The organism is Actinomadura formosensis, assembly GCF_050948385.1.
GTDB classification, from domain to species: Bacteria; Actinomycetota; Actinomycetes; order Streptosporangiales; family Streptosporangiaceae; genus Spirillospora; species Spirillospora formosensis.
On sequence record NZ_CP192011.1, the window covers coordinates 1,419,300 to 1,530,432 of the forward strand.

Below are 111,133 nucleotides of genomic sequence, written 5' to 3' on the forward strand. Positions count from 1 at the left end.
GCCATCACCAGGTCCCAGTCGTCCTCGCTGATCTCCAGGACGGTGGAGCGGCGGATGATGCCCGCGTTGTTGAACAGGACGTCCAGGCCGCCGAAGGTGTCCCGCGCGGCGGCGACGAACCGCTCGCAGTCGGCCGCGTCGGAGACGTCGCCGCGCACGAAGACCGCCCGGCCGCCCGCGGCCTCGATGGCCTTGGCGACCTGCGCGCCCGCCTCGTCCAGGTCGGCCAGCACGACCTTCGCGCCGAGCTCGGCCATCAGCTCGGCGGTGGCCCGCCCGATGCCGGACGCGGCCCCGCTGACCAGGGCGGTCTTGCCTTCGAGTGAGTTCACGTTTCGTGTCCTTTCATCGGACGGGATACATGGCGAACCTGCCGTGCCCGGTCAGCACCGGCAGGTATCCGCGCAGTTCATGGTCGAGGTCCTCGTCGCCGGTGTCGACCAGCAGCGGACGGCCGCCGAGCGAGGCGAGCTTGGCCTCGGTCGCCACGACGACGAACCGGTCCGGGCCGACGGCGCGCAGCACCGCCGGGGAGATCTGCTGGTTGCCGCGGCCGAGCAGGAAGCCCTGACCGCCGATCGGGGTCACCGCGATCCACGCCGGGGACGCCCGGACCAGCGCCTCCAGTTCGGTGGCGGACACGTCCGCCGCCGCGACCCGCCGGTCCCCGGTCAGCACGTTGACGCCCATCACGGGGACGTCGGCGCCGAGCGCGGCGGCGATGGCGCGGGTGGTGCCGCCGGGGCCGAGCACCAGCAGCCCGGACGGCCCCGTCCGGGCGGCGAGTTCGGCGGCGATGCCGGAGACCGCCGACGGGTCGGTGATCGAGCTGCCCATCTTGCGCTGCTGCACGCGCACGGGGATGTCCGGCACCCGCAGATGGCCGTACAGGCGGGCGGAGACCCGGCCGGTGCGGACGGCGTCCTCGTCCAGGTCCATCACCTCGGCCTCCCGGAGCCGCACACCGCCGGCGGCCATCAGCGCGGCCGCCTCCCCGGCGGCGCGCGGGGTGGCCCCGAACACCGCCGAGTGCATCTTCACCCCGGTGGGCACGCCGAGCACGGGGACGGTGCGGCCGACCGCGTCCAGGACGTCGCGCGCCGTCCCGTCCCCGCCGGCGAACAGCAGCAGGTCGACCTGCGGCGCGAGCACGGTGGCGGCGCGCACGGTGTCGGCCGGGGTGGTCGGGTCGCCGGGCTCGTACCGGACGTCCGGTACGAGCCCGGCGGCGGCCACGGCGTCGGCGCCCATGGCCCCGGCCGCGGTCAGCACGGTGATCTCGTCGCCGCCGAGCCGGGAACGCAGTTCGGACAGCGCCAGCGCGGCGCGCTCGGAGGCGCGCGGCGTCGCGCCGAGGGCGCGGGCCTTCTCCTGGACGGCCGCGCCGTCGCTGCCCTTGAGCCCGACCCGGCCGCCGAGCCCGGCGACCGGGTTCACCACAAGCCCGAACCTCATCGCGACCTCATGCGCCGAGGATCTTCCTGCGGTAGGCGCGCCAGGTGACCGACCAGGTGGCCGGGTCGTCCTGGACGTCCTCGCGGGCGCGGTGCACGGTGGAGCGGTGCGGGGCGGTCCGGACGGTCTCCGGGTCCTCGTACGCCTCGCGGGCCACCTCGGCGAGGATCGCGGCGTACTCGTCCAGGTCGGCCTTGGAGTAGGACTCGGTCGGCTCCAGCGTCATCGGCTCCGGGACGACGAACGGGTGGTGGCTCGTCCAGTAGTGGGTGCCGAAGTCGGCCGCGCGCAGGCCGAGGTCCTCGGAGTGCACGCCGGTCTCCTCGGCGAGCTTCTCCCAGCTGTAGCGGACCTGCTCGATCCGCGGCCGTCCCGGCGCGTACGGCGCCGACGCGCCGCGGATCTCCAGCACCTTCTTCATCAGGTAGTTGTTGTTGAGGACGGCGATCTCCGCCGCCTCCCGCAGCCCGGCACCGCCCAGCGACATGATCCAGGCGTAGGCGCGCACCAGGTTCGGCACGACGCCGTAGAACGGCCTGATCTTCCCGACCGACTCGGGCCTGTCGTCGTCCAGGTAGTAGCGGGTGCCGTCGAACTCGACGGTCGGCGTCGGCAGGTAGGGGGCCAGTGCCTCGGTGACGCCGGAGGCGCCCGCGGCGGGCCCGCCGCAGGCGTGCGGGGTGGAGAACGTCTTGTGCAGGTTGAAGTGGCACAGGTCGAACCCGGCGTCGCGGGCGCGGGTGATGCCGAGGATCCCGTTGGCGTTGGCCTGGTCGTAGGCGCACAGCCCGCCCGCTTCGTGGACGATGCGGACGAACTCCTCGATCCGCGGGTTGAAGAGCCCGGTGTCCTCGGGGTTGGTGATGAGCAGCGCCGCCGTGCGGGGGCCGACGGCCTGCTTGAGCGCCTCGATGTCGGGGTAGCCGTCGGCGTCCGGGTACAGGGTGATGACCTTGAACCCGGCCGTCTTCGCGCAGGCCGCGTTGGAGGGGTGCGAGAAGATCGTGGTGATGATCTCGTCGCGCTGCTCCGCCTCGCCGCGGGCGGCGAAGTAGGCGCGGATCATCGACACGTTGGTGTAGATCGCGGCGGAGCCGGCGCCGGGCTGGAGCGAGAACCGGTCCATGCCGGAGATCTCCCGCAGCAGCCCTTCCAGCCGGTAGATGATCTCCAGGACGCCCTGCACGGTCCGTTCGTCCTGCAGCGGGTGCAGGTCCGCGATCCGCGGGTCGCGGATGAACTGGTCGTTGACCTTGGGGCTGTACTTCATGGTGCAGGTGCCCTGGCCGACGTCGATGTTGAAGTCGACGCCGAGGTTCTCCTGGGACAGCCGCAGATAGTGCCGGAGCACCTGGGGCTGGGACAGTTCCGGCAGCGCCGGGGGCTCGGCGCGGCGCAGCGCCGCCGGGAGGGTGTCGTCCAGGGGGACGTCGGGCTCGGGCACCAGGACGCCGCGCTCACCGGGGCTGGTCATCTCGAACAGCAGCGGCTCGTCCCAGCTCGCCTGATGGAAGCGGCGCAGCGGCGGCTTCGGGGCGATCTTCGCGTCCGCGGGGGTGACGGGGGAGTGGTCGGTCTTCACTTGACGATCTCCTCCAAGAGGCCGGCCAGGCGGTCGATGTCGTCCTTGGTGTGCATTTCGGTGACGCAGTAGAGGGCCTTGTCCTCCGACAGGACCCTGCCGCCGAAGATGTCGTGCGCGAGCAGCGCCTCGTTGACCTCGGCGGCGGTCCGCGCGCCGGTGAAGGCGAGCGTGAAGTCGGCGAAGTGCGGCGCGTCCGCGTACGGCGCCTCGATGCCGGGCACCTCGGCGAGCCGGCGCAGCGCGTACCGGGTGTTCGCCATGATCGTCTCGCCGATCTCCCGCATCCCCTGCGGTCCCATCAGCGCGAGGTAGACGCCGGCGGTGATGCCGTTGAGCGCGGCGGCGGTGCCGACCCATTCGCGTCCCTCCTCCCGGACGGCGAAGGAGGTGCGCTCGTAGGCGACGTCGCCGAAGCCGTACTCGCCTTCGACGCGGGTGGGCGCGAGCCCGAAGAGCCGGGACGGGTACTCCGCGACGAACTTCTCCTCGTCGCGGGTGGCGATGAAGCCGCCGTTGAGCCCGCCGTAGGCCATGTGCAGGCCGAGCGGCTGGATGTCGCCGCAGACGATGTCGGCCCCGTAGGCGGACGGCGGCGCCACGACCCCGAGCGAGATGGGGTTGCAGCCGACGACGTACAGCGCCCCGGCGTCGTGGGCGAGGCCGGCGAGCGACGTCAGCGCGGGGTCGATGATCCCCGAGGCCGAGGGCGCCTCGGCGTACACGGCCGCGACGTCGCCGGCGGCCAGTTCGGCCTGGACGGCCGCGGTGTCCACCAGCCCGGTGTCCGGGTCGACCGGCACGATCACCAGGTCGTGGACGGGCCGGACATAGTCGTCGATCTTGGAGAGCTTGCCGGGGTCGATGGCCGTGACGAGCAGCAGCCGCCGGGCGCCGGTGATCCGGCCCGCCATGCGCAGCGCGGTGGCGGACGCCTGGTAGCCGTCGTAGACCGGGACGTTCACGACGTCCATCTCCAGCAGCTCGCCCATGAGGGACTGGTACTCCCAGAGCGCCTGGAAGCGGCCGTGGTCCTCGTAGGGCTCACCCGCGTAGGCGGTGAGGAACTCGCTGCGGTTGACGACCTCGTCCACCACGGCGGGGACGTAGTGCGGGTAGCAGCCCGCACCAAGGAAGCTCAGGGCCTCCCGGGTGCCGGTGTTGCGGGCCAGCAGCCCGCCGACATGCCGGGTCAGCTCGGCCTCCGAACGCAGCGGGGGCGGCATGTCGAGCGGGCGGCCGAACCGGATGCTCTCGGGGATGTCCGCGTAGAAATCCTCGACGCTGGACGCGCCGATCGCGGCGAGCATCTGCCGTTTGATCTCCGGCACGGAGTTCGGGATGTACGGGTGAACGCTCACGCGCGCCCTCACTTTCTCGGGTTCCTCGGGTTTTCCTGCCCCGCCCTCTTGACGAGAACACATGATGCAGTGTGCTGTATACAGCATTATCCAGATCCACCTGGGGAGGCAAGATGGCGACGAACCCCGAACGGGCGAGTCTCGGACGCCGGACCGTCCTGACCGCCGGAGTCGCCGGAGTGTTCTCGGCACTGCTCGGTGCGAGCGGCTGCGCCACCGGAGGCACCGCCAAGAAGGCGGGCCCGACGCTGAGCGCGGGCGCGGCGGCCGAGATCAAGGGAAAGATCAGCGTCTGGTCGTGGGACGTGGCGGCCAAGGCGCTCAAGCGGCTGGCCCCGGCCTTCGAGCAGCGCCATCCCGGGACGAGCGTCGAGATCGTCGACATCGGCTACGACAACGCCTACGACAAGATCACCGTCGGGCTGAAGTCGGGGAAGGGCCTGCCGGACGTCCTCACCATCGAGGGCAGCAGGCTGCCGGGCTACATCGGCGTCTTCCCGGGCGGCCTGTACGACCTGACCTCGCTCGCCGGCCCCCACAAGGCCGAGTTCGCCCCCTCCGCGTGGAAGTACTCCAGCGACGCGCAGGGCAAGGTCTTCGCGCTGCCCTGGGACAGCGGGCCGTGCGCCCTCTACTACCGCGCCGACATGTTCGAGAAGGCCGGGGTCGACCCGAACAGCATCGCGACCTGGGACGACTACGTCAGCGCGGGGGAGCGCATCAAGGCCAAGACCGGCAAGAAGCTCCTCATCATGGACCCCCAGGAGGACAGCATGTTCCCCATGCTGCTCCAGCAGCAGGGGCAGAGGTACTTCCGGGACGGGAAGGTCGCCCTCTCCAGCGAGCAGGCCGTCCGCGCCGGGACGCTGCTCAAGACGCTCGCCGACAAGGACCTGATCGCCTTCGAGAAGGGCTGGGACGGCCTGGTCGCCGGGACCAAGGCGGGCAAGGCCGCCACCACCCCCTACGCCGTCTGGTGGGCGGGCACGCTCACCGACGAGATGCCGGAGCTCAAGGGCAAGTTCGGCGTCGTGCCGCTGCCCGCGTTCGACGCCGGCGGGGTGCAGACATCCAACGACGGCGGCTCGACGCTCGCGGTCAGCGGCCACAGCACGAACGCGCGGGCGGCCTGGGCGTTCATCGAGTTCGCCCTCGCCGACACCGCCAACCAGGTGTCCATGCTGAAGAACGAGGGGCTGTTCCCCGCCTACCTGCCCGCGCTGAAGGACCCGTTCGTGACCGCCCCGCAGCCCTACTTCGGGGACCGGCCCGTCTTCAAGACCTTCGCGGAACTGGCGGACAAGGTGCCCTCGGTCGAGGACTCCAAGGACGACCCGAAGGCGCGGGACATCATGTGGCGCTCCGTCTCCGGCATCCTCCTGCACGACGACGACCCCAAGAAGGCCCTGGACTCGGCGGCCAAGCAGGTCGCCGCCGGGACCGGCCGGGCGATCGCCGGGTGACGCGGTGGCCGTCGATGTGACAGAGCGGGAGACCGGCGCCGGCACGGCGGCACGCGCGGGGGCCGCGCCGCGCCGGTGGTGGCGCCGGTCCACCCCGTGGATCTTCGCGGGCCCGGCGGCGGCGCTGCTGGTGTTCTTCTTCGCCTATCCGCTGGTGGCCGGCTTCTACCAGAGCTTCACCGCCGACCGCGACGGCGCGACGACCTGGGTCGGGATCGCCCAGTACCGCCGGATGATGTCGGACCCGGTCTTCTGGGCGGCGCTGCGCAACACCGGGCTGATCCTCATCGTCCAGGTCCCGGTCATGATCGGGCTGGCGCTGCTGCTGGCCTTCGGGCTGAACCAGTCCTGGCTGCGGTTCCGCTCGACGTTCCGCATCGCCTACTTCCTGCCCGCGGTCACCATGCTGGTCGCCTACTCGGTGGTGTTCCGCGTCCTGCTCAAGACCGACGGCGGGCTGGTCAACCAGATGCTGACCGCGGTGGGCCTGTCCGAGATCGACTGGCTGAACAGCCCCGGCTGGGCGCGGCTGGCGCTGATCGGCTCGATCACCTGGCGCTGGACCGGCTACAACGCGGTCATCCTGCTGGCCGGGCTGCAGACGATCGGCCGGGAGCAGTACGAGGCGGCGGCCATCGACGGCGCCGGGGCCGTCACCACGTATCTGCGGGTGATCCTGCCGCAGTTGCGTCCCGTCATCCTCTTCTGCTCGGTGACATCGACGATCGGGACGCTCCAGCTCTTCGACGAGAACTACGTGCTGACCGGCGGCGGGCCGGGCAACGCCACCATGACGCCCGTCCTCTACCTCTACAAGGTCGGCTTCGAGCAGCTCGACTTCGGCTACGCGGCCGCCCTCGCGTGGGTGATCGTCGTGGTCATCGGGCTGATCTCCTACGCCCAGTTCCGCTTCTTCGGAAGGGACTCATCCCGGTGAACCACATCGCGAGGGGGACGGGTCGCCTCCGGCCGGGCCGGGTGCTCTTCGTGCTGCTGCTCCTGGTCGGCGCGGTGATCAGCACGGCACCGTTCTACTGGATGGTGGTGGCCTCCACCCACGACAACTCCGAGCTGTTCCAGTCCCCGCCGCCGTTCATGCCGGGCGGCCGGTTCATGCACAACCTGGTGGAGCTGGAGCACAGCATCGGCTTCGGCCGGGTCATGTTCAACAGCGCCGGTATCGCCGTCGTCTACACCGTGCTCAGCTCGCTGATCTCCGCGATGTGCGGGTACGCGCTGGCCAAGTACCGGTTCCGGGGACGGGGGCTGCTGCTCGGCGCCGTGCTCGCGACCATGATGATCCCGTTCCAGGTGCTGCTCGTCCCGCTGTTCCAGATGATGGCGAGCCTGGGCTGGGTCGACACCTACCAGGCGGTGGTCCTGCCGTTCCTGGCCAACTCGTTCGGCATCTTCCTGATGCGCCAGGCGTTCCTCGGCTTCCCGGACGAGCTGATCGAGTCGGCCCGCATCGACGGCGCGGGGGACCTGCGCATCTTCTACCAGGTCGTCCTGCCGGTGGTGCGGCCCCAGCTCGGCGCGCTGGTCATCTTCACCTTCATGACGCAGTGGAACGCCTTCCTGTGGCCGCTGCTGATGCTCAACAGCGAGGACAAGTACACCGTGCCGGTCGCGCTGTACACGCTCATCGGGCAGAGCCACGTCGACTACGCGGGGCTGATCCTCGGCTCGTTCCTGGCGACGCTGCCGCTCATGTTGATCTTCTTCCTGTTCCAGAAACAGTTCGTGTCCGGCTTGCTGGGAGGAGCGGTCAAGGGATGAGCGAAGCGAACCGGGGGGTGCGGGGATGAGCGGACCCACGCGTGTGCCGGGGTTGCTGTACGGGGGCGACTACAACCCCGAGCAGTGGTCCGAGGAGGTCTGGGCGGAGGACGTCCGGCTGATGAAGGACGCCGGGGTCAACCTGGTGACGGTCGGCGTGTTCTCCTGGGCCCGGCTGCAGCCGGGCCCGGACACCTGGGACTTCGGCTGGCTGGACCGGCTGCTGGACCTGCTCGCCGCGCACGGCGTCGCCGCCGACCTGGCCACCGCGACCGCGTCGCCGCCCGCCTGGCTGGTCCGCGCCCATCCGGAGATCCTGCCCGTCACCGCGGACGGCGTCCGGCTGGAGTTCGGGTCCCGCCAGCACTACTGCCCTTCCTCACCGGTCTACCGGGAGTCGGCGACGCGGCTGGCCCGCAAGATCGCCGAGCGGTACCGCGACCATCCGGCGGTCGTCCTGTGGCACATCCACAACGAGTACGGCGACCACGTGACCGAGTGCTTCTGCGCCGCGTCCGCCGCCGACTTCCGGCACTGGCTGCGGGACCGGTACGGCGATCTCGCGGCGCTGAACCGCGCCTGGGCGACCGACTTCTGGTCCCAGCGCTACGGCCGGTGGGACGAGATCGAGCCGCCGCGCGCCGCCCCCGGCCCGGTGAACCCGACCCAGGTGCTCGACTGGCGCAGGTTCTGCTCCGACGCGCTGCTCGCCTGCTACCTGGCGGAGAAGGCCGTCCTGGACGAGGACGGCGGCGGCATCCCGGTGACGACGAACTTCATGTCGATGTTCAAGTCGCTGGACTACTGGGCGTGGGCGGCGCACGAGGACGTCGTGTCCGACGACGCCTACCCCGACCCGGCCGACCCGGAGGCGCACGTCGCCGCCGCGATGAACTACGACCTGATGCGCTCGCTGAAGGCGGGGCGGCCGTGGCTGCTCATGGAGCAGGCGCCGTCGGCGGTGAGCTGGCGGCCGGTCAACGTGCCGAAGACGCCCGAGCTGAGCCGGCTGTGGTCCTTCCAGGCGGTGGCGCGCGGCGCGGACGGGGTCCTGCACTTCCAGTGGCGGGCGTCGCGCGCCGGAGCCGAGAAGTACCACAGCGCGCTCCTGCCGCACCGCGGCACCGGCTCGCCGCAGTGGGACCGGACCGTGCGCCTCGGACGCGACCTCACCCGGCTCGCCGAGATCGCGGGCACCCGGCTCACCGCCGATGTCGCGATCGTCCTGGACTGGGACTCCTGGTGGGCACTGGAGTTGGAGGACCACCCGTCGTCCAGGCTTCTGCTCCGGGAGCTCACGCTGTCCTGGTACGGCACCGCGTACGCGCGGAACGTGACCGTCGACTTCGTCCCTCCGGGCGCGGACCTGACGTCGTACCGGGTCGTCCTGCTGCCGAACCTCTACCTGACGACCGACGCGACGGCCGCGTGGCTCACCTCGTACGTCGCGGACGGCGGGCGGCTGGTCTGCGGCTTCTTCAGCGGCATCGTCAATGAGCACGACCACGTGCATCTGGGCGGCTACCCGGCACCGCTGCGGGACGTGCTCGGCGTCGTGGTGGACGAGTTCTGGCCCGTCCCCGACGACGCGTCCGTCGACGTGGTGTTCGGTGACCGCCGGGTTCCGGCGACGCTGTGGAGCGAGTGGCTGGAGACCGGCACGGCGGAGACCGTGGCGGGGTACGGCTCCGGGCCGCTCACCGGCCGCCCGGCGGTCACCCGGAACGCGCACGGGGCCGGCCGGGCCTGGTATGTGAGCTGCCATCTGGGCGACGCCCTCGGGCACGTGCTGGACGAGGTGTTCGCCGACGCGGGCGTCCGCCCGGTGCTCGACGTCCCGGCCGGCGTCGAGGCCACCCGCCGCGACGGGCCCGGCGCGTCCTTCCTCTTCCTGCTCAACCATCGCGACGCCGGCACCGAACTGCCCGTCCCGGACGGCATCGACCTGCTGACCGGCACCGCCGTGCGGGGAACGCTGCGGCTGCCCCCGCTCGGGGCGGCGGTGCTCAAGACGACCCACCCCCAACCCGAGAGGTGATCATGCGGAGATCACTGCACACCCTGGCCGGGCTGACGCTCGGCTCCACCCTCCTCGTCACCGCCCTTCCCGCGCCCGCCGAGGCGGGTCCCCGGCCGGACCAGTACACCGACGTCCTCGACATGCACGGCGTCCCCTCCAACGCGCTGCCCGCCGAGGTCAACGAGATCAACGTGTTCGCCGACCGCGGCGCGTGGCACGCCTACGCCCTGCCGGGACAGGGCGACAAGGACGCCTACGGCGGGTTCTCCGGGCCGCTCTACATCGCCCAGGAGTACCCGTGGTGGCTGAGCAAGGCGTTCAGCCGCATCCGGCTGAGCGAGAACGGCCGGGACATCGACCTCGGCGCCGCCGGCGCGCCCCGCCTCACCGCGCTTCCCGGGATGCTGCGGCAGGTCTACGACCTGCCCGGCCTGCGGCTCACGCTGGAACTGCGCTTCGCCTCCGGGCACAGCGCGCTCGTGCGCGCCTACGTCGCCAACACCGGAACCAGCCCCCGGACGTTGCAGGTCGGCTGGAGCGGATCGCTGCTGCGCCCCGACACCGAGCCGATGAAGAGCGCGCCGTCCCTGCACGCCACCGCGCGCGGCGTCGCGGTCGGTTTCGCCCGGGTGCGCGAGCAGTGGGACTACCTCACCGACGGCACCGAAAGGTTCGAGGTCACCCACGCCGCCCCGGTCCGCACCACCGTCACCGGGGACTCCTACCGCACCGACCTGGCCCGGCCGCTCACCGTCGCGGCGGGCCGCTCGTCCGCGCTCACCTGGACCGAGACCTACACCTTCACCGCCGCCGAACGCGAGCGGGAGGCCCCGGCCGTCCGGAACCTGCTGCGGCGCCCCGGCGCGGCGATCGACGACACGGACGCGCGCTGGCGCCGGTACGTCGCCGCCGTCACGGACGACGTGCCCGCCGGACGGCGGCGGCTCGCGGTGAAGGCCCTGGAGACCCTGGTCACCAACTGGCGCGGCCCGGCCGGGCGGCTGGAACACGGCGGCATCACGCCGTCCATCTCCTACAAGTGGTTCACCGGCGGTTTCTGGGCCTGGGACACCTGGAAGCAGGCGGTCGGCGTCGCCCGCTTCGACCCCGCGCTCGCCGAGTCGCAGATCAGGTCGATGTTCGACCACCAGATCACGCCGGACTCGGCGACCCGGCCGCAGGACACGGGGATGATCCCCGACTGCCTCTTCTACAACGATCCCGCCCGCGGCGGCGGCAACTGGAACGAGCGCAACACCAAGCCGCCGCTGGCCGCCTGGGCGGTCTGGGAGACCTACCGGCGGAACGGGGACGTCGGGTTCCTGCGCGAGATGTACCCGAAGCTGGTCGCCTACCACGACTGGTGGTACCGCACCCGGGACCACGACCACGACGGCCTGGCCGAGTACGGGGCGACCGTCGATCCGGCCAACGCCACCCCCGAGGACCGCCGGCAGGCCGCCGCGTGGGAGAGCGGCATGGACAACGCTCCCCGCTTCGACGCCGCCCTCGGTACCGGGGTCGTGGAGAACCGGGACGCCGCCGGACGTGTCGTCGGTTACTCGCTGAACCAGGAGTCCGTCGACCTCAACGCCTACCTCGCCGCCGAGAAGGGGTACCTCGCGGCGATCGCGCGGCGGCTCGGGGACGGGGCGGCGTCCCGGCGGCTGACCGCGCAGGCGCGGACGCTGACCACGGCGATCCGGACGTCGATGTACGACCCGGAGACCGGGTTCTTCTACGACATCGACCTCGCGTCGGGCCGGCGCCTCGTGGACCGGGGCCGCGGCATCGAAGGCGCCATCCCGCTGTGGGCGGGCGTCGCGACCGGGCAGCAGGCCGCCGCCGTCCGCGGCAGGCTGACCGACCCGGGCGAGTTCGCCACCGCGATGCCCTTCCCGACGGTGTCGAAGAGCTCGCCGTACTTCGCCCCGGAGAAGTACTGGCGCGGCCCCGTCTGGCTCGACCAGGCGTACTTCTCACTGAAGGGCCTGCAAAGGTACGGCTACGGTGCCGACGCGTCCGCTCTGGCCGGCCGCCTGCGCGGTTCGGCGGCGGGCCTGCTCGGCGATGGGCCGATCATGGAGAACTACAACCCGCTGACGGGCGCGGCCCTGAACTCCACCAACTTCAGTTGGTCGGCGGCGTTGCTGCTCGCCTTGGAGTGACGGTCTGACCTGAAAGGGCGTCCCGCCGGGCCTTCTGGTGCCCGTGGCGGGGCGCCCTTCGCGGCGTTCCCTCCCACCCCCCTTCCTGACCTGCAGAAAAAGATGTGTTAGGCGCCCTCAACCCCTTGACGGGAGCAATGTCCGGATTGTGCAATGTCACATGCCATACGGAGGGACGACATGAAATCCTGGCACGGCGTCATCGTTGCCACCGCATTGCCTTTGCGCGACGACCTTACGGTCGACTACGAGCGTTACGCGGAACACGTCCGCTGGTTGCTGGACGAGGGCTGCGACGGTGTATGCCCGAACGGGTCGCTGGGGGAGTACCAGAGCCTGACGCCCGAGGAGCGGGCGCAGGTGGTGCGGACGGCCGTCGAGGTCGCGGGGGGCGACCGGGTGATCCCCGGAGTCGCCGCCTACGGTGCCACCGAGGCGCGGCGCTGGGCCGAGCAGGCCGCCGAGGCGGGGGCGGGCGGCGTCCTGCTGCTGCCGCCGAACGCCTACCGCGCGGACGATCACATCACGGAGGCGCACTTCGCCGAAGTGGCCCGTGCCGGCCTTCCGATCATCGGCTACAACAACCCGCACGACACCCGGGTCGACCTGACCCCGCCGCTCCTGGCGCGGCTCTATGAGGCCGGCCACATCGTGGCGGTCAAGGAGTTCAGCGGCGATGTGCGCCGCGCCTACCAGATCGCCGAGATGGCACCCGGCCTCGACCTGCTGATCGGCGCGGACGACGTCGCCCTCGAACTCGCCCTGGCGGGCGCCAAGGGCTGGATCGCGGGCTTCGCGAACGCGCTGCCGCGGGCGTCGGTCGCGCTCTACCGGGCCGCCCTGGACGGCGACCTGGACAAGGCGCGGGCGATGTACCGGACGATGCATCCGCTGCTGCGCTGGGACTCCCGGACGGAGTTCGTGCAGGCGATCAAGTTCTCCATGGACCTCGTCGGGCGGTACGGCGGACCCTGCCGCGCCCCCCGGCTGCGGCTGGCTCCGGAACAGGAGAAGGCCGTGCGAGCCGCCACGGAGGCGGCGGCGCCCCTGGAGGGGCGCTGAACATACCGGACTCCGGTTCCGGACCATAACCGAAACCGCTGTCGAACACGGGAAACCCCCCGACGCGACGGCCGACCGGGAGAGCCCGACCGGGCGACCTCCCAGCGCGCACCCCTGCTCGAAGCGCACAGCTGACGCGTCCACGCCGCGGCTGACGTCGCCGACCGGCACGTCCGCCTCATCCGGCGTCCCCGAAACACCTCAACCAGCCCTACCTCTGAAGGGGGAAGATCCCGATGAAGAAGATCGCACTAGGCGCCGTCCTGGGGGCGGCGACCCTCGCCGTGTCCGCCTGTGGCCAGGGAGTCCTCGGCTCCGACAAGACCGACGACTCGGGCCCGATCGCGCTCGGCATGGTGGTCCCGCTGTCGGGCAGCAGCGCCGACATCGGCCCGTACATGAAGAACGGCGCGCAGATGGCCATCGACGAGATCAACGCCAAGGGCGGTGTTGACGGACGCAAGCTGCAACTGCGGGTCGAGGACGGCGCCTGCGACCCGAAGACCGAGGTCGCCGCGGCCAACAAGCTGATCGCCGCGAAGATCGCCGTCTCGGTCGGCGGTTACTGCTCGGGCTCCGCGCTGCCGACCCTTCCGCTGTTCGACCGCAACAAGATCCCGATGATCATTCCCGCGGCCAACTCCACCGAACTGGTCGAGCAGAAGCTCAAGCACGTCTTCCTGATCAACGGCACCGGCGACCAGCAGGCCGCGGCGGCGGTGAGCTGGATGGGCAAGGACGGCGCCAAGAAGGTCGCCGTCCTGCACGACAACACGTCCTACTCCAAGGACATCGCGACCCGGACCGCCACCGGCCTCGACCAGCCCGGCGGGCCCGACAAGGCGGCGCTGGACGCCGTCACCCCGGGCGAGAGCGACTACTCCGCCAACATCGCCAGCGTGCTCAAGACCAAGCCCGACTTCGTCTACTGGACCGGCTACTACCAGGAGGGCGGGCTGATCCTGCGGCAGCTCCGGCAGGCCGGTTACACCGGCAAGTTCATGGTGGGGGACGGCTCGGTCGACGCCAAGCTCATCAAGATCGCCGGAGACAAGGCGGCGGAGGGCGCCTACGCCACGATGACGCAGACCCCCGACACGATCGAGGGCGCGGGCGGCTGGGTGGCCAACTACAAGAAGAAGTTCGGCGCGGAGCCGGGCCCGTACTCGACCCAGTCCTACGACGCGGTCCGGGTGGCCGCCGAGGGCATCACCAAGGCCGGCGGCACCGACGGTGACAAGGTCGCGAAGGCACTGGAAGCCATCGACGGGTTCCCGATCTTCTCGGGCCCGCTCAAGTTCACCCCGCAGCACACGCTCAGCAACGGAGGTTTTGTGATCCTGGTGGTCAAGAACGGAGCCTTCACGCTGCGCGACGCACTGAAGTAGGAGACTATGTCGCAGCTGATCTGGAACGGGCTGTTCGTCGGTTCCTTCTATGCGCTGGTCGCCCTCGGCTACACCATGGTCTACGGGATCATCAAGCTGCTCAACTTCGCCCACGGCGACCTGTACATGCTCGGAGCGTTCACCGGGTTCGCCATGCTCGGCGCCATGGGCGGCCTGGTGCGCTCCTCCTCCCTGGTGGCACTGCTCGTCGTGCTCGTGCTGACCATGGTCACCACCGGGCTGGGCGGCCTGGTCATCGAACGGGTGGCCTACCGCCCGCTGCGGGGGATGCCCCGGCTGTCGCTCCTGATCACCGCGGTCGGCGCGTCCTTCGCGCTGGAGTACGGGACGAGGATCGCGGCCGGGCCCAACCCGCGGGTCTACCCGGTGCGGCTGGACGGCGCCGCCGTCGACGTGCTGGGCGCCCGGGTGACGATGCAGCAGCTCGTGCTGATGGCCGTCTCGGCCGCGCTGATGGTGGCGCTCGCGGTGTTCATCGGGCGGACCCAGCAGGGCCGGGCGATGCGGGCGATCGCGCTCGACCCGAAGGCGTGCCTGCTGATGGGCATCAACGTGGACGCGATCATCGCCCGCACGTTCTTCATCGGTTCCGCGATGGCCGGGGCGGCGGGCGTGATGGCCGGCGGCTACTACGGGAAGATCGATTTTCTGATGGGGTTCATCATCGGCCTCAAAGCGTTCACCGCCGCCGTCATCGGAGGCATCGGCAACGTCCCCGGCACCATGCTGGGGGCCCTGGTACTGGGGCTGCTGGAGTCGTTCGGCACCCACTGGGTGGGCGGCGAGTGGCGGGACGTCTTCGCGTTCGGCTTCCTCATCCTCTTCCTCACCGTGCGGCCGACCGGGCTGCTCGGTGAGCGGGTTACGGAGCGTGTGTGATGACGGCCGTGCCGGACCGGGCGAAACGTCCCGGACCCACCATCGTCACGCGGCTCATGGAGAACCGCCATCTCGGCTGGGCGGCCCTGGCGGTGGGCCTCGTCGCCCCGTTCGTCATCGCGACGCCGTACGCGATGAACATCATGACCAGCGCGGTGATCTTCGTGATGCTCGCGGTCGGGCTGAACATCGTGGTCGGCTACTGCGGCCTGCTCGACCTCGGGTTCGCCGCGTTCTTCGCGGTCGGCGCCTACACCAGCGGCCTGCTGGCCACCCGGCTGAGCTGGCCGCTGCTCGCGACCGTGCCCGCCGTGATCATCGCCACGGCGCTCGCGGGGGTCATCATCGGCGGGCCGACGCTCCGGTTGCGCAGCGACTACCTCGCGATCGTGACCCTCGGTTTCGGGGAGATCGTCCGCATCATCGCCAACAACCTGGAGGTCACCGGCGGGCCGTCCGGCATCTACGGCATCCCGGGGCTGTTCGGTGCCGAGGCCGCCGACCCGGTGGTGTTCTACTACGCGGCACTGGTCATCGTCGCGGTGGCGGTCCTGCTCGCCGCCCGGCTGGGGCGGTCGCGGCTCGGCCGCGCGTGGCGGTTCGTCCGGGAGGACGAGGACGCCGCCGAGGCCATGGGCGTCCACACCTACCGGATCAAGATGGCCGCCTACATCGCCGGGGCGATCTGGGGCGGGCTCGCGGGCGTGCTGTTCGCCGCGCAGCTCTCGGCCATCTCCCCGGCGAGCTTCACGTTCCTGCAGTCGGCGCTGGTGCTGATGGCGGTCGTGCTCGGCGGCATGGGCTCCACCCCCGGCGTGGTCATCGGCGCCGTCGTGATCAGCCTGCTGCCCGAGATCCTGCGCGACCTGGCCGACTACCGGTTCTTCGTGTTCGGGGTCCTGCTGATCGTGATGATGATCGTCCGTCCGCAGGGGCTGTGGCCGCACCGGTCACGGGAGACCGCCCGGACCGCGGCCCGATCGGGGGAGTCGTAATGCTCGAAGTCAGCGATCTGCGGCTCGCCTTCGGCGGCGTCCGTGCGGTCGACGGCCTCACCTTTCAGGTCGGCGCGAACGAGATCGTGTCCGTCATCGGCCCCAACGGCGCGGGCAAGACCTCCGCGTTCAACTGCGTCACCGGCTTCTACCGTCCGACCGGCGGCCGGATCACGCTGAACGGGACCGACATCACCGGCCGCCGGCCATCGCTGATCGCCGCGCGGGGGCTGTCGCGCACCTTCCAGAACCTGCGGGTCTTCGGTGACCTGTCCGTGCTGGACAACGTGCGGGCCGGTACCCACCTCTGGCTGCGGCAGCGGGTCTTCGACGTGCTGCTGCACACCCCCCGCTACCGGCGCAGCGAGCAGGAGGCCACCGACGAGGCGCACAAGTGGCTCGACTTCGTCGGGCTCCGCGGCGACCGGGCCGGGCTGGTGCGGAACCTGCCGTACGGCGAGCAGCGCCGGGTCGAGATCGCGCGGGCGCTGGCCCGCAGGCCGTCCCTGCTGCTGCTCGACGAGCCCGCCGCCGGGCTCAACCATTCGGAGAAGGCCGAACTGCTCGGCCTGATCCAGCGGATCCGTGACCTCGGCATCGCCATCGCGCTCATCGAGCACGACATGGGCCTGGTCATGGAGGTCTCCGACCGGATCGTCGTCCTCGACTACGGCAAGGAGATCGCCGACGGTACCCCGGCCCAGGTCCGCGACAATCCGGCGGTGATCGAGGCATACCTCGGGCGGGAGGCCGGCCCGGAGGAGACCGAGGAGGTGCGCGGTGCTCGAACTGACTGACCTGAAGGTGAACTACGGCGGCGTGACCGCGTTGCGCGGCCTGTCGCTCACCGTCCGGGAAGGCGAGACCGTCGCCCTGCTGGGCAACAACGGCGCCGGGAAGACCACGACCCTGTCCGCCATCTCGGGCCTGGTCCGCCTGGCCGGCGGCGACATCAAGTACCAGGGGGAGTCGGTGGCCGGGGAGCCGCCGCCCGCGATCGTGGCGCGCGGCCTGGTGCACGTGCCCGAGGGGCGGCGGATCTTCAGCACCCTGACCGTGCACGAGAACCTGCTGCTCGGCGGGTACCTGGTGCGGGACGGCAAGGAGCTGGCCAGGCGGCTGGAGCGGGTCTACGAGCTGCTGCCCCGGCTCGCCGAGCGGCGCGGGCAGGAGGGCGGCACGCTCTCCGGCGGCGAGCAGCAGATGCTGGCCATCGGCCGGGCGCTGGTCGCCGGGCCGAAGCTGCTGATGCTCGACGAGCCGTCCATGGGCCTCGCGCCCCTCGTCGTCGCCGCGGTCATGGAGGTCATCCACGACATCAGCGCGGAGGGGACGGCGGTCCTGCTGGTGGAGCAGAACGCCAGGGCGGCGCTCGAGATCGCCCAGCGCGGGTACGTGATCGAGAACGGCCGCTGCACCCTGGAAGGGCCGGCCGCCGAACTGTCCGCCGATCCACGCGTGGTGGAGGCGTACCTGGGCAAGGTCTGAGCCTGGCGGGCGGCCACGGTCATCGGCCACGGTCATCGGCGCCGGCACGGGGGTGCCGGCGCCGACCGGCGCGCGGGACCTCGGGAGGGGCGGCCGGGCCTTCCCGGGACCGGTCAGCGGCCGGAATCGGGATCGCGGGCGGCGAGACGGCGCGCGAGTTCGTCGCGTTCGCGGGTGATCTCGGCCAGTTCGTGCTGGAGTTCGAGGATGCGCCGGATGGCGGGCAGGGTCATGCCCTCGCCCATCATCGTGACGACCTCCTGGATACGGCCGATCTCGTGGCGGCTGTAGCGGCGCTGCCCGCCGGCGGAGCGTTCCGGGGAGACGACGTGGTGCTCGTCGATGCGGCGCAGGAACGCCTGCTGGACGTCCAGCATCCGGGCGACCTGCCCCACCGTGAACAGGGCGGCGTACTCGTCGTCGATCGGCAGGGTCACGGATTCTCCTTCTGCCCGGGTGGCGGTCGCCGCGGCGGCCCCGGCCCGCGCGGGATCGCGGGTCCGGGGCCGGGGCAGGTGTTCGCGGCGGTCAGTTCTTGATCGCCTTGTGGCCGTTGCCGGTCTGCTGGACGGCGACCTTGCGGGGCCTCGCCTTCTCCAGAACCGGGATGCGGACGGCCAGGACGCCGTTGTTGTAGGCGGCCTCGACCGCTTCGGCGTCCAGGTGCTCCGACAGGTAGACCCGCCGGGTGAACGCGCCCATCGGCCGCTCGCGGACGAAGACGCGCTCGTCCTCGCCGAACTCCTCCTCGCGGCGCGCGGTCACCGACAGCACGCCGCGGTCCACGGTGACCTCGATGGAGCCCGGGTCCACCCCGGGGAGGTCGAACCGCAGGACGACGTCGTCGGCGCGGCGGATGCCGTCCATCGGCATCCCGGCCCCGCCGCCCTGGCCGCCGACCTGCCGGAGCGCCCGGTCGAACTGGCGCTCGAACTCCTGCACGAACGGGTCGATCGACGTCAGCAACATTGACCATCACCTCCGAAGACCTCCGGCGCCCGGCCGGGCGCCGACCACTTGCTCCTCGCGCGAGAAGAAACTTCTAAGCACAGTTATAGGTATCTTCTCGTCCGCCTGTCAAGCCGGCGTGCGGCCGTGCTCGGCGGCGCGGGCGATGCCTTTGCACATGCCGCCGAAGATGCGGTCGTGGAAGGGACGGAACGCCCACCAGTACACCTGGCCGGCGAGCCCCCGGGGGTGGAAGAGCGCTCGCTGGGTGAACCGGGTGCGGCCGTCCTCCTCGGACACGCCGAGCTCCAGCCAGGCGAGGCCGGGGAGCCGCATCTCGGCGCGCAGCCGCAGCAGCCGGCCGGGCTCGATCTCCTCCACCCGCCAGAAGTCCACGCTCTCCCCGATGCGCAGCCGGCGCGGGTCCCGGCGGCCGCGCCGCAGGCCGACACCGCCGACCAGGCGGTCGAGAACGCCCCGGACGCGCCAGGCGAGCGGGAAGGAGTACCAGCCGTGCTCCCCGCCGATCCCCTCGATGACCTCCCAGAGACGCTCCGGCGGGGCGGCCGTGCGGCATGACCGTTCATCGGTGTAGAGGCTGCCGCCCGCCCAGTCCGGGTCCGTCGGCAGCGGGTCGCTGGGGGCGCCCGGGACACTGGCCGACGACCAGCGGGTGGCCACGTCCGCCTCGCGGACGCGGCGCAGCGCGAGTTCCACCGAACGCTCGAATCCCGTCGGCCCACCGGGCGGCGGGGGCACGTACTCGGCGATGTCGTCGTCGGCGCACACCACCTCGTTGCGCAGCGACTCGACCAGGGGACGCGCGAGACCGCCCGGGACGGGTGTGATGACCCCGACCCACAGGCTCGACAGCCAGGGGCTCAGCACCGGGACGGGGATGATGATGCGGCGCTTCAGCCCGGCCACGGCGGCGTAACGGCGCATCATGTCGACGTAGGTGAGCACGTCCGGGCCCCCGATGTCGAACCCGCGGCTCACCTCGGCCGGCAGGCCGGCGGCGGCGACCAGGTAATGCAGGACGTCCCGGATCGCGATCGGCTGGATGCGGGTGTGCACCCAGCGGGGGGTGACCATGACCGGGAGCCGTTCGGTCAGGTAGCGCAGCATCTCGAACGACACCGAACCCGACCCGATGATCACCGCGGCGCGCAGCCATGCCGTCGGCACCCCGCTGTGCAGCAGGATCTCGCCGACCTCGGCGCGGGACCGCAGATGCGGCGACAGCTCCTCCTCGGGTTCCATGCCCCCGAGATAGACCAGCCGCCCGACGCCGGCCTCCCGTGCCGCGCCGGCGAAGGTGCGGGCCGCCCGGCGGTCGGTCTCCGCGAAGCCGCCTCCGCCGCCGATCGCATGGATCAGGTAGTAGGCAACGTCCACCCCTTCCAGGGCACGCGCGGTCGCCTCCCGGTCGGTGGCGTCCGCCTCCGCGATCTCCACCCGGTCGGCCCAGGGCTGATCACGCAGCCGGCGGGCCGAGCGGACCATGCACCGCACCCGGTGACCGGCGTCCAGCAGCTCGGGCACCAGCCGCCCCCCGATGTAGCCGCTGGCGCCGGTCACCAGGTATAGGCGTGGTGTGTCGATCATTTCCCTCCCCGTGGTCAGCCGCGTCGTACCCGCCGCCGCGGCCGGCACACAGGGGAGGGTCAGGGCCGGCCCGGTACTTCCTGATCCTGGTCCTCCGCCTTCCCGGCGGATTCGCCGGTCAGGTGGTGGAGGGTGCCGGTGATGCGCAGCAGCCGGTCCAGCTGCGGTCTCCGGCCGGTCAGCCGGAGGCGGACGCCGGTGGCGGCCGTGCGGCGGCGGATCATCAGCAGGGCCGCGAGACCGGCCGAGTCGCACATGCTCAGCCCCGAGCAGTCCAGGTCCAGGTCGTGGAGGTCGCGATGATCGTCCAGTTCCGCGCCGGCGGTGGCCACCAGTGTGTCGGCTGTGTCGAAGTCCAGTTCGCCGTGAATCTCCATCCGCAGGGAGTGCGCGGTGGAGGCGGTCACGACCAGGTGCAGCGGAGCATCGGGAACTGAGGCGGTCATGCAATTCTTCCTAGTCCGGGGTCAGGGTCTGGGTCGCCCACAGGCTCGGCGAGCACGCCGGAATCCTCGTCGGCGGCGGGCGGCGCCGGCCGCCGGAGGGCGTCCTGGGCGCGCCGGAGCAGATCTGTGGCGCGGGGAAGGCCGGCGAGCTGCTCCGCCAGCAGGTCCAGAGCCGGCACCAGGCTGCGGGCGGGCACGTCACGAGCGGTCAGGATGCCCGCGGTCCAGGTGATGAATCCGGTGAACAGGTCCGGATCGTCAAGGTAGAGGGCGGTGCCGAGGAAGTCGACGATGTGGGCGATGTCCTCGGCGGTGTGGCGGCGCTGCTGCTCGGTGTAGTCCGCCATCGCCGGAAAGCGGGACTGCAGTTCGTCCATGGTGCGCCGCACCAGCCGGTGGGCCGTGCCGGTGACACGGGCGTACTCCTGGTCGGCCAGGTGGGGCAGGTCATCGACGGGCTGATGAGCCGGTTTCGGCTTGCGCAGGGGGCCGTCCGCCAGCAGGTCGGCGGCCGCGCGGGCGTTCGGCGCCCAGCCGTCGGCGCCCAGCAGGGCGGCGTACCGCCCGTCGGGTCCGAAGGCCGCCCCGCCGACCAGGACGGGGGTGCCGGTGGCCTGGCAGGCGGTGATGGCGGCGTGCGCGGCGGGCAGCCGGGTGGCGATCGAGGACGACAGCGCCACCAGCGCGGGGCCGGTGCGGTGCAGGTGGGAGATCAGGTGCGGGGTCGGTACCTGCGCGCCGAGATAGTCGACCTGCCAGCCGCGCAGCCGCAGCACCTCGGCCACGATCCGGGCGGGCAGCGCGTGCCACTCCCCGTCGATGCACGCCACGGCGATCCGGCCGCGCGGTTCGCCGCGATGGCGCCGGCGGACGGCCGGGTGGAGCGCCAGCGCCGCGATCACCCTTTCGATGACCGCGGTCGCGGTGTGCTCCTGGACGACCGTGAGCCGGTTGGCCGCCCACTCGCTGCCCACCCGGGCCTGCAGCGGCGCGATGACGTCCAGCAGCAGGGTCTCGGCGTCCATCCCCTCGTCCAGGGCGGCCACCGCCGCGTCCGTGGCCGCGTACTCGTCGCCGACGATGACGGCGTCCCAGAGCCGGGCCGTCCAGGCATCGAGATCGGCGTGCGGCCGTGCCTGTTCTCCACGGGTCACGCCGTGTACCTCCCGGGCCCCTGCCCCCCGACGGCACTGAGGTGGAAGCGCCGCGGAGCGGTGATCGCGATCATGGCCATGTCGTCGTGGTGATTGTCGCCGACCCACTCGGCGGCGAGCATGTGGACCCGCTCCACCAGCGCCTGCGGGGGCATCCCGCCGCACCGGCGCAGCTCGTCGCGCAGCCGCTCGTCGCCGAACATCTCACCGCCCAGCGGACCGCCGGCCGCCTCGGTGATGCCGTCGGTGTACAGCAGGCACGTGTCGCCCGGTTCGAGCAGGACGGTGGCGGTGGTGGAGGTGATGTCCTCCAGCACTCCGATGAGCGAGCCCCCCGTGTCGACGGATTCGACCTCGCCGTCGGCGCGCACGATCAGCGGGCCGGTATGGCCCGCGCTGGTCAGCCGCAGGCGGACGTTGCCGCCCTCGCGCCGGATCGACGCCAGGACGAGAGTGACGAACCGGGTGGTCTCGCTGTTGAGCAGCGCCCTGTTCAGCAGTTTCAGCACACGCTGGTGATCGCCCGACAGGGGGAACAGGGCCCGGAGCGTATTGCGGATCTTGCCGGTCAGCACCGCGGCCTCCAGCCCCTTGCCGCACACATCGCCGAGGACGACCAGCGCCTCCGGTGCCGGCTCCGGTCCCGCGACCGGTTCCTCCTCGGCCGGATACAGGTCGTAGAAGTCTCCTCCGACGCGGTCGCCGCCGCCGGACGGCTGGTAGCGGGCCGCCAGTTCGACCCCGTCGAGTCCGCCGGTGCGCGGCGGAAGCAGATCGTGCATCAGCGTCTCGGTGATGGACGTCTGCTCGGCGTACACCCGGGCCATCGACATCGCGGCGCCGGCCCGTGCCGCGAACAGATGGGTGAGTCTCTCCTCGCCGCCGGAGAATCCCTCCCGCGCGTCCTTCCACAGCAGCACCAGCGCCCCGGCCGGCATGCCGTGCCCGGGAAGCGTGGCCACCGCCATCGCGCGGGGCCCGCCGAGGCTCCGGCGCGCGGCCCAGTCGGGCGCGGCGGCCGGATCGACCCATCGCGGCGGCACCGGCGGAAAGCCCCGCATCGCCTCGGCCAGCCCCGGGACCTCCGCCGGGTCGACCCGCAGTTCGCGGTACTCCACCCGCCCGTCGGGGCCGCAGCAGGCCACCGGATGCCCGTGGCCGGAGCGGGGAGCGATCACCATCGCGGCGTCGGCCAGATGACGCGCCGCCAGCCGCGCGGTCACCTCCATGCAGCGGTCCAGATTCAGCGACGCCAGCAGCTGGCCGGACGCCTCCGCCAGCAACGCCGTGCGTTCCCGTTCGGCCGCGAGCTCCCGCTCCAGCCGCCGGTGTTCGGTGACGTCGACCAGCCACCAGATCGTGGCGTCCCGGCCGCTCAGCGGGCCGCCGGAGCCGTCCGGGCCGGTGAGCGGGGCTCCATGAGCCTCGAAAACGCGCTCGCCGATCGGGCCCTGCGCGACCGGCGCCGCCCCCTGCGGACCGCCGGCGCCGGGGGCGGCCACCGGCGGAACCCCGGAAGACCGTGCGGCCAGCGACCGATGGGCCTCGGCCAGCCATTCCGGCGCCACGTCGGGCAGCCGGGCGCCCAGACCCGCGCCGAACAGCGCGCGGGCCGCGTCGTTGAGTTCGGTCACGGTACCGGCCGCGTCGACGACCAGCCCCGGAAAGGGGGCGGGCTGCAATACGGGAGCGAGGACGGGCTGAAGACCGTCAGTGCCTTGAGTAACTTCCATACAAGAGCCTGAGTCGGCCCTACCTTTCGCTCTGGAGCCGATCCCTGTACCCCGATGAGGATGCTGCCTGCTGGCTCCTTGGCTACACCAGAAACTTGCCGGAGGGCAAGTAAATGTGGCTTCACTCTCCTTTTGGGCGTCGAGCCGGGGGCCGCCCGACCGGGCCCGGCGCGGTGCGGACGGCCGGCGGCCGCGCTGCCGGAAGCCGAGGTCCGGCCCCGATGCGCTTCATCGGAATGATCTGATCCGGCGAGGGTATGCTCGGCCGGATACAGGAGGTGAAAACATGGCTACGAGCACGGTGCACGATGACGATTCGCTGTCCGAAGAGCAGTGGTGCGATCCGGATAACAGAATCCGAGTCCGCTCCGCAGGCCATGAGCGATTTCTTCTTTTTTATGTAGCCGGCGAGATCGATTATCTTACGGCCGAACCTTTTCGCGAATATGTTCTCTCGCGGCCCTCGCCCGCTGGGAACATTATACTCGACCTGCGGGACGTGAAGTTCTGCGACTCCTCGGGACTGGGCGCACTGGTGGCGCTCTGGAAGGCCGCGCGGGGCAGGCGCGGGAACCTGGTCCTCAGCCGTCCGAGCCCGCTGTGCCACCGGCTCCTGGAGCGCACCGGCCTCGATCGGCACATCGGGATCAGCGCCACGCTCCGTCATGCCCTCGACCGTGTGACTGCCGGACGCGCGAGCTTCCCGCCCCCGGGCACCGTGCCGAAATCGCGGCGAGACGCCTCCTAGAGGCACCGGCGCGTCCTGCTTCTGGGGGCCGCGGCCGGAGAGCGGGTAGGGTGGCCCACGGAAGTTCCGCCCTGTGTCCGCGGATCCGCATTCGATGCCACCCGAGGTGGCGAACATGGCGAACGACCGTGACATCGGCGACAACGTTCCTCCCGTACCGGGGCCTCGTCCCGGCCCTTCATCCGACGGCGGGCTCGCGGCGGCAGCCGGTCCGCGGGTGTCCCTGGCGGCCGGGCGGCTGTCCCGCGCCCTGCACTCGATGGCGCTGATCTCCCAGGCCGACGGTGCGGCCCTGATGCTCGCCGGGGAGGCGAGCGGGCTGCGCGCGGTCGGCGGGTCCACCGCCGAGGGGCTGAAGCTTCAGTACGCCCAGCAGTTCGAGCGGGTGGGTCCCGCCCATGACTCCGTGTCCGACGGTCAACCGGTCGCGGTGAACGATCTGGAGAGCCACGAAGAGGCCGGATACGCGCGGCTGGCGCGCAGCGCGGCACCGGTCAGGGCCGTGCTGTCGGTCCCCGTCCACGTCGAAGGCGACGTCATCGGCTCGTTGAACTTCTACCGGTGTACGCCGTACACGTGGACGAGCCGGCAGATCGCGGTCGGGGAGCACCTGGCCGGCACCGCCGCCGACCTCCTGATCCGGCTCGCCGCGGATTCGGCGGCGGGCGGCCCCGGCCGGCCGTAGTGCCTCCGCATCTCATCGACCGCCGTTCTTCATTCAAGGATGTAGAGCATGATGCATATCGACACCGAAGCGCTGGACGCCAGCCTGCAGCACCTGCGTAAAGCCCCCTACGAGACGGACCTGGCCCGCGCGTTGCACCGGGTCGTCACCTCGGTGAACCGGGTTTTCGGCTATGACGGTGCCGGCATCATGCTCATCGACGAAGAGGAGGATCTGCTGTACGTGGCCGCCTCCGACGAGGCGGGCCGCTCGCTGGAGCAGGCCCAGGCCCGCGCCGGGCAGGGGCCGTGCTACGACACCTACGTGGTGGGCCATCCGGTGTCGACCAAGGACGTGCGTTCGGACTCGCGCTGGCCGCAACTGGTGGACGTCCTGGACGAGCGGGTGAGGGCGGTGGCCGGGGTCCCGATCCTGCTGGGCGGCAGCCCCGTCGGCACCCTGAACGTCTACCGCTCCGAACCGTACGGATGGGACGACTCCGATATCGCGGCGCTGCGCGCCTACGCCGGCCTGATCGGGGAGCTCATGGCGGCCGCGCTGGCGTCCCACGAGCACAGCGTCACCGCGTCCCAGTTGCAATACGCGCTTGATTACCGGGTGGTGATAGAGCGTGCCATCGGCTACCTGATGGCCAAGCACGGAGTGGACGCGGTCTCGGCGTTCAACCGGCTGCGCAAGCAGGCTCGCGACAGCCGCCGCCGCGTCGCGGATCTGGCCGGCGAAATTCTAGAAGAGAGCACCTCCTAGTTCCGGCGCCCGCCCGACGAGCCAACCCGCCGCATCCCCTTCGACCCGATCCATCCGTCTCGAAACGTCAAATCCGATCGGACTTTTCCGTTCGCTCCTTTTCGGCCCGGCCCCTGACCCTGCCCGGTCCCGGAGACCCAACTCATGGAGGCTCTGTGACCTCGGCAGACGACCGTCCGGCCCGGCCGGCTTCACCCGGTGCCCGGGCACCCTCGATCCCGTCCCCCGCGGGCGGCGTGACCTGCGCCGGCGGGGCCCTGCGGCTGGCCATCGGCGCCCAGCAGGACGGAGCGACCATGGAGGTGCGCCTGAACGGCGAACTCGACATGGCCAGCTCCGATGATCTGCGTCACCACATCGGGGCCGTGATCGCCGCCCACGATCCGCACCGGCTTCTCCTGGACCTGTCCGAACTGAGCTTCGCCGACTCCAGCGGCCTGGCCGTGCTGGTGTGGGCGCACCAGGCCATGTCCCGCCGCGGGCGTCAGCTTCGCCTGCACCATCCGCAGACCCGGGTGCTGCGCGTCCTGCACGTCAGCGGCCTGCACACCCGCCTGCACATCACCGAAGCGAACATTGGTGAGAGCCCCGGTTCGGCGGGGCCGAACCGGGGCCGCCGGCCACGATAGCCCTGCCGGAAGGCCGCATCCGTGATGCGGCCTTCCGGTGCATCCGTGATGCCGCCTTCCAACGAAGGTCCTGCATGGGGCAAGTGCGCGGGTGGGGCGCCGGACGGCGGGTGAGCCGTCTCCGGCGGCGGCCGGGGGCCTGGGTGCTCGCCGGTGCCGGGTTTCTGGGCGCGATGGTGGTGGCGCAGGTCCTGTCGGGGGTGCGGCCCGAGCCGGTCCGGTTGACGAGCGTCGTCGTGGCGCTGCTGGCGGCGAGCGCCGCGGCGTTCCTCGCGGGGCGGGCCGGGGCCGGCCGGGCGGCCGGGGCCTTCGGCGCCGCGGTGGCCGTGGGGTACGCGGCGGAGTGGATCGGGGTCCGCACGGGTTTCCCGTTCGGGGAGTACTCCTACACGTCGCTGCTGTGGCCTCAGCCGGGCGGCGTGCCGGTGATCGTGGCGGTGGCCTGGGGCGGTATGGGGCTGGCCGCCCATGCCGTCGCCACCGTGATCGTCCCGGAGGGCGGGCTCAAGCGGTGGGCGGCGGGTGCGGCCGCGTTGACGGCGTGGGATCTGTTCCTGGACCCGCAGATGCTTCGGCTGGGCCTGTGGACGTGGCAGGACGCGGGCCCGTACCGGGGAGTGCCGGTCAGTAATTTCGTCGGATGGCTGGCGGTGTCGCTGCTGGTCATGGGAGTGATCGACATGATCGTGGGACGGGCGGGCAAGGCCGCGTCCGGCGGGCTCGTCGCGATCTACGGGGTGATGGCGGCCATGGAGACGCTGGCGTTCGCGGCGGTGTTCGAGCCGCCGGACCGGGTGGTGGCGGTGGCCGGCGGGGCGGCCATGGGGACGTTCGCCGTCCTGGCGTGGAGGCGTCGATGGCCGAGGTGATCGTGGTCGGCGGCGGGGTCGGCGGGATGGTCGCCGCGCTGCTGCTGGCGCGGGGCGGCCACCGGGTCGCGCTGCACGAGAGGCTGGACCGGCTCGGCGGGAAGCTCGCCGAGCGTGAGCGCGCGGGATTCGTGTTCTCGCTGGGGCCGTCGCTGCTCACCCTTCCGGAGGTCTTCCGGGAACTGGGCGTCGCACGCGAGCTGGTGGAACTGGACGAACTGTGCCGCTACCGCTTCGCCGACGGGTCCGAGCTGCGCGCGTACCGCGATCCGGACCGGATGGCGGCGGAGGTCGACCGGCTGGCCCCCGGCGAGGGGGCGGCCTGGCGCGCCTTCCACGGGTGGGCCGCGAACTGCCTGGAGGCGTCCCGGCGGACGTTCTTCGCCGGGCCGCTGGGCCGCCGCCCCGAACGGGCCCGGATCGGCGACCTGCTCGCGGTCGCGCCGGGCCGGACCCTGGACGGCCTGGCCCGCCGGTTCTTCCGCGACCCGCGGCTGCGGCAGTACGTCGGCCGGTACGCGACGTACGCCGGGTCGAGCCCGTACCGGGCGCCGGCCGCGCTCGGCTGCGTCCCGGCGATCGAGCACGGGGACGGGGGCTGGTACGTGCCGGGCGGGCTGCCCCGGCTCGCCGACGACCTGGTCGGGCTGCTGATCGACGCGGGCGTCGAGGTCCACACCGGCAGTGAGGTGACGGGCGTGCTCGCCGGCCGGTCGGCGGTGTCGGGCGTGGTGCTGGCGTCGGGCGAGCGGGTGAGCGCCGACGCGGTGGTGGTGAACGCCGACGCCGCGGCGCTGTACGGCCGGCTGCTGCCGGATGACCGGAGGCTGCGCCGGATCGGCAGGCTCGGCCCGTCCTCGTCGGCGTTCCTGCTGCTCGCCGGGGTGGAGGGGCGCACCGGGGGGCTGCCGCACCATTCCGTGGTCTTCTCGGCCGACTACCGGCGGGAGTTCGGCGACATCTTCGAGCGGCGGCGGCCACCGGAGGACCCGACGATCTACATCGGCTGCTCGGCGGTGGACGACCCGTCCCAGGCGCCGGCCGGGGCGGAGAACTGGGTGCTGCTGGTGAACGTCCCCGCGGGTGATCCGGGCCGCTGGCCGATGACCCCGGACGCCTACCGGGACCTGGTGCTGGAGCGGCTGGCGCGCCGCGGGCACGATCTGTCGGGGCGGCTGCGGTTCGTCGAGTCGTTCACCCCCGCGGACCTGCGCGACCGGTACGGCGCGTGGGGCGGGGCGATCTACGGCACCGCCTACCGCGGCGCGTTCGCGCCGCTGCGCAGGCCGGGCAACCGGGGGCCGCGGCGGGGACTGTACCTGGTGGGCGGGTCGGCGCATCCGGGCGGCGGGCTCCCGCTGGTCGCCATGGGCGGCCGGATCGTCGCCTCGCTCGTCGAGGAGGACCTGCCGGCACGGCGGGGTACACGGGTGAGATGAAGGCGTTGACGCTGGTCCAGGCGGTGGCCGCCGGGGTGGTGGCCGCGCGGCTCGCGCGCGGCCGGGGCCGGCCCGCGCCGCTCGCGCCCGGACGCTCCGGCCCGCCGCCGCGGCCGGTGTCGGTGGTGGTCCCGGCGCGGGACGAGGAGGCCCGGATCGAGGGCTGCCTGCGGCCCCTGCTCGCCGACCCCGGCGTGGCCGAGGTGATCGTCGTGGACGATGAGTCGCGCGACGGCACGGCGCGGCTCGCGGCGGGGCTGGGCGCCAGGGTCGTCCGCGGGGCGCCCCTGCCGGACGGGTGGGTCGGCAAACAGTGGGCGCTGCATCAGGGGGTGCGGGCGGCGGCGGGGCCGATCGTGGTCCTGCTGGACGCCGACACCCGCCCGAAGCCGGGCCTGTGCGCGGAGCTCGCGGCGCTGCTCGACACGTTCGACCTGGTGTCGGCCGGGCCGCGGTTCGTGTGCGGCGGGGTGGCCGAGCAGGCGCTGCACGCCTCGTTCCTGGCCGGTCTCGTCTACCGTTTCGGGCCCATCGGCCCGGTGGCCGCGTCGCCGGACCGGCTGCTGCTCAACGGCCAGTGCCTGGCCTTCCGGAAGGCCCCCATGGTGCGGGCCGACGGGTTCGCGCGGGTCCGCGGCCGGCTCACCGACGATGTCGCGCTCGGCCGGCTGCTCGCGCGGGACGGCTGGCGGGTCGCCTTCCGGGACGCCGGCGACCTGCTGGAGGTCGACATGCACGAGTCCGCCGCCGAGGTGTGGCGCGAGTGGGGGCGGTCGATCTCGCTGCGGGACGTGACCGCGGCCGGCGGGCTGGCCGCGGATCTCGCGGTCGTCTGGCTGACCCTGGCGCTGCCGGTGCTGCGGCTGGCGGCGGGACGCCCGACGCCGCTGGACCTCGGCCTGCTCGTGCAGCGGCTGCTGCTGGTGACGGCCCTGCGCGGCAGCTATGCGCGGCCGGGCGTGGGCCTGGTGGTGTCGCCGCTCCTCGACGTGACGACCGCGATGCGGCTGACGTGGTCGGTGCTGCGGCCCGCGCGCACCTGGCGCGGACGCACCTACGGCCGCGCGGTGGTCAGGCGCGGCGGCCCGCCACGGCGGCCTGACCGAAACGCAGCCCGATGAGGCACATCAGCGCCCCGGTGCCCGCCACGTGCCCGGCGGGCGCGAAGAGCAGTTGCAGTACCGGCAGGGAGAAGACCGCCACCCGCGTGCCCCAGGCGAACGACCGCAGCGCCAGGCTCGCGCCGATGAGCAGCGCGACGCCGAGCGCGAACGCCGGCGGGCAGATCACGGCGAAACCGCCGGCGAAGGCGAGGATCGACCGGCCGCCCCGCAGACCCGCGAACACCGGCCAGGCGTGGCCGATCATCGCGGCGGCGACCGCCGCGTACACGGGCAGGACGCTCGTCCCGGCCACCGTCCCGAGCGTGCCGGTCTCGGCTCCGCTCACCGCCAGCCCGAGCAGCCCCGCCGCCGTGCCCTTGAGCATGTCGCCCGCGAACACGGGGACGGCGGCCTTCCAGCCGAGCCGTTCCATGACGTTCCAGAAGCCGGGGTTGCGGTCGCCGACGTCGCGCGGGTCGAAACCGTGGGCGCGTCCGACCAGCACCGCGACCGGCACCGAGCCGAGCAGGTAGCCGCCGATGACCGAGCCGAGCACGGGAGCCACCGATAGCAGGGTCATCGCCTCGTTCCACCTCATCAGGTACGCGGGTGTGGACGCCATGCGGCACATGGCGTTCGACCGGCCGGCGCTGCGCCGCACGCGCGGGCTGTCGTTCTGGCGGCTGCTGGGCACGGGCCGCGGCCGGTCCATGAGCCTCGGCGCCGACCTTCGCCGCTGGGCGCTGTTCGCCGTGTGGGACGGCGAGCCGGCGCTGGAGGAGTTCCTCGCGCGCTCGCCGGTGGCCCGCCGGTGGCGGGCGGAGGCCGAGGAGTCGTGGCATGTCCGGCTCGCGCCGCTCGGTTCCCGGGGCCGGTGGGGCGGACGCGACCCGTTCGCCGCGGCCGTGGCCGCCCCGAGCGCCGGGGACGGGCCGGTGGCCGTGCTGACCAGGGCGTCGATCCGGCCGAGCCGGCTGGTGCCGTTCTACCGGTCGGTTCCGGGCGTGGACCGGGAACTGCGCGGCCAGGACGGCTGCCTCGCCTCGGTCGGGGTGGGGGAGTGGCCGCTGGCCCGGCAGGCGACCTTCTCGCTGTGGCAGGACGAGGCCGCCATGACCCGGTTCGCCTACCGGGCGGCCGCGCACCGCACCGTCATCGGGCGGGTGCGCGGCGAGGACTGGTACGCCGAGGAACTGTTCGCGCGTTTCGTCCCCTACGCGAGCCGGGGCACCTGGGACGGACGTGACCCGCTGCGCGCCCGCGGCGGTGAGTGAGCGCCTCACACGACCGGCCCCAGGGGAACACGGGCGTTCGCCGGCATCGGCTCGTCCACCGGGGCCAGTTCGGAGGCGACCACGCACGCACGGGCCAGGGCGGCGGCCCCGGAGGAGCCGTGCGCGACGACGACCGTGCCGGTCAGTCCCAGCAGGGCGGCGCCCCCGTGCGTGTCCGCGGTGTAGCGCCTCGCGACCTCGTCCAGCGGGCCGGGCGGGGCGATGCCGGCCCGGGCGACCATGTCCAGGGTCGTCCGGACGCAGCCCTCGATGTTCTTCAGGACGACATTGCCGGTGAAGCCGTCCGTCACGACCACGTCGACGGTTCCGGCCAGTACGTCGTGCCCCTCCACGTTGCCGTGGAAGCGGACGGGCATGCCCGGCAGCAGCCGGGCCGCCTCGCGGGCGAGCCGGTTGCCCTTCCCCGGCTCGGCGCCGATGGACAGCAGGCCCACCGACGGGTCGGGCACGCCGAGGACGCAGCGCGCGTACGAGGCGCCCAGCAGCGCGAACTGCGCGAGCATCTCCGCGGTCGGGTCGGCGGTCCCGCCGGCGTCGACGAGCACGGTGGAACCGGCCGCCGTGGGCAGTGCCACGGCCAGCGCCGGACGCAGCACGCCCTCGCGCCGTCCGAAGGCGCGGACCGCGCACGTCACCACGGCCCCGGTGGACCCGGCCGAGACGAACGAACCGCCCTGCCGCCGGGCCGCCTCGCACCCGACCAGCAGGCTCGAATCGCGGCGGGCCGCGGCTCCCGCGCCGCGCTCGGCCATGGGGACGACCTCGCCGGCGTGCAGCACGTCCACCTCGCCGGCGCCGCCGTGCCGCCGCAGTTCGCGGTGGACGTCCTCCGCCCGCCCGACGAGGATCACCGGGACGCCGTGCTCGCGCCGCGCCGCCAGGGCGCCCGGCACCGTCTCGGCCGGCCCGTGGTCGCCGCCCATCGCGTCCAGCACCACCGGACGCGCCACCGCGCTCGCCGTGGACCGCCCGCCCGGCTCAGACCGCCCGCCCATGTCAGCACGCCCCGGCCGGCAGGCGCCGCTCGGCGCGGCCGGCGGCGGAGGCGGCCAGCAGGTGCCGCGCGAAGATCGCGGCCCGGCGGCGGCGCGGCACCCGCGCCCGCGCGGTCAGCACGTCGTGGCCGGCCGCGGCGATCTCGTCCAGGATGCCGCCGTACAGTTCGTACGCGGCGCGGATGCACGGGCGGGAGGACGGCGCCAGCAACTCCATGCCGCCGAGGGCGCGGCGGTAGTGGTCGCGGGCGCGGTCGGCCTCGAAGGCCACCAGGTCGCGCAGTGCCGGCGTACGGCCGTCGCCGCGGAGGTCGTCCTCGGTCACCCCGAACTTGGCGAGGTCCTTCTGCGGCAGGTAGACGCGGCCGCGGGCCAGGTCCTCGGCGACGTCCCGCAGGAAGTTCGTCAGCTGGAACGCCCGCCCGAGTTCGCGGGCGGGCTCGCGGGCGAGCCGCCCGGCGCCCGGCACCGTCTCCAGGACGGGAAGCATCATCAGGCCGATGGCGGCGGCCGACCCCTCCATGTACCCCAGCAGGTCGTCGTAGGTCTCGTACCGGGTGACGGTGAGGTCGGAGCGCATGGACCGCAGGAAGACGCCGATGTCGCCGCGCTCGATGCCGAAGGAGCGGACGGTGTGCACGAAGGCGGGCAGCACCGGGTCCTGGATCGCCTCGCCCGCCAGGCTCGCGCTCAGCCGCCGGGCCACCTCGTCGAGCGCCTTCGCCCGCCCGGCGGTGTCCGGGGCCGTCGCGCCGAACGCGTCCACGATGTCGTCCACGTGACGTGTGAAGCCGTACAGCGCGTGCACGTGCCTGCGCTTCCACGCCGGCAGCAGCAGTGTGGCCAGGTAGAACGAGCGGCCATGGCGGGCGTTGAGGCGGCGGCAGTGCTCGTAGCTCGCGGTCAGCGTCATCGGCGGCCTTCCAGGACGCGGGCGGCGGCGAGCCGCCCGGAGATCAGAGCCGGTGGGACGCCCACGCCGGGCGCGGTGTACATCCCCGCGAAGTGCAGGCCGGGGACGCGGCGGCTGCGGCCTGCGGGCCGGAACCAGGCCGTCTGGCGGAACCGGTGGTCCAGGGCGAACGGCGTGCCCGCCGAGTGGCCGAGGCGCGTCCAGGCCGGCGGGTCGAAGGTCAGCCGGGGCGCCGCCGACAGGTCGCCGTACCCCAGGTCGGACAGGCGGCCGAGCAGGCGCTGCTCCAGCCGCGGCGCGAGACGGTCCCAGCCGTCCGCGCTCACCGTGTTCGGGACGGGTTCCAGGACGCTCAACGTGGAGTGACCGGCCGGCGCGGCGGTGCCGTCCGCCTCGGGACAGGTGACCAGCAGATTCGGGTCGGGCTGCGGCCGCCCGGACGCCAGCGCCGCGAAGGCGCCGGCCCACTCCCGGCCGAAGTGCAGCGTGTGGTGCGCCCGGCCGGCCGGCCGATGGTCGAGCCCGAAGTGCATGACCAGGCAGGACGGCGAGTAGCGTGGACGGCGCAGCCGCCAGTCGCCCGCCCCGTCGGGCAGCAGCCCCCGGTGGGCCCGGACCAGGTCGCAGGCGACGACGACCGCCCCGGCGGTGAGCCGCTCGCCGCCCTCCAGCCGGACCGCCGCCACCCCGGCCGCGTTCGTCTCGACCCGTTCGGCGCGCACGCCGTACCTGATGGCGGCGCCCGCCTTCGCCGCGACGGCGGCCAGGGCCCGGGGGATGGCGTGCATCCCGCCGGCCGCGGGGAAGTACACCCCGCCGACCGTGTCCATGTGCGCGACGACCGCGTAGATGGCCAGTGCCCTGTCGGGAGGAAGCCCGACGTACAGCGCCTGGAACGTGTGCGCCTTGACGAGCCGCTCGTCGGTCAGTTGACCCGCCACGAACCGGTCCAGGCGCCGGAACCCGCCCGCCGCCGCCAGCCTGAGCAGCGCGAGGGGACGGGCCATGCTCCGCAGCCGGGTCATGTCCGCGTCGATGAACGACGACCATTCGGCCTCGAACATCGCGCTCAGCCGCCGCCGGAACCGCAGGTACCGGGCGGCTTCGGCGGGCCCGCACAGGGCGCGGACGTTCTCCGCCATCCGCTGCGCGCCCGCCACCACGTCCAGCCGTGAGCCGTCGTGGAAGGACAGCCGGTAGAACGGGTCCAGCCGCCGCAGCGGCAGCAGGCCGTCCATGTCCTCGCCGGCCGCGCCGAACGTGTCCGCCAGCACCTCCGGCATGGTCAGCACCGAGGGGCCCGTGTCGAACCGGTAGGGACCGGCGTGCGCCGATCCGCAGCATCCTCCCGGCTCGTCACGGGCCTCGACCACCACGACCTCACGGCCCCCCGCCGCGAGATGGATCGCCGCCGACAGCCCGGACAGACCCGCCCCGATCACGACGACCGGATCCCCGGCGGCCATCAGCGCCCTCCGCGCGAGCCGCGCACACGATGTCGGGAGTGCACTGTTCCTCCATCGTCGTCCGAAAGGTTTCGCACGTTCTTCGGACCTCGGTGGCCGGCCGGTTGCATCGCGCTCGGAGACCGCTTCCGGGCCGTGCCGCGGCTACCGCATCGCGGCGGCTCGCGACGTGGCGGCCCTTTCCTCCGTCTGGGCGCGGTGTTCGGCCGCCTCCTTCTTGTACTCGTCCCGCGTTTCCTCCATGCGCAGGGCGAGGCCCATGGCGAAGAAGGTCGGGGCCCATTCGCCGATGAAGATGCCCCACCGGTCGGCACGTTCCAGGCCCGCGTCCTCCAGCCGGTTGGACGCCGCCCACGCGGCGAACGCCAGGCCGACCGAGCCGATGCCCGCCGTGTACATGAAGTTGGACTTGATGCCCCACTTGTGCAGTGTGTTGATCATTTTCCCCCCTTGATCGGTCGCCCCGTACCCGCCCCTGATCTGCGCAAGCGCGCGTTTGAGGGATCTTTGCCCACCCCGCACCGGCGGGCGGATCACCGCCGGGGGCCGAGTGACCGCCGGTGTGGCGGGCATGGTGCCCCTCGGATGCGGCCACTGCGGAAGGCGGGGAGGGCGGATGTCCGATGCCGTGATCATCGTGGGCGCGGGGCTGGCCGGGCTGGCCTGCGCGGTCCGGCTGCACGAGGCCGGCGTGCCGGTGCGGGTGCTGGAGACGTCGGACGCGGTCGGCGGCCGGGTGCGGACCGACATCGTCGAGGGCTTCCGTCTCGACCGCGGGTTCCAGGTCTTCAACACCGCCTACCCGGAGGCCCGGCGCGTCCTCGACCTCAAGGCCCTGGACCTGCGGCCGTTCGCCTCCGGCCTGCTGGTCTTCCATGGGGGACGGCGTGACCGCGTGATGCTCCCGTGGCGGCATCCCGGGCACGCGCTGAGCGGTGCCCTCGCCGATGTCGGGTCTGTCCGGGACAAGGCCGCGCTGGCCGCGATGACCGCCCGCGACCTGACCGTCCCGGGCTCCTGGATACGGGACGGTGCCGAACGCGACACGGCCGCGGAACTGCGCCACTGGGGCATCTCGGACGAGATGATCGAGAAGCTGCTGCGCCCGTTCCTGGCCGGTGTGCTGCTGGAACGGGAACTGGAGACCTCCAGCCGGTTCTTCCACCTGGTCTGGCGGTCCTTCGCACGTGGCACCATCGGCGTCCCCGCGCTGGGCATGGGCCGGATACCCGAACAGCTCGCGGCCCGGCTCCCGGACGGGGCGGTGTCCCTCGGCACCGCCGTCCGGGAGGTCACCGGCGACGGGGTGGAGACCGTCGACGGTGAGGCGATCAAGGCCGGCGCCGTGGTCGTCGCCACCGATCCCGTCCGCGCGGCCGCGCTCGTACCCGAGATCGAGGCACCGGTGATGCGCTCGGTCACGACGTTCTACCACGCGGCCCCGGAGTCTCCGCTGGAGGAGCCCGTCCAGATCATCGACGCCGAGGGCGTCATCACCGACACGCTCGTCCTCACCGACGCGGCCCCCGAGTACTCCCCGGACGACCGCGCTCTCATCTCGACGTCCGTGCTCGGCACCAACGTCCACGAGAGCCGGGTGCGCGGCCGGCTGAACGAGATCTACGGCGACACCTCGGCGTGGCGGCTCCTCGCCTCCTACCCGGTCAAGGTCGCCCTCCCTGCGATGCCGCCGCCCCTGCCGCTGCGGCGCCCGGTGCGGATGCGCGCCGGACGCTACGTCTGCGGCGACCACCGCGACACCGGCTCCATCCAGGGCGCGCTGGTGTCGGGACGGCGGGCCGCCGAAGCCGTCCTGGCCGATCTGCCCTGAGCGATTGGCCGGGGGCGGCTCGCCGGTGCCGCCGGGTCACGGCCCGCTCGCCGGACGGTCGGGGTCGGTGATGGGCGGCGGGTAGCCGAGGCCGCGTCTGCGGGCGGCGGGCAGAGTCCAGGGGCGGTGGACGCCGGACCGCTCGATGCCGGCGAGTTCGGGCACGTACCTGCGGACGTAGTCGCCGCCCGGGTCGAACCGGGACGCCTGCCGGAGCGGATTCATGACCTGGCCGGGCCGGGTGCTGTTGCCGGTGCCCGCCACCCACTGCCAGTTGCCCGCGTTGTCGGCGATGTCGCCGTCGGCGAGCCAGTCGCCGAAGTGGCGCAGGCCGGCCCGCCAGTCGATGCCGAGGTGGCGGGTCAGGAACGTGGCGGTGATCAGGCGTGCGCGGTTGTGCATGAAGCCCTCGGCGCGCAGCTGGCGCATTCCGGCGTCGACGATCGGGATGCCGGTCATGCCGTCCCGCCAGGCGTCGAGGGCGTCCCGGTCCCGGTTCCAGCGCCGGCCGCGCGGCCGGTAGTCGCTCCGGGGCAGCGCGGGGAAGGCGGCGGCGACCTGGTGGTGGAAATCGCGCCACGCGAGCTGGCGCCGGAACCCCTCCGGGCCCGCCGCGGCCAGTTCCAGCGGCGAGAGGCAGCCGAACTTCAGGTAGGGGCTGAGCCGGGAGGTGCGGTCGGCGGCGAGATCGTCGCGGACGTGCTCGTAGTCCGCGGCGTCGTCGCGCAGCCATGCCGCCAGGCGGGCGCGTCCCGCCCTCTCACCGCCGGGCGCGAGGCCGGGGGACGGCGAGCCCGGTACCGGATCGGCCGGCGGCCGGCCGGGTTCGACGCCGGGCGGCAGGCGCATCCTCCCGGGGGTCTTCGCGGCCGGACGCCGGCGGGCCGCGTCCCAGGCCCGCCAGTAGGGGGTGAACACCCGGTAGTGGTCGCCGTTCGCCGGGGTCAGGTCTCCGGGTGGCACGACCGTGATGCCGGGAAGCGCCGACACGTCCAGCCCCAGCCCGCGGAGACCGGCGAGGCGCCGTGTCCCGTACGCCGACCGCTCGTCGGCGAGGAAGAGCGAGCGGGCGCCGGTGTCCCCGGCCAGGCGGGCGACCTCCGCCACCGGATCGCCCCGCCGCACCACCAGATCGCCGCCCAGCTCACGGAGCGACCGCCGGAGGTCGGCGACGCTCTCCCGGAGGAAGCGGACGCGGTTGGCCGCGGCGAACGGCCCGGTCAGGATCGCGTCGTCGAAGACGAAGACCGGGACGACGTGCTCGGCCTCGCACGCGGCGGCCAGGGCGGGATTGTCGCGCACGCGCAGATCACGGGTGAACAACATGATCGAGGTGCTCATCATCGGGTCTTCGGAGCGGCACCGGCGGCCGGTTGCCGCCGGGATGAAACCGGCGCGCGGAGTTCCGGCGAAGACCTGGTAGATCGTACGCTTTGCGATCCGGGAAGCGGCGGAGGAGAGCGGGCGCATGGACGGGGCGGCGGGCCGGGAGGCCGGGCTGGGCGTGGGCGCGGTGGCGCAGCGCCTCGGCGTGGCGCCGTCCACCCTGCGCACCTGGGACCGCCGCTACGGCATCGGCCCGAGCGGACGCAGCCCCGGCGGCCACCGCCGTTACACGCCCGCCGACATGGCGCGGCTGGAGGCCATGCAGCGGCAGATCCTGTCCGGTGCGCCGCCGGGCGAGGCGGCGCGGTTCGCGCTGGGCGTGCCCGCGGGCGCGCCGCCGCCGCCCCGCGCGCACGGCGCCGGCGGCAACCGCGTGCCGCTGACCGGGACGGGCCCCGGACGGGACGAGCGGCAGGCCGCGGCGGTACGGGGCCTGGCCCGTGCGGCGATGGCGCTGGACCGGGCCGCGATGACCGAGACCGTGCGGACCGCGCTGCGCCGGGACGGGGTCGTGCGGGCGTGGGACGGTCTGATCGTTCCCGTGCTGGCCGGGATCGGGCACAAGCACGCGGCGACCGGCGACTGCGTGGAGGTCGAGCATCTGCTGTCCACGGTGCTGCTCGGGTGCCTGGCGGAGATGCCGCCGCCGGCCCGGCCGCTGAACGTCCGTCCGGTGCTGCTCGCCTGCGCGCCGGAGGAGCAGCACAGCCTGCCGGTGTACGCGCTGGCCGCCGCGCTGGCCGAGGCCGGCGTCGACGCGCTCGTGCTGGGGGCGCGGGTGCCGCCGCGGGCGCTGGCCGCGGCGATCAGGAGGGCGGGGCCGCATGCCGTCTTCGTCTGGTCGCAGACCGCCGAGACCGGGGACCCCGCGTGGCTGGAGGCGCTGCCGTCGTCCCGTCCGCCGCACCGCCTGGTGACCGGCGGGCCCGGCTGGGACCGCGACCGGCTGCCGGCCCGGGTCACGCGGCCGGCGGGCCTTTCCGAAGCCGTCGCCGCACTGGCCTGCCCGCTCGGCTCGTCCTGACCGGCCCGCACCGGCGTTGACCGGCATCACCTGCGTTGACCGGTATCACCTGCGCTTTGCGCTGTTTGCGATGACACCCGCCCATGCTTTTAACTATGAACAAGTTTTGAAGCGATTTTTGCGGGGATCGAGGGTGCATGACACTGCAGCAGCGGCTCGCGCAAGGGGATGAGGCGGCACTGGCCGAGTGCTACACCGCACTCGGTCCCCTCGTCCGCCGCCATGTGGCGAGGCTGGTACCCGGACACGCCGTGGACGATGTCGTCCAGCTGGTCTTCCTGGAGGTGTGGCGCTCCTGCCGGCGCTACGACCCGGAACGCGGTCTGGAGCCATGGGTCCTCGCCATCGCCCGCAAACGCGCCATCGACCAGGTGCGCGCCGAGGCGCGGCACTCCCGCAGGGCGGCACCGCTGAGCGACGGCGCCGCGGTCCCCGACGCTGCCAGGGTGCCCGACGCCGCCCCCGCCGTGGACATCGCGTGCGATGTCCGCACCGCGCTGGCCGGGCTTCCGGGCCCGCAGCGGCAGGCGATCGTGCTGGCCCACTTCGGGCAGCTGACCCAGCGGGAGATCGCCGACCGGCTGGCGATCCCGCTCGGCACCGTCAAGGCGCGCACCACCCGCGGGCTGCGCCGGATGAAGGAGCTGCTGTGACCCCTCCCCTGCCACCGCCCGCCCCGGCCCCCGAGGCCCATCCGCGTCCCCGGCTGGCGGTGTCCAGCTGCCTGCTGGGTGAGCCGGTCCGCTACAACGGCGGCCACAGCCGCGACCGGTTCCTCACCGGCCCCCTCGCGGACCACGTCGACTGGGTGCCCGTCTGCCCGGAGATGGAGATCGGCCTCGGCGCCCCCCGTCCCACCCTGCGCCTGCTCAGCGACGGGCGGATCGTCACCAGGGACCGGACCGCGGACCACACCGGCGCGATGACCGCGCTCGCCGGCGACCGGATCCCCGATCTGGCCGGCATCGACGGGTACGTGTTCAAGTCACGTTCGCCCAGTTGCGGGCTGCTGAACCTGCCGCGCTACGCGTCCGGCCGGCCCGGGGAGCGCACCGACGGCCAGCCGGTGGACCGCCGGGGCCGCGGTGTGTTCGCCGCCCTCGTCACCGACGCGCTGCCGCACCTCCCCGTCGAAGAGGAGGGCCGGCTCCGCGACCCCGTCCTGCGCGAGCACTTCATCGAGCGCGTCTTCGCCCACGCCCGGCTCCGCGAACTCCTCGCCAGGGCCTGGCGCCCGCGCGATCTGGTCGCCTTCCACAGCCGTCACAAGCTGCAGATCCTCGCCCACGACCCGGCGGCCAACCGGGAGATGGGCCGGATCGTCGCCCGGGCGGGCACCCGGCCGCGCGAGGATCTGGTGACCGGCTACCGCCGCGCCTTCGGCGCGGCCTTCGCCGTCCGTCCCAAGCGCGGCCGCCACGCCAATGCGCTCCTGCACGTCTTCAGCCCGCTGAGCGAGCACCTCGACCCGACCCGGCGCCACGACATCGTGGCCGCGATCGAGTCCTACCAGCATGGAGAGGCGCCGCTCAGCGTCCCGATCGCCCTGCTGCGCCACCACGCCGAAGGCGAACACCTCGCCTACCTGGCGGAGCAGACCTATCTGGACCCGTATCCCGCCGATCTTCTCCTCCGCCACCACCTCTGAGGTCCATGCCGCGCACGGCGCGGCTCCCCTGTGTCCGCGCCGGGCCGTCAGGTTCGCGAGCGCAGGTCCTCCCTCGGCGCGGACTCCGCCGTCGGTATACCCCGGCGGGTATTTTGGAAGCGGGTCGCCCGCTCCGGAATGGACCCGGGGCCGGGGATGTTCCTATACCCGTAGGGGTATCTACCCGGATGGAGGGACGATGGCGACGACCGAGCTGACCCGCGAGAACTTCAACGAGGTCCTCGACGGCAGCGACATGCTTCTGATCGACTTCTGGGCCGGCTGGTGCGGGCCGTGCCGGTTCTTCGCGCCGGTCTACGAGCGGGTGTCCGAGCGGCACGACGACATCGTGTTCGGCAAGGTCGACACCGAGGCTCAGCCGGAGCTGGCGGGAGCCTTCCGTATCACTTCGATTCCGACACTCGTGATCATCCGCGAGAATGTGGTGCTGTACGCCCAGCCCGGCGCCCTGCGCGAGCAGGAGCTGGAGAAGCTGATCGAGAGCGCCCGGTCGGTGGACCTGGACGAGGCGCGGCGCAACGCCGAAGAACACAGGCAGAGCGCCTGAACAAGGAGAGCGGGATGGAGCTGGACAAGGAGTCCCTGGCCGATGTCGTGGTACGGCTGCGGCGCGCCCAGGGGCAGATCGGCGGCATCATCAAGATGATCGAGGAGGGGCGCGAGTGCGCCGACCTGATCACCCAGCTGGCCGCCGTCTCGCGGGCGCTGGACCGGGCCGGATTCAAGATCATCGCTACCGGGCTGGAGCAGTGCATCATGGGTGAGGACGCCGGCACCGAGCAGGCGCGGGTCGACCGCCTGCAACTGGAGAAGCTGTTCCTGACGCTCGCCTGACACCCGGCGGGGCGGGCCCGGCGCGGCACGGACCTTCGTCCTGCCGAAGAGCGGACGTCCCTCTCTACAGGCGGGGCCCCGGTGACGACGACGGTGGACGTAGGAGATACGTCCGGGGACGTCGGGTCACCGGGTCCTCGACCTGACAGGGGAGGACGAGATGAGCGAGCGGGACATGCCGGTCCGGATGGAGGGCCGGCTGGACGAGCCGCTGTCGCGGTGGCTGTGGCTGGTGAAATGGCTGCTGCTGATCCCGCACTACGTCGTGCTGTTCTTTCTCGGGATCGCGCTCACGGTGCTCACCGTGGTCGCGTTCTTCGCGATCCTGTTCACGGGCCGCTACCCGCGGATGATCTTCGAGTTCAACGTCGGGGTGCTGCGCTGGGCATGGCGGGTGGCGTTCTACGGGTACGCCGCGCTGGGCACCGACCGGTACCCGCCGTTCACGCTCCAGGACGTCCCCGACTACCCGGCCCGCCTCGCGATCGACTACCCCGAGCAGCTGTCGCGGGGGCTTGTCCTGGTGAAGTGGTGGCTGCTGGCCATCCCGCACTACCTGGTGGTCGCCTTCTTCGTCGGCGGCGGCTTCGGCGGCGAGGACGCCGGCTGGAACGGCCCCGGCCTGATCGGCCTGCTGGTGTTCATCGCGGCCGTCGTGCTGCTGTTCACCACGCGGTACCTGCGGGAGATCTTCGACCTCGTGATGGGGATGAACCGGTGGGTGCTGCGGGTGGCGGGCTACGCCCTCCTCATGACCGACCGCTACCCGCCGTTCCGGCTCGACATGGGGGGAGCCGAGCCCGTCCGGGAGCCGGGTCCCGCCGCGCCGGGCGGGCGCGTCAGGTGAGGATGAGCACCACGAAGAACAGGCAGGCGACGATGTTGACCAGCCAGCTGTTCATGGTCATCCAGTCGCGCAGCCTGGGCATGGCGTCCACCGCTCGCCGGTGGAAGACGAGGAACGCCAGCAGCGGCAGGGCCGCGATGAAAAGGGTGGCCGCGATGAACGGTATCGCGGCCACCAGGCCCGCACCGGACCGCTCCAGGTTCATCCCCACGGTCAGCAGCACGACGAGGTCGGACGGCATCAGCAGGATGACCAGGAAGCCCGTCGTGAACGCGTGCCGCGCGGTCGCCTGCATCAGCCCGGACAGCCAGCGCGGAGGCTCGGCGGTATCGCGTCCCAGATAGTTCTTCACCGCCAGGACGATGAGCAGCGCCACCAGCACCGCTTCGATGACCTTCGTGGCCGTGCTTCCCGTGTCCGGCCCGCCGGGCGTCGTCGCGGCGCCGATCAGGGCGGCCACGGCCCGGGTCATGACGAGACCGGCCGTCGTGGCGGTCAGCACTCCGCCGAGGAACGCCAGGGACACCAGGACCGCCCGCTCGGACGTCACCAGGACGAGCGCCGAGATGATCTGCGGCCCGACCAGCATGGTGATGGCGAGCGGCAGCACATCTATGTTCATGTCACGGTGGTTCAGGCGAGGATCTTGGTCTTGGCGCGCTGGTACTCGTCCTCGCTGATGTCGCCGCGGTTGCGCAGATCGGCGAGCGTCGCCAGCTCTTTGACGCCGTTGCCCTTCGAGGGTTCAGAGGCCTCGCGCACGTAGGCGCGGAACTCCTCCTCGTGCTTGCGGGCCGCGCGGACGTCGCGCTCGCCCATCCCCTTGCCCCGCGCGATCAGGTACACCAGCGCGCCGAGGAACGGCAGCACGATGACGAAGATCGTCCATGCCGCCTTGCTCCCGCCGCTCAGCTCGTCGTCCCGGAAGATGTCTCCGATGATCTTGAAGAGGATGATCAGGAACAGCACCCACAGGAAGAACCACAGCATCGTCCAGAAGACGTTGAGCAGGGGATAGTTGGTGGCGGCGAGTTCGTTCATGACGAACCTCCAGTCGGTGTCGTGACGCCCGGTGACCGGGCCGTTGGTCAACGGTCGGCGCGGGCGGCGGCACCGGGCATCACCCGTTGCAGGTGATTCGGCCGCCGGCCGCCGTGTCACCCCCGGCGGGTGATGCGCGGCGCCGGTGGCGGGGGTGACGCTGTGGCACTCGTGCTGGGAGGTGTCATATGGCAAGCGGAACGCGGACGACGTCCAGGACCGAGGCGAACGGCTGGGCCGCCGGGGCCAGTCTCTTCGCCGGGGTCCTCCTGGTCATGGTCGGGGTCTTCCAGGCCGTGGCCGGGCTGGCGGCGATCATCGAGGACAAGTTCTACGTCGTCACCACCAACTACGCCTACGAGCTGGACGTGACCAGATGGGGCTGGATCCATCTCGGTGTCGGCATCGTCGTCGCCGCGGCCGGCTTCGGCATCATCTTCGGCGCCCGGCTCTGGGCCCGCGTCCTCGGGATCGTCGTGGCGACGCTGAGCGCGATCGCGAACTTCTTCTTCGTCCCCTACTACCCGTGGTGGTCGCTGCTGATCATCGCGCTGGACGTCTTCGTGATCTGGGCGCTGTGCGTGCAGGGCCGGGACGCCACGCAGGTCCCCCGGGCGGAGACACCGGCCGGAGAACGCGAACGGGTGCGGCACTGACCATTCCGTCCGGGGACGCGAGGGCACGGCGGCGAAGTCGTGACCCTCGTCCCCGGCCGCCGGGACCTTAGACCGCCGATCAGCGGGTAGCCCCTGGCCTAGCGTCGACAGTGGACGTGAGAAAAGGCTCGGGAAGGGGCGACCATGCCGGCTCCGATCATCGTGGGGATCGATGGCTCCGCACACGCCTGGCGGGCGCTGGACTGGGCCGCCGACTACGCCGTCCGGCACCGGCTGCCGCTGCGGCTGGTGCACGGCTCGCGCGCACTCGCCCCGGACGGGACGATCCCGGAGGACGCGCTGCGCCGGCTGGTCGCCGAGCGGGAGGATCTGCTCGGCGAGGCCCGGCAGTACGTGCTGAAGCAGTTCCCCGACCTGGACGTCACCACGCGGCTGGTGCGCACCGATCCCGGGCACGCGCTGGTGGAGGCGGGCGAGGACGCGGCGCTGGTGGCGGTCGGCTCGCGCGGGCTCGGCGGCTTCGAGGGCCTGCTGTTCGGGTCGGTCGGCCTGTACACCGCGGCGCACGCCCGGTGCCCGGTGCTGGTCGTGTCCCGGTCGGCGCCCTACCCGAGCGACGCGCCCGCCCGGATCGTCGTCGGGGTGGAGGGCGGGCCCACGGACGAGGCGGTGCTCGGCTGGGCGTTCGCGGAGGCGGCCTCACGCGGTGCGGCGATCGTCGCGCTGCACGCCGTCGGCGGCGAGTTCTCCCCGCGCCGCAGGGTGATCGAGGACATGGAGCTGGCGGAGGCGGTCGCCGGCCGGCCGGAGCACTTCCCCGAGGTCGCGGTCGAGCCGCTGGTCTCGGACCGGACCGCGTCCCAGGCGTTGGTCGAGGCGTCGGAGAACGCCGCGCTGGTGGTGGTCGGCGCCCCCCGCCGGACGGGCCTGATCGGCATGGCGCTGGGCCGGGTCAACCATGCCGCGCTGCACCACGCCCGCTGCCCGGTGGTCGTCGTGCCCGCCGAGCACTGACCCGGGGCGAGCGGAAGAGGAGATGACCATGTCCGATCCGATCATCGTGGGCACCGACGGCTCCGTGCCGTCCGAGCGGGCCGTGGCCTGGGCCGCCGACGAGGCCGCCCGCTACGGGCGCGACCTGCGCATCGTGCACGCGGTGGAGAAGTGGGCGTTCGACGTGCCGCTGAACATCGCCCCCGGCGAGGTGGCGTCACTGTCGCGGGAGGGGAGCGAGGTGCTGACGGCCGCCGAGCGTGTCGCGCACGCCCGGCGGCCGGAGGTTCCGGTGAGCGTGGAACTGGCGTCCGAACGCACCGTGCGGGCGCTGGCCGACCGGTCCGAGGGCGCGTTCGAGCTGGTGGTCGGGCACCGCGGGCTCGGCGGGTTCGGTGAGCTGCTGCTGGGGTCGGTCGGGCTCGGTGCCGTCCGGCACGCCGTCTGCCCGGTCGTGGTGGTGCGCGGCGGGCCGGGGCCCGAGCACCGGGAGATCGCCGTGGGCATCGGCCTGGGCGACGACTCGGCGGTGCTGGAGTACGCGTTCCGGGCGGCCAAGGTCCGGGAGGCCAGGCTGCGCGTCGTGCACGCCTGGCCGTTTCCGGAGGCGCTGGACAAGCCCGGAGCAGCCGCCGACCTGAAGCGCGTCGAGGAACGCGCCCGGTGGCGGGTGATCGAGGCGCACGCGCCGATGCGCAAGCGGTTCCCCGGTGTGGAGGTCCTGGAGGACATCGTCCAGGACAATCCCGCCGCCGCGCTCGTCGCCGCGTCCCGCGACGTCGACCTGGTGATCGCGGGATCACATCCCCGCGAGGGCCTGGCCGTGCCGCGCGCCCGCGCGGTGACCCACGCGCTCGTTCACCACGCGCACTGCCCGGTCGCCGTCGTTCCCGCGGCCGGCGCGTCGGCGTCCTGAGCGGCGACCGGGCCGGGCGGGACGAGCACGACCGGGCACGGTGACATCCGCCGGCACGCCATCCTGATCGGTCCGCCGTCGGCCGCCGGTGCGTCGCCGAGGACGAGGAGATCCGCCTTCGCGGCGAGGTGGAGGAGGGTGCGCACCGGGTCGCCGTACGCGAGTTCCTGATGGACGTGCACCGGAGGCTCGGCGCCGAGAACCGCCCGGACGTCGGCGGCGAGCGCGTGCCGTGTCCGCTCCCGTTCCCGGTCGTGGCACGGCCGGTGGGCCGCCATCGCGTAGGGCGCCGTCCGGTCGCGCAGGCACCGCCACGACCGGACCGCCACGATCTCGGCGTGCCGCTGCTTCGCCTCGCCGGCGGCCCAGCGCAGCGCGCTCAGCGACGCCGGGGACCCGTCCACCCCGACGAGGATCCGGACCGGACCGGGGGAATGCCTCATCGTCCTCATCTCGATTCCCGGTGTGAGAGAGACCCCGTGCGAGAGCGAGGGCACCGGATCGATCGCTCGATGCCGGTGCCCTCTTCCGGTTGACGGGTCACTTCTCGATGGCGATGCGCTTGGCCTCGGCCTTGACGGCCTTGGGCATCGGCACGCGGACGGTGAGGATGCCCTTGTCGTAGGACGCCTTGATGTCGTCGATCTCGACGTCGGCGGGGAGGGTGAAGGACCGGGTGAAGGAGCCGTAGCGGAACTCCGACCGGTGCCCCTCCTTCTTCTCCTCGTGGCGTTCGGCGTGGATGCGAAGGACACCCGCGGTGACGGTGATCTCGACGTCCTTGTCCGGGTCGATGCCGGGCAGCTCGGCGCGGATCACGTGGTCGCCCTCGTCGATGTAGTCCTCCACCCGCATCGTCTCGCCGGCGCCGGAGCGCCACAGGTTGAACGGCGACTCGAACCAGTCGAGCAGGTCCGGGAAGATGCCGCGCGTCTCACGCCGCTCCGGTGTGCTCATGGGTGCCTCCCTCGGCTCGGAGTTCGTGCTCACCCGCCGGTGGCGGGCGTCACCTTCATGCTCGCCCCGTACGCGCCGGGCTCCCACGGTCATGCGTCCCCGCGGGCCGGGACGAAGGTCCGTTCCGGGGGTCAGCCGCCGTCCGCCGCCGTTCCGCCCCGGGCGGGCAGGACGGGCTCGATCCGGTAGAGGGACGGCATGCCGCCGGCGCGTTCGGGGATCTCGCGGCGGACGCCGGCGAGGGCGGCGATCAGGTCGCGCGCGGTGATCAGGCCGAGGAGGACGCCGCGCTCGTCGGTGACCGGCGCGTGGTCCCGGTCCGCTTCCAGCATGGCCCGCGCCGCCTCCGCGACGGTGGCCGTGGGACGGACCGTCACCGGCGGCCGGGACGGCAGGAGCGTCGTCACGGGCCTGCGGGCGTCGCAGGGAGTGGCGGCATGCCACTCCGCGGTGAGGGTCTGGGCGTCGACGACGCCGAGGAAGGCGCCTTCGTCGTCGGTGACGGGCAGGTGGTGGACTCCCGCCCGGCACATCAGCTCCCAGGCCATGAGCACCGATTCCTCCGCGGCGATGGTGAGCAGGTCCCGGGTCATCAGCTCGTCGACGGTGCGCTGCTCCAGTGGTGCGTTCGTGGTCATCGCTACCCCTCGCGGGCTTCGCTTCTCATCTCCCGATTCCAGGTTCGGCGGTGGCGCCGCGCGGGGGCAGAGACGAACGTCCCGTCCTGCCGGACGAGCCGTGCGTCAGGGCCGGAGGTCCCGCGGATCGGTGGCCGACGGCTCTGCATACCCGGTCCGCGAGCGGCAAGGCTCGAAGGTCAGGAGGTGGGCGAGAATGGACGGACGAGAGATCCTGGCCGGCTTCGACGGTTCACCGGCCGGGGAACGGGCGCTGCGCTGGGCGGCCGCCGAGGCGTCGCTGCGCCGCGTGCCGCTGCGCGTCTGCCACGCCTGGAACTGGCCGTATCCGCTGCGTCCGCAGGACGGCGACGCGCTGGCGATCGCCCGGGGGATGGGCGCGATGGCGCTCGGCGACGGTGTCCGGCTCGCCCGCGAGGCCGTCCCCGGCCTGGACGTGCGGCCACTGCTGGTGAAGGGCACACCGCCCGGTGCGCTGCTGGCCGCGGCGGCCGACGCGGCGCTGATCGTGATCGGCGCGCGGGGATCGGGCGGGTTCGACGGGCTGCCGCTCGGGTCCACGGCCCTGCACGTCCCGGCGCACGCCGATCGTCCCGTGGTCGTCGTCCCGGCCCACGAGCGCGCGGACGGTGCGCGGCGGCGGATCGTCGTCGGCGTCGACGGCTCACCGGCCAGCGAGGCGGCGCTGCGTTTCGCGCTGCACGAGGCGAGGCTGCGCGAGGCCGTGGTGACGACGGTGTGCGCGTGGTGGGACCCCGCCGCGGTGCCCGGCCCCGACCACCTTCCGTTCACCGATCCCGGAACCGTCAAAGAGCGGGCCAAGGCGCGGTTCGCCGACGCCGTCGCACCGTGCCTGGCGGATTTCCCGGAGGTCGAGGTCGAGCAAAGATTCGTCATGGAGCGGGCCCAGAACGTCCTCGCCGATCTCGCCCGGGACGCGATACTGCTCGTGGTCGGTGACCGCGGGATCGGCGTGTCCCCCAGCACCCTGCTGGGCGCGGTGACCAGGGCGGTGCTGCACGATGCGCGGGGGCCGGTCGCGGTCGTCCACGAACGCGATCCGGAGGTGAAGGAGCCGTGACGCACCGGTTCCGGCGCGTCGGTGATCACAGATTCGGCCCCTGCCTTTCCGGCGCGGCCTCAGTGATACTGGAAACGTGGTTGATGATTCGTACGCCGGTGCGGACAGAGCGAAGCTGATCCTGCCGCAGCTTCAGTTGGACGACCTGTTGTCGGAGTTGCAGGCGCGGCTGGAGACGGCGCGGTCGACGCGTGACCGCGTGCACGCGCTGCTGGAGGCCGTGGTCTCGATCGGCAGCGAACTGGACCTGGAGTCGGTGCTGCGGCGGATCACCGAGGCCGCCACGACGCTGGTCGACGCCCGTTACGGTGCGCTGGGTGTGATCGGCGAGGAGGGAGAGCGGCTGGTCCAGTTCGTCACCGTCGGGGTCGAGGACCAGGACATCGAGGCCATCGGGCACTGGCCGCAGGGCCACGGGATTCTCGGGCTGCTGATCCGGGAACCGCATTCCCTGCGGCTGGCGGATCTGAGCGATCATCCGGCCTCCAGCGGGTTCCCGCCGAACCATCCGCCGATGCGGTCGTTCCTGGGCGTGCCGATCCGGGTGCGGGACGAGGTGTTCGGCAACCTCTACCTGACCGAGAAGGCCGGCGGCGGCGAGTTCGACGAGGAGGACGAGGTCGTCGTGATCGCGCTCGCCACCGCGGCGGGCGTGGCGATCGAGAACGCCAGGCTGTACGAGGAGACGCGGCGCCGGGAGCGGTGGCTGGAGGCGTCGGCGGAGATCTCCACCGCACTGCTGTCGGGCACCGACCCGCACGAGGTGACCGCCCTGGTGGCACAGCGGGCCATGGAGATCACCGATGCGGCGCTGTCGGCGGTGTCCCTGCTCGACGAGAGCGGCCGGGAGTTCTCGGTGGACGCGGCGCACGGCGCGGGCGCCGAGCACCTGCGGGGCCTGCGGATGCCGCTGGAGGAGGCGGTGACCGGGCCGGTTTTCGCCGAGGGCGTGGCGCTGCGGCTGACGGACGGCGGCAAGGTGGCGCAGGAGGCGAACCTGCCGCCGCAGGTGCCGGTCGGCCCGCTGCTGGTGGTGCCGCTGGGGCTCGGCTCCTCGGCGCGGGGCGTCATCCTGGTGAGCAACCCGCCCGGCGGCTCGGTGTTCTCGGAGGGGACGCAGCGGCTGCTGGAGGCGTTCGCGGGGCAGGCGGCGGTGGCGCTGGAGCTGGCCGACCGGCGCCGCGACACCGAGCGGCTGGCGCTGCTGGAGGACCGCGACCGGATCGCCAAGGACCTGCACGACACGGTGATCCAGCGGCTGTTCGCGACCGCGATGGGGCTGATGGCCGCGATCAAGATCACCCAGAAGCGGGAGGTGGCGGTCCGGGTGCAGCGGGCGGTGGACGACCTGGACGACACCATCCGGCAGATCCGCTCGACGATCTTCGCGCTGCAGGCGCCGCCGGACGAGGAGTCGCTGCGCAGCCGGCTGCACGGCCTGGTCGACGCGGCGGCGGAGCAGCTCGGGTTCGCGCCCTCGGTGCGGCTGGACGGGCTGCTGGACACGGTCGTCGACATGGACACCGCCGAGCATCTTCTCGCCGTCGTCCGGGAGGCGCTGTCGAACGTGGCCCGGCACGCCCAGGCCGCCGAGACCATCGTGCGCGTCGAGGTCGGCGACGAGCTGATCCTGCGGGTCGAGGACGACGGAATCGGCATCCCCGAGGGCGGCCGCCGCAGCGGCCTGCGCAACATGGGCGAACGGGCGGAGGGCCTGGGCGGGACGTGCACCGTCGAGCCGCGTCCGAGCGGCGGGACACGGCTGATCTGGCAGGTTCCGCTCAGGGAGGTGTGACCGGGTCCCGGCCCGGTCACGGGCCGATGTGACGGCTGTCGAAGCGCGCCCACTCGGCGTCCCACAGCCGGTAGCGGCGCCGGTCGCACCGCCTGCGCAGCAGCGCGTAGAGGCCGAGCGGCGGCAGGCCCGCGGCGAGGGCGGCGCCCGTCCCCGCCGACGCGGCGAGGACGACCGTCTGGGTGTGGCCGCGCGGCGGCCGGTTCGTCACGGTGCCGCCGCCCGCCCAGACGATGAGGCGGTCCCCGACCTCGGCGCCCCGCCAGGTCGTGTAGTCACCGGTCCGCGGGGTTCCGTCCTTCGCGGTCCAGGAGACGGTGACCCGGCGCCGGCCCTCCGCCTCCCCCACTTTCACGATGGTGGCCTCGACACGCTCCAGTGTCGCGGCCTCGTACCGTTCCTTCCGCACACCGGACTCGTGAACGGAGCGGACGGCGTGCGCGCTCAGCGGCGGGGCCGCGCAGAGGAAGACCATGAGCAGCAGCACGCCGAGCCTCCATTGGACCCGGTCCACATCACGCCGCATGTCGTTGTCGTCCAGACCGCAACTGCGGCGCCAGCGGTCCGCGCGGGTCCACATGGTCTCCATGGCCTTCATGACGCCGTTCCTTTCCTCCGGCCTTTCCGCTGGGCGGGCCCTTCACTGGGCGGGCACTCTGCTAGGCGGGCACCTCGTCGCGCTGGAGAGGGCAGCTCATGCAGCGGGGCCCGCCCCGGCCGCGGCCGAGTTCACCGCCGGGGATGGTGATGACCTCGATGCCGTTGTGACGGAGCATCGTGTTCGTGGTGACGTTGCGCTCGTAGGCGACGACGACACCGGGTTCGATGGTCAGGACGTTGTTGCCGTCGTCCCATTGCTCGCGTTCGGCGGCCCTGACGTCCTGCTGTGCGGTCAGTACGTGGACGCGGGGCAGGCCCAGCGCACGCGCGATCGCCGGGAACAGCGCCTCGTTCTCGTGCACCAGCACCTCACGGCCGTGGTCGTGGCCGGGCGTGAGGGTGTAGGACCGCAGCGGCGGCAGCTCCGGATAGACGGTGAAGGTGTCGTGGCCGACCATCGTCATGACCGTGTCCAGGTGCATGAACGCGCGCCGCCTCGGCAACTGTGCGGCGACGACCCGCTGCGCCGTGCCGGCGGTGAACAGCCGCTGGGCGAGCAGCTCGATGGCCTGCGGGGTGGTGCGCTCGCTCATCCCGATCAGCACGACGCCGCGCCCGAGGACGTGGATGTCGCCGCCTTCGAGCGAGGGAAGGGTGAAGTCCGCGCCCGGATACCAGACGGGCACGTACTGCTCGGCGAACAGCGGGTGGTGCCGGTAGATCGCGCTGAGGTGCACGGTCTCGCGGCGCCGCGCGGCCTTGGCCATCGGGTGCAGGGTGACCCCGTCGTAGATCCAGGCGGACGGGTCGCGGGTGAACAGGTGGTTGGGCAGCGGCGCCAGCACGAAGTCGCCGTCGTCCAGGGACGACAGCAGCAGGCTGTGGGCGGCCAGGCCGAGCTCGGCCTTGGTGAGCCCGCCGATCAGGTGCCGGGCGAGGGTCGCCGGGTCCATGTCGGTCAGCGCGTCGCGGACCGGGCCGGCCAGCGTCGGGCCGAGCGTGATCTCGGACGCGGTGCGGTCGAGGATCTCGTCGCGGGCCTTGTCGAGCTTGAGGGTCTCGGTGAGCAGGTCCGCCAGGTAGTGGACGTTGACGCCGCGCTCGCGGAGCGTGTCGGCGAACACGTCGTGCTCCTGGCGGGCGCGTCTGGCCCACAGCACCTCGTCGAAGAGCAGGTCGTCCTTGTTGGCCGGGGTGAGGCGGAGCAGTTCGAGGTCGGGGCGGTGCAGCAGGACCTGCCGCAGCCGCCCGACTTCGGAGGAGACGGTGAACACGGAGCATTCCTTCCTTCGCTCGGCCGCTTCAGGCGGCCTGGTCCGCGGGCGGCATCGCGGGCGGTTCCGGCTGGACGGCCCGCACAGCGGCCCGCTGGTCGCGGTACTTCAGCCAGGCGTAGACGGGCATCCCGGCGAAGATCAGCAGCGTGCCCTTGTAGACGACCTCGTAGCCGGCGCCGGCGATCGCCCAGACGGTGTAGCCGAACGCCAGCGTCGCGATCACGGCGTCGCGGGCGAGCCGCCCGCCGGAGAACGCGGCGCGGTCGGTGGCCAGCAGCACCAGTTCGGCGATGGACGCGTAGGCGTACGGGATGACGGTGGTGAGGGTGGCCAGCAGGATGATGAAGGTGAACTGGTCGACCAGGCTGGCGTTGTAGTTCATCAGCATCAGCCCGGTGACGAGGACGCTGGAGACGACCAGCCCGACGACCGGGGTGCCGCCGCGTCCGGTGCGGGCGAACACGCGGGGGAACAGCCCGTCCCGCGCCGCCGCGAACGGGATCTGGCCCTGCAGCAGGATCCAGCCGTTGAGGGCGCCGAACGCGCTGATCGCGGCGCCGACCGCGACCAGGTCGGCGGCCCAGCCGCCGAACGCCGCGTCGGCGGCGTCCGCGAACGGCGCGGTCGAGGTCGCCAGCGCGGCGGCCGGCACCAGGCCGAGGACGGCGACGGTGCCGAGGATGTAGATCAGTGCGGTGACCGCGGTCCCGGCGACGGTGGCGCGGGGGATGGTCTTCTGCGGGTTCTCCACGTCCTCGGCGGGGACAGTGGCCGACTCCAGGCCGATGAACGACCACAGCGTCAGCGCGGCGGCGGCGGTGACGGCCGAGAAGGCGCTGCCGCCGCTGGCGTTGAACTCGCCGAAGTTGCCGGACTTGATGAAGAACAGCCCGCCGACCGCGATGAGCAGCAGCGGCACCAGCTTGATGACCGTGGTGGCGACCTGGACGGCGCCGCCCTGCCGGATCCCGTAGCTGTTGACGGCCGTCAGCAGCCAGATCGCCGCCAGGCCGACCGCGGCGGCCAGCACCTTGTCGTCGCCCAGCTCGGGCCAGAAGTGCGCGAGGTAGCCGACGAACGCGACCGCGATCGCCGCGTTCCCGGCCCATACCGCGATCCAGTAGCCCCAGGCCGTCTGGAACCCGACGAAGTCGCCGAACGCGCGGCGCGCGTAGGCGTAGGGGCCGCCCGTCTTCGGGTAGGCCCGCGAGAGGCGGGCGAACACCAGCGCCAGGAGGATCGCCCCCGCCGCGGTGAACACCCAGGCGACCAGGCTGATCGGCCCATACTCGGCCAGCGAGCTGGGCAGCAGGAACACGCCCGATCCGATCATGTTTCCCACCACGAGAGCGGTGGCCATCCACAGCCCCAGTCTCCGGCGGGTCGGTTGCGCGGTCATAGCGCCTCCTTCGGTATGCGGCGTGATCGCCGCATATCCAGCGGATCATCGAGCCCCCGGTCCGGTCGCCGGGCGCTGGTCCTGAGTGGACCGGACCAAGGTCCTCTCCCGTGGCCTGCCGGTTCCCGGCCGGGACGGAACCGGGGTCAGTCGTAGGAGCGGACGACGGCGACCGGGCAGCGGGCGTGGTGGATCGCGCCGTGGCTCACCGAGCCGAGCGGCAGCGTCCGGCCGCGGGAGCCCACGACGACCAGGTCCGCCTTCGCGGACGCCAGCACGAGCGCCTCGACGGGATGGCCGATGACGACGTCCTCGATGACCTCGACGCCGGGGTACCGCTCCCGCCACGACACCAGGATCGAGGCCAGCTGGCCGCGGTAGACGTCGCTGGTCCGCTCCAGGTCCACGCCCGCCTCGTAGGCGAGCGGCGCCGGCCGCCAGGCGTGCAGGGCCCGGACCCGCGCGCCCCGGGCGGAGGCGGCGGCGAAGGCGTGGTCGAGCGCCGGTGCCGGATCCTCGACCAGGTCCACCCCGGCCACGATCTCGCCGGCCGTCCCGTCGTCCCGGCCGCGGACGACGACGACCGGGCCCGGGAAGTGGCCGGCCAGGTGCAGCGCCGTGGAGCCGAGCAGCAGTTCGGCGAAGCCGCCGCGTCCGCGGTGGCCGATCACGACCTCGGTGGCCTCGCCCGCGTACTGGCGCAGCCCCGCCGCGATGTCGCGGTCGTGGACGAGCATGGTCTCGACCTTGAGATCCGGCTGACGGCGCAGGGCCAGGTCCTGCGCGCCGCGCAGGACGGGCGTCCAGGAGTCCACCAGGGCGTCGGTGTCGCCGGCCGTCTTCCCGGGGGCCGTTTTGGTGGGGGTTTCGAGGACGTGCAGGATGCGCAGCTCCCGGCCGCTCCGCGCGGCCTCGTCGGCCGCCCAGCCGATGGCGCGGTCCGCGGACGGGGAACCGTCGGTTCCGACAAGGACGGCCGCTCTTCGTGTGGACATGGTCTCCTCCTCCAGGCGGGGGCACACTGAACCGATCTCAGCGTCGGCCGCCCGCCCGGCGGGCACGTAGGGACCTTCGTCCCCGCGTCAACCGCGTCCGTCCCGCGCTTCCAGCGCGCCGGCGCCCTCGCGCGGCAGGAACAGGGCGACGTCCTCGAAGCCCGGCGTCCACCACACCGAGCCGCCGGACGTCACGGCCAGCGCCTCGACGCCGGGATGCGCGCCCGCCCAGGCGCGTGCGGCGTCGCCCATCACGAAGGCGGCGGTGGCGAGCGCGTCCACGTCGGTCAGATGCCGTCCGACCAGGGTGAGGGAGGCCAGGCCGGTCGCGGGACGTCCGGTGCGCGGGTCGACGATGTGCGCGCCGCGTTCGGCGGTGCCCGAGGTGGCGACGGCGAGGTCGTGTCCGGCCACGGCGGCGATGATCCGGTCGCGGTGGTGCGGGTCGGTGAGCCCGATCCGCCAGGGCCGCCCGGACCGGGCGGCCCCGCGCGCCTGGACGTCGCCGCCGCCGTTCACGCAGTGGTCGTGGGCGCCGGCCTCGTGCAGGATCGCCGACGCCCGCTCGATCGCCCATCCCTTGACGAGCCCGCCGGGGTCGAGCCGCCCGCCCGGCTCGCAGGTGAACGCCCCTCCGGTGCGGCGCTCCAGCTCCCGGCAGCGGCGGAGGACGCCGGCGACCTCGGCATCGCATTGGCCGATCGTGACGCGGCCCTCGGCGAGCCGCGTGATCTGGCTGTCCGGACGGTACGGGGAGAACACGCGGTCGACGTGGTGCAGCCAGGCGACGGCCTCCGCCAGCGCGTCGGTGATGGCGGGCGAGGACGCCGTGCGGACGTCGAACGTGAACACCGTTCCCATCACGTGCTCGACGTGGCGGATCGTCTCAGGCATGGGCGCGGTCCAAGGCGCTCTGCAAGGACGTGATGTACCCCTCGCTGGTGTAGGTCGCGCCGGAGACGGTGTCGATGCGGGCGCCGCCCGCGGCGACGGCCTTCCGGTTGAGGCGGGGGATCGCGAAGGCGGCGATCTCCCGGTCACGGCCGTTCTCGGAGGGGGTGCGCAGCGCCCGGACGGCGGTGAGCCGGCCCTTCGCCATGGTGATCTCGACTTGGACCGGCCCGTACCGGGTGTGGACGGTCCGTCCCCGGTAGGTTCCGCTCGCCGGCCCGGCGGAGGCCGCGCTCCCGCCCGGGGCGGACGGCTCCGGGCCGGTCGGCGGCGCTGCGGAGACCGCCTGATGGTGGGGTTTCAGCGACAGCAGCAGGACCACTCCCGCGACCGTCGTACCGGTGGTGATCACGATTCGGCGCATGCCCGCCTCTCAGAACTCGAACGACTCGGTGCGGATGTGGCGGCGCCGCACGCCCGCCTGCCGGAGGGCGCGCAGCGCGGCGGCGGCCATGCCGGGCGGCCCGCACAGGTAGACGTCCCGGTGCCGCACGTCGGGGACGACGGACCGCAGTGCCTCCCCGGTCAGCGGCAGCGAGTAGCGGGACGGCTCGTCCACGAAGTAGTGCACGCGGGCGCCCCGGGCGGCGGCGACGGCGTCCAGTTCGCGGCGCAGCGCCAGGTCCTGCGGGCGGCGGGCGAGGTAGACCAGGGTGACGTCGCCGGGCAGCGTCTCGAACAGCGTCCGCAGCGGGGTGACGCCGACGCCGCCGGCGAGCAGCAGTGCCCGGTCGTGGCGGGGTCGCGCCCCGGTGAAGCCGCCGTAGGGGCCCTCCGCCCACACCCGCGTCCCGGGCCGAAGCCGGGCCAGGGCGCGGCTGTGGTCCCCGGCCTCCTTGACGGTGATCCGGAGCCGGTGCCCGCGGGGCGGTTCGGACAGCGAGTACGGGTTGGCCGTCCACCAGAGGCCGGGCGCGAGGAAGCGCCAGCGGAAGAACTGCCCCGGCTCGGCGCCCAGCCTGCCCAGGTCCCGTCCGGTCATGTAGACGGAGACGACCCCGGGCGCCTCGGTGTGGACGGCGGCGACCCGCAGCCCGTGCCGGATCCCGCCGACGACCGGCATCAGGAACCGGAACCAGGCGAGGGTGACGGCGACCCCGATGTACAGCGCGTACCAGGCCGCCCGCGCCCAGGCGTTCCCGACGAACTGGGCCCCGTTGGCGAGCTGGTGCGAGAACGCGAAGAAAATCGCCAGGTAGGTCGCGAAGTGCAGGTAGTGCCACGTCTCGTAGCGCAGCCTGCGCCGCGCCGCGCGGGCCGAGACGATCCCGACGCCCAGCAGCAGGACGAACCCGGCCGTCCCCTTGAGCATCTCGGGGTAGTCCAGGACGACGGTCGCCGTCTGGTGGACGACGTCCGTGCCGGACGTCACCGCGTACCCCCAGATGATCAGCAGGACGTGCGCCGTGGTGAGCCAGACGGTGTACCGCCCGCCCATCGCGTGCCAGCGGGCCAGCCGGTCGGTGCCGACACCGCGTTCCAGCGCCGGGATGCGGGCCATCAGGGCCAGCAGGACGGCGCATCCGTAGCCCGCGAGGAGGCCGGTGACGCGGCCCGCCTCGGTCAGCCAGCCGTCCAGCCCGGTGACCGAGCCGGTGCTCCGCCACCACAGCCCCAGCACGAGCACCGCGCCGGCGTAGATGAGGACCTGCGGCCATGAGGACGGGACGCGCCAGGCCGGGCGCGGTGCCGGCGCGGCGGGCCTCGGGATGTCGTACCTGGTCGTGGTCATGCCGGTCACCCTGCCAACGGAGTTTCTGTGTTCTCTCTGACACCGTGGGAAAGACGGGCTTTTCAGCGGCTTTTCAGAGGAAACTCAGAGGTCGGGGAGGGAGGCTGGCCGTGCCATGACGAATGACGAACCCGCCTCCGCGAGCCTGCGAAGGGCCGACGGCACACCGGTCCGGGTCCTGGTCGTCGACGACGAGCCGGATCTGGCCGAGGTGCTGTCCCGCGTGCTGGCCTCCGAGGGCTGGGCGGTCCGCACCGCGGGCGACGGCTCCGGGGCGCTCGCCGCCGCCCGCGACTTCCGTCCCGACGCGGTCGTGCTGGACGTGATGCTCCCCGACATCGACGGCCTGCAGGTGCTGCGCCGCCTCCGCGCCGACACCCCGGAGGTGTGCGTGCTGTTCCTGACCGCGCGCGACGCCGTCGAGGACCGGATCGCCGGGATCACCGCGGGCGGCGACGACTACGTGACCAAGCCGTTCAGCCTGGAGGAGGTGCTGGCCCGGCTGCGCGGGCTGCTGCGCCGGGCGGGCATGACCCGGCAGGCCGGCACCGCGCGGCTGCTCACCGTCGGCGGGCTGTCCATGGACGAGGACGCGCGCGAGGTGACCAGGGACGGGCAGATCATCGAGCTGACCCCGACCGAGTTCGAGCTGCTGCGGTTCCTGATGCGCAACCCGCGCCGGGTGCTCAGCAAGGCGCAGATCCTCGACCGCGTCTGGGACTACGACTTCGGCGGCCAGGCCCATGTCGTCGAGCTGTACATCAGCTACCTGCGCAAGAAGATCGACGCGGGCCGGGCTCCGATGATCCACACCGTCCGCGGCGTCGGGTACGTGCTGAAGCCGGAGGCTTCGTGAGGGTTCCGGCGGCGGCCCGCACGCTGCGGGCGAGGCTCACCGCCGGGCTGGTCGTGCTGCTCGCGCTGAGCTGCCTCGCGGTCGGGCTCGGCACGGCCGCCGCGCTCAGCCGGTTCCTCGTCGGGCGGCTGGACGAGCAACTGGCCGCGTCCGGCGGCAGGTTCGCGGCGACCCTGGAGCACGAGCCGCACCGTGACGGCGACGAGGGCCCGGACGCCCGCGGGCAGGCACCGGGGACGTTCGGTGCCCGCCTCATCGGCGGCTCGGTGCGGCAGGCGGCGATGGTCCGCGCCGGCGGCGTCGGGCCCGTGCCGCTGACCACCGCCGACCGGCACGCCCTGGCCGCCGTCCCGGCGGACGGCCGGGGACGGTCGCTGTCCCTGTCGGCCCTGGAGGAGTACCGGGTGGCGGCGGTGCGCGGCGACGACGGCGACGTCCTGATCACCGGGCTGCCGCTGGGGCCCGTCGAGGAGACCGTGCACCGGCTGATCCTGGTGGAGACCGTCGTCTTCGCGGTCGTGCTCGCCGCCGCCGGGATCGCGGCGGCGGCCTGGGTGCGGCTGGCGCTGCGCCCGCTGCGCCGGGTCGCGGCCACCGCGTCCCGGGTGGCCGAGCTGCCGCTGGCGAGCGGGGAGGTGGCGATGCCGGAGCGCGTCCCCGACACCGACCCGCGCACGGAGGTCGGCCAGGTCGGCGCGGCGCTGAACCGGATGCTCGGCCATGTCGAGAACGCGCTCGCCCGCCGGCACGCCGGCGAGGAGCGGCTGCGCCGTTTCGCCGCCGACGCCAGCCACGAGCTGCGCACGCCCGTCGCCGCGATCCGCGGGCACGCCGAACTCGCGCTGCGCATCTCCGAACCCGTCCCGCCGGAGGTGCGGCACGCGCTCGGACGCATCCAGGCCGAGTCGGTGCGCATGTCGGAGCTGGTCGACGACCTGCTCCTGCTCGCCCGCCTCGACGCCGGCCGCCCGCTCGAATCGCGTCCGGTCGACCTGACCCGGCTCGTCCTGGACGCCACGAGCGACGCCCACGCCGCCGGGCCGGACCACCGCTGGGAGATGGTGCTGCCCGAGGAGCCGGTCACCGTCACCGGTGACGCCCGCCGCCTGCACCAGCTGATCGCCAACCTGCTCGCCAACGCCCGCACCCACACGCCGCCCGGCACGCACGTCACCGTCCGGCTCGCGGTGCGCGGCGGCACCGTCGTCCTCGACGTGGCGGACGACGGCCCCGGCATCCCGCCCGAGCAGCGGGAGGAGATCTTCCAGCGGTTCGTCCGCGCCGACCAGGGCCGCTCCCGTGCCGCCGGCGGCACGGGCCTCGGGCTGGCGATCGTCCAGGCGGTGGCCGCCGCGCACGGCGGACGCGCCGAACTCGCCGCCGCCGAGCACACGGTCTTCCGCGTCACGCTCCCGGTGTCGGGCGGGTGAGCCTCAGCGCCATCCGGAACGGCGGTATCCGGAACCAGGGACCTTGGTCCCTGGCTCCGCCGGGGCCCGTGCGGTCGAATGGAGTTGGGCGGGAGAAGCCCAGGAACGGGACGGAGAAGCGGGAAACCGCGCACCGTCCATCTCGGAACGCTGCCTAAGCGGCGGAGGACTTCTCCCGCCTCGCGCGTGCCCCGGGGATGTTCCCTCCCCGGGGCACGCGCGATCCCGCGCTCAGCCGAGGGCCAGCACCGCCATGACCAGGCGGGCGGTTCGCCCGCCCTCCTGTTCGGCGATGCCGAGCGCGGTGCGCGCGTCGAGGTCGTCGAGGAGCGCCTCGGTGACGGCCGCCTCCGCCGCGGGGGAGTTCCCGCCGCGGCCGGCCGCGATGTGCAGCCGCTCCAGGCGCTCGGCGGCGTGGTCGAGGAGGCCGGGCGTGTAGTCCCAGTCCTCCCGCCAGGGCTCGCTGATGAGCATGAGCCGGACGGCGGCGGCCGGATGGCCCGGGACGAGGTCGGAGACCAGGACCAGATTGCCGGTGGACTTGGCCATCTTCACCCCGTCCCGGCGGACCATGCCCACGTGCAGCCAGGCCCGGGAGAAGGGATGCACGCCGGTCAGCGCCTCGGCCATCGCGGACTCGTAGGCGTGGTGCGGGAAACGCAGGTCGGTGCCGCCGGCGTGCAGGTCCAGCGCCGGGCCGAAGATCGTCATGGCCATCGCGGCGCACTCGGCGTGCCAGCCGGGCCGTCCCCGCCCCCACGGGCTGGGCCAGGCGGGCTCGCCCGAGTGCGAGGGCCGCCAGACGGCGATGTCGAACGGATGCTCCTTGCGGGGATCGTCGGGTTCGTCGCCGTACTCGGCCAGCAGGGCGCGGGCCTCCCCGTCGTCGAGCCCCGCCCGCCGGGGGACGTCGGCGCCGCGGAAGTAGACCGCGCCGTCCCGGACGTAGGCGGAGCCGGACGTGAGCAGCCCCTGCGCGAGCGCGATGACCTCCCGGACGTGGTTGTGCGCCCGCGGCTGGTGGTCGACGGCGTGGACGCCGAGCGTTTCGAGGTCGCGTTCGAAGTAGTACTGCTGGACGGCGGCGAAGCTGTCGTACGGGCTGCCGGCGCGGTGCGCGGCCTGGTTCAGCACGTCGTCGACGTCGGTGACGTTGCGGCAGACGCGCACGTCCCCGCCCGCGTGCCGCAGGACGCGGGCCGCGATGTCGGCCCAGACGAAGGTGCGGGCGTGGCCGAGATGCGTCGCGTCGTACGGGGTGATCCCGCAGACGTACATCCGGGCGGGACCGACGACCGGCAGCGGGCGGCCGCCGATCCGGAGGGTGCGGTCGGGTGCGTTGAGATTCACGGGAATGCCGTTCCTCGCGGTGGTCGGGACGTGAAGGGAGCCTGGCGCTCGGTGCGATTGTCTCCAGTGTGCTGAGGAGGCGGGGAACACGGCACCTCCGAAGGTCCTTCCTTTTCGTCCCGGTACGGGACCAAGGTCCCGGCGGCCGGTGACCTTGGGACGCTGATCCCCGGTCCGTCCAGGCCGAGGCTGGGGACATGACAGAGCCGCTTTCCGGCGCGCGGGCCTTCGCGTTGCTCACCGACGGTACGCAGATCGAGATCGGCAGGCTCGGTGCGGCGGACCTGGACGCGGTCCGCGAGCTGCATGACGGCCTGTCCGAGGAGAGCCGGCACCTGCGCTTCTTCGGCCTGAACCGGGCGATGGCCGGGCAGGTGGCCGCACGGGTCTGCCGGGCGGGCGGCGACGCCCGCGACCACGCGGCGCTCGGCGCCTGGCTGCGCGGCGAGCTGATCGGGATGGCGGAGTACGAGCCGACCGGCGTGCCCGGGCAGGTCGAGATCGCGATCGCGGTCGCCGACCGGATGCACCGCCGGGGCGTCGGGACGCTGCTGCTCGAACATCTGGGGTCGCTGGCCCGCGCCAACGGGATCGTCGCGTTCCACGCCGACACGCTGCCCGAGAACAGCTCGATGCTGCGCGTGTTCGCCGATGCCGGGCTGTCCCCCCGGCAGCGGATGTCGCACGGCGTCGTCGAGCTGACGATGCCGCTGGTCCCCGACGACGGTTACCTCGACGCGGTCGCCGAACGGGAACGGCGGGCGGATGTGGCGAGCCTCGAACCGCTGCTGCGGCCCCGGGTCGTCGCGGTCATCGGCGCGTCCCGCCGGCGCGGGACGGTCGGCGCCGAGCTGCTGCGCAACATCGTCGACGGCGGTTTCAAGGGCGCCGTCTACGCCGTGAACCCGCACTGCGCCGGGTCCGACATGCACGGCGTCCCCTGCGTGGCGACGCTCGCCGACCTGCCGGAGCCGCCCGACCTCGCGGTCGTCACCGTGCCCGGGTACGCCGTGCCCGGCGTGGCCGCCGCGTGCGGCCGGTCCGGGACGTCCGCGCTGGTGGTGATCAGCTCCGGGCTGACCGCCGAGCAGGGGCGCGGCCTGCTCGCCGCCTGCCGCGAGCACGGCATGCGGCTGGTCGGGCCGAACTGCCTGGGGATCGCCAACACCGGCATCTGGCTGGACGCGACGTTCGGCGCCCGCCGTCCCGTCCCGGGGATCGCGGGCGTGGCGGTCCAGTCGGGCGGTGTCGGCGTCGCGCTGATCGAGGAGCTGTCCCGGCTCGGCATCGGCGTCTCCACGTTCGCCTCGGTCGGCGACAAGTACGACGTGAGCGCCAACGACCTGCTGATGTGGTGGGAGTCGGACGAGACGACCCGGCTCGGCGTCCTGCACGTGGAGTCGTTCGGCAACCCCCGCAAGTTCGCCCGGACGGCGCGCCGGGTCGCCGCCCGGATGCCGCTGCTGACCGTCCTCGCCGGACGGTCCGCGCCCGGCACCCGGGCCGCCGCGTCGCACACCGCCGCCGCCGCGACCCCGGAGCTGACCCGCCGCGCGCTGTTCGAGCAGGCGGGCGTCGTGGCCACCGACGACCTCGGCGAGCTGGTCGACGCCGCCGCGCTGCTGGCGACGCAGCCGCCGCCGGCCGGGCCGCGGGTGGCGGTGGTGTCCAACGCCGGCGGGGCGGGGGTGCTGGCGGCCGACGCCTGCGCCGACGCGGGGCTGACCGTCCCCGTCCTGGACGCGGCCACCCGGCGCGCCCTCGCCGGCATGCTGCCGGTCTGCGCGGCGGCGGCCAATCCGGTCGACACCACCGCCGCCGTGTCCGCCGAAGTGTTCCAGGACGCCCTCGACCTGGTCGCCGCGGACGCGTCGGTCGACGCCGTGCTGGCGCTGGTGGCCCCGACCGCGCTCGGCGACCTGCGCGGCGCGCTCGGCGGCATCGGCAAGCCGCTGGCGGCCGTGGTGCTCGGGCAGGCGGAGACCGTCACGGTCAACGAGCGCGGCGTCCCGTGCTACGCCTATCCGGAGAACGCCGCCCGCGCGCTCGCCCACGCCTGGACGTACGCGCGCGGACGGAACGTCCCGCGGGACGCACCGCCCGCCCTGCCCGGCCTGCACCCGCAGGAGGCGGCCGGAGTCATCGCCGGATACCTGGCCGGCGCGCCGGACGGCGGCTGGCTGCCGCCCGTCGACACCTTCCGCCTGCTGGAGTCCTACGGGCTGCCGATGGCGCCCTGGTGCTGGGCCAGGACCGAGGACGAGGTGGTCGCGGCGGCCCGCGAGCTGGGCGTTCCGGTGGCGCTGAAGGCGCACGTCTCCGGGGTCGTGCACAAGACCGCGGCGGGCGCCCTGGAACTGGGCCTGGACGGGGAGGACGCCGTCCGGGCCGCGTTCGCCCGGCTGTCCGGGCGGTTCGGCGGCGATCTGGGGGGCATGCTCGTCCAGGCGATGGCCGGCGAGGGCGTCGAGGTACTGTGCGGCGCCGTCCAGGACGAGGTGTTCGGAGCAGTGGTGATCTTCGGGGCCGGGGGCGTCGACACCGACGCGCTGGCCGACCGCGCCGCCCGGCTGGCGCCGCTGACCGCCCGCGAGGCCGACGAGCTGATCCGCGCCCCCCGGCTGTCCGCGCTGCTGCTCGGCCACCCGGCCCGGCCGCCCGGCGACGTCGCCGGGCTGCGCGAGGTGCTGCTGCGGCTGTCCCGGCTGGTGGCCGACCATCCGGGGATCACCGAACTCGACCTCAACCCCACGATCGTCCGCCCCGACGGGGTCATGGCCGTCGACGCCCGGGTCCGCCTCGCGCCCCGCCGCGCGTGGGACCCCTATCTGCGCCGCCTCCGCTGACCGATGCCGGCCAGGCGACATCACGCGAGCACCGCGACCGTCACCGCCGAGGCGGGCGCCGACCCGCGGGAACCGCTGCCGCTGCTCCGCAAGGAACTGGGCACCGGCGACCGGGGCCTGTCGGGACGTGAGGCGGCCCGGCGGCTGGCGGTCTACGGGCCCAACCAGGTCCGGCGGCGCGAGAAACGGTCACTGGCGCGGCTGCTGACCGCACAGCTCGCCCATCCGCTGGCGCTGCTGCTGTGGGGCGCGGGCGCGCTGGCGTTCATCGCCGGGATGGCCGTGCTGGGCTGGGCGATCCTGGCGGTGATCCTGATCAACGCCGGGTTCGCGCTGCTGCAGGAGCACCAGGCCGAACGCGCGGTGGAGGCGCTGGCCGCGTACCTGCCCGAGCGGGCCCGGGTCATCCGGGACGGGCGCCGGCAGGCCGTGGACGCCTCCGCCCTCGTCCCGGGCGACCTCATCGTGCTGGAGGAGGGCGACAAGATCCCCGCCGACGGCCGGCTGACCGACGGGGCGCTGGAGGTCGACCTGTCGATGCTGACCGGCGAGTCGGCGCCGGTGGAGCGGGCGGCGGCCCCGGCGGAGGCGGGCGCCCCGCTGCTGAGCGAACCGAACCTGGTGTTCTCCGGGACGACCTGCGTCGGCGGCGCGGCGCAGGCGATCGTGTTCGCGACCGGCGGGCACACCGAGCTCGGCCGCATCGCCGCGCTCAGCCAGCGCATGCCCCGCCGGGAGAGCCCGCTGGAGACCCAGGTCAGGAAGGTGGCCTGGCTGATCGCGGCGGTCGCGGTCGGGATGGGCGTGGTCTTCCTGCTGCTCGGGGCGCTGGTCGGGCTGCCGCTGACGGACGCGCTGATGTTCGCGATCGGGCTGCTGGTCGCGAACGTCCCGGAGGGGCTGCTGCCGACGATCACGCTGGCGCTGGCGGTCGGCGTGCGGGTGCTGGCCCGGCAGGGCGCGGTCGTGAAGCGGCTCAGCGCGGTCGAGACGCTCGGATCCACCAACGTCATCTGCACCGACAAGACGGGCACCCTGACCCAGAACCGGATGCGGCTCCAGACGCACTGGACCCCGCGGACCGGGGCCGTCACCGACGCGCCGGTGCCGGCCGAGCTCGCGCAGGCGATGACCGAGTGCACGACCGTGTCCTACGGCGAGTCCGGCGAACTGCAGGGCGACCCGACCGAGATCGCCCTGGTCGAGGGCGGCGGTCCCGGCCTTCCCGCGCGGCTGGCGGCCCGCGACGAGCGGCGCCGCGCGGTCTTCCGGTTCGACGCGCGGCTGCGGCTGATGTCCACCGTCGTCCAGCACGACGACCACCTCGCCGTCTACGTCAAGGGCGCGCCCGAGTCCGTCCTGGCCCGCGTCGCCGACGCCGACCGCGACGCGGTCATGGCCGTCGTCGGCGAGCTCGCGCGCCGGGGGCTGCGGGTCCTCGCCGTCGCCGTCCGGGACCTGCCGCCCGGTGCCGGGGTCCCGGAGCGCCGGGACGACGCCGAGACCGGGCTCCGCCTCCTCGGCCTCGTCGGGCTGTACGACCCGCCGCGCCCGCAGGTCGCCGGCGCCGTCGACCGCTGCCACGGCGCGGGGCTGCGCGTCCACATCGTGACCGGCGACAACGGCGCGACCGCCGCCGCCGTCGCCGCGGAGGTCGGTATCGGAGTCCCCCGGTTGCGGGTGGTCGCCGAGTCCGAGCGGATCCACGACCACGAGCTGGACGAGCTGCTGACCGGCGACGCCGAGATCGTCTTCGCCCGGTCGTCGCCGGAGACCAAGCTCAAGGTCGCCGACGCGCTGCGCGCCCACGGGCAGGTCGTCGCGATGACCGGGGACGGCGCCAACGACGCGCCCGCCCTGCACCAGGCGCACATCGGCGTCGCGATGGGACGTTCGGGCACCGACGTGGCCCGCGAGGCGGCCACGATGGTGCTGACCGACGACAACTTCGCCACGATCGTCACCGCGATCGAGTCCGGGCGCCGCGTCTACGACAACGTCCGCAAGTTCATCCTGTACATCTTCGCCCACGCCGTCCCGGAGGTCGTCCCGTTCCTGGTGTTCGCGCTCAGCGGCGGCCTGATCCCGCTGCCGCTGACCGTCCTGCAGATCCTCGCGATCGACCTCGGCACCGAGACGCTGCCCGCGCTCGCGCTCGGCCGCGAACCCGCCGAGCCGGGCATCATGGACCGGCCGCCCCGCCCGTCCTCGCAGGGCGTCATCTCCCGCGACATGCTGATCCGCGCCTGGGGCTACCTCGGCCTGGTCTCCGCCGCCCTGGTCATGTCGGTGTTCTTCTACGTCCTGTGGCGGGCCGGCTGGCAGCCGGGCGACGCCACCGGGGCCGGCTCCGCGCTGCACCACGCCTATCTGACCGCGACGACCGCGACGTTCGCGGGCCTGGTGACCTGCCAGGTCGGCACCGCGATGGCCGCCCGCACCGACCACGCGTCCCTCCGCGAGGTCGGGCTGACCACCAACCCGCTGCTGCTGGCCGGCATCGCCTTCGAGCTGCTGTTCGCCGCCGCGCTGATCTACCTGCCGCCGTTGCAGGGCCTGTTCGGCACCGCCGCGCTGCCCCCGGACGTGCTGGCGATCATCGCGGTGTTCCCGGTCATCGTCTGGGGAACCGACGAACTGCGCCGCCGGCACCGCCGCCGCCGCGCCGCCCCCGCTCCGCGGGCCGCGTGAACAGGGACGACATCAGTCCGGCGCCATCAGTCCGTTTCTTCGGCAGGGACTTCCTTGAGGAGTTCGTCGATGCCGTCGCGGATGCCCGCGCACAGCGTCCCCAGGTCGGGAACGGCGTCACGGTCGGCGGTGACGCCGAACGACAGGCCGCCGTCGTAGGACACGACGCCGATCGACACGCGCAGGCCGGCGGCGATCGGGATGTAGGGGTCCATCTCCAGCATCCGCCGCCCCATCGCGTACAGCGGGAACGACGGGCCGGGGACGTTGGTGACGATCGTCTGGATCAGCGGCTGGCGCATCCGCAGCGCGGTGCGGGCGGCGACGGCCAGCAGGCCGGGCACACCGCCGACCAGCTTGACGAACGAGTCGACGCCGGCGACCTGGCCGCTGTTCTTCAGCCCGTCCATCTGTTCCCGGACGAGCCGCAGCCGGCGCAGCGGATCGTCCTCCCCGCACGGCAGGTCGCACAGCAGCGCCGACACCCGGTTCGTCAGGATCCCGCGCTCGTCGGGCGACCGGACGGAGACCGGCACCAGGGCGCGCACGACCGTGTCCGGGGCGAGCGTGCCGCGGGCGGCGAGCAGGTCCCGGAAACCGGAGGCCGCCGCGGCCAGCGCCACGTCGTTGACGGACCCGCCGAACGCGCGCCGGATGCGGTCCACCTCGTCCATCCCGGCGTAGGCCCGCGACCAGCGGCGGGCCGGGACGGTCGGGCCGTTCAGCTCCGGCGCGCCGGAGCCCATGAGCCGGGCCGCGCAGGCGGGCACGGCCTTCGCGGTGGCGACCGAGTCGCGCAGCGCCGGGAGGAACAGCCGGGTCGCCTGCCGCCGGAAGTCCTTGAGCCCGTCCAGCACGCCGTCGCGGAGGACGGCGCCGATGGACGGCTCCGGATCGGGCATCCACACCCGCGGCTCCGCCGGCGTCCAGCCGGGGGCGACGTCCAGCAGCACGGTCAGCAGGTCGATGCCGGCCAGCCCGTCCACCATGCAGTGGTGCACCTTCGAGAACAGCGCCCAGCGGCCGTCCGGCAGCCCCTCGACCAGCCACACCTCCCACGGTGACCGGGTGAGGTCGAGCCGCCTGCCCAGCAGCCGGCTCGCCAGCGCGTGCAGCTCCTCCGGGCCGCCCGGCGGCGGGACGACCGTGTACCGGACGTGGTCCTCCATGGTGAAGTTCCGGTCGTCCACCCAGACGGGGTGCGCGAGGTTGAACGGGACGGTCCGGACGCGCTGCCGGCAGCGCGGCGCGAGCCGCAGCCGGGCGAAGATCTCCCGCACCAGATCCGGGTACTCCGGCGCCGGGCCCTCGAACACGGTGACGGTCCCGATCTGGAGGGGCCGCGTGTCGTTCTCCGCGAAGTACATCCCCGCGTCCAGCGCGTTCATCCGTTGCATCGTTCATCCCCCGGGGTGAGGTCTCACTCCGAGCAAACCCCGGCGCGGCCCCCCGTCCCAGCGGCGTTCGCCCCCGGAGGGAGGGACGAAGGTCCCGGCGGGCGCCGGCCGGCGTGGAAGGCCAGGGCGCCGGGGAGGATCGGCAGCCAGAAGCTGAGGATCCGGTAGACCAGCATGGTCAGGACGGCTTCGGTCGGCCCCGTCCCGAGGGTGACCAGGGCCAGGACGAGGACGGGTTCGACGACGCCCAGGCCGCCCGGGAGGGGACCGAGGAGGCGCAGCGGGACGAGCAGCAGGTGGACCGCCGCCAGGGTGGCGGCGGGCAGTGGCACGTTCATCGCGTGGCTCACGGCCAGGAACGCCAGCACCGAGCAGGTGGTGACCGCGGAACTGCCGGTGAGGAGCGCGATCAGGTGCCGGGGGCGGCGCGCCAGCCGGGGCAGCCCGGCCGCCGCGGCGCCCAGCGGCAGGACGATCTCCCTTCGGCGCCGCCACAGCAGGACCGTGCCGAGGGCGACGACGACCGTGACGGCCGCGACCAGGGGCCCGGACCATGGCGGCGAGTCGAACGACTCCCGGCCGTCCAGCACGGCCGAGGCCAGGGCGAGCGCCAGCGCCACCGTGTGGACGAACGCGCCGGTCAGCCTGGTGAGGGCGACGGTCTCGACGGCCTCGTGCGGCCCGGCCCCGTGGTCGCGGAGGTAGCCGCCGAGAACGGCTTCGCCGCCCCGGCCCGCCGGATGCTGGCGTGCGGCGTAGGACGCGGCGACCTGGCGCAGACAGGTGCGGCCGAAGGCGAGGTCGCGCGGTGAGGCGCCCAGCAGGGCGAGCGCGCCCGCGGCGTAGGAGGCCGCCACGAGCAGGGCGGCCAGGACGAGCCACCGGATGTGGGCGTTCGCGAGGACGGTCATGGGGGAGTGCAGGCCGGTGACCCCGATGAGGCCGTGGTAGGTCACGTACCCGGCGAGGACGAGCAGCAGCAGGAACCAGGGCCGGGACGGAATCCGCGACAGCGGCCGCGGCGCGGCCAGGGTCGCGCCCGGACCGGCCAGCAGGGTGCGGAGTTCCGCCAGGATGTGCGGGTGTTCGTGCACCTTCGTCCGGGTGGAGCCGGCCAGCGCCAGGGGTTGCAGGTAGGGGGCGGCGGCCTCGGTGGCGCCCGGCCCGAGTACGTCCGCGGCGGCCCGGACGGCGCGGTGCGGGCCGACGGCGAGGGCCGTGGAGACGAGCAGCTCGGCCACGTCCTGGGCGAGCCGCTCGTCGCTCGCGGCGTCCTCGGCGAACCCGAAGTCGACGAGGACGGGCCGGCCGTCGGAGCCGACGAGGACGTTCGCCAGCCGCAGGTCGCGGTGCGCGATGCGGGCCTCGCGCAGCTTCGCGACCTCGCCCCACAGCAGGCGGAGACCGGCGTCGTCCAGTGCCCCGAGGGGACGGCCGCCGGTGCCGACCGCCTCTTCCGCGAGGATCCACGTGCCGGCCTCGGCGGGCGCCACGCCGATGACGGCGGGGACGCGCGCCCCGGCGTCCGCCGCGCGCATCAGCATGTACGCCTCGTGCTCCACCTGCCGTTTGGGGCTCGCCATCGGCGCCTCATCCTCGACCTCCCGGTAGAGCAGGAAGCGGGCCGCCTTGAACAGCAGGTCCGCGTCGCGCTGGTCGCGGCCGAGCGCCTTGACGAAGACGGCCCGCCCGTCCGCCGTGACGGCGGTGAACGGAATCGAGCCGCGCGCGTCGGCCTTCAGCGGTTCGACCCTGGGCCGTTCCAGGCCGCAGCGGGCAAGGCCGGCGGCGATCGACGCCGGCACCGGGATGTGGTTCGGCGTGCCGCGTGCGAGGTGGACGGCGCCGCCGACCGCCCAGCCGAGCGCGGCACCGGCGACGACGTCGAGCGGGAAGTGGGCGCCGACGTAGACGCGGCCGAGCCACACCCCGGCCGCGACCGCCCACAGCGCCCACCGGACCGGGCGCCGGACGTGCCCGGCGGCCACGGTGGCCAGGGCCGCGGCCACGGCGGCGTGACCGGAGACGAACCCGAGCCCGCCCTCGTGCGCGCCGCGCAGGATGACCTCCGACAGCAGCGCGCCGGGCCGGCCGCGGTCGGCCAGGTCCTTGATCAGCTTGGCGAGCAGCCAGGCCAGCGTGCCGGCGAGTGCCAGATCGACGGCGAGCCGGACGCGGCGGAAGGCGAGCGCGGTCACCGCGGTCACCGCGACGGCACCGAGCGCACCCGCCTGCATCACGACGTCGACCGGCCAGAACAGCAGGCCGGGCAGGTCGTTGACGAGCCGGAACAGGTCGGCTTCGGGGCGCAGCAGGAATCCGTCGGCGGCGAAGACGGCGAGGGAGAGGCAGAGGGTGAGCCCGGCGGCCACGCGGATCACGTCCGCGGGATGCCGCGCCGTGGCGGGCGCCTTCGGAACGAAACCGGCCACCGAGAAACGCCGGCCCCGCCACGACCTGACCGCCGCGCGGGGTTCCGGCTCTTCGACCGGGGGAGGCGTCTCGACGCGGCCGGTCACCTCGATGTGGTCGGTCACCAGGGCCCAGCCGCCAGGATCGACCTCGGTCACGAACCGGACGGCCGGGACGCGCGCCCCGGCCCGCCGGGCGCGCATCAGCAGGTAGCCCTCGTGTTCGGCGAGCTGCTTGGCGGTGGCGAACGGCGGTTCGCCCGGTCCGCGCCGCCACAGCCGGCCCAGCCGGTGCAGCGTGTCCGCGTCGCGCTGGTCGCGGCCGATCACCCGCACGAGCAGCGGCCCCGCGGACGTGTCCGCGGCGTAGCGAACCGCATGCCGCGGGTCGCCCGGCAGCGCGCGCACGGCCGTGACCGTCAGCCCGTGGCGGGTCAGCATCCTCCGTACCGCCGCGAGCCGGGGCCGGTGCCCGGGCGTCCCGATGGCGAGCAGGGCCGCCGCCCCCACGCCCCAGCCCAGCGCGGCACCGCCGAGCACGTCCACCGGGAAGTGCGCCCCCACGTACACCCTGGCCGCGCCGACGGCGGCGACCGCCGGCCACAGGACGCGCCGGTACGGGCGGGGCAGGTAGGCGCTCGCCACCGTGACCAGGGCCGCGGCGACGGCCGTGTGCCCCGCGACGAAGCCCGTGCCGAACGGCGTCGCGTCGGCCCGGAGCGCGACACCGTCGAGCAGCGCGGCGGGACGCGGCCGTCCGGACACGTCCTTGACGATCTTGGCGAGCAGCCACGCGAGCGTCCCGCCCATGGCCAGCGTGACGGCGAACCGGAACCTGCGCGAAGCGGCGGCGGCCACCGCCGCGACGCCGGCCGCGCCGACCCAGCCGCCCTGCATCAGCAGCCACATCGGCAGCTCGATGGCGTCCGGCAGGTCGTTCACCAGCTGGAACAGGTCGGCGTCCCAGCCGGGCACGCCGCGGCTCAGCGCGGCCGCCCCCGCCAGCGCGGTCAGTGCGAGCCCGAGCCGGGCGGCGTCCATGGGGTGGTGGAACACGGCCGGGTGCGGCCGGACGGCGGTCACCGGGCGGCGCCACCGCCACCACGCCCACGCCGCCCCGCCCGCCGGGAGATAGAGCAGGTAGGTGAAGAAACGGAACAGCAGGACGCCGGCCGTGGCGGCGGGCAGGTCCGCGCCGGTGAGGTCCAGCCCGCCGATCAGCGCGAGTTCGAGCACGCCCGCGCTGCCGGGCGTGAGCGGGATGGCCGTCACCTGCCGCGCCACCGTGTAGACGGTGAACGCCTCCAGCACCCCCACCCGCGATACGCCCGCCGCCTGCAGCGACACGTACAGCACCGCGAACACGCAGACGTGGTAGCCGACGGCGGACAGCGTCAGCGCCGGCCACCGGGCGCGGATCAGCTCGCGCGCCTCGCCCTGGAACCGCCCCACGGCATCGGTGTGGTCACCGATCCGGCGGTGCAGCAGCCGCGCGGCGGGACGGGCGGCGCGCGAGAAACCGGCGACGATGGCGGACGCGGCGCGGTCGCTGCACAGCATGACGGCGGTCAGCGCGACAAGGACGGCGGCCACCCCCAGCCCGAGGGCGCCGGCCCCGCGCACCCCGGGGGGAACGTCCGACGCCATGGCGAGCAGCCCGAGCGCGAGCAGCGGCAGCGTCAGCCGGACGACGAGGTTCCAGACGCCCGTCACCAGCACTTGCAGCGCGATCGGGCCCGCCCGGAACCCGAGGTCCCGTGACATCGTGACGTTCAGTGCCGCACCGGCGGCGCCCCCGCCCGGCAGCACGTAGGCGAGCGCGGTCGTCACCACGTTGATGACGGACGCGTGGGCGAGCCGCAGCCCCGGCAGCGCCGCGCTGAGGCCGACGGCCGACAGCAGCACCGACAGCGCCGTGAAGGCCGACAGCAGGACGAGGTCCGGCGCCCGCACCCGCGTCCGCAGGATCTCCGCGACCCGTTCCAGATCGACCAGGTGGGGCAGCACCTTGCCGAAGATCGCGGCGACGATCAGCAGGCCGAGGACGCGGCCGAACCACACATGACCGCGTTCCCGTCCCGCCTTGTGCTCCCTGGCGGCCGGCGGCCCGGTGGGGTCGCCGGCGGCGGTCCGCACGCTCACCGGTCAGCGGATGAGCGCGTCGAGGGTGGTGAAGGAGTAGCCGGCGTCGCGGAGCCCCTTGATGATCGCGGGGAGCGCGTCGGCGTCCAGCGTGGTGCTGTCGTCGGGGTTGGCGCCGACGTGCATGAGGACGATCATCCCCGGCGTCTTGGCGGCCAGCACGCGGGCGATGACCTTGTCCGCGGTCTGCCCGCCGGAGGTGCCCTGCCAGCCGAGCGAGTCGACCGTCCAGCCGACCGGGGCGTAGCCGAGGCCGTTGAGCAGCGTCACGTCCGAGGACGTGTAGGCGCCGTAGGGGAAGCGGAACAGCGGCTTGGTCTCGGCGCCGTTGACGTTGAAGATCGCCGTGCGGGCGGTGGTGACCTGGGTGCGCGCCGTCGTGTCACTGATCTTGGTGAAGTCGGGGTGGGTGTTGCTGTGGTTGCCGATCCGGAACCCCGACCCGGCCAGCAGGTTGCTGTAGACCGGGAACGTGCGGACGAAGTCGCCGACCAGGAAGAAGGTCGCGGGCACGTTCTCCCGCTGCAGGGTGGCGCGGATCGAGGAGACCCCGGCGGCGTTCCAGGCGGCGTCGAAGGTCAGCGCGGCGACCTTGGACGTGGTGGGGATCTTGGTGACGTTCTTGCCGAGCAGCGAGGACGGCACGGCGGGGGGCGGCCCGGGGACCCAGGCGCGCTGGTCGGTCGTCCAGGTGGTGCCGGTGATGGTGCGGCTCCAGAACGCCCCGTCGCGGCCGCGTCCGACGGACACGCTCTTGCCGCCGGCGAAGGCCGCGCCGGGGCCGTCGACGTACAGGCCGCCCATGATCTGCCAGCCGCCCCACGAGCCGGTGTAGGCCCGCACCCGCAGCCGGTTGGTCTCGGCGTTGCGGACGTACACCCAGACCCGCCCGGTCGCGGTGTCGGCGGCGATGCCGGGGGCGCTGTAGGTGCTCTCGCCGAGGGACGTCCAGTCCGACCAGGTGGTGCCGGTACGGGTCCGGGTCCAGACGGCGTGGTCGCGGCCGGTGACGACGACGCGGACGGCGCCGGTGCCGGTGACGGCGGCGGCGGGCGCGGTGTCGGCGGTCATGTCGAGCGCCGTCCAGCCGCTCCAGCCGGTTCCGGGGGTGTAGGTCTTGGTCTGCAGCTTGTCGGCGGTGTCGCGGACGAACACGTCGACGCGCCCGTCGGGGTGCCCGGCCGCCGCGGGCGAGGTGCTGATGAGCAGGTCGTCCACCTTGGTCCAGGGCTGCCAGGTGCCGTTGACGCGGACGCGCTCCCACAGCCGGCCGTCGACACCGCGGCCGTACACGTGCGGGTTGCCGCCGGCGAAGGTGACGGCCGCGCCGCCGATCAGGCGTCCGGTCAGGTTGAGCGGGGTGGACCAGGCGCCGTCGACGAACCGCCGGTACAGCACGCTGGTCGTCGAGGCCCGGTAGGCGACGTCGAAGCCCTTGCCGCTGGGCCAGCCGGCGACGCCCGGGGTGTAGGTGGGCACGTCCTCGGTGGCCGCCGCGCGGGTCGGCGCGGCGGGAGAGGACGTCGCCAGGGCGGGTACGGCCGGCGCGGCCACCAGGGCCGCCGGAAGCAGTACCGCCGTTGAGAACGCGGTGAGGCGTCGCATCGGGATCACCGTCCTTTGGTGGGGGATTTCAGCGTCACCCCAGGTGATCTCCCCGTCGAGCGGACAAAGGTCCCGCACTTCCGCGTCAAACGTCGGTAAATCAGCGTTTCGTGGTGTCGTGCACGTCGGCGAGGACGAAGTAGCTCTCCTCCTCCTGCGCGAAGTGCAGCCGCAGGACGGCGTACAGCTCCTGGACGGTCCTGCGCAGGTCGCGCACGGGCTCCGGCGCGGCCGGGACCGCCCGCAGCTCCGCGATGAGCGCGCCGAGCCGCCGCGTCAGCTCGGCGATCTCGGTGTGCCCGCGGCTCATCGCCCCGGTGGGGTCGGCGCCGCCGAGCGCCCGCGCGACCGCCGGGTAGAGCAGCCGCTCGTCCTTGCGTTCGTGTTCGGCCAGATCGGCCAGGAAACCGGACAGCGTGTCCAGGGCCGTGTCCCGTTCCCGGCCGCCGGACACGGCGATCGTGTCCGCCAGGGTCGGCAGCCGCTCGATGCGCGGCCGCAGTGCCCGGTGCTCCTCGTCCAACTGCCGGACGAGTTCGGCCGCGTCGCCGTGCAGCCGCGGCGTCCGGTCGCGGCCGGGGCCGAGCGCGCGGAGCGCGACGAGGATCGCGACGATGTCGATGCCCTCCTGGAGCAGCGCGCCCGCCGCCGGGGCCAGCAGGCCGAACGCCGCGGCGACCATCGCGGCCAGCGACATCCCCATGCCCACGACCACGCTCTGCCGGGCGACGGACCGGGTGCGCCGCGCGATCGCGAGCGTCTCGGCGAGCCGCTCCAGCCGGTCCACGGTGATGACCGCGTCGGCCGCCTCGGAGGAGGCCGTCGCGCCGCGTGCGCCGAGCGCCACGCCGACCCCGGCCGCCGCCAGCGCGGGCGCGTCGTTGACGCCGTCGCCGACCATCACGGTCGCCGCCCGCTCGCTCTCCGCGCGGGCGACCTCGACCTTCTCGGCCGGGGTCAGCCCGGCGCGCACGGCGTCCGCGCCGACCAGTTCGCCGATCGGGCCGGCGACGTCCGCGCGGTCGCCGGTCACCATCACCGTGCGGACGATGCCGGCCCGGCGGAGCAGCCGGAACGTGCGCGGCGCGTCCGGGCGGACGCGGTCGCGCAGCAGCAGGGCGGCCGCGAGCCGCCCGTCCACCCCGACGAACACGGTGATCGCGCCGTGGGCGGCGGCCCGGCGGCGCACGCGGTCCAGCCAGGCGGGGTCGGCGTCCCCGGCCCAGCTCGCCTTGCCGACGCTCACCCGGCGGCCGTTCACGACCCCGCGCACGCCCTGGCCGGCCTGCTCGGTGACGCCGGACGGCGCGGTGAGCCGCAGCCCGCGCTCATGGGCGCCGCGGACGATCGCCGAGGCCAGCACGTGCGGGGACACCTGGTCGAGCGAGGCGGCCAGCAGCAGCGGATCGTCCGCGGGCGCGGGGTCGGCGGTGACGACCTCGGCGAGCGTCGGATGCCCGGTGGTGATGGTGCCGGTCTTGTCGAACAGCAGCACCCGCGCCGTGGCGAGCCGCTCCAGCGCGCCGCCGCCCTTCACCACCACGCCCCGGCGCGCACAGCGCGACAGGCCGGAGACGAACGCGATCGGCGCGGCGAGGATCAGCGGGCAGGGCGTGGCCACGACCAGCACCGCCACGGCCCGCACCGGATCCGCGGCGGCGAGCCCCGCCGCCCCGGCCAGCACCAGCGTCACCGGGATGAACAGGGCCGAGTACCGGTCGGCGAGCCGCACGAACGGCGCGCTCTCGGCGGCGGCCTCCTCGGCGAGCCGGACGATCCCCGCGTACGTGCTGGACCCGGCGTCGTTGGTCGCGCGCAGCTCGAAAGGCTGCCCGGAGTTGACGGCGCCGCTGCGCACCGCGTCGCCCGCCGGGTGCTCCACCGGCAGCGGCTCGCCGGTGAGCGTGGACTCGTCCAGGACGGCCGTGTCCCGCTCCACCAGCCCGTCCACCGGCACGACCTCGCCCGGGCGGACGAGCAGCCGGTCGCCCGGACGCACCTCGGCGACATCGATCGTGGCCAGGCCGCCGTCCGTGCGGCGGTGCGCGACGCGGGGCGCGAGCGACAGCAGCGCGCTGAGGTCGCGGCGGGCCCGCCGCCCCGCGCGTTCCTCCAGCAGCCGCCCGCCGGTGAGCATCACCGCGATCACGGCGCCGGCGAGCGGCTCGTCGACGGCGATCGTGCCCGCCAGCGCGAGCACCGCGATCACGTCGCTGCCGAACCTGCGGTGCAGCAGCCCGTCCACCACCCACCAGAGCGCCGGGACGAGGGCGAGGACCGTCACCAGCAGCCAGATGAGGTCACCGGCGCCCGTCTGGCCGGCCCAGCGGACGGCGGCACCGGCCGCCAACCCGCCGGCGGCCAGGGCGAGGAGCACCTCGGGACCACGTCGCGTGATCACAGCCCGCATGCCCATCCCCACCTCGTCACCGCACAGGAATCCGGATTTTCCACGTTTGCGGTAGTGGCCTCCGGATTCCAGGGCCGACGGGCTCATCTCGGCCGGGCATAAGGGCCGCCCGGATGGGGACCTTCGCCCCTAGGCCGGCGCGGACCTGGAAAAGAGCGTGGATAGGGGACCCGCCCGTCATAAGGAGAACGCGATGTCCGAACCGATCGTCGTCGGCACCGACGGCTCCAATGAGTCGGACCGTGCCCTGGAGTGGGCGGCCGCCGAAGCCGCCCTGCGCGAACGCCCCCTGCACATCGTCCACGCGGTGGAGAGCTGGCCCTACAAGGCGCCGCTGTTCCTGCCGGCCGAGACCGCCGAGCGGATGACCCGCGCCGGCCGCCTGATGCTGACCGCCGCCCGCGAGCGCGTCAAGGAGCGGTGGCCCAACCTGGAGACGACGACCACCCTCGTCGCCGATGAGACCGCGCAGGCACTGCTGGACCAGTCCGACAAGGCTTTCGAACTGGTGCTGGGCAGCCGTGGGCGGGGCGGGTTCGCCAGCCTGCTGCTGGGTTCCACGAGCCTGCGGCTGGCCGGGCGCTCCACCATTCCCGTCGTGATCGTGCGCGGTGACGTCACCGACCGCGGCGAGATCGTGGTGGGCATCGATCTTCTGCACGATGCCGGAGCCGTCCTGGACTACGCCTTCGAGGCCGCCGCGGTGCGCGACGCCCGGCTGCGGATCGTGCACGCCTGGCAGACCGTCGGGACGCTCATCGAGGCCGGTTACGCCGTCGACGCCGAGCAGATCGAGCAGGACCTGCGCACCCGGCTCGTCGAGGCGTACAAGCCGCTGCGCGCCAAGTACCCGCGGGTGGACGTGGTGGACGAGGTCGTCCTGGAGCACCCGGTGACCGCGCTGTCCAACGCGTCGCGCAACGCGCGCCTGCTCGTGGTCGGCGCCCACGACCGGCACTGGAACGCGCCCCAGCTCGGCTCGGTCAGCCACGGTGTCATCCACCACGCGCGCTGCCCGATCGCCGTCATCCCGCCCCGCTGACACCCGCGGGGAACGCTGACACCCGCGGGGAACGGGGCCGCGCCGCCCGGCACGCTGACCGGGCGGCGGGGGGCGGTGTTCAGTTCGCCCACATCTGGAAGGCCGACAGGTGCCGCTGCGACGTGGTGGCCAGCCGGTCGTAGACCTGCTTGACGTCCGCCGCCTTGGCCTCGTCGGCGGCCTTCTTCAGCTCGGTGATCTGGGCCTTCTCAAGGTCCGCGCCGACCTTGAGCGCGGCCTGCTCGCTCGCCGATCCCTGCGCGAGCAGCCGGTCGTAGTCGGCCTTGAGGTCCGCCGAGGCGAACTGTCCGGCGGCCTTGCCCGCGGTGGGGTCGGGCACCCCGTACCGGTCGAGCAGCGTGCGGACCGCGTTCTGGTGGTTGGTCTCGGCCTTGGCGATCCGGTCGAAGACGCGCGCGTCATAGCGGGCCGCGAAGGCCGTGTACAGGTCGTGTGAGAGCTTCTCCTCCTCGGCGGTCTTGGCCAGGGCGGTCTTCTGCTCGGCGGTCAGCGTGCCGCTGGGAGCGGTGAGGTTCGGGCAGGTGCCGTCGCCCCGCTTGTGCTCGAAGCCGTGCCCCATCCCAGGCCCCATCCCAGGCCCCATCCCAGGCCCCATCCTGTGTCCGGCTCCCGGTCCGGCCCCGGGTCCGCCGGGCTGGACGGTCTGGGTCGCCGCCGGCCGCTGGCCGGGTCCGCCGGGTCCGCCGGGTCCGCCGGGTCCGCCGGGTCCGGCGGGTCCGGCGCCGGCCAGGACGGGGGCGGCCACGGCGATCCCGCCGAGTGCCAGCGCGCCGCCCGCGGTGAGGGCGATGGCCGTCTTGCCGATGCGCTTCATGATCGTTCTCCTTGTCTCTCCGCGTCTCCTCCGCCGACACCCTCACGGTGCGGCGCCGCCCTGCAGGCGGGATGTGGGCCGCGTGGAGTCCGTGTGGAGATCCGGAGACCCGGCCGTTGGTCCCTGTCCGGCGCGGGACGCCGCGATGTATCCAGGACATATGGCACGCGGGAGACAGAGCGGCGCGGCGGCGTTGGGGCCGCAGTTGTTCGCCGCGTTCCTGCTGGTGGCGCTGGCCTCGACCGCGGTGCTGACGGCGGCGGCGCTGATCGGCTCCGACCGGGGCCTGGTCGCGGCGCGCCAGTCCGAGCGTGACCGGACGGCCGCGCGGGTCGCCGCCGAGGCGGGCGACGCCTACACGGCGGCGGGCGGCTGGGCGGGCGCCGACCTGCGGCAGGCGCGGGTGCTCGCCACGGCCGCGGGGGCGAGGCTGTTCGTCCTGGACGCGCGGGGGCGGATCGTCGCGTCCCCCGCGGGCACGGGCCCGGGGCGTCCGGGCGGTCATGGTCCCGTGGCAGCCGCGGGCACGGTGACCAGGACGGTCACGGCCGGTGGGACGGCGGTCGGCGCGGTGCGGCTGGCGTTCGGCTCCCCGGCGGCCACGTCCGGGCGGAACGTCGCCTGGTCCTGGATCCTGCCGTCCGCCGCCGGTGCGGTGGCCGTGGCGGCGGCGGTGAGCTGGTATGTGTCCCGCCGCATCACCCGGCCGCTGGTGCGCCTCGCCGCCGCCGCGCGGGCGCTGGCGGCGGGGGACCGGTCGGCGCGCGCCCGGGTGAGCGGACCCGGGGAGCTGGGCGAGCTGGCCACCGCGTTCGACCGGATGGCCGACGAGCTGAACCGCGCCGAACTCGGCCGCCGGCGGCTCGCCGCCGACGTCGCGCATGAGCTGCGCACCCCGCTGACGGGGCTCCAGGCGGGCCTTGAGGAACTCCGGGACGGGCTCGCCGAACCGGACCCCGCCCGCCTGGCCGCCCTGCACGATCAGGCCCTCCGGCTCGGCCGGATCGTCGGTGACCTCGCCGAGCTGTCGGCGGCCGAGTCGGCCGCCCTGTCGCTGCACCTGGCCGATGTCGATGCCGGCGCCGTGGCGCGCGAGGCGATCGCGGCGCACGCCGCCCCGCTCGACGCCGCCGGGATCACCGTCCGGGCCGACCTGGCGGACGGGGTGGTGATCCGCGCCGACGCCGACCGGATTCACCAGGCGCTGGGCAACCTGCTGTCCAACGCCGTCCGCTACTGCCGTGCGGGCGACACGGTGACGGTGCGCGTCCGGGGCGAGGGCGCCGACGCCGTGATCGAGGTGGCCGACACCGGGCCGGGGATTCCGGACGCCGAGCGCTCGCACGTCTTCGAGCGGCTGTGGCGCGGCACGTCCGGGCGCGGGGTGGCCGGCTCGGGCATCGGCCTGGCCGTCGTCCGTGAGCTGGTCAGCGCGCACGGCGGCACGGTGGCCGTCGCGCCGGGAGAGGGCGGCGGCACGGTCTTCACGGTCCGCCTGCCGCGCGCCGCCATGTACCCCTAGGGGTATTTGTCAAACCTCCTCCGCTGCCGGTACCGTGACGGGCAGATACCCCATGGGGTATATCAGGCATAAAGAGGGAGAAGGAATGACGCTCGCGCTCACCCTGGCCGGCGCGCTGGCCGTCGGGATCTCACTGGGGCTGCTCGGCGGCGGAGGCTCGATCCTCACCGTCCCGCTGCTCGTCTACCTGGCGGGAGTGGAGCCCAAGCAGGCCATCGCCATGTCCCTGTTCGTGGTGGCCGCGACAGCGCTGGCCGGCGTCCTGCCGCACGCCCGTGCCGGCCGGGTCCGCTGGCGCACCGCCCTGCTGTTCGGCGCCGCCGGGATGGTCGGCGCCTACCTCGGCGGACGGCTCGGCGCCTACATCCCCGGCGGGGTCCTGCTGGTCGCGTTCGCCGTGATGATGGTGGTGACCGCGCTGGCGATGCTGCGCCGCCGGCCCGCCCCGGCCGAGGGCGCCGGCCACACGTCGGGAGAGCGTCCCATCCTGCGGATCCTCGCCGAGGGCGTCACGGTCGGGCTGGTGACCGGGCTGGTCGGCGCCGGCGGCGGGTTCCTCGTCGTCCCGGCCCTGGTGCTGCTCGGCGGCCTGTCGATGCCCGTCGCCGTCGGCACGTCCCTGGTGGTCATCGCGATGAAGTCGGTCGCCGGCCTCGCGGGCTACCTGTACAGCGTCTCCCTGGACTGGCCGCTCACCCTGGCCGTCACCGCCGTGGCGGTGGTGGGCGGGTTCGCCGGTTCCCGGCTCGCCGGACGGATCGACCCGCAGCGGCTCCGCGACGCGTTCGGCTGGTTCGTCCTGGTCATGGCCGCGTTCGTGCTGACCGCGCAGGCACCGGCCGGAGTCCGGCACGCCCTGTTCGGCACGCCCGGCGGCTGGGCCGGCCTCGGCGTGCTCCTGCTGGCGGGCGCGGCGCTCCTGGCGTACCGGGTGCGCTCGCGGGCCCTGGCCGCGGAGCGTGCTCAAGACGCCTCGGGACGTTCGCCCCTGGAAAGCGCCGAACAGCGGTCGTAGGGATGGGGCATGGCCGAAGGCGTGCTGGTCGTCGAGGACGAGAAGGAGATCCGTGATCTGCTCCGCCGCTATCTGGAACGCGCGGGCCACGTCGTGGTCACGACCGGGTCAGGGGCGGAGGCGATCCGGCTCATCTCCGAGCACGCCGTCCGGCTGGTGGTCCTCGACCTCGGGCTGCCCGACGTCGACGGCATGGAGGTGCTGCGCGCCGCCCGTGCCGACGGCGGGATCCCGGTGGTGGTGCTCACCGCCCGCAGCGCGGTCGAGGACCGCATCCGCGGGCTGGAGTCGGGCGCCGACGACTACGTGACCAAGCCGTTCAGCCCGACCGAGGTGGTCCTGCGCGTCCAGGCCGTCCTGAACCGGATGGAGGGCGGCGCGGACCGCCCGGCGGGCGCCGCCCGCTACGGCGGCGGGCGCCTGCGGGTGGACGAGACGCGGCACGAGGCCGTCCTGGACGGCGTGCCGCTCGACCTCACCCCGACCGAGTGGGGGATCCTCACCACGCTCGCCGCCGTGCCCGGCCGCGTCTACTCCCGGTACGAGCTGGTCAACCGGGTCCGCGGCTACGAGTTCGCCGGCTACGAGCGGACGATCGACTCGCACGTGAAGAACCTGCGCCAAAAGCTCGGCCCGGCCGGGCACGCCGTCATCGAGACCGTGCTCGGAGTCGGCTACAGGCTCGGGTTCACGCGCGATCCGTAGCCCGTATCGTCTAATCCGCCGTGTCCAGGGAAAGCCCCCGGGTGACACGTTGGGGACCGAAGGGACGGGGAATGGCCGGCAACGGGGAGCGGGCCGACGACAAGCATGCCCGCGAGCCGTTCATCGAGATGCGCCGGCTGCCCTTCGACATCGGCACGCTGAAGGTGGCCAGGGCGCTGATCGTCCAGTACGCCACCGCGGCCGGGATGGGCGAGGACCGCGTCCAGGACGTCGAACTCGTCGTCAGCGAGCTGACCGCCAACTCCATCGAGCACGGCGGCGGGGCCGGGCTCCTGTCCTACTGGCGTGAGAACGGCAGCCTCGTCATCGAGGTCAGCGACGGCGGACGCATCTCCGACCTCATGCTGGGAAGCAGGTCCGTCGCGCCCAGCTCGATCCGCGGCCGGGGCCTGATGCTGGTCCGCATGCTCGCCGACCATGTCAGCATCCACCGGGACCTCCACGGCACGATCGTCCGCGCCCGGTTCGACTCGTATGCCGACGTGACGCGGGAGTGAGGTCCCAGCGGCCCGGCCCACCCACGCGGTGAGCCCGCGCCCGGCCGCGAAGGGCCCGGCCCCGCCCGATGACTTTCCGGCGCGATGGCGGTCCGCACATCGAAGGCCCATCACCCGGCGGGAGGCCGAATGGACGAGCGGACGCGTGCGCCGCAGACCGCGATCGGCGGCAGGCTGCTGGACCGGGCGGTCGGCTTCGCGCTGACGGCCGTCCAGCCGGTCACGCCCCGCACGCTCGCGCACCGCACGCCGTGCGCGTCATGGGACCTCGCCATGCTCCTGCTGCACCTCGGCGACTCGCTGGCCGCGCTGCACGAGGGCCTGCGCGCCGGACGCGTCGAGACGCAACCGGGTCCGCCGCCGGACGATCCCGTGTCGGCGCTGCGGGTGCGGGCCGTCCGCCTGCTGAGGGCGTCCGCCGCTCTCAAGACGGTGACGGTCGGGGACCGGCGGCTGCCGGGTGAGCTGATGCTCGGGGCCGGCGCGATCGAGGTCGCCGTCCACGGCTGGGACATCTCGCAGGCCACGGGGGAGGGGCGGCCCGTCCCGCCGCTGCTGGCGAGCGACCTGCTGGCGATCTGCCCGCTGGTGATGCCCGGCCCGCCGCGCCGCCCGCTGTTCGCCGATCCCGTGGAACCGGCACCGGACGCCGCGCCCGGTGACCGGCTCGTCGCCCTCCTCGGCCGCCGCCCCCTGCGCTGAGAGATGCGCCCCCGTGGCGGGTCGGCGAGAATCGTTGCGTCCATCCCCCCGGACAGAGGAGTGACCCGGTGAAATCTTCGTCCGTCCAGTACCTGCTCCCCGAGGCGCACGCCCGTGTGGCCGAGCTGGTCGCCGGGCAGCGGTACATCCAGGCGATCAAGCTGGTCCGGGAGGTCACGGGCGCGGGGCTCGCCGAGGCCAAGGAGTACGTGGACGGGATGAAGGGCGAGATCTTCGCCCGGCGGGTGCCGCCGGAGGTACAGGCCCGCGCCCGCGCGATGATCGCCGAGGGCAAGGTGAAACCGGCGATCAAGATGGTCCGCGTGGAGACGGAGCTCGGGCTGCAGGCCGCCAAGGACTATGTCCACGCGCTCCGGGAGGGCCGCGTCCACGCGCCGCCCCCCGGCGGGCACGCGGTGCTGTCGGACCGGGTCCGGGCCTTCAAGTACTCCGGTGACCACGAGTCGGCCATCGCGCTGGTCTGCGCGGAGACGGGGATGCGGCGCGACGAGGCGGCGCGGTTCGTCGAGGCCATCCGCTAGGACCGCCGCGGCGGGCGCATCCTCCGGCTCCCGCGCGACCCCCGATCAAGTGGGGGCACGCCGGGTCTCCGCCAGCCAGTCGTACCAGGCGGCGAGGCCGTCGCCGCGGGTGGCCGACACCGGCAGGACGCGCAGGCCGGGGCGCAGGCGGCGGGCCGCGTCCCGGCAGGCGGTCATGTCGAAGTCGACGTGCGGCAGCAGGTCGATCTTGTTGAGCAGCAGGACGTCCGCGCCGCGGAACATGTGCGGATACTTCAGCGGCTTGTCGGCGCCCTCGGTGACCGACATCAGCACCACCCGGGCCCGCTCACCGAGGTCGAACAGCGCCGGGCAGACGAGGTTGCCGACGTTCTCGACGAACACCGTCGAGCCGTCCGGCGGCTCCAGCGCGGCCAGCGCCCGCGCCACCATCGTCGCGTCGAGATGGCAGCCGGTGCCCGTGTTGACCTGGACGGTCCGGGCCCCGGCGGCGCTGAGGCGCCGCGCGTCCAGCAGCGTTTCCTGATCACCCTCGATCACCGAGATCGGGCTGCCCGCGCTCAGGTCGGCGGCCGTCCGCTCCAGCAGCGTCGTCTTGCCCGAGCCCGGCGAGCTCATCACGTTGAGCGCGACGATGCCGCGCTCGCCGAGCCAGGCCCGGTTCCGTCCGGCCAGATCGTCGTTGTGGGCCAGGACCTTCTGGTCCAGCGTCACGGTATGCCCGTGCCCGTGCTCATGGTCCGGTGCCGGCAGCGTCGTCAGGCGCGCCGTACCCCCGGCACCGGTTCCGGCATCGCAGCCGCAGGTCTCACACATCGTCGGCGACCTCCACCGCCTTGATCATCAGGTCGGCGCCGCCGCTGATCGTCACGTCGGCGCTGCCGCAGGGGCACACGGCGAGCGGGTCGCGCGCCGGGAACGAGGTCCCGCAGTTCGCGCAGTCGCCCACCCCCTCGGGCTGGGTGATGTCGAGCCGGGCGCCCTCCACGCACGTCCCCTCCCCGGCGAGTGCGAAGCAGAATCGCACCGCGTCCGGCATGACTCCGGAAAGTCTCCCTATTTCCAGGTGGACGACCGCCACCCGCGAATCGGGCAATTGCGTAGAAATCGCGGCTATGACGCTCTCCGTTACGGCCAATTCGTGCACGTGTCCTCCGTCCCGTTTCCGTTGCCCCGGCGCTGTTCCGGTGCCCTGATCTTCCCTGTTCAAACGATGTGTTTACCAAATACGGGAACTTGGCCGACGGGTTTTCCGGCGGTGTTTCGCGGTCATCTCGCAGGGCAGGCCGAATTGGTAATGATCTCTGCCGGCCGAGGGAGGGAATCGCATGGTGAGCGCCACGGCGGAGCCGCTGACGGACGAGATCCACATTCTGTGGACGTCGGAGGGAATGAGCTGTGACGGGGACACGGTCTCGGTGACCGCGGCCTCGCTGCCGAGCATCGAGGACGTCGTCCTCGGCGCGATACCGGGGCTGCCGAAGGTCCACCTGCACAACAAGGTGCTCGCCTACGAGAACGGTGACGAGTTCGTGGAGGCGTTCCGGCAGGCGGCGCGCGGCGAACTCGACCCGTTCATCTTCGTCGTCGAGGGCTCGATCCCGAACGAGAACATCAACGGGGACGGCTACTGGACGTCCCTGGGCAACGATCCCGAGACCGGCGAGCCCGTCACGTTGAACGAGTGGATCGACCGGCTCGCGCCGAAGGCCTGGGCGGTCGTCGCGGCGGGCACGTGCGCGACCTACGGCGGCATCCACGCGATGGCGGGCAACCCGACCGGCTGCATGGGCCTCGCCGACTACCTCGGCTGGGACTTCCGCTCCGCCGGCGGCCTGCCGATCGTGAACGTGCCCGGCTGCCCCGTCCAGCCGGACAACTTCATGGAGACGCTGCTGTGGGTGCTGCACCAGGCGGCCGGGCAGGCGCCGGTGATCCCGCTGGACGACAAGCTCCGCCCGACGTGGCTGTTCGGCAAGACCGTCCACGAGGGCTGTGACCGCGCCGCCTACTACGAGCAGGCCGATTTCGCGTTCGACTACAACTCGCCGAAGTGCCAGGTGAAGATCGGCTGCTGGGGCCCGGTGGTGAACTGCAACGTCACCAAGCGGGGCTGGATGGACGGTGTCGGCGGCTGCCCCAACGTGGGCGGTATCTGCATCGGCTGCACGATGCCCGGCTTCCCGGACAGGTTCATGCCGTTCATGGACGAGCCGCCCGGTTCGAGCATGTCCTCCACGCTGCTGAAGTCCTATGGGCCGTTCATCCGGACGATGCGGTCGATCACCAACAGGAGCGCCAACAGGGAACCGAAGTGGCGCCACAACCGGGACAGGCTGACCAGCGGCTACCAGCCCCGCTGGCCGCACACCTGATCTGGAAGCCCGTTACCGAAAGGCCGCGCGAATGAAGCAGGGCACCCGGACAAGAAGCGACATGAAGCCCACGAAGGGAGGTCTCGTCGAGGTCGCGTTCGACCCGATCACCCGGATCGTCGGCAACCTCGGCATCTACACAAAGATCGACTTCGCGAACAAGCAGGTGGCGGAGTGCCGGAGCACCTCGTCCATCTTCCGCGGCTACAGCGTGTTCATGAAGGGCAAGGACCCGCGTGACGCGCACTTCATCACCAGCCGCATCTGCGGCATCTGCGGGGACAACCACGCGACCTGCTCGATCTACGCACAGAACATGGCGTACGGGATCAAACCGCCGCCGCTCGCCGAGTGGATCATCAACCTCGGCGAAGCCGCCGAGTACATGTTCGACCACACGCTGTTCCAGGACAACCTCGTGTTCGTCGACTTCTGCGAGCGGATGGTCGCCGAGACGAACCCGGGCCTGCTGGCGACGGCGAAGACCACCGAGGCGCCGCGCGGCTCGCTGCACGGCTTCAAGACGATCGCCGACATCATGACGGCGTTCAACCCGTTCGAGGGCTCGGTCTACAAGCAGGCCCTCGAAATGAGCCGCATCACCCGCGAGATGTGCTGCCTGATGGAGGGACGCCACGTCCACCCGTCCACGCTGTACCCGGGGGGCGTGGGGACGGTCGCGACGCCGCAGGTGTTCACCGACTACCTCGTCCGGCTGACCCGCTGCCTCGACTTCGTCAAGCGCGCCGTCGCGATGAACGACGACATCTTCGACTTCTTCCTGGAGGCGCTGCCCGGCTACGACCAGGTGGGACGGCGCCGGACGCTGCTCGGCTGCTGGAGCGCGTTCCAGGACCCGAACGTCTGCGACTACGACTACCGGCACATGTCCGAGTGGGGGCGGGCCGCGTTCGTCACCCCCGGCATCGTTGTGGACGGCCGGCTGCTCACGACCGACCTTGTCGACATCAACCTCGGCATGCGCATCCTGCTGGGCAGCTCGTACTACGACGACTGGGTCAACGACGAGACGTTCGTCCGGCAGGACCCGCTCGGCAACCCCGTCGACCAGCGGCACCCGTGGAACCAGACGACGCTGCCGCACCCGCAGAAGCGCGACCTGGACGGCGGTAACTACAGCTGGGTGATGAGCCCGCGGTGGCTGCACCCCGAAACCGGTGAGCATCTCGCGCTCGACACCGGCGGCGGGCCGCTCGCCCGGCTGTGGGCGACCGCGCTGGCCGGTGAGGTGGACACCCCGTACGTCCGGTCCACCGGGCACAGCGTCCAGATCGACCTGCCGAAGACGCCCGGCATGCCGGAGGTCAACCTGGAGTGGAAGCCGCCGCAGTACGCCAACACGATCGAGCGCGACCGGGCCCGCGCGTACTTCATCGCCTACGCGGCCGGGATGGCGCTGTTCTTCGCCGAGAAGGCCCTCGACGAGGTGCGGGCCGGGCGGACGAAGGTGTTCACCGACTTCGAGGTCCCCGAGGAGGCGATCGGCGCCGGGTTCCACGAGGCGGTCCGCGGCGTCCTGTCGCACCATCTCGTCATCCGCGACCACAAGATCGCCAACTACCATCCGTACCCGCCGACGCCGTGGAACGCCAGCCCGCGCGACTCCTACGGCACGCCCGGCCCGTACGAGGACGCCGTCCAGGAGATGCCCCTCTTCGAGGAGAACGGGCCGGACGACTTCAAGGGCATCGACATCATGCGGACCGTCCGCAGCTTCGACCCGTGCCTGCCGTGCGGCGTCCACATGTACGTCGGCGGCGGCCGCACGATCGAGCGGCGGCACTCGCCGATGTTCGGCGAGCAGGGCGCATGAGCGCAGCGCACATGGACTGGGACGACGAGCGCGTGCGCGAGCACGTCCAGGACCTGGAGAGGCTGCTCGGGCGGCTGGACCCGGCGGGGGCCCTGGCCGTCCAGGCGCTGGTGGAGCTGTACGGGGAGGCCCTCGGCCGGGTCGTGCGGCTCGCCGCGGACGCGGGGATCACCTCCGCGCTGACCGGGGACGAGCTGATCCGGCATCTGCTGCTCCTGCACGGCCTGCACCCGGAGACGGCGGAGGCGCGGGTGCGGCGGGCGCTCGGCGCACTGGACGGATTCCTCGGCAAGCACCGCACGTCCGTGGAGTTCGCCGGCGTCTCGGGCGGGACGGCGCGGCTGACGGTCGCGACCGAGGGCCGCGCCGGCCCGCCCCGTCCGGTGCTGGAGGCGGTGGAACAGGCGGTCAGGGCGGCGGCGCCGGAACTCGACCGGGTGGAGGCCGGCGCGCCCGCGCCGGAGCCGGTGCTGATCACACTCGACCAGGTGCGGAGCCGGGCATGACGTCCGCGCTGTCCACCCCGCGGCTGGCGGCGCTGGCCCGCCGGCGGCCGCCACCGCCGGCCGGGCCGGCCGGCCGGTGCGACCTGTGCGCGGAGCCTCTGCGCGACGTCCACCGGCACCTGCTCGACCTGGAGGAGGGCGATCTGATGTGCACGTGCGGGGCGTGCACCGTCCTGTTCGACGGCAACGCGGCGGGCGGGCGGCACTACCGGCTCGTCCCGGACGAACGCCGCGAACTGCCCGGTTTCCGGCTGGACGGCTCGCTGTGGGCCGGCCTCGGAGTCCCGGTGGACCTGGCGTTCTTCTCCGTGTCCGGCTCGGGCGAGGTGACCGCCCGCTACCCGAGCCCGGCCGGCGCGTTGCGCGCGTCCGTGCACGCCGACAGCTGGCGGCGCCTGACCGAGGCCAACCCCGTGCTGGCGGAACTGCGTCCCGACGTGGAGGCGCTGGTCGTCCACCGGGCGCGGGGCGCGGCCGAGCACTGGATCCTCCCGGTCGACGACTGCTACCGGCTCACCGCCCTGCTGCGCGAGCACTGGACCGGCTTCGCCGGCGGCGACGCCGTCTGGGAGCACATCGGCACGTTCTTCGCGGACATGCGGGCTTCGAGGAGATGAGGGGGAGAAATGATCAAAGTCGGCAAACCGGATGTGTCACCCGACAAGCCGTCGCACACCCGCGGCGTCCCCGAGGGCAACGGCACCGGCAACTACGAGAAGCAGCCGGGCCACCTCCCGGACGGCAGGTCGACCCAGCGCCGCTCCACCGGGATCAACCCGTCGCACCGCGAGCCGATCCTCGACTCGATGCCGAACCTGTCACCGGCATGAGCGGTACACCGGAACTCGGCCTCGACCTGCTCGGGATCGAGGCCGAGACGTTCGCGGCGACACCGACGCTGAACCTGCGGATCGGGCTGCGCCGGCTGGACGGCGGGCCCGTCCAGTGCGTCCTGCTCACCACGACCGTGACGATCGCCGCGGCGCGCCGGGACTACGACGACGCCGAGCGCGACCGGCTCACCGGCGTGTTCGGCACACCGGACATGTGGGACAGGTCGCTGCGCGGGCTGATGTGGGCGCGCGTCGGTGCCACCGTGCCGACGTTCCGCGGCGGGACGGAGACCGTCCTCTCCCTGCCGTGCGGACATGACATGCAGGTCGCGGCCGACCGCTACCTGCACGCGCTCGGCGGCGGCGACGTCCCGCTCGACCTCGTCTTCAACGGCACGGTGTTCTACCCGGGCGAGGACGGCGCGCTGCGCACCGGGCAGATCCCGTGGCACCACGAGGCGACCGGCGCCCTGCCCGTCCAGGCGTGGCGGGACCTGATGGAGCGCTACTACGGCGCGGCCCGCTGGCTCCGCCTGGACGACGCCTGCTTCGGCCGGCTGTCCGCGTACCACGCCCGCCGCGCCCACTCCTCGTTCGACGACACCGTCGACGAACTGCTGCGCCGGGCCGAGACGCACCGCGAGGAGGAAGAGTGGACCGCGTGAGGGCGATCGCGGACGCGGTCCTCTACGAGGGCTACCTGCTGTGGCCCTACCGCCGGTCGTCGCTGAAGAACCGGCGGCGCTGGACGATCGGCGGCGTCTACCCGCGCCCCTACGCGGAGCGGAACAGCGACCACTGGACGGTCCACGCCGAGTTCCTCCTGGAGACGGCGGGTGACGCCGACATCGAGGTCACGCTTCGCTTCCTGCACGCGGTGCACCGCCAGGTCATGGACGGCGACACGCCCATGGACGAACTCCACGCGGGCGAGGAAACGTACACGACCTGGCAAGAGGCCCGCGAACGCGAGATCCTCAGCGGCCGTATCTCCCTGGGGCGCCTGCTGCGTAACCCGGTCCGCATCCCCGTCTCCGTCCCGCCCGGCATCGAAGTCGAGCAGTTCGGTGAGACGGCGCGGTTCGTCCGCTCCTGGGGGCGGGTGGCCGGACGGATCGAGGTCTCGGCCGTGCCCGCCGGGGACGGGGCCGTGCGGGTCCGGGCCGAGGTCGTCAACAGCGGGAAGGCCGAGGAGCGCGAGGACGCCGTCCGGGCCGGGATGCTGTGCGCGCACATCGTGGCGCGGACCGGCGGCGGGGCGTTCGTCTCGTCCGCCGATCCGCCGGAGCGGCTGGCGGAGGCGGCGGCCGGATGCGGGAGCGACGGGCTCTGGCCGGTCCTCGCGGGGGAACCGGGCGATCACGAGACCGTGCTCGCGGCGCCGATCGTCCTCTACGACTGGCCGCAGGTCTCGCCGGAGAGCCCCGGCGACCTGTTCGACGGAACGGAGATCGACCGGCTGCTGATCCTCAGCGTGCTCGGCCTCACCGACGACGAGCGGCGGGAGATGGCGGCGACCGACCCGAAGGCGCGGCAGATCCTGGAGCGGTGCGGCGCCCTGTCGTCCGATGAGCTGCTCGCGCTGCACGGCACCATGCGCGACCCGCGGAGGGACGTGTGGTGAGCGGCAAGGCGATGATCGGCGGGTGGGAGGCGGCGCCGGGCGGCCGGGTCCGGCTGCGGCCGCGCGGCGGCGCGGACATCTTCGACCTCGCCCTCCTCGGGCGCACCGCCACCATCGAGCGGGTCGAGGAGGACATGGAGGGCGGCGTGCACCTGGTCGTCGCGGTCGACGACGACCCCGGCCGGGGGCTCGGCGCCCACAACCAGCTCGGCCACCGGTTCTTCGTCCGCCCGGACGAGGTCGAGCCGCTGCCGGGAGGCGCACCGGCCCGCAAAGTGCTCGTCGCGGGCATCGGCAACGTGTTCCACGGCGACGACGGGTTCGGGGTGGAGGTCGTCCGGCGGCTGGGGGAGCGGCAGGTGCCGGACGGCGTGGACGTCACCGACTTCGGCATCCGCGGCATCGACCTGATGTACGCGCTCGGCGACGGATACCGGACAGTGATCCTCGTCGACGCGTCGGCCCGCGGCCACACGCCCGGCACCGTCTCGCTCATCGAGCCGGACGCGGGCGGCTTCGGCGGCACCGTGGACGCGCACGGTCTGGACCCCGCGCAGGTGCTGCGGCTGGCCCGCGACAGCGGCCCGGTCCCGCCGCGTGTCCTGCTCGTCGCGTGCGAGCCGTCGGCGCGGACCTCGGACACCACGTGGGAAATGGAGCTCAGCGCCCCGGTCGGCGCGGCGGTCGACGAGGCCGTCCGGCTGATCGAGCGGCTGCTGGAGAAGGAACTCGCTTAACACCACACAAAAGGGGGTTGTGGCATGAAGAAGGGAATCCGCATCGGTCCGGGCATGATCCGGCTGATGGCCGCGATGTGCGTGATCGGCCTGATCATCGTGCTCGTCAAGGAGACGCCGGCGATGCGCCGGTACCTCAAGTCCGAGTCCATGTGATGGTGCCGCCGACAGGTGATCGGACGCCGGGCATGACGACGGCCGGCCGGCACCCTGCCGGCCACCCGAACGGGCGCGGCGGCGACGTCCCGCCGCGCCTCGGCGGTGGCCGATGACCAGCACGGTGACCGAGGTCTTCCGGCGGCGCGCCGAACCGGGCGCCGCGCTCGCCGACGACGCCGACGTGATCGCCGCCGCGTGCCACGCGATGGCGGTGCGCTTCCACCGCGGCGGACGGCTGTTCACGTTCGGCAACGGCGCCGCGGCCACCGACGCCCAGCACGTCGCGGTCGAGTTCGTCCACCCGGCGATCGTGGGGAAGCGGGCGCTGCCCGCGCTGTCGCTCACCGCCGACATCGCGACCCTCACCGGGATCTGCGCCGGTCCCGGATTCGAGGACGTCTTCGCGCACCAGATCCGCTGCCTCGGCGGCCCCGACGACATGGCGTTCGGCATCTCGCCGGACGGCCGCTGCGGCAACGTCCTGCGCGGCCTGGAGACGGCCCGCGGTCTCGGGATGCTCACGGTCGCGCTCACCGGCGGCGACGGCGGCGCGCTCGCCGGGGCGGCCGGCCACCTGGTCGCCGTCCGCTCCGCGGACCCGCGCGTCGTCAAGGAAGTGCACGTCACGGCGTACCACATGCTCTGGGAACTGGTCCACGTGTTCCTGGAGCAGCCGGAAGTGCTGAACCGGGAGGTGGTGGCGTGACCGGATGCACGGGCGACCACTGCGTGACCTGCTCGGACGAGGCCGTCCCCGCCGTCGTCGTGCGGCTGCTCGACGGCGGCCTCGCCGACGCCGACGTCGGGGGCGGGCGGATCGAGCGGGTCAGCGTGGCACTGGTGGACGCCGCCCCCGGCGACACCGTGCTCGTCCACGCCAAGGAGGCGATCGGGGTCGTGACGTGACCGACATGCTCTACCCGTTCCTGCATGCGGGCGGCGCGGACCTGGACACCCTCATGGAGGACGTCCGGCGCTCGACGAAGGACAAGGTCGGCGACATCGTCCGGCTGCGTGAGACCGTCCTGGAGGAACACGGCGCGGACCTCACCGCCTGCGCCGCGCGGATGGCGGACGCGTTCCGCTCCGGCGGCCGGCTCTTCACGTTCGGCAACGGCGGCAGCTCGACGGACGCGCAGGACGCCGCCGCCCTCTTCCTCAACCCGGGCGGCTCCGCGCGACCGCTGCCCGCGCTGGCACTGACGAACGACGCCGCGGTGGTCACCGCGCTGTCCAACGACGTCGGCTTCGAGGTCGTGTTCGCCCGCCAGCTCGCCGCGTTCGGGCGTCCGGGCGACATCGCGCTCGCCCTGTCCACCAGCGGCAACTCCGACAACCTGATCGCCGCGCTGCGGGAGGCGGCGCGGCGCGGGATGGTGACGGTCGGGCTCGCCGGCTACACCGGCGGGCAGATGGCGGAGACACCCGGCCCGCACCACCTGTTCGTCGTGCCGTCGTCGTCGGTCCACCGCATCCAGGAGGCGCAGACGACGATCTACCACGCCCTGTGGGAACTGACCCAGGAGGCTCTCTGATGTGCCTGGCGATACCGGGCGAGATCGTGGAGATCATGCCGGACCGCCCGCTGGCGAAGGTCGACGTCACCGGCGTCCGGCGGGCCGTCAACATCGGCCTGCTGGACGGGGAGCGGCTCGCCCCCGGCGACTGGGTCCTCATCCATGTCGGCTTCGCCATGTCCAAGATCGACGAGGCCGAGGCGCAGGCCACGCTGACGATGCTGCAGGGCATCGGCGACGCCTACGACGACGAGATCGACGCACTGCGGGAATCGAGGATCGACTGATGCGCTTCGTCGACGAGTACCGGGATTCGGAGAAGGCGCGGGCCCTCGCGGCCTCGATCGCGTCGCTGTGCAAACCCGGCCGGCACTACAAGTTCATGGAGGTCTGCGGAGGCCACACCCACACCATCTACAAGCACGGGCTTGAGGACTATCTCCCGGAGAGCATCTCGCTGGTGCACGGCCCCGGCTGCCCGGTGTGCGTGATCCCGATGGGGCGGGTGGACGACGCGATCCACATCGCGTCCCAGCCGGAGGTGATCCTGACGTCGTTCGGCGACATGATGCGGGTGCCGGGCGGCAGGGGCTCGTTCTTCGACGCGAAGGCCGCCGGCGCCGACATCCGGATGGTGTACTCGCCGCTGGACGCCCTGAAGATCGCCGAGCGGAACCCGTCCCGCCGGGTCGTGTTCATGGGGATCGGGTTCGAGACGACCGCGCCGTCCACCGCGATGACCGTGCTGCGCGCGCGGGCCGCCGGGATCACCAACTTCTCGGTCTTCTGCAACCACGTGACGATCCTCCCGGCGATCAAGGCGATCCTGGACTCGCCCGACCTGCGGCTGGACGGCTTCCTCGGCCCCGGCCACGTCTCGACGGTCATCGGCTGCCGTCCGTACTCGTTCATCACCGGCGACTACGGCAAGCCGCTCGTCGTGGCGGGGTTCGAGCCGCTCGACCTGCTGCAGGCCGTCCACATGCTGCTGACCCAGCTCGCCTCGGGACGCTCCGAGGTCGAGAACCAGTACGGCCGGGTCGTCCCGTGGGAGGGGAACACCAAGGCACTGGAGGCCATCGCCAAGACGATGGAACTGCGCCCCTACTTCGAGTGGCGCGGCCTCGGGTTCATCTCGCACTCCGCGCTGCGCCTCCGGGACGAGTACGCCGACTTCGACGCCGAGCGCATCTTCGACATCCCGGGGGGACGGGTCGCCGACCCGAAGGCGTGCCAGTGCGGCGAGGTGCTGAAGGGCGTCCTGAAACCGTGGGAGTGCAAGGTCTTCGGGACGGCCTGCACCCCGGAGACGCCGATCGGCACCTGCATGGTGTCGTCCGAAGGCGCCTGCGCGGCCTACTACAACTTCGGGCGCTTCACCCGGGAGCGCGTCAAGGAGGCCACCCGATGACGATCCGGGAGGAACAGGTCCTCGAACGCATCGCCCGCGCCCGCGGCAGCAGGGCCCGCCTCCGCGAGGACACCATCACCCTCGCGCACGGCTCCGGCGGCAAGGCCACCCACACGCTGATCGAGGCGGTCTTCCGCGAGGCGTTCGCCAATCCGCTCCTGGACCGCCTGGACGACTCGGCCCGCTTCGCGGTGAACGGCGCCGAACTCGCCTTCACCACCGACTCCTACGTGGTGTCCCCGCTGTTCTTCCCCGGCGGGGACATCGGCGACCTCGCCGTCAACGGCACGGTCAACGACCTGGCGGTCTCCGGCGCGAGACCCCTGCACCTGTCGGCCGGCTTCATCCTCGAAGAGGGCTTCCCGGTCGCCGACCTGCGCCGTATCACCGCTTCCATGCACCGGGCCGCCGAGGCCGCCGGGGTGGACATCGTGACCGGCGACACCAAGGTCGTCCAGCGGGGCAAGGCCGACGGCTGCTACATCAACACGGCCGGCGTGGGGGTCGTGCACTCCCCGCCCTCAGGCGAGATCCGTCCAGGTGACGCGGTCCTGGTCACCGGGCCGATCGGCGAACACGGCGTCACCATCATGCTGGCGCGCGGCGAACTCGACATCGAGGCCGACCTCCTGTCGGACACCGCGCCCCTGAACTGCCTGCTCGCCGACCTGGAGTCCCGCTGCCCCGGGATGGTCCGCCGAATGCGGGACGCGACGCGGGGCGGCGTGGCGACCGTCCTCAACGAACTGGCCACCGACGCGGGCTTGGCCATGGTCGTGGACGAGGACGCCATCCCCGTCCGCCCCGCCGTCCGGGGAGCCTGCGAACTCCTCGGCATAGACCCGATGTACGTGGCCTGCGAAGGCCGGGCGGTAGTAGTGGTCGCACCCGAAGCGGAAGAAGCGGCCCTGGCATCTTTGCGCGCCCATCCGTTGGGCGCGGAAGCCGCCGTCATCGGCCACGTAAAGGACGACCCACCCGGCACCGTCCTGCTGAAGACGGCCTTCGGCGGCACCCGAATAGCCGACCTCCTGGTAGGCGACCCCCTACCCCGGATCTGCTGACCCCTTGGGGCCATCCGCCGATCACCGGAGGCGCGGCCCAGGTACCGTTTCGCCGTCCGGGGCTTCGAGCCAGAAGCGCTGGCCTTCGGGGGTGACGGTGAGGCCGAACACGGCCACGCCGGGGCGTCCTCGGGCGGTCCACCAGGCGTGGGCGTGTTCGACCTCGGCCCAGATGTCGGACGGCCCGCCGTGCTCCACCCTGGCGGGGAGGGCCTTTGACACCTTGGCCCACGATCCGTCCGCCGTGCTGATCTGGATCTCGTCCGGTCCGGGGAAAACGGTGATGTCGTCGAGGCACCACCAGATCAGCAGTGACAGACCGGAAATGTGCACAGATTCTGCGCCGACCTCACTCGTCCGGGAACGGGTGTTCGTCGCGTCGATGCCGAAGGCTTGGGGGATGCCGGGGCGCGCTACGTCGGCGCGAGCGGACATGAAGCCCCACGTGCAGGTATGGAGGGGGCCGCTTGCCGTCCCGTCCTCGGCAACCGTCAGGCGCGTCAACGCACCGGCCCATGTCATGCCCGGTGGACGGACGTCCGCGAGGACGATGCCGCCCCGCCGGGTCTGCTCCACCCATGTATACGGCACCCGCTCGGTGGCCACGGTCGTGATGACCCGATCGTAGGGAGCTCGCTCCGCGTAGCCGCGTACACCGTCCCGCGTGACGACCGTTGGTGAGTACCCGGCGCCGGCGAGCCGGGCCCGGGCCGCGCCGGTCAGCTCGGGGTCGATGTCCACGGTCGTGACGTGCTCCGAACCGAGCCGCTCGCACAGCAACGCCGCGTTGTAGCCGGTACCGGTGCCGATTTCCAGGACGTTCATGCCGTGCCTGACGTCCAGAAGGTGCAGCATCCGAAGCATGAGGCTCGGCCGCGTGCTGGAGCTGGTGGACCACTGAAAGCCGGGCTGGTCGGGGTGCTCTTTGCGCTGGGTGACGAGGGTGTCGTCGCTGTAGACCAGTTCCGGCCATCGAGGATCGCCGGTTCCCACGAGCCCGAACGTGTCGTCGTGGAACTCCGGTACGAACATGTGCCGGGGGACGGACGTGACGACCTCACGCCAAGCCGGATCGGTGATGACGCCCTGTTCGCAGAGCCGATCGGCGAGCGCCGCCGCCCAGTCCCGCCAGTCATCGAAGGTCACGCGTCCACCCCCATGAGCGTGTCGGCGATGGCGTCGGCGATCGGCGCCCCGGTCTCCTCTTGCAGCCAAGCCCACTGAGAGCCAGGCCCGCATTCCAGGAACCACCATGTACCGTCGCCGGTCACGGCGAAGTCGAAAACGCCGAGGCCCAGTCCGAGTGCCCTCAGGTAGCCATGACATGCGCGAGCCACGTCTGGCGGGACGCTCGTGTTCTTGTACGTCAGTGTGTCGTACGCGGCTCGGAAGTCCTGACGTCCGGCCTCGGTGTCGGAGTGGATGGCGACGGCGTGCATGTGTTCACCACCCGTGGCGATCAAGCGCACGTCGTGGACCTTGGGGATGTTGCTCTGAAACAGATGCAACGTCGTGGTGACCCGCTCGTCGATCGCGGACGGGGCAACCGGCGTTGTGTAGATCAGCTTGACGTGGTTGTCCTCGCTGATCAGTTTATGCATGGTCGCCTTGTAGACCGCGCGGCCGGCTCTTGCGAAATCACGGGCATCATCCGGGCGGTTGGTGAGCAGGCTCATGGGGACGGAGAACCCGCACCGCGTGGCGGTCGCCATCTGGAGCGGCCGGTACTCGGCGTCGGCGAGCCGCCCCGGATGCGACACCCAACGGACTGGCAGGGACATGAAGACGCCGCCGAAACCGAAGCGTGCTTCGACGGTGGCGAAGCGCCGTTCCGGCTCGCTCAGGGTGTCGGGGAAGGTGAACGGCTGCGGCTGCCGGTAGTACACCGCCGAGATGTCCTCCAGCCGGAGGCTTCCGCCGGCCGTGGTGATCTCGCCGCTCCAGCCTCCCTCCCTCACCCGGAAACTCGCGTCGGCATCCCGAGGGAAGGACGCGGTGTCGAACCAGGCGCCCCGTACGCCGCGTCTGTCCAGGGCATTGGATACGTACACGGCCTCTGCGTCGTCTTTCTCAGCAAGCATGAGCACGGTCTGTTCGGACATCAGTCCGTCACCGTCTCGGTCACGGTGTCCGACCTGGTCTTGCTGTCATCGGTGTACGAGGTCTGCTTCGGGGCGCTCTTGGTGCTGGTCGGCTTCTCGTGCTTGCCCATGGTTTGGACGGGACTGGGTGACACGGCGTGGCACATTCCCCAGGGGCGGCCGGTTTCGGTCGGAGGTTCGGCGCTGACCGGCACGACGTGTCCCGGGAGCCCGAGGGGGAATCGGTCACGCGGGCTGACGAGGGGACTCTCGTTCAAGTGGAACTCCTTTCATGTGGAGTCGGCGCGTTGGTTCACCAGGTGGCGGGGAACATGCGGTGCTTGAGGAGCGCGTCGACCTGATCGGCGGCGTACTTGGTGTCGCCGCAGGGAGCGAGGTAGCCCTGCCGGCCGCGTCCGGCTTGGTGGTATCCCCAGCCGCCACCGGGAACGGCGTGGACGCTGACGGCGACGCGGGCGTGGCCGTTGGGCCCGAATGCGAACACCCACAACACCGGGGGACGGACAGGAAGGTCGTCGGCCTGGTAGAGCTTGACGCACCGATACCCCTTGGCGCGGACCGCGTCGGAGAGCAGATCCAGGTACCAGAGTGTGGTGCCGCGTCCACAGCGCCTCGACGATCGGCAGGCCGCGCCCATGTGTGTCGGCGTGATGTCCGGCGTTCGGTGGTCGGGGGCGGTGTCGGCCTGCGAGGCTTCCGCCGAGGCATTGCTGATCGGCATCGCGTTCGAGGAATCCCATACGCCGAGCAGAACGGTGTTCCGCTCCCGCGTGAGCCTCACTCGAATCTCGGCGTTGGGCGTGCTCTTGATCGCGTTCGTCACCAGTTCGCTTGCGATGAGCTGTACGTCATAGGTGATGCCGCGCAGCCGCCAATCCGCGAGGCGGAACCCCACCAGCGTCCGGATCTGGGCCGGAGCGGTGGAGGACGCGAGGAGAAGCAGGTCCAATCCGATGGCCACGACCTCGGGACCCGGCTTGTGGTCGAGTGGTTGGGCGGGCCGGGAAAGAGCCTTCGAGGCTTGGGGGCGTGGCGGCGATCCGAGCCCGCGGCGGGACGCATCCGGCATAGTTTGGGCGGACGGACGGCCCTCATGGCGGCCAGTCCAGCGCGTCATGTCCGACATGTCAGGGTACGTCTCCATGATCGAGCAGGCGAGCAGAGGCTGCCGGGATTTGCTTCAACAAATCTCGGTGACCTCATGCTGGAGGTAAGCTCGACGGCTGTCAATAAGTTTCAACAAATCGGTGCGTGAGAGGTTGGGTACGTGGGGTCAGCTCGGTATAACGAGATCGCCGATGACCTGTTGCGCCGGATCGAAGCGGGCGAGTGGCGGGCGGGCGAGACGTTGCCGCAGATGGAGAAGCTGGCGAAGCACTACGACGCCAGCCGCAACGCGGTGGCGCGTGCGGTCGGCAAGCTCGCGAAGGAGGGGCGCCTGGTCTCCGTCCCGCGCCGGGGCACCGTGGTCCGTCCCAAGCATCGGAAGACCGTCATGCGGACCGACGTCGTCAAACGCAACACAAGGCACGTGAAGGACGGCCGGGAGTCCGCGGGCGGATACAGCTTCCCGGCGGCCATGGGGAACGAGCTGTGGGTGCACCACATCAAGCCGGAGGTCGGCAAGGCGCGGATCACGGACCCTCGGCTTGCTCACATGCTCAACGTGCCGGTCGGTGACCTGGTCATGAGGCGGTTGCGGGTGACCGGCCCGGAAGGCGAGCCCGCTTTTCAGATCTCCGCGACGTGGATCCACCCCCGGATAGCGGCCGAGGTCCCGGAGGTGGAGGAGCCGTACGGGACCGGGCCGGGCGCCTGGATCGACGCGATCGAGGCCGAGGGGCACGGGCCGCTGGAGTGGCTGGAACGGCGCCGTGTGCGGATGCCGACCACGGACGAGACCAGGTTGCTTCTCATCCCGGCCGAGTTGCCCGTGTGGGAGATCGTCCGCATCAGCTACAGCGCCAAGGACGAGAAAGCGGTGGACGTAACCCAAGTGATCATTCCCGGCGACCGCATGGAGGAGGTGTCCCGGCTGCGGCGGGACGAGTCAGCGCACTGGCCGCACCACAGCGCCGGCCCCGACGGACCACCCGTGGCCCCGTCCCAGTAAAGCGGGCCAGGCCGCCGCGCCACTTGCGGGTGGTGCGCTGCCAGACCCGCCATGCAGGTTTCCTGGTGACGAGCGGCGTCCGGCTCGTCCCTCCACATGACCGGGAAGTACTTCACCGCCCACACCGTGCCGTTCCGCCGCGTCCACCGGACCACATCAACAATGCCAACACGGGCAGACTCGACCGTACTTGTGCTGGAGCCATACGAGGTCGGTTACGGCCGACAGGGCGGCCCCGCGCGGGGCCGCATTTTCTTTATGGGTGTCCTGCGGCCGAGTGTGGGTGTGCTCAGGGGCTGGGTTGCGGGCCACGACGGTGAGGGTGGCGGCGAAGAACAGCCCGAAGGCCAAGCCGAGCGTGGTGACCATGCCCGGTGTCGGGTCCGGGGGTGCGGCAGCGGTCGGTGACGCGCGGGTGGTCGCCGAGCAGATCGCCGATCGTGGCCGTCAGCGCGGCGGGGGCTGCGGCGGGTCGTCGGTCTGGCGGCCCCCAGAGGCGACGACCCGCCGCAGGTCTGTTTGATCAATTGGCCGTCAGCACGGTTCCATTGATCTCCGCCGGCCGGGCGTCGGCGACGCCCGGCCGGCGGGCGGTGATCCCGTCCCCGCCGTCCCCGTCCCCGTCCCCGTCCCCGTCCTCGGCGCCGGTACCGGCCCCCGTGTCGGCATCGGCGCCGGCGCCGAGGAAGTCGACCTCCAGGCAGCCGAGCAGGGCGGGCGCCCAGTACCCGGCGACGACCAGGAGGGAAAAGCTGAACAGAGCGGTGGGAAACCGAACGCGGCGTCGATGAATTCACCCATGGAAATGCACGCTTCCGCTTCGAGACGTCATTGTCCGTCCGGGCTACCGGAAACGGTGGCCCGTCGATGGGAAAAGGATTCGCTGCGCGAGAAAGTGAATGTGCTCAGCTGTCGGGGAAGGCGTGCGTCCAGCCGAGGCGGTTCAGTTCGTACGGCCTGGAGCCCTGCCGGCGGCCGTCGCGCGGCCGGGGCGGCGCATGCAAAAAGTGCCGGGGAGTCATCGACCCTCCTGATCGGAGACGTTGCCCTGTCTCGCCGACCAGACTTCCCGGCACACCAATGGTGACCCTAACTCATTTCTCGCTCAACGGGAAGTCTTTTACCGCCCGATCGCCGTTCCCGGCCGCCGGCCTCACCATCCGCGGCGGCCGGGAAGGAGTTTTCATCCGGCGTTGATGCGCACTGGGGCCCGCGTTCACAAGCCGCGACTACGGTCCCCGGCCATGAGCATGGACTCCTGCCGGCCGATCTTCGTCCTCGGATGCCCGCGGTCGGGGACGACACTGCTCCAGCAGATGCTGCACTCGCACCGGCGCATCGCGTTCCCGTCCGAGACGCGGTTCGTGCACGTCGCGTACGAGAAACGGCACGGCTTCGGCGACCTGGAGCGCGCGGAGAACCGGCGTGTGCTGGCCGAATGGATCACCGGCGGCAAGGACACCAAGTTCCCGGTCCTCGAACTGGACGCCGCCGAGGTCGTCGAGGAGATCGTGCAGGGGCCGCCGACGCTCGGATCGGCGCTGGCGACCGTCTTTCGCGCCTACGCCCGCGAGCACGGCAAGCCGCGGTGGGGCGACAAGCGCCCGAGCTACTTCCGCCGGGTGCCGATGCTCCGGCGGATGTTCCCGGACGCGCAGTTCGTCCATCTCGTCCGGGACGGCCGGGACGCGGTGAGTTCGCTGATGCGGATGCCCTGGTTCAAGGGCGACCTCTACGCCGCCGCGCTGACCTGGCGGGAGGCGGTCGACCTCGGGGGGCGGCTCGGCGCCCGGCTCGGCCCGGACACCTTCTGCGAACTCCGGTACGAGGACCTCGTCACCGACCCGGAGGACGCGCTGAGGAGGCTGTGCGCGTTCCTCGGCGAGGAGTACGACGCCCAGATGACCGAGGCGTACCGGCATGCGCGCCGGACGGTGCCGCTCGAACGCAGGTGGCATCTGCGCACGCACGAGGCCGTCACCACCCGCCAGGTCGGGGTGTGGCGGGAGCGCATGGCGGACTGGGAGGCGGAACTGGTCGAGCACGTCCTCGCCCGCCGGCTGTGCCACCACGGCTACGAGCCGGCCGGGACGGGGCGCCCGGCCACCGCGCACCTCGCCCGCTTCCACCGGCTCCTGGCGCACCGCCGGCGGACGCGGTACGTGGAGGCGGCGCGGGAGCGGCTCGCGCGGTCCCGCGAACCCAACCCCGTCGTGTCATGGCTGACCGGACCCGTGCCGCTGACCGGACGGCCCGAGGACTGACGCGCCGGGGACAGGGCGCCCTGTCCCCGGCGCGTCTCGGACGCGATCGCGGCGGGCGCGTGGCTCAGGACTGGAGAGCGGACAGGATCACCAGGATCAGGGTCACGACGGCGAACAGGCCGTGGCCGAGGACGACCGGGATGGGGAAGGCGCTCTCCGGCGCCGTGGTGGCCTGGGCGGACCCCGGGGCGCCCTCGGGGCGGACGGACGGGGTGCGCGTCACGGCCAGCCAGCGGAAGAACATCACGAAGCCGAGCAGCGCGACCGGCAGCAGGATGCCGAACGCCGTCCAGGCGAGGGCGCCCGCGTCGGTGAACACGTAGATCACCCAGACGACGAGCCCGGCGGCGGCGAGCAGGAAGTGGCCGAAGATCACCGGGACGGGGAGGCGGGAGGTCCCGCCCCGCACGCCACCGCGGGCGATCCAGGTGCCGAGCATGTAGAAGCCGCCCAGGGCGGTGATCAGCCAGGTGGCGAGTGCGGCGATGGTCATGGTGTCTCTCCTTGGTCGGCGGTGGGACGGGGTGCGGGCCGGTTCGTGGTGAAGCCTTCGGCCTGGGTGTTCTCGTCGGCGACGCGGACGCCGTAGCGGTAGGCGAGCCTCCCGCCCAGGAACCCCGACACCGCGAGGCCCGCGAGGGCCACGGCCGACAGGGCGATGCGGCCCGGGGCGACCGGTCCGGTGACGTCCCCGAGCCGCCAGCCGAAGCCGCCCACGTAGGCGAGGGTCACGGTGAGGTTCAGGGACATGTGGACGAGCGCGGTGCGGAAGGCGCGCGTCCCCGGCGGGACGGCGAGCAGGTCGAGGAACCCGGTCGCGGCGGCGGCGAGCGCGCCCGCGACGCCGAGGCCGATGAGCCACAGCGAGCCCTTGGCCAGGAAGTCCGGGTCGTGGGCCACGTGCGAGGCGATGTCGAACACGAGGCTGCCCACCCATGCCCCGATCGGCACCGTCACGAGGATCGGGTGCAGGGGGTGGCCGTAGCCGCCGGCGAGCGCGCTCACCGGCCGTTTCGACTGCTGCTGCGGATCGTCCATGACGACCTCCTATTTCACCAACAAGTATTGGTTTTATAGCAGTGTCACGTCAACAATGGGAAGGCAAGATGGGGTCTTGTCTTGTTTGGACCAGATTTTTTGGGTGTTATGGTGATCGCACGCTAGGGTGGGTGGCGTGACTTCGGACTCCGCCGGGCTGGAGGCGGCCGCGATCCTCAGCGACGACCTGCGGCGCCGGATGTACGCGTTCATCCGCGCGGCGAAGGCGCCGGTGACCCGGGACGAGGCCGCCGCGAGCGTCGGCATCTCGCGCAAGCTGGCCGCGTTCCATCTCGACAAGCTCGTGGACGCGGGGCTGCTGTGCGCCCGCTATGCCAACCCGTCCGGTGTCCGGCGGGTCGGCCGGGCGCCCAAGGTGTACGAGCCGTCCGGGGTCGACGTGCGGGTCAGCATCCCGCAGCGCGAGCACGGGCTGCTCGCGAGCATCCTGCTGGACGCCGTCCGCGGGCAGGAGCCGGGGGAGAGCGCACGGGACGCGGCACTGCGGGCCGCCGGGGAACGCGGGCGGGCGCTCGGCGCGGCGCGGAGCCGTCCCGTCCGGGGCGGGCGGCTCGGCACCGAACGCGCGCTCACCTGCGCGGCGGAGATCCTGGAACGGCACGGGTTCGAGCCCGACCGGGAGGGCCCGGCGCGGCTGCGGCTGCGCAACTGCCCGTTCCACCCGATGGCCGAGGACGACCCCGACCTGGTCTGCGGCGTCAACCACGCCTTCCTGGCGGGGATGGTGGACGGCCTGGGAGCGCCCTCCGTCGAGGCCGTGCTCGCCCCTCACACCGGCTACTGCTGCGTCGAGTTCGGCCCGCGCGACGAGTGATCCGTCCGATCACCGCGCTGGGCGCGATCGCCGCCGCGGCGGCCGGTCAGCCGCCCGGCCGGTCCTCCAGGGTTTTCAGCTCGGCGCTCAGGCGCTCCAGGATCGGCGCGAGGCTGCGCAGTTCGGCCAGGTGGACGCGGGTCAGGCCGGCGAGGACGCGGTCGGCCGCGGGCGTCAGCCGCACCCGCATCACCCGGTTGTCGTCGGGGTCGCGTTCGCGGGCGACGAGGCCCGCGTGCTCGGCCCGGTTGATCAGCTCGACCGTGCTGTGGTGGCGCAGGAGCAGGTACTCCGCGAGTTCGCCGATGGTGGGCGCACGCTCGGCATCGTGGCCCCGGACGGCGAGGAGGAGCTGATGCTGGGCCGGCGTCAGCCCCGCCGCGCGCACCGCCTGCTCGCTCCAGCGCAGGTAGCGCCGCAGCCCGGTACGGAACGCCAGCAGAGCGGTGAAATCGTCCTGGCTGAGCTCCTGCACGCCCCGATGCTACTTCACCGGGTGCATCCGGGCCGGTGGGCGGCAGGTGGCGCGGTCGAGGATGAGGTGGAACAGCTCGGCGCGTCCGCCCGTGATGGCGCCCTCGCGGGCGCGGGTCGTGATCTTCATGTGGAGGTAGGCGACGTCGGCGCGGCGCCGGGCGAGCGGTGCCCGCGGCCGGCCGAGCATCCGCTCGATGGCCCTGGTGAGGTCCAGGCCGGCGTCACCGCGGACGTCACCGGCGGCGACGCCCCGGCGGACCGAGGAGCGCAGCTGCAGCAGCGCGTCGCGAATGTGCCGTTCCGCCGGGCCCGGGTCCGGGTTCCCCGGCGGCTCGGCCTGTTCGCGCGTCCTGGCGCGGGACGGTTCGGGGGACGGTGTTCGCGAGGTGTCCGCCGGCGAGGGGGACGCCGCCTGGAGCGGGAGGAGACTGCCGGGGGAGGGGTCCCGGCTGGAGAGCGTGCCGCCGATCCCGGTGACGAGGAGGGCCGCCGCGATGATCGTGGTGGCGACCCCTGCGAACATGGGCCACGGGATACCGAACCCGTGCCGCGGGCGGCGGATCTCCTTGCGCCGCCACCTGTCAGGGTGCTGCCCGGGGCGGTGGCGGCCCGTCGGCCGCGGGCCCGATTCCAATGAACCTCACTTTCGCCGCAGGTCGGTGCCGGGCGCGGTGCCCGGTGTGCCAGGAGGTACGCGCGGTCCCGCGCACCCGGTTCGACGTAGGCCGGCGAAAATGAGAATCCCGGCGGGACCGGCCGCCGGGGAGCCGTCCGTCCCGCGGCCGGCGGTGATCGCGCTGGCCGGCGCGGTGACCAGCGCGATCACCTGATCATCGCACCCGGCTGGGAGACCGCTCGGCCCGCCACGTGGCGAGCAGCTCGCGGAGGCTCTCCTCGTAGCGGGCGATGTTCGCGGTCTTGACCTCCTCGTAGCCGCGGATCATGTCCGGCAGCTCCGCGATCTGGACGGCGACGTCGTGCCGTCCGGCGTCCAGCCCGGCGACCAGTTCGTTCACGACGGCGACGTAGCCGGTGACGAGGCGGCGTTCGGCGCGGCGCTGCGCGGTCGCGCCGAACGGGTCGAACGGGGTGCCGCGCAGCCGCCGCATGGCGCGCAGCGTGCGGAACGCCGGACGGGCCGACCGGCCGAGCGCGATCTTCCTGTCCAGCCCGACCGCCCGCAGCAGCGGCGGGTGCAGCAGGTACGCCACGGTGGAACCGGGCCCGAACCGCTCCTCGACCCGCCGGGTGAGCTCCGGGTCGAGATGCAGGCGCGCGACCTCGTACTCGTCCTTGTAGGCCATCAGCTTGTACAGGTTGCGCGCGACGGCGACCGCGAGCCGCTGCCCCCCGATCCCGGCCGCGCGCTCGGCGCGGGCGACGCGCAGGACGGCGTCCAGGTACCGCTTGGCGAGCGCGAGATCCTGGTAGGCGGCGAGGTCGGGGACGCGGATCCGCAGCACGCGGGCCAGTTCGCCGGCCGCGTCCGCCGCCTCGACCAGGCTCATCGCGGCCGGCGCGGTCGCGTCCAGGGGCCTTCCGGTGACCCGTGCGGCCACGGCGGGCTCGGCGGCCCACCCCGGTTCGAGGACGAGCCGCCGCCCCGCCCGGAACGCCTGCACGTTCTGCTCCACCTGGACGCCGTTCAGCGCGAGCGCCTCCTCGATCGCCTTCGCCGGCAGCGGCAGCAGCCCCGCCTGGTACGCGGCGCCGACCACGACGAAGTTGGCGGTGGTCGTGCTCCCGAACCAGCGTTCGGCGAGCGCGAGGGCGTCGAGGGCGACGAGGCGGTCCCCGTCGGTCCGGTCGGCGATCTGCCGTACCAGCGCCGCGCTCGGCGGCAGCGACGCCGCCGTGTCGGTGATCATCTGCCCGGTGGGGACCTCACTGGTCGACACGACCGCGGCGGTCCGGCCGGGCGCGCAGCGCCGCAGGTTCGGCTCCGCCGTCCCGGCGAGCGAGTCGAACACCAGGTAGGCGTCGGCGCCGCCCGCGCCGACCATGCCCGGACGGTCCCGGTCGGTGTCCCCGATCCGCAGGTGCGACACGACCGCGCCGGCCTTCTGGCTCAGCCCGGTCTGGTCGAGTGCGCGGGCGTGCCGCCCGTCGATGAGCGCCGCGGTCGCGAGGACCTGGTTGACGGTGACGACGCCGGTTCCGCCGATGCCGACGAGCAGGATGTCCGCCGAGCCGGGGCGGGTTTCGGGATCGTCCAGTTCACCGATCTCCGGCAGTGACGGCCGCGCCTTCCGCCCGCCCGGGACCACGGTGAGGAAGGAGGGGCAGTCGCCGTCCACGCAGGAGTAGTCCTTGTTGCAGGACGTCTGGTTGATCTGCGTCTTGCGGCCGAACTCGGTCTCGACGGGCTCGACGCTGAGGCAGTTCGACTTCACGCCGCAGTCGCCGCAGCCCTCGCAGACCGCCTCGTTGATCAGCACGCGGGTCCGCGGGTCGGGGACGAGCCCGCGCTTGCGCTTGCGCCGCGTCTCCGCCGCGCACGCCTGGTCGTACAGCAGCACGGTCACGCCGGGGATCTCCCGCAGCTCCCGCTGGACGGCGTCGAGGTCGTCGCGGTGCCGGACGCGGACGCCGGGCGCCCAGCCGGTGCCGCGCGGGTAGCGGGACGGGTCGTCCGCCACCACGACGATCTTCGCGACGCCCTCGGCGTGCAGCATCCGGGTGATCGCGGCCGGGTCGGAGCCGCCGTCGGCGTGCTGCCCGCCGGTCATCGCGACGGCCGCGTTGTAGAGGATCTTGAAGGTGATGTGGGTGCCGGCCGCGACGGCCTGCCGGACGGCGAGGCTGCCCGAGTGGAAGAACGTCCCGTCGCCGAGGTTCTGGAACATGTGCCCGGTGTCGCTGAACGGCGCCGCGCCGACCCACATCGCGCCCTCGCCGCCCATCTGCGTGGTGCCGATGCTGCGGCCGGTGAACACGGTCATGACGTGGCAGCCGATGCCGCTCGCCGCGATCGACCCGTCCGGGACGACCGTCGACCGGTTGTGCGGGCACCCGGAGCAGAAGTACGGGGTGCGCGCGGATGTGAGCAGGTTGATCTGCGGCTTGCGGGGCCGCAGCACGGGGTCGCGCAGGTCGAGGTGCTCCTCGCCGACCCGGTCGGCGAGGAGCCCGGCGAGGGCCCGGGTGATGCGGTCCGCGTCCAGGCCCCCGTCGGGCGGGACGAGATCGGCGCCACCGGGCCCGGTCTTGCCGTACACGGCGGGACGTTCCGGCTGGTCGTAGAGGACGTCCCGGATCTGCGCCTCGATGAACGCGCGCTTGTCCTCCACGACGACGATCTCGCGCAGGCCCCGCGCGAACTCCTTCACCCGTCCCGCGTCCAGGGGGTGGATCAGGGCGAGGCGCAGCAGCCGGACACCGCGGCGGGCCAGCGCCTCGTCGTCCAGCCCGAGCCGGTCGAGTGCCTCGCGCAGTTCCAGGTAGGTGCGCCCGGCCGCGACGAGCCCGATCGCCGCGTCCCCGGCCGCCCCCTCGATCCGGTCGAGGCCGTTCGCTGCGGCGTACGCCGCGGCCGCCCGCAGCCGCCCGTGCAGGACCTCGCCCTCCAGGGCCGTCGTGCCCTTCAGGTCGACGCCCGGCCTGCGGGTCGGCTTCCATGGGCGCCCGCGCCAGCCGAACTCGGGGAGGACGGGGTCGGGCACGGGCTCGGCGGCCACGATCTCGTGCGAGTCGGCGACATCGGTCACGACCTTGAAACCGGTCCAGGCACCGCTGAACCGGGACATCTCGAACCCGTGCCGTCCGAGCCGCAGCACGTCCCCGACCGACGCCGGGACCAGCACCGGCATGAACGCCTCGGCGAGCGCGCCCTCCGTCGCCGACGGCAGCGTGGACGACTTGCAGGACGGGTCGTCGCCCACCACCGCGAGGACCCCGCCCCGCTCGGACGTGCCGAGCCAGTTGGCGTGCTTGAACGCGTCGAGCGACCGGTCCACGCCGGGCGCCTTGCCGTACCAGAGGCCGAAGACGCCCTGGTAGCGCGGCCCCGGCAGATGGTCGACGAGCTGCGACCCGTACACCGCCGTCGCCGCCAGTTCCTCGTTCACGCCCGGCACGAACCGGATGCCGCTGTCCTCCAGCAGTTTCGCGTCCCGCATCAGCTGCTGGTCGAGGCCGCCGAGCGGCGACCCCCGGTACCCGGACACGAACCCGGCGGTCCTCCAGCCGCGCCGCGCGTCCGCCCGCCGCTGGTCGAGCAGCAGCCGGACGAGCGCGTGCACGCCGCCGAGCGCGATCCGGCCGCGCTCCAGTTCCAGCCGGTCACGCAGCGGGGAGGAAGAGGTGGGGCTCATGCCTGCATTGACCCGTCTCGCTGAGCGGAGTGCAAGATGCCGGGTCGATAATTGAGCGGATTGCTCAAGTCAGAAACGAGTTACCCGGCGGAGCTGAGCATTGTGACGCGTACCACCCTCCTCGACCTGCAGATCCTGCGCCGCCTGGTGGAGCAGCCGCGCATCGGCGTCACCGAACTGGCCGCCAAGCTCGGCATCGCCCGCAACACCGCGCACGCGCGCGTCGAGCGCCTCGAACGCGAGGGCGTCATCGGGCACCGCGGCCGGGAGGTCGATCTCGGTGCGATCGGTTTCGAGCTGACCGCGTTCGTGACGCTGGAGGTGGCGCAGGGCCGGCTGCGCGAAGCGGCCCTCGCGCTCGCGAAGATCCCGCGGGTCTTGGAGGTCCTCGGCATCACCGGGCAGGGCGATCTGCTGGTGCGGGCCGTCGCCCCGAACGGCAAGCAGCTGCACGAGGTGATCGACTCGATCCTGGCCTGTCCCGGCGTCCGGCGGAGCACCACCTCGATCGTCCTGACCCACCAGGTCCCGTTCCGCCTGGGCCCCCTCCTGGAGGACGAGGAGAAACGCGCCCGCGCCACGTGATCACGGCGTGCCGGTGAACTCCCCGTGGTTGGGACGGGACGGATAACGGTTCCCGAGCGGCCCGGCCGCCATGGCCGTGATGAGCGTCGAACTCACCTGGGTGACGAACCTGCGTCCCGCCTCGGTGACCCCGTGCCCGCAGGAGGGGCCGCGCATGGAGCACACCCAGCGCATGGTCCCGGTGGCGAACACGCCCGCCCCGCTCCTGACGGTGTAGTACGAGGCGTCCGCGCCGGCCGCCCCGTTCCCGCACGCGATCGGGGAGTGCGCGACGATCTCCAGGGTGGACGGCGTGGGCCCGCCGCGGTTGAGCGCGTCCGCCTCCGGCCCGATGACACCCGGGAACCGCGTCCCCTTCCGCACCCCGGTGCCCCGGAACAGCCAGAAGTCCGGCCGGTGGACGGTGAAGGCCCCCTCCGCCGGAAAGCACACGTACTGGATGCCGATGAGGTCGCTCTCGGGCCGCGGCATCGGCGGCAGCCGCCAGTCCTGCGTGGACTCGGCCGGGTTCTTCCCGGACATCGGATCGGACCCGGCGTCCTTGTAGCAGACCACCAGCCGGTCGGCCCCCAGCGCCGTGCTCTGGAACCGGATGTGCCGGTTCACCGCGTTGGCGCCGAGGAACGCGATGTTGACCCCCCTGTCGCGGGCCTGCGCGGCGTGCTCCCGCATGGCGGACGACCAGTACTCGTCATGCCCCAGGGTCAGCAGCCCGCGGGCCCCGTCCAGCAGGCGGGGGTCGGCGTGCAGGTCGTTGTCGGTCGCGTACGCCAGCGGCACGCCGAGCTTCTCCGCCAGCGCGATCGCGGGCTGCTCGTACGCCAGGAACTTGCCCGCGCCGTTCCCGTCGTAGGGCCGGTCGAAGCTGACCGCGGTGGCCCGGTCGTTCAGCCCGCCCGACGGCCCCTTGTACAGGTCGTAGCCGCCCCACATGTTGTACGCCTGCCAGGTGGTGGTCGCGTTCAGCACGACCACGCGTCCCTGCGCACCGGGCGACCGGACGGTGATCGGCACGAACCGCTGCGCCCCCGTCGCGGCGGTCAGCCGGATCAGATAGCTTCCCGCCGGCCACCCGGCCGTGGACACCGTCATCGACGGCCGCCACGCCGCCGACACCGTCCGCGTCCTCTGCTCGACCTTGGCGGGCGCCTGCCGGACTCCCGGCTGCCGCTCGGACCGCCACACGCTCCGCGCCTGCGCGCCCCCGTACCAGCCCATCCGGAACGCCTAGGCGGTGAAGCCGGGCGTCGTCGTGGACACGAACAGCCGGAAACTCCCGCCCGGCAGCACGCTCACGTGGTCGGCGTATCCCACGATCTCGTGCTCGGCGCCCTTGTGCCGGATCCGCCACCCCGGCGTCCCCGGCTGCTCGTTCTCGCTCTTCCGCACGGCGGCGCCGGCCGTCTTGGCGGCCACCGGCCGCTTCGCGTCCCGCTGACCGGACGCGGGCGAGCACGCCGCGACCAGAACGAGCATGGGAACGAGTACGGCCGCCACCCGGCGCACGCGACTTTTCACGACAATCTCCCCCCGTAAACCGACTGCCGCTTTACCGCGTGATCGACTGCCACCGCCGCTAATTCCCGCATGAGTATGCCAGGAATCGTAAAAACTGATCAAATCACTCAAAACACGTGGTCGGCAGCCCTTTGCAAAACCCTCGTCGGGGAGCGCGCCGGCCTTTCAGAGGCTTCCCGGAAGTGCGGCACATGCGTCCGGACATTCGGGGATGTTCTTACCCAGAGTTCAGTGCCCGCCTGACTCCGGCGGCTATTTCCAGGTCTTCGCGGGCCGTGATGACCAGGGTGCGGACGGGCGCGCCGCCGGATGTCAGGTCGCCGTCGCCGTCCACGGACGTGTTGCGGCCGGGATCGATGGAGACGCCCAGGTAAGCCAGGTTCTCCGCCAGGCGCATCCGGACGGACGGGTCGTGTTCGCCGATGCCGCCGGTGAAGACGAGGGTGTCCAGGCCGCCCAGGGACGCGGTCATGGCGGCGGCGCAGGCGCGAAGCCGGTGGTGGTAGACGTCCAGTGCGGCGAGGGCGGTGACGTCGCGCTCTTCGGCGAGTTCCCGGATGCGGCGCATGTCGCCGGTGCCGGCGAGGCCGCGCAGCCCGGATTCGCGTTCCAGCGCCCGGTTCACCTCGTCCGGCGGTACGCCGTGCCTGATCAGCCACAGCGGGATGCCCGGGTCGATGCTGCCCGCCCGGGACGCCATGACCAGCCCTTCGAGGGGGGTGAAGCCCATCGTCGTGTCGATGGAGCGGCCGTCCGCGACGGCGCAGAGGGACGCGCCGGCGCCGAGGTGGCAGATCACCATCCGGGA

The 111,133-nt window shown here is 72.9% G+C and carries 109 protein-coding genes (2 of these 109 only partly in view); 62 read left to right on the forward strand and 47 right to left on the reverse strand.

Annotated features, from left to right (window positions below; all coding sequences use genetic code 11):
- The 4 genes in view from ACQP1N_RS06725 to gcvPA are tightly spaced (at most 13 nt apart) and all read right to left on the reverse strand, a layout consistent with a single transcriptional unit that may run on beyond the window.
- Nucleotides 1–332: the beginning of an SDR family NAD(P)-dependent oxidoreductase gene (locus tag ACQP1N_RS06725; protein ID WP_433229691.1), read on the reverse strand. It extends 427 nt beyond the left edge of the window; the window shows 332 of its 759 coding nt (coding positions 1–332); it begins with the start codon at nt 330–332; the stop codon falls past the left edge of the window.
- Nucleotides 333–345: 13 nt separating this feature from the next.
- Entirely contained in the window at nt 346–1,455 is a 1,110-nt protein-coding gene (locus ACQP1N_RS06730; RefSeq protein ID WP_433229693.1) for an ATP-NAD kinase family protein, read from the reverse strand.
- 7 nt (nt 1,456–1,462) lie between these two features.
- Nucleotides 1,463–3,037 carry an aminomethyl-transferring glycine dehydrogenase subunit GcvPB gene (gene gcvPB, locus ACQP1N_RS06735; RefSeq protein ID WP_067802533.1) on the reverse strand — a complete coding sequence of 525 codons (1,575 nt, stop codon included), beginning with the start codon at nt 3,035–3,037 and terminating at the stop codon, nt 1,463–1,465.
- Nucleotides 3,034–4,398, reverse strand: a complete 1,365-nt coding sequence (gene gcvPA, locus ACQP1N_RS06740; RefSeq protein WP_242608930.1) for an aminomethyl-transferring glycine dehydrogenase subunit GcvPA — start codon at nt 4,396–4,398, stop codon at nt 3,034–3,036. Before gcvPA ends, gcvPB begins: the two co-directional genes overlap by 4 nt.
- A gap of 113 nt (nt 4,399–4,511) precedes the next feature.
- On the opposite strand from gcvPA, the gene ACQP1N_RS06745 reads away from it, so the two are divergent.
- The 11 genes from ACQP1N_RS06745 to ACQP1N_RS06795 all read left to right on the forward strand — a co-directional run bounded on the left by ACQP1N_RS06745 (nt 4,512) and on the right by ACQP1N_RS06795 (nt 17,661).
- Complete coding sequence (locus ACQP1N_RS06745; protein ID WP_067802536.1) at nt 4,512–5,861, forward strand: ABC transporter substrate-binding protein; 1,350 nt, start codon at nt 4,512–4,514, stop codon at nt 5,859–5,861.
- A 4-nt stretch (nt 5,862–5,865) separates the two neighbouring features.
- Nucleotides 5,866–6,798, forward strand: a complete 933-nt coding sequence (locus tag ACQP1N_RS06750; protein WP_207394134.1) for a carbohydrate ABC transporter permease — start codon at nt 5,866–5,868, stop codon at nt 6,796–6,798.
- Complete coding sequence (locus ACQP1N_RS06755) at nt 6,795–7,640, forward strand: carbohydrate ABC transporter permease (RefSeq protein ID WP_207394135.1); 846 nt, start codon at nt 6,795–6,797, stop codon at nt 7,638–7,640. Before ACQP1N_RS06750 ends, ACQP1N_RS06755 begins: the two co-directional genes overlap by 4 nt.
- Before the next feature lie 25 nt (nt 7,641–7,665).
- The gene (locus ACQP1N_RS06760; protein WP_433229699.1) at nt 7,666–9,678 is read left to right on the forward strand and encodes a beta-galactosidase; all 2,013 of its coding nucleotides are present in this window, start codon (nt 7,666–7,668) and stop codon (nt 9,676–9,678) included.
- A gap of 2 nt (nt 9,679–9,680) precedes the next feature.
- Nucleotides 9,681–11,828, forward strand: a complete 2,148-nt coding sequence (locus ACQP1N_RS06765; protein ID WP_433229701.1) for an MGH1-like glycoside hydrolase domain-containing protein — start codon at nt 9,681–9,683, stop codon at nt 11,826–11,828.
- Nucleotides 11,829–12,008: 180 nt separating this feature from the next.
- Nucleotides 12,009–12,890, forward strand: a complete 882-nt coding sequence (locus ACQP1N_RS06770; RefSeq protein ID WP_242608931.1) for a dihydrodipicolinate synthase family protein — start codon at nt 12,009–12,011, stop codon at nt 12,888–12,890.
- Between the two features lie 236 nt (nt 12,891–13,126).
- The gene (locus tag ACQP1N_RS06775; protein WP_067802549.1) at nt 13,127–14,278 is read left to right on the forward strand and encodes a branched-chain amino acid ABC transporter substrate-binding protein; all 1,152 of its coding nucleotides are present in this window, start codon (nt 13,127–13,129) and stop codon (nt 14,276–14,278) included.
- A 6-nt stretch (nt 14,279–14,284) separates the two neighbouring features.
- Nucleotides 14,285–15,178: a branched-chain amino acid ABC transporter permease gene (locus tag ACQP1N_RS06780; RefSeq protein ID WP_067802551.1), complete on the forward strand. Its 894-nt coding sequence runs from the start codon at nt 14,285–14,287 to the stop codon at nt 15,176–15,178.
- Nucleotides 15,178–16,173 (forward strand): branched-chain amino acid ABC transporter permease, encoded by a 996-nt coding sequence (locus ACQP1N_RS06785; RefSeq protein ID WP_067802559.1) that lies wholly within the window; start codon nt 15,178–15,180, stop codon nt 16,171–16,173. The genes ACQP1N_RS06780 and ACQP1N_RS06785 overlap by 1 nt, the downstream gene beginning before the upstream one ends.
- Nucleotides 16,173–16,970, forward strand: coding sequence for an ABC transporter ATP-binding protein (locus tag ACQP1N_RS06790; protein ID WP_433229707.1), 798 nt, complete (start codon nt 16,173–16,175; stop codon nt 16,968–16,970). Before ACQP1N_RS06785 ends, ACQP1N_RS06790 begins: the two co-directional genes overlap by 1 nt.
- Nucleotides 16,954–17,661, forward strand: coding sequence for an ABC transporter ATP-binding protein (locus tag ACQP1N_RS06795; RefSeq protein WP_067802566.1), 708 nt, complete (start codon nt 16,954–16,956; stop codon nt 17,659–17,661). The genes ACQP1N_RS06790 and ACQP1N_RS06795 overlap by 17 nt, the downstream gene beginning before the upstream one ends.
- Before the next feature lie 113 nt (nt 17,662–17,774).
- Here ACQP1N_RS06795 and ACQP1N_RS06800 read toward each other — a convergent pair whose 3' ends face one another.
- The 6 genes from ACQP1N_RS06800 to ACQP1N_RS06825 all read right to left on the reverse strand — a co-directional run bounded on the left by ACQP1N_RS06800 (nt 17,775) and on the right by ACQP1N_RS06825 (nt 23,451).
- On the reverse strand, nt 17,775–18,098 hold the full coding sequence (locus ACQP1N_RS06800; protein WP_067802569.1) for a MerR family transcriptional regulator: 324 nt from the start codon (nt 18,096–18,098) through the stop codon (nt 17,775–17,777).
- A gap of 91 nt (nt 18,099–18,189) precedes the next feature.
- Complete coding sequence (locus ACQP1N_RS06805; protein ID WP_433229710.1) at nt 18,190–18,630, reverse strand: Hsp20/alpha crystallin family protein; 441 nt, start codon at nt 18,628–18,630, stop codon at nt 18,190–18,192.
- A gap of 108 nt (nt 18,631–18,738) precedes the next feature.
- A complete protein-coding gene (locus tag ACQP1N_RS06810; RefSeq protein ID WP_433229712.1) occupies nt 18,739–20,217 on the reverse strand; it encodes an SDR family oxidoreductase in 1,479 nt (492 codons plus the stop codon).
- A gap of 59 nt (nt 20,218–20,276) precedes the next feature.
- Nucleotides 20,277–20,663, reverse strand: coding sequence for an STAS domain-containing protein (locus ACQP1N_RS06815; protein WP_067802577.1), 387 nt, complete (start codon nt 20,661–20,663; stop codon nt 20,277–20,279).
- Nucleotides 20,660–21,817, reverse strand: a complete 1,158-nt coding sequence (locus ACQP1N_RS06820; RefSeq protein ID WP_433229715.1) for a cobalamin B12-binding domain-containing protein — start codon at nt 21,815–21,817, stop codon at nt 20,660–20,662. Before ACQP1N_RS06820 ends, ACQP1N_RS06815 begins: the two co-directional genes overlap by 4 nt.
- A complete protein-coding gene (locus ACQP1N_RS06825) occupies nt 21,814–23,451 on the reverse strand; it encodes a SpoIIE family protein phosphatase (RefSeq protein ID WP_433229718.1) in 1,638 nt (545 codons plus the stop codon). Before ACQP1N_RS06825 ends, ACQP1N_RS06820 begins: the two co-directional genes overlap by 4 nt.
- 385 nt (nt 23,452–23,836) lie before the next feature.
- On the opposite strand from ACQP1N_RS06825, the gene ACQP1N_RS06830 reads away from it, so the two are divergent.
- The 7 genes from ACQP1N_RS06830 (at nt 23,837) to ACQP1N_RS06860 (ending at nt 29,788) form a co-directional block, all read left to right on the forward strand.
- A complete protein-coding gene (locus ACQP1N_RS06830) occupies nt 23,837–24,298 on the forward strand; it encodes an STAS domain-containing protein (protein ID WP_433229720.1) in 462 nt (153 codons plus the stop codon).
- Nucleotides 24,299–24,413: 115 nt separating this feature from the next.
- Nucleotides 24,414–24,983 carry a GAF domain-containing protein gene (locus ACQP1N_RS06835; protein WP_165488426.1) on the forward strand — a complete coding sequence of 190 codons (570 nt, stop codon included), beginning with the start codon at nt 24,414–24,416 and terminating at the stop codon, nt 24,981–24,983.
- Between the two features lie 48 nt (nt 24,984–25,031).
- Nucleotides 25,032–25,730, forward strand: coding sequence for a GAF and ANTAR domain-containing protein (locus tag ACQP1N_RS06840; RefSeq protein WP_207394136.1), 699 nt, complete (start codon nt 25,032–25,034; stop codon nt 25,728–25,730).
- 155 nt (nt 25,731–25,885) lie between these two features.
- A complete protein-coding gene (locus tag ACQP1N_RS06845) occupies nt 25,886–26,359 on the forward strand; it encodes an STAS domain-containing protein (RefSeq protein ID WP_433229723.1) in 474 nt (157 codons plus the stop codon).
- 74 nt (nt 26,360–26,433) lie between these two features.
- On the forward strand, nt 26,434–27,228 hold the full coding sequence (locus ACQP1N_RS06850; protein ID WP_084263216.1) for a carotenoid biosynthesis protein: 795 nt from the start codon (nt 26,434–26,436) through the stop codon (nt 27,226–27,228).
- Nucleotides 27,216–28,667, forward strand: a complete 1,452-nt coding sequence (locus tag ACQP1N_RS06855; protein ID WP_433229726.1) for a phytoene desaturase family protein — start codon at nt 27,216–27,218, stop codon at nt 28,665–28,667. Before ACQP1N_RS06850 ends, ACQP1N_RS06855 begins: the two co-directional genes overlap by 13 nt.
- Entirely contained in the window at nt 28,664–29,788 is a 1,125-nt protein-coding gene (locus tag ACQP1N_RS06860) for a glycosyltransferase (RefSeq protein WP_131732819.1), read from the forward strand. Before ACQP1N_RS06855 ends, ACQP1N_RS06860 begins: the two co-directional genes overlap by 4 nt.
- On the opposite strand, the gene ACQP1N_RS06865 is transcribed toward ACQP1N_RS06860, so the two are convergent.
- Nucleotides 29,739–30,335, reverse strand: coding sequence for a glycerol-3-phosphate acyltransferase (locus ACQP1N_RS06865; protein WP_131732820.1), 597 nt, complete (start codon nt 30,333–30,335; stop codon nt 29,739–29,741). The two genes, ACQP1N_RS06860 and ACQP1N_RS06865, sit on opposite strands and share 50 nt — an antisense overlap.
- Between ACQP1N_RS06865 and ACQP1N_RS06870 the strand changes: the two genes are divergently transcribed.
- Nucleotides 30,310–31,044: a spheroidene monooxygenase gene (locus ACQP1N_RS06870; protein ID WP_433229730.1), complete on the forward strand. Its 735-nt coding sequence runs from the start codon at nt 30,310–30,312 to the stop codon at nt 31,042–31,044. The genes ACQP1N_RS06865 and ACQP1N_RS06870 overlap by 26 nt on opposite strands.
- Nucleotides 31,045–31,049: 5 nt before the next feature.
- Here ACQP1N_RS06870 and ACQP1N_RS06875 read toward each other — a convergent pair whose 3' ends face one another.
- From ACQP1N_RS06875 to ACQP1N_RS06890, 4 genes are all read right to left on the reverse strand, one after another.
- Nucleotides 31,050–32,060 carry a phosphate acyltransferase gene (locus ACQP1N_RS06875; protein WP_433229733.1) on the reverse strand — a complete coding sequence of 337 codons (1,011 nt, stop codon included), beginning with the start codon at nt 32,058–32,060 and terminating at the stop codon, nt 31,050–31,052.
- A 1-nt stretch (nt 32,061) separates the two neighbouring features.
- Nucleotides 32,062–32,973 (reverse strand): phytoene/squalene synthase family protein, encoded by a 912-nt coding sequence (locus tag ACQP1N_RS06880; RefSeq protein WP_433229736.1) that lies wholly within the window; start codon nt 32,971–32,973, stop codon nt 32,062–32,064.
- Complete coding sequence (gene crtI / locus ACQP1N_RS06885; RefSeq protein ID WP_067807727.1) at nt 32,970–34,439, reverse strand: phytoene desaturase family protein; 1,470 nt, start codon at nt 34,437–34,439, stop codon at nt 32,970–32,972. The genes ACQP1N_RS06880 and crtI overlap by 4 nt, the downstream gene beginning before the upstream one ends.
- A gap of 144 nt (nt 34,440–34,583) precedes the next feature.
- Nucleotides 34,584–34,880 (reverse strand): hypothetical protein, encoded by a 297-nt coding sequence (locus tag ACQP1N_RS06890; RefSeq protein WP_433229739.1) that lies wholly within the window; start codon nt 34,878–34,880, stop codon nt 34,584–34,586.
- Between the two features lie 175 nt (nt 34,881–35,055).
- On the opposite strand from ACQP1N_RS06890, the gene ACQP1N_RS06895 reads away from it, so the two are divergent.
- On the forward strand, nt 35,056–36,270 hold the full coding sequence (locus tag ACQP1N_RS06895; protein ID WP_433229741.1) for an NAD(P)/FAD-dependent oxidoreductase: 1,215 nt from the start codon (nt 35,056–35,058) through the stop codon (nt 36,268–36,270).
- Nucleotides 36,271–36,306: 36 nt separating this feature from the next.
- On the opposite strand, the gene ACQP1N_RS06900 is transcribed toward ACQP1N_RS06895, so the two are convergent.
- Nucleotides 36,307–37,614, reverse strand: a complete 1,308-nt coding sequence (locus ACQP1N_RS06900; protein WP_433229744.1) for a cryptochrome/photolyase family protein — start codon at nt 37,612–37,614, stop codon at nt 36,307–36,309.
- Nucleotides 37,615–37,738: 124 nt separating this feature from the next.
- On the opposite strand from ACQP1N_RS06900, the gene ACQP1N_RS06905 reads away from it, so the two are divergent.
- The 6 genes from ACQP1N_RS06905 (at nt 37,739) to ACQP1N_RS06930 (ending at nt 42,030) form a co-directional block, all read left to right on the forward strand.
- Entirely contained in the window at nt 37,739–38,680 is a 942-nt protein-coding gene (locus ACQP1N_RS06905) for a MerR family transcriptional regulator (protein ID WP_433229747.1), read from the forward strand.
- Between the two features lie 137 nt (nt 38,681–38,817).
- Nucleotides 38,818–39,333, forward strand: a complete 516-nt coding sequence (locus ACQP1N_RS06910) for an RNA polymerase sigma factor (protein ID WP_067807147.1) — start codon at nt 38,818–38,820, stop codon at nt 39,331–39,333.
- Nucleotides 39,330–40,328 carry a YbgA family protein gene (locus ACQP1N_RS06915; RefSeq protein ID WP_433229750.1) on the forward strand — a complete coding sequence of 333 codons (999 nt, stop codon included), beginning with the start codon at nt 39,330–39,332 and terminating at the stop codon, nt 40,326–40,328. Before ACQP1N_RS06910 ends, ACQP1N_RS06915 begins: the two co-directional genes overlap by 4 nt.
- Nucleotides 40,329–40,527: 199 nt before the next feature.
- On the forward strand, nt 40,528–40,896 hold the full coding sequence (locus ACQP1N_RS06920) for a thioredoxin family protein (RefSeq protein WP_067807153.1): 369 nt from the start codon (nt 40,528–40,530) through the stop codon (nt 40,894–40,896).
- 14 nt (nt 40,897–40,910) lie between these two features.
- The gene (locus tag ACQP1N_RS06925; protein ID WP_067807158.1) at nt 40,911–41,183 is read left to right on the forward strand and encodes a metal-sensitive transcriptional regulator; all 273 of its coding nucleotides are present in this window, start codon (nt 40,911–40,913) and stop codon (nt 41,181–41,183) included.
- A gap of 160 nt (nt 41,184–41,343) precedes the next feature.
- Entirely contained in the window at nt 41,344–42,030 is a 687-nt protein-coding gene (locus ACQP1N_RS06930) for a DUF4389 domain-containing protein (RefSeq protein WP_067807161.1), read from the forward strand.
- Here the strand turns inward: ACQP1N_RS06930 and ACQP1N_RS06935 are convergent.
- Nucleotides 42,023–42,652, reverse strand: coding sequence for a GAP family protein (locus tag ACQP1N_RS06935; RefSeq protein ID WP_067807163.1), 630 nt, complete (start codon nt 42,650–42,652; stop codon nt 42,023–42,025). The genes ACQP1N_RS06930 and ACQP1N_RS06935 overlap by 8 nt on opposite strands.
- A gap of 11 nt (nt 42,653–42,663) precedes the next feature.
- Nucleotides 42,664–43,071: an SHOCT domain-containing protein gene (locus ACQP1N_RS06940; RefSeq protein ID WP_067807181.1), complete on the reverse strand. Its 408-nt coding sequence runs from the start codon at nt 43,069–43,071 to the stop codon at nt 42,664–42,666.
- 188 nt (nt 43,072–43,259) lie between these two features.
- Between ACQP1N_RS06940 and ACQP1N_RS06945 the strand changes: the two genes are divergently transcribed.
- The 3 genes from ACQP1N_RS06945 to ACQP1N_RS06955 all read left to right on the forward strand — a co-directional run bounded on the left by ACQP1N_RS06945 (nt 43,260) and on the right by ACQP1N_RS06955 (nt 45,597).
- Nucleotides 43,260–43,727 carry a DUF7144 family membrane protein gene (locus tag ACQP1N_RS06945; RefSeq protein ID WP_067807166.1) on the forward strand — a complete coding sequence of 156 codons (468 nt, stop codon included), beginning with the start codon at nt 43,260–43,262 and terminating at the stop codon, nt 43,725–43,727.
- A gap of 144 nt (nt 43,728–43,871) precedes the next feature.
- Complete coding sequence (locus tag ACQP1N_RS06950; RefSeq protein ID WP_433229756.1) at nt 43,872–44,702, forward strand: universal stress protein; 831 nt, start codon at nt 43,872–43,874, stop codon at nt 44,700–44,702.
- A 28-nt stretch (nt 44,703–44,730) separates the two neighbouring features.
- Nucleotides 44,731–45,597, forward strand: a complete 867-nt coding sequence (locus ACQP1N_RS06955) for a universal stress protein (protein ID WP_433229760.1) — start codon at nt 44,731–44,733, stop codon at nt 45,595–45,597.
- Here ACQP1N_RS06955 and ACQP1N_RS06960 read toward each other — a convergent pair.
- From ACQP1N_RS06960 to ACQP1N_RS06970, 3 genes are all read right to left on the reverse strand, one after another.
- Nucleotides 45,540–46,040, reverse strand: coding sequence for a universal stress protein (locus tag ACQP1N_RS06960; RefSeq protein ID WP_433229763.1), 501 nt, complete (start codon nt 46,038–46,040; stop codon nt 45,540–45,542). The genes ACQP1N_RS06955 and ACQP1N_RS06960 overlap by 58 nt on opposite strands.
- Nucleotides 46,041–46,137: 97 nt before the next feature.
- Nucleotides 46,138–46,554: an Hsp20/alpha crystallin family protein gene (locus ACQP1N_RS06965; protein WP_067807179.1), complete on the reverse strand. Its 417-nt coding sequence runs from the start codon at nt 46,552–46,554 to the stop codon at nt 46,138–46,140.
- Between the two features lie 131 nt (nt 46,555–46,685).
- Nucleotides 46,686–47,192 (reverse strand): CBS domain-containing protein, encoded by a 507-nt coding sequence (locus ACQP1N_RS06970; RefSeq protein WP_067808136.1) that lies wholly within the window; start codon nt 47,190–47,192, stop codon nt 46,686–46,688.
- 196 nt (nt 47,193–47,388) lie between these two features.
- Here ACQP1N_RS06970 and ACQP1N_RS06975 point away from each other — a divergent pair, with 196 nt between their 5' ends.
- Complete coding sequence (locus tag ACQP1N_RS06975; RefSeq protein WP_433229767.1) at nt 47,389–48,273, forward strand: universal stress protein; 885 nt, start codon at nt 47,389–47,391, stop codon at nt 48,271–48,273.
- Nucleotides 48,274–48,349: 76 nt separating this feature from the next.
- Nucleotides 48,350–50,068 carry a sensor histidine kinase gene (locus tag ACQP1N_RS06980; RefSeq protein WP_131732501.1) on the forward strand — a complete coding sequence of 573 codons (1,719 nt, stop codon included), beginning with the start codon at nt 48,350–48,352 and terminating at the stop codon, nt 50,066–50,068.
- A gap of 16 nt (nt 50,069–50,084) precedes the next feature.
- On the opposite strand, the gene ACQP1N_RS06985 is transcribed toward ACQP1N_RS06980, so the two are convergent.
- The 7 genes from ACQP1N_RS06985 to ACQP1N_RS07015 form a co-directional block, all read right to left on the reverse strand.
- Entirely contained in the window at nt 50,085–50,666 is a 582-nt protein-coding gene (locus ACQP1N_RS06985; RefSeq protein ID WP_433229770.1) for an Rv1733c family protein, read from the reverse strand.
- A 61-nt stretch (nt 50,667–50,727) separates the two neighbouring features.
- A complete protein-coding gene (locus ACQP1N_RS06990; protein ID WP_067797797.1) occupies nt 50,728–51,942 on the reverse strand; it encodes an arginine deiminase in 1,215 nt (404 codons plus the stop codon).
- Nucleotides 51,943–51,970: 28 nt separating this feature from the next.
- Entirely contained in the window at nt 51,971–53,344 is a 1,374-nt protein-coding gene (locus ACQP1N_RS06995) for an amino acid permease (RefSeq protein WP_067797794.1), read from the reverse strand.
- A gap of 146 nt (nt 53,345–53,490) precedes the next feature.
- Nucleotides 53,491–54,339: a universal stress protein gene (locus ACQP1N_RS07000; protein WP_067797791.1), complete on the reverse strand. Its 849-nt coding sequence runs from the start codon at nt 54,337–54,339 to the stop codon at nt 53,491–53,493.
- Between the two features lie 87 nt (nt 54,340–54,426).
- Nucleotides 54,427–55,233: an FAD:protein FMN transferase gene (locus tag ACQP1N_RS07005; RefSeq protein ID WP_084262867.1), complete on the reverse strand. Its 807-nt coding sequence runs from the start codon at nt 55,231–55,233 to the stop codon at nt 54,427–54,429.
- A complete protein-coding gene (locus ACQP1N_RS07010) occupies nt 55,226–55,654 on the reverse strand; it encodes an FMN-binding protein (RefSeq protein ID WP_067797788.1) in 429 nt (142 codons plus the stop codon). The genes ACQP1N_RS07005 and ACQP1N_RS07010 overlap by 8 nt, the downstream gene beginning before the upstream one ends.
- A 9-nt stretch (nt 55,655–55,663) precedes the next feature.
- Nucleotides 55,664–57,022, reverse strand: a complete 1,359-nt coding sequence (locus tag ACQP1N_RS07015) for a ferredoxin reductase family protein (protein WP_433229776.1) — start codon at nt 57,020–57,022, stop codon at nt 55,664–55,666.
- A gap of 115 nt (nt 57,023–57,137) precedes the next feature.
- On the opposite strand from ACQP1N_RS07015, the gene ACQP1N_RS07020 reads away from it, so the two are divergent.
- Nucleotides 57,138–57,878 (forward strand): response regulator transcription factor, encoded by a 741-nt coding sequence (locus ACQP1N_RS07020; protein WP_067797784.1) that lies wholly within the window; start codon nt 57,138–57,140, stop codon nt 57,876–57,878.
- Complete coding sequence (locus ACQP1N_RS07025) at nt 57,875–59,308, forward strand: sensor histidine kinase (protein WP_067797780.1); 1,434 nt, start codon at nt 57,875–57,877, stop codon at nt 59,306–59,308. The genes ACQP1N_RS07020 and ACQP1N_RS07025 overlap by 4 nt, the downstream gene beginning before the upstream one ends.
- A 231-nt stretch (nt 59,309–59,539) precedes the next feature.
- On the opposite strand, the gene ACQP1N_RS07030 is transcribed toward ACQP1N_RS07025, so the two are convergent.
- A complete protein-coding gene (locus ACQP1N_RS07030) occupies nt 59,540–60,658 on the reverse strand; it encodes a class I tRNA ligase family protein (protein WP_242608712.1) in 1,119 nt (372 codons plus the stop codon).
- Between the two features lie 197 nt (nt 60,659–60,855).
- On the opposite strand from ACQP1N_RS07030, the gene ACQP1N_RS07035 reads away from it, so the two are divergent.
- Nucleotides 60,856–63,504 (forward strand): bifunctional GNAT family N-acetyltransferase/acetate--CoA ligase family protein, encoded by a 2,649-nt coding sequence (locus ACQP1N_RS07035; protein WP_067797778.1) that lies wholly within the window; start codon nt 60,856–60,858, stop codon nt 63,502–63,504.
- Nucleotides 63,505–63,507: 3 nt separating this feature from the next.
- Nucleotides 63,508–66,195, forward strand: a complete 2,688-nt coding sequence (locus ACQP1N_RS07040; RefSeq protein WP_433229781.1) for a cation-translocating P-type ATPase — start codon at nt 63,508–63,510, stop codon at nt 66,193–66,195.
- Between the two features lie 26 nt (nt 66,196–66,221).
- Here ACQP1N_RS07040 and ACQP1N_RS07045 read toward each other — a convergent pair whose 3' ends face one another.
- The 4 genes from ACQP1N_RS07045 to ACQP1N_RS07060 form a co-directional block, all read right to left on the reverse strand.
- A complete protein-coding gene (locus ACQP1N_RS07045) occupies nt 66,222–67,592 on the reverse strand; it encodes a wax ester/triacylglycerol synthase family O-acyltransferase (protein WP_433229784.1) in 1,371 nt (456 codons plus the stop codon).
- A 23-nt stretch (nt 67,593–67,615) separates the two neighbouring features.
- Nucleotides 67,616–72,145, reverse strand: coding sequence for a lysylphosphatidylglycerol synthase domain-containing protein (locus ACQP1N_RS07050; protein ID WP_433229786.1), 4,530 nt, complete (start codon nt 72,143–72,145; stop codon nt 67,616–67,618).
- Between the two features lie 3 nt (nt 72,146–72,148).
- Nucleotides 72,149–73,750, reverse strand: a complete 1,602-nt coding sequence (locus ACQP1N_RS07055) for a polysaccharide deacetylase family protein (RefSeq protein WP_067797766.1) — start codon at nt 73,748–73,750, stop codon at nt 72,149–72,151.
- Nucleotides 73,751–73,850: 100 nt separating this feature from the next.
- On the reverse strand, nt 73,851–76,160 hold the full coding sequence (locus ACQP1N_RS07060; RefSeq protein ID WP_433229789.1) for a heavy metal translocating P-type ATPase: 2,310 nt from the start codon (nt 76,158–76,160) through the stop codon (nt 73,851–73,853).
- Between the two features lie 193 nt (nt 76,161–76,353).
- Between ACQP1N_RS07060 and ACQP1N_RS07065 the strand changes: the two genes are divergently transcribed.
- Nucleotides 76,354–77,202 carry a universal stress protein gene (locus tag ACQP1N_RS07065; RefSeq protein WP_067797763.1) on the forward strand — a complete coding sequence of 283 codons (849 nt, stop codon included), beginning with the start codon at nt 76,354–76,356 and terminating at the stop codon, nt 77,200–77,202.
- 79 nt (nt 77,203–77,281) lie between these two features.
- Here the strand turns inward: ACQP1N_RS07065 and ACQP1N_RS07070 are convergent, their stop codons facing one another.
- The gene (locus tag ACQP1N_RS07070; RefSeq protein ID WP_433229792.1) at nt 77,282–78,037 is read right to left on the reverse strand and encodes a DUF2202 domain-containing protein; all 756 of its coding nucleotides are present in this window, start codon (nt 78,035–78,037) and stop codon (nt 77,282–77,284) included.
- 160 nt (nt 78,038–78,197) lie between these two features.
- Between ACQP1N_RS07070 and ACQP1N_RS07075 the strand changes: the two genes are divergently transcribed.
- The 6 genes from ACQP1N_RS07075 to ACQP1N_RS07100 all read left to right on the forward strand — a co-directional run bounded on the left by ACQP1N_RS07075 (nt 78,198) and on the right by ACQP1N_RS07100 (nt 83,041).
- Entirely contained in the window at nt 78,198–79,559 is a 1,362-nt protein-coding gene (locus tag ACQP1N_RS07075; protein WP_433229795.1) for an ATP-binding protein, read from the forward strand.
- Nucleotides 79,560–79,644: 85 nt separating this feature from the next.
- Nucleotides 79,645–80,574, forward strand: a complete 930-nt coding sequence (locus ACQP1N_RS07080) for a sulfite exporter TauE/SafE family protein (protein ID WP_067797754.1) — start codon at nt 79,645–79,647, stop codon at nt 80,572–80,574.
- Between the two features lie 9 nt (nt 80,575–80,583).
- Nucleotides 80,584–81,279: a response regulator transcription factor gene (locus ACQP1N_RS07085; protein WP_067797751.1), complete on the forward strand. Its 696-nt coding sequence runs from the start codon at nt 80,584–80,586 to the stop codon at nt 81,277–81,279.
- Between the two features lie 71 nt (nt 81,280–81,350).
- Complete coding sequence (locus ACQP1N_RS07090; protein WP_067797747.1) at nt 81,351–81,797, forward strand: ATP-binding protein; 447 nt, start codon at nt 81,351–81,353, stop codon at nt 81,795–81,797.
- Between the two features lie 129 nt (nt 81,798–81,926).
- Nucleotides 81,927–82,499, forward strand: a complete 573-nt coding sequence (locus ACQP1N_RS07095; RefSeq protein ID WP_067797744.1) for a TIGR03086 family metal-binding protein — start codon at nt 81,927–81,929, stop codon at nt 82,497–82,499.
- A 68-nt stretch (nt 82,500–82,567) separates the two neighbouring features.
- The gene (locus tag ACQP1N_RS07100) at nt 82,568–83,041 is read left to right on the forward strand and encodes a ribosomal protein L7/L12 (protein WP_433229800.1); all 474 of its coding nucleotides are present in this window, start codon (nt 82,568–82,570) and stop codon (nt 83,039–83,041) included.
- 45 nt (nt 83,042–83,086) lie between these two features.
- Here the strand turns inward: ACQP1N_RS07100 and hypB are convergent, their stop codons facing one another.
- Together hypB and ACQP1N_RS07110 are read right to left on the reverse strand one after the other, a co-directional pair.
- Nucleotides 83,087–83,734 carry a hydrogenase nickel incorporation protein HypB gene (hypB, locus tag ACQP1N_RS07105; RefSeq protein ID WP_433229803.1) on the reverse strand — a complete coding sequence of 216 codons (648 nt, stop codon included), beginning with the start codon at nt 83,732–83,734 and terminating at the stop codon, nt 83,087–83,089.
- A gap of 94 nt (nt 83,735–83,828) precedes the next feature.
- A complete protein-coding gene (locus tag ACQP1N_RS07110) occupies nt 83,829–84,167 on the reverse strand; it encodes a hydrogenase maturation nickel metallochaperone HypA (RefSeq protein ID WP_067797735.1) in 339 nt (112 codons plus the stop codon).
- 181 nt (nt 84,168–84,348) lie between these two features.
- Between ACQP1N_RS07110 and ACQP1N_RS07115 the strand changes: the two genes are divergently transcribed.
- From ACQP1N_RS07115 to hypE, 15 genes are all read left to right on the forward strand, one after another.
- Nucleotides 84,349–85,395 carry a hydrogenase expression protein HypE gene (locus tag ACQP1N_RS07115; RefSeq protein ID WP_067797732.1) on the forward strand — a complete coding sequence of 349 codons (1,047 nt, stop codon included), beginning with the start codon at nt 84,349–84,351 and terminating at the stop codon, nt 85,393–85,395.
- 61 nt (nt 85,396–85,456) lie between these two features.
- Nucleotides 85,457–87,229, forward strand: a complete 1,773-nt coding sequence (locus ACQP1N_RS07120) for a nickel-dependent hydrogenase large subunit (RefSeq protein ID WP_433229807.1) — start codon at nt 85,457–85,459, stop codon at nt 87,227–87,229.
- Nucleotides 87,226–87,735, forward strand: a complete 510-nt coding sequence (locus ACQP1N_RS07125; protein WP_433229809.1) for a hypothetical protein — start codon at nt 87,226–87,228, stop codon at nt 87,733–87,735. The genes ACQP1N_RS07120 and ACQP1N_RS07125 overlap by 4 nt, the downstream gene beginning before the upstream one ends.
- On the forward strand, nt 87,732–88,352 hold the full coding sequence (locus ACQP1N_RS07130; RefSeq protein ID WP_433229812.1) for a DUF5947 family protein: 621 nt from the start codon (nt 87,732–87,734) through the stop codon (nt 88,350–88,352). Before ACQP1N_RS07125 ends, ACQP1N_RS07130 begins: the two co-directional genes overlap by 4 nt.
- 9 nt (nt 88,353–88,361) lie before the next feature.
- On the forward strand, nt 88,362–88,565 hold the full coding sequence (locus ACQP1N_RS07135) for a hypothetical protein (RefSeq protein ID WP_067797720.1): 204 nt from the start codon (nt 88,362–88,364) through the stop codon (nt 88,563–88,565).
- Entirely contained in the window at nt 88,562–89,233 is a 672-nt protein-coding gene (locus ACQP1N_RS07140) for a DUF6084 family protein (RefSeq protein ID WP_067797717.1), read from the forward strand. Before ACQP1N_RS07135 ends, ACQP1N_RS07140 begins: the two co-directional genes overlap by 4 nt.
- Nucleotides 89,221–90,192: a hypothetical protein gene (locus tag ACQP1N_RS07145; protein ID WP_067797714.1), complete on the forward strand. Its 972-nt coding sequence runs from the start codon at nt 89,221–89,223 to the stop codon at nt 90,190–90,192. Before ACQP1N_RS07140 ends, ACQP1N_RS07145 begins: the two co-directional genes overlap by 13 nt.
- Nucleotides 90,189–90,929, forward strand: a complete 741-nt coding sequence (locus ACQP1N_RS07150) for a hydrogenase maturation protease (RefSeq protein WP_242608713.1) — start codon at nt 90,189–90,191, stop codon at nt 90,927–90,929. The genes ACQP1N_RS07145 and ACQP1N_RS07150 overlap by 4 nt, the downstream gene beginning before the upstream one ends.
- Before the next feature lie 24 nt (nt 90,930–90,953).
- Nucleotides 90,954–91,085 carry a hypothetical protein gene (locus ACQP1N_RS07155; RefSeq protein WP_255218802.1) on the forward strand — a complete coding sequence of 44 codons (132 nt, stop codon included), beginning with the start codon at nt 90,954–90,956 and terminating at the stop codon, nt 91,083–91,085.
- Between the two features lie 112 nt (nt 91,086–91,197).
- Nucleotides 91,198–91,794, forward strand: coding sequence for a D-sedoheptulose-7-phosphate isomerase (locus ACQP1N_RS07160; protein ID WP_067797711.1), 597 nt, complete (start codon nt 91,198–91,200; stop codon nt 91,792–91,794).
- Nucleotides 91,791–91,994: a HypC/HybG/HupF family hydrogenase formation chaperone gene (locus tag ACQP1N_RS07165; RefSeq protein ID WP_067797708.1), complete on the forward strand. Its 204-nt coding sequence runs from the start codon at nt 91,791–91,793 to the stop codon at nt 91,992–91,994. The genes ACQP1N_RS07160 and ACQP1N_RS07165 overlap by 4 nt, the downstream gene beginning before the upstream one ends.
- Before the next feature lie 5 nt (nt 91,995–91,999).
- The gene (locus ACQP1N_RS07170; protein ID WP_067797803.1) at nt 92,000–92,623 is read left to right on the forward strand and encodes a D-sedoheptulose-7-phosphate isomerase; all 624 of its coding nucleotides are present in this window, start codon (nt 92,000–92,002) and stop codon (nt 92,621–92,623) included.
- Nucleotides 92,623–92,892, forward strand: coding sequence for a HypC/HybG/HupF family hydrogenase formation chaperone (locus tag ACQP1N_RS07175; protein WP_067797704.1), 270 nt, complete (start codon nt 92,623–92,625; stop codon nt 92,890–92,892). The genes ACQP1N_RS07170 and ACQP1N_RS07175 overlap by 1 nt, the downstream gene beginning before the upstream one ends.
- A complete protein-coding gene (hypD, locus tag ACQP1N_RS07180) occupies nt 92,892–94,016 on the forward strand; it encodes a hydrogenase formation protein HypD (protein ID WP_433229819.1) in 1,125 nt (374 codons plus the stop codon). Before ACQP1N_RS07175 ends, hypD begins: the two co-directional genes overlap by 1 nt.
- On the forward strand, nt 94,013–95,080 hold the full coding sequence (hypE, locus tag ACQP1N_RS07185; RefSeq protein WP_433229822.1) for a hydrogenase expression/formation protein HypE: 1,068 nt from the start codon (nt 94,013–94,015) through the stop codon (nt 95,078–95,080). Before hypD ends, hypE begins: the two co-directional genes overlap by 4 nt.
- 21 nt (nt 95,081–95,101) lie before the next feature.
- On the opposite strand, the gene ACQP1N_RS07190 is transcribed toward hypE, so the two are convergent.
- From ACQP1N_RS07190 to ACQP1N_RS07200, 3 genes are all read right to left on the reverse strand, one after another.
- On the reverse strand, nt 95,102–96,226 hold the full coding sequence (locus ACQP1N_RS07190) for a methyltransferase domain-containing protein (protein ID WP_433229825.1): 1,125 nt from the start codon (nt 96,224–96,226) through the stop codon (nt 95,102–95,104).
- Nucleotides 96,223–97,182 carry an MvdC/MvdD family ATP grasp protein gene (locus tag ACQP1N_RS07195; protein ID WP_433229827.1) on the reverse strand — a complete coding sequence of 320 codons (960 nt, stop codon included), beginning with the start codon at nt 97,180–97,182 and terminating at the stop codon, nt 96,223–96,225. Before ACQP1N_RS07195 ends, ACQP1N_RS07190 begins: the two co-directional genes overlap by 4 nt.
- Before the next feature lie 292 nt (nt 97,183–97,474).
- Complete coding sequence (locus ACQP1N_RS07200; protein ID WP_433229830.1) at nt 97,475–98,143, reverse strand: hypothetical protein; 669 nt, start codon at nt 98,141–98,143, stop codon at nt 97,475–97,477.
- Between the two features lie 306 nt (nt 98,144–98,449).
- On the opposite strand from ACQP1N_RS07200, the gene ACQP1N_RS07205 reads away from it, so the two are divergent.
- From ACQP1N_RS07205 to ACQP1N_RS07215, 3 genes are all read left to right on the forward strand, one after another.
- Complete coding sequence (locus tag ACQP1N_RS07205; RefSeq protein ID WP_067797686.1) at nt 98,450–99,295, forward strand: GntR family transcriptional regulator; 846 nt, start codon at nt 98,450–98,452, stop codon at nt 99,293–99,295.
- A 301-nt stretch (nt 99,296–99,596) separates the two neighbouring features.
- The gene (locus ACQP1N_RS07210; RefSeq protein WP_131732504.1) at nt 99,597–99,818 is read left to right on the forward strand and encodes a hypothetical protein; all 222 of its coding nucleotides are present in this window, start codon (nt 99,597–99,599) and stop codon (nt 99,816–99,818) included.
- A gap of 721 nt (nt 99,819–100,539) precedes the next feature.
- The gene (locus ACQP1N_RS07215) at nt 100,540–101,559 is read left to right on the forward strand and encodes a sulfotransferase family protein (RefSeq protein ID WP_433229832.1); all 1,020 of its coding nucleotides are present in this window, start codon (nt 100,540–100,542) and stop codon (nt 101,557–101,559) included.
- A 64-nt stretch (nt 101,560–101,623) separates the two neighbouring features.
- Here the strand turns inward: ACQP1N_RS07215 and ACQP1N_RS07220 are convergent, their stop codons facing one another.
- Both ACQP1N_RS07220 and ACQP1N_RS07225 read right to left on the reverse strand, forming a co-directional pair.
- Nucleotides 101,624–102,052: a hypothetical protein gene (locus ACQP1N_RS07220; protein ID WP_067796284.1), complete on the reverse strand. Its 429-nt coding sequence runs from the start codon at nt 102,050–102,052 to the stop codon at nt 101,624–101,626.
- A complete protein-coding gene (locus tag ACQP1N_RS07225; protein WP_067796281.1) occupies nt 102,049–102,597 on the reverse strand; it encodes a DUF2231 domain-containing protein in 549 nt (182 codons plus the stop codon). Before ACQP1N_RS07225 ends, ACQP1N_RS07220 begins: the two co-directional genes overlap by 4 nt.
- A gap of 136 nt (nt 102,598–102,733) precedes the next feature.
- Between ACQP1N_RS07225 and ACQP1N_RS07230 the strand changes: the two genes are divergently transcribed.
- Nucleotides 102,734–103,432 carry a helix-turn-helix transcriptional regulator gene (locus tag ACQP1N_RS07230; protein WP_174548845.1) on the forward strand — a complete coding sequence of 233 codons (699 nt, stop codon included), beginning with the start codon at nt 102,734–102,736 and terminating at the stop codon, nt 103,430–103,432.
- A gap of 46 nt (nt 103,433–103,478) precedes the next feature.
- Here ACQP1N_RS07230 and ACQP1N_RS07235 read toward each other — a convergent pair whose 3' ends face one another.
- The 3 genes from ACQP1N_RS07235 to ACQP1N_RS07245 form a co-directional block, all read right to left on the reverse strand.
- The gene (locus ACQP1N_RS07235) at nt 103,479–103,907 is read right to left on the reverse strand and encodes a MarR family winged helix-turn-helix transcriptional regulator (protein WP_067796276.1); all 429 of its coding nucleotides are present in this window, start codon (nt 103,905–103,907) and stop codon (nt 103,479–103,481) included.
- Nucleotides 103,908–103,916: 9 nt separating this feature from the next.
- Nucleotides 103,917–104,432 (reverse strand): hypothetical protein, encoded by a 516-nt coding sequence (locus ACQP1N_RS07240; protein WP_131732505.1) that lies wholly within the window; start codon nt 104,430–104,432, stop codon nt 103,917–103,919.
- Between the two features lie 307 nt (nt 104,433–104,739).
- On the reverse strand, nt 104,740–108,222 hold the full coding sequence (locus ACQP1N_RS07245) for an indolepyruvate ferredoxin oxidoreductase family protein (RefSeq protein WP_433229838.1): 3,483 nt from the start codon (nt 108,220–108,222) through the stop codon (nt 104,740–104,742).
- Between the two features lie 102 nt (nt 108,223–108,324).
- On the opposite strand from ACQP1N_RS07245, the gene ACQP1N_RS07250 reads away from it, so the two are divergent.
- The gene (locus ACQP1N_RS07250; protein ID WP_067796269.1) at nt 108,325–108,807 is read left to right on the forward strand and encodes an Lrp/AsnC family transcriptional regulator; all 483 of its coding nucleotides are present in this window, start codon (nt 108,325–108,327) and stop codon (nt 108,805–108,807) included.
- On the opposite strand, the gene ACQP1N_RS07255 is transcribed toward ACQP1N_RS07250, so the two are convergent.
- The 3 genes from ACQP1N_RS07255 to ACQP1N_RS07265 all read right to left on the reverse strand — a co-directional run.
- Nucleotides 108,808–110,025 (reverse strand): N,N-dimethylformamidase beta subunit family domain-containing protein, encoded by a 1,218-nt coding sequence (locus tag ACQP1N_RS07255; protein WP_433229842.1) that lies wholly within the window; start codon nt 110,023–110,025, stop codon nt 108,808–108,810.
- 9 nt (nt 110,026–110,034) lie between these two features.
- Nucleotides 110,035–110,325, reverse strand: a complete 291-nt coding sequence (locus tag ACQP1N_RS07260) for a hypothetical protein (RefSeq protein ID WP_433229844.1) — start codon at nt 110,323–110,325, stop codon at nt 110,035–110,037.
- A 217-nt stretch (nt 110,326–110,542) separates the two neighbouring features.
- On the reverse strand, nt 110,543–111,133 hold the 3' portion of the coding sequence (locus ACQP1N_RS07265) for an acetate/propionate family kinase (protein WP_433229847.1). The gene runs 477 nt beyond the window's last position; the window shows 591 of its 1,068 coding nt (coding positions 478–1,068); its start codon lies beyond the right edge, outside the window — the gene reads right to left on this strand; its stop codon occupies nt 110,543–110,545.

Coding starts and splice junctions, on each gene's coding strand:
- ACQP1N_RS07060 (WP_433229789.1), bottom strand. CDS start 76,160: ATGCGGGCTGTGATCACGCGACGTGGTCCCGAGGTGCTCCTCGCCCTG.
- ACQP1N_RS07140 (WP_067797717.1), top strand. CDS start 88,562: ATGAGCGGTACACCGGAACTCGGCCTCGACCTGCTCGGGATCGAGGCC.
- ACQP1N_RS06965 (WP_067807179.1), bottom strand. CDS start 46,554: ATGAGCACACCGGAGCGGCGTGAGACGCGCGGCATCTTCCCGGACCTG.
- ACQP1N_RS07075 (WP_433229795.1), top strand. CDS start 78,198: ATGGCACGCGGGAGACAGAGCGGCGCGGCGGCGTTGGGGCCGCAGTTG.
- ACQP1N_RS06955 (WP_433229760.1), top strand. CDS start 44,731: ATGTCCGATCCGATCATCGTGGGCACCGACGGCTCCGTGCCGTCCGAG.
- ACQP1N_RS06920 (WP_067807153.1), top strand. CDS start 40,528: ATGGCGACGACCGAGCTGACCCGCGAGAACTTCAACGAGGTCCTCGAC.
- ACQP1N_RS06835 (WP_165488426.1), top strand. CDS start 24,414: ATGGCGAACGACCGTGACATCGGCGACAACGTTCCTCCCGTACCGGGG.
- ACQP1N_RS07130 (WP_433229812.1), top strand. CDS start 87,732: ATGACGTCCGCGCTGTCCACCCCGCGGCTGGCGGCGCTGGCCCGCCGG.
- ACQP1N_RS06775 (WP_067802549.1), top strand. CDS start 13,127: ATGAAGAAGATCGCACTAGGCGCCGTCCTGGGGGCGGCGACCCTCGCC.
- ACQP1N_RS07095 (WP_067797744.1), top strand. CDS start 81,927: ATGGACGAGCGGACGCGTGCGCCGCAGACCGCGATCGGCGGCAGGCTG.
- ACQP1N_RS07240 (WP_131732505.1), bottom strand. CDS start 104,432: ATGTTCGCAGGGGTCGCCACCACGATCATCGCGGCGGCCCTCCTCGTC.
- ACQP1N_RS07020 (WP_067797784.1), top strand. CDS start 57,138: ATGACGAATGACGAACCCGCCTCCGCGAGCCTGCGAAGGGCCGACGGC.
- ACQP1N_RS07170 (WP_067797803.1), top strand. CDS start 92,000: ATGCTCTACCCGTTCCTGCATGCGGGCGGCGCGGACCTGGACACCCTC.
- ACQP1N_RS07055 (WP_067797766.1), bottom strand. CDS start 73,750: ATGCGACGCCTCACCGCGTTCTCAACGGCGGTACTGCTTCCGGCGGCC.
- ACQP1N_RS06730 (WP_433229693.1), bottom strand. CDS start 1,455: ATGAGGTTCGGGCTTGTGGTGAACCCGGTCGCCGGGCTCGGCGGCCGG.
- ACQP1N_RS06910 (WP_067807147.1), top strand. CDS start 38,818: ATGACACTGCAGCAGCGGCTCGCGCAAGGGGATGAGGCGGCACTGGCC.
- ACQP1N_RS06855 (WP_433229726.1), top strand. CDS start 27,216: ATGGCCGAGGTGATCGTGGTCGGCGGCGGGGTCGGCGGGATGGTCGCC.
- ACQP1N_RS07135 (WP_067797720.1), top strand. CDS start 88,362: ATGATCAAAGTCGGCAAACCGGATGTGTCACCCGACAAGCCGTCGCAC.
- ACQP1N_RS06950 (WP_433229756.1), top strand. CDS start 43,872: ATGCCGGCTCCGATCATCGTGGGGATCGATGGCTCCGCACACGCCTGG.
- ACQP1N_RS07045 (WP_433229784.1), bottom strand. CDS start 67,592: ATGCAACGGATGAACGCGCTGGACGCGGGGATGTACTTCGCGGAGAAC.
- ACQP1N_RS07005 (WP_084262867.1), bottom strand. CDS start 55,233: ATGCCTGAGACGATCCGCCACGTCGAGCACGTGATGGGAACGGTGTTC.
- ACQP1N_RS07220 (WP_067796284.1), bottom strand. CDS start 102,052: ATGACCATCGCCGCACTCGCCACCTGGCTGATCACCGCCCTGGGCGGC.
- ACQP1N_RS06930 (WP_067807161.1), top strand. CDS start 41,344: ATGAGCGAGCGGGACATGCCGGTCCGGATGGAGGGCCGGCTGGACGAG.
- ACQP1N_RS06810 (WP_433229712.1), bottom strand. CDS start 20,217: ATGATCGACACACCACGCCTATACCTGGTGACCGGCGCCAGCGGCTAC.
- ACQP1N_RS07065 (WP_067797763.1), top strand. CDS start 76,354: ATGTCCGAACCGATCGTCGTCGGCACCGACGGCTCCAATGAGTCGGAC.
- ACQP1N_RS06770 (WP_242608931.1), top strand. CDS start 12,009: ATGAAATCCTGGCACGGCGTCATCGTTGCCACCGCATTGCCTTTGCGC.
- ACQP1N_RS07085 (WP_067797751.1), top strand. CDS start 80,584: ATGGCCGAAGGCGTGCTGGTCGTCGAGGACGAGAAGGAGATCCGTGAT.
- ACQP1N_RS06975 (WP_433229767.1), top strand. CDS start 47,389: ATGGACGGACGAGAGATCCTGGCCGGCTTCGACGGTTCACCGGCCGGG.
- ACQP1N_RS06790 (WP_433229707.1), top strand. CDS start 16,173: ATGCTCGAAGTCAGCGATCTGCGGCTCGCCTTCGGCGGCGTCCGTGCG.
- ACQP1N_RS06760 (WP_433229699.1), top strand. CDS start 7,666: ATGAGCGGACCCACGCGTGTGCCGGGGTTGCTGTACGGGGGCGACTAC.
- ACQP1N_RS07175 (WP_067797704.1), top strand. CDS start 92,623: ATGTGCCTGGCGATACCGGGCGAGATCGTGGAGATCATGCCGGACCGC.
- ACQP1N_RS06940 (WP_067807181.1), bottom strand. CDS start 43,071: ATGAACGAACTCGCCGCCACCAACTATCCCCTGCTCAACGTCTTCTGG.
- ACQP1N_RS07215 (WP_433229832.1), top strand. CDS start 100,540: ATGAGCATGGACTCCTGCCGGCCGATCTTCGTCCTCGGATGCCCGCGG.
- ACQP1N_RS07155 (WP_255218802.1), top strand. CDS start 90,954: ATGAAGAAGGGAATCCGCATCGGTCCGGGCATGATCCGGCTGATGGCC.
- ACQP1N_RS07195 (WP_433229827.1), bottom strand. CDS start 97,182: ATGTCCGAACAGACCGTGCTCATGCTTGCTGAGAAAGACGACGCAGAG.
- ACQP1N_RS06890 (WP_433229739.1), bottom strand. CDS start 34,880: ATGATCAACACACTGCACAAGTGGGGCATCAAGTCCAACTTCATGTAC.
- ACQP1N_RS06895 (WP_433229741.1), top strand. CDS start 35,056: ATGTCCGATGCCGTGATCATCGTGGGCGCGGGGCTGGCCGGGCTGGCC.
- ACQP1N_RS07160 (WP_067797711.1), top strand. CDS start 91,198: ATGACCAGCACGGTGACCGAGGTCTTCCGGCGGCGCGCCGAACCGGGC.
- ACQP1N_RS06905 (WP_433229747.1), top strand. CDS start 37,739: ATGGACGGGGCGGCGGGCCGGGAGGCCGGGCTGGGCGTGGGCGCGGTG.
- ACQP1N_RS07225 (WP_067796281.1), bottom strand. CDS start 102,597: ATGGACGATCCGCAGCAGCAGTCGAAACGGCCGGTGAGCGCGCTCGCC.
- ACQP1N_RS07010 (WP_067797788.1), bottom strand. CDS start 55,654: ATGCGCCGAATCGTGATCACCACCGGTACGACGGTCGCGGGAGTGGTC.
- hypD (WP_433229819.1), top strand. CDS start 92,892: ATGCGCTTCGTCGACGAGTACCGGGATTCGGAGAAGGCGCGGGCCCTC.
- ACQP1N_RS06745 (WP_067802536.1), top strand. CDS start 4,512: ATGGCGACGAACCCCGAACGGGCGAGTCTCGGACGCCGGACCGTCCTG.
- ACQP1N_RS07070 (WP_433229792.1), bottom strand. CDS start 78,037: ATGAAGCGCATCGGCAAGACGGCCATCGCCCTCACCGCGGGCGGCGCG.
- ACQP1N_RS06935 (WP_067807163.1), bottom strand. CDS start 42,652: ATGAACATAGATGTGCTGCCGCTCGCCATCACCATGCTGGTCGGGCCG.
- ACQP1N_RS06995 (WP_067797794.1), bottom strand. CDS start 53,344: ATGACCGCGCAACCGACCCGCCGGAGACTGGGGCTGTGGATGGCCACC.
- ACQP1N_RS06850 (WP_084263216.1), top strand. CDS start 26,434: ATGGGGCAAGTGCGCGGGTGGGGCGCCGGACGGCGGGTGAGCCGTCTC.
- hypE (WP_433229822.1), top strand. CDS start 94,013: ATGACGATCCGGGAGGAACAGGTCCTCGAACGCATCGCCCGCGCCCGC.
- ACQP1N_RS07090 (WP_067797747.1), top strand. CDS start 81,351: ATGGCCGGCAACGGGGAGCGGGCCGACGACAAGCATGCCCGCGAGCCG.
- ACQP1N_RS06900 (WP_433229744.1), bottom strand. CDS start 37,614: ATGATGAGCACCTCGATCATGTTGTTCACCCGTGATCTGCGCGTGCGC.
- ACQP1N_RS07015 (WP_433229776.1), bottom strand. CDS start 57,022: ATGACCACGACCAGGTACGACATCCCGAGGCCCGCCGCGCCGGCACCG.
- ACQP1N_RS06765 (WP_433229701.1), top strand. CDS start 9,681: ATGCGGAGATCACTGCACACCCTGGCCGGGCTGACGCTCGGCTCCACC.
- ACQP1N_RS07125 (WP_433229809.1), top strand. CDS start 87,226: ATGAGCGCAGCGCACATGGACTGGGACGACGAGCGCGTGCGCGAGCAC.
- ACQP1N_RS07080 (WP_067797754.1), top strand. CDS start 79,645: ATGACGCTCGCGCTCACCCTGGCCGGCGCGCTGGCCGTCGGGATCTCA.
- ACQP1N_RS06830 (WP_433229720.1), top strand. CDS start 23,837: ATGGCTACGAGCACGGTGCACGATGACGATTCGCTGTCCGAAGAGCAG.
- ACQP1N_RS06880 (WP_433229736.1), bottom strand. CDS start 32,973: ATGACGCTGACCGCGAGCTACGAGCACTGCCGCCGCCTCAACGCCCGC.
- ACQP1N_RS06985 (WP_433229770.1), bottom strand. CDS start 50,666: ATGAAGGCCATGGAGACCATGTGGACCCGCGCGGACCGCTGGCGCCGC.
- ACQP1N_RS07255 (WP_433229842.1), bottom strand. CDS start 110,025: ATGGGCTGGTACGGGGGCGCGCAGGCGCGGAGCGTGTGGCGGTCCGAG.
- ACQP1N_RS06805 (WP_433229710.1), bottom strand. CDS start 18,630: ATGTTGCTGACGTCGATCGACCCGTTCGTGCAGGAGTTCGAGCGCCAG.
- ACQP1N_RS06925 (WP_067807158.1), top strand. CDS start 40,911: ATGGAGCTGGACAAGGAGTCCCTGGCCGATGTCGTGGTACGGCTGCGG.
- ACQP1N_RS07115 (WP_067797732.1), top strand. CDS start 84,349: ATGGTGAGCGCCACGGCGGAGCCGCTGACGGACGAGATCCACATTCTG.
- ACQP1N_RS06785 (WP_067802559.1), top strand. CDS start 15,178: ATGACGGCCGTGCCGGACCGGGCGAAACGTCCCGGACCCACCATCGTC.
- ACQP1N_RS06840 (WP_207394136.1), top strand. CDS start 25,032: ATGATGCATATCGACACCGAAGCGCTGGACGCCAGCCTGCAGCACCTG.
- ACQP1N_RS06970 (WP_067808136.1), bottom strand. CDS start 47,192: ATGACCACGAACGCACCACTGGAGCAGCGCACCGTCGACGAGCTGATG.
- ACQP1N_RS06945 (WP_067807166.1), top strand. CDS start 43,260: ATGGCAAGCGGAACGCGGACGACGTCCAGGACCGAGGCGAACGGCTGG.
- ACQP1N_RS07040 (WP_433229781.1), top strand. CDS start 63,508: ATGCCGGCCAGGCGACATCACGCGAGCACCGCGACCGTCACCGCCGAG.
- ACQP1N_RS07245 (WP_433229838.1), bottom strand. CDS start 108,222: ATGAGCCCCACCTCTTCCTCCCCGCTGCGTGACCGGCTGGAACTGGAG.
- ACQP1N_RS07000 (WP_067797791.1), bottom strand. CDS start 54,339: ATGTCCACACGAAGAGCGGCCGTCCTTGTCGGAACCGACGGTTCCCCG.
- ACQP1N_RS07120 (WP_433229807.1), top strand. CDS start 85,457: ATGAAGCCCACGAAGGGAGGTCTCGTCGAGGTCGCGTTCGACCCGATC.
- ACQP1N_RS06780 (WP_067802551.1), top strand. CDS start 14,285: ATGTCGCAGCTGATCTGGAACGGGCTGTTCGTCGGTTCCTTCTATGCG.
- crtI (WP_067807727.1), bottom strand. CDS start 34,439: ATGGCCGCCGGGGATCCGGTCGTCGTGATCGGGGCGGGTCTGTCCGGG.
- ACQP1N_RS06860 (WP_131732819.1), top strand. CDS start 28,664: ATGAAGGCGTTGACGCTGGTCCAGGCGGTGGCCGCCGGGGTGGTGGCC.
- ACQP1N_RS06870 (WP_433229730.1), top strand. CDS start 30,310: ATGACCGAGCCGAGCACGGGAGCCACCGATAGCAGGGTCATCGCCTCG.
- ACQP1N_RS06875 (WP_433229733.1), bottom strand. CDS start 32,060: ATGGGCGGGCGGTCTGAGCCGGGCGGGCGGTCCACGGCGAGCGCGGTG.
- ACQP1N_RS07035 (WP_067797778.1), top strand. CDS start 60,856: ATGACAGAGCCGCTTTCCGGCGCGCGGGCCTTCGCGTTGCTCACCGAC.
- ACQP1N_RS06960 (WP_433229763.1), bottom strand. CDS start 46,040: ATGAGGCATTCCCCCGGTCCGGTCCGGATCCTCGTCGGGGTGGACGGG.
- ACQP1N_RS06815 (WP_067802577.1), bottom strand. CDS start 20,663: ATGACCGCCTCAGTTCCCGATGCTCCGCTGCACCTGGTCGTGACCGCC.